General features: G+C 47.4%; 106 protein-coding genes, 6 tRNA genes, 3 rRNA genes and 1 riboswitch (2 of these 116 cut by a window edge). Of the genes, 87 read left to right on the plus strand and 28 right to left on the minus strand.

The features are described from left to right. Together JM642_RS00535 and JM642_RS00540 are read right to left on the minus strand one after the other, a co-directional pair. On the minus strand, positions 1–211 hold the 5' end (the start) of the coding sequence (locus JM642_RS00535; protein WP_088586484.1) for a LysE family translocator. It extends 413 nt beyond the left edge of the window; only the first 211 of its 624 coding nucleotides appear in the window; its start codon is at positions 209–211; its stop codon lies off the left edge, out of view. Between the two features lie 26 nt (positions 212–237). Then, the gene (locus JM642_RS00540) at positions 238–798 is read right to left on the minus strand and encodes a lysophospholipid acyltransferase family protein (protein WP_047536489.1); all 561 of its coding nucleotides are present in this window, start codon (positions 796–798) and stop codon (positions 238–240) included. Positions 799–927: 129 nt separating this feature from the next. Between JM642_RS00540 and JM642_RS00545 the strand changes: the two genes are divergently transcribed. Next, positions 928–1,377 carry a nuclear transport factor 2 family protein gene (locus JM642_RS00545; RefSeq protein ID WP_037416327.1) on the plus strand — a complete coding sequence of 150 codons (450 nt, stop codon included), beginning with the start codon at positions 928–930 and terminating at the stop codon, positions 1,375–1,377. A gap of 4 nt (positions 1,378–1,381) precedes the next feature. On the opposite strand, the gene JM642_RS00550 is transcribed toward JM642_RS00545, so the two are convergent. Together JM642_RS00550 and JM642_RS00555 are read right to left on the minus strand one after the other, a co-directional pair. After that, the gene (locus JM642_RS00550; protein ID WP_055647610.1) at positions 1,382–2,182 is read right to left on the minus strand and encodes an NRDE family protein; all 801 of its coding nucleotides are present in this window, start codon (positions 2,180–2,182) and stop codon (positions 1,382–1,384) included. A 62-nt stretch (positions 2,183–2,244) separates the two neighbouring features. Continuing rightward, entirely contained in the window at positions 2,245–3,885 is a 1,641-nt protein-coding gene (locus JM642_RS00555) for a metal transporter (protein ID WP_037416332.1), read from the minus strand. Positions 3,886–4,171: 286 nt separating this feature from the next. Here JM642_RS00555 and JM642_RS00560 point away from each other — a divergent pair, with 286 nt between their 5' ends. Together JM642_RS00560 and JM642_RS00565 are read left to right on the plus strand one after the other, a co-directional pair. Beyond that, entirely contained in the window at positions 4,172–4,765 is a 594-nt protein-coding gene (locus JM642_RS00560) for a YhgN family NAAT transporter (protein WP_037416335.1), read from the plus strand. A 302-nt stretch (positions 4,766–5,067) separates the two neighbouring features. Beyond that, a complete protein-coding gene (locus JM642_RS00565) occupies positions 5,068–7,392 on the plus strand; it encodes an immune inhibitor A domain-containing protein (protein ID WP_203432502.1) in 2,325 nt (774 codons plus the stop codon). 64 nt (positions 7,393–7,456) lie between these two features. Here JM642_RS00565 and JM642_RS00570 read toward each other — a convergent pair whose 3' ends face one another. After that, entirely contained in the window at positions 7,457–8,026 is a 570-nt protein-coding gene (locus tag JM642_RS00570) for a chorismate lyase (RefSeq protein ID WP_037416341.1), read from the minus strand. Between the two features lie 101 nt (positions 8,027–8,127). Between JM642_RS00570 and JM642_RS00575 the strand changes: the two genes are divergently transcribed. Together JM642_RS00575 and rlmF are read left to right on the plus strand one after the other, a co-directional pair. Further along, positions 8,128–8,538, plus strand: coding sequence for a flagellar basal body-associated protein FliL (locus JM642_RS00575; RefSeq protein WP_037416344.1), 411 nt, complete (start codon positions 8,128–8,130; stop codon positions 8,536–8,538). Positions 8,539–8,597: 59 nt separating this feature from the next. Next, the gene (gene rlmF, locus JM642_RS00580; RefSeq protein ID WP_203432503.1) at positions 8,598–9,773 is read left to right on the plus strand and encodes a 23S rRNA (adenine(1618)-N(6))-methyltransferase RlmF; all 1,176 of its coding nucleotides are present in this window, start codon (positions 8,598–8,600) and stop codon (positions 9,771–9,773) included. A 39-nt stretch (positions 9,774–9,812) separates the two neighbouring features. Here the strand turns inward: rlmF and JM642_RS00585 are convergent, their stop codons facing one another. Genes JM642_RS00585 through glp form a run of 4 tightly spaced genes read right to left on the minus strand, consistent with a single transcriptional unit; the run spans position 9,813 to position 12,868 of the window. Beyond that, positions 9,813–10,100 (minus strand): DUF333 domain-containing protein, encoded by a 288-nt coding sequence (locus JM642_RS00585; protein ID WP_047536502.1) that lies wholly within the window; start codon positions 10,098–10,100, stop codon positions 9,813–9,815. Positions 10,101–10,125: 25 nt separating this feature from the next. Next, a complete protein-coding gene (locus JM642_RS00590) occupies positions 10,126–10,788 on the minus strand; it encodes a Bax inhibitor-1 family protein (protein WP_037416350.1) in 663 nt (220 codons plus the stop codon). A 55-nt stretch (positions 10,789–10,843) separates the two neighbouring features. Then, positions 10,844–11,605 carry a molybdopterin-synthase adenylyltransferase MoeB gene (gene moeB, locus JM642_RS00595; RefSeq protein ID WP_169548438.1) on the minus strand — a complete coding sequence of 254 codons (762 nt, stop codon included), beginning with the start codon at positions 11,603–11,605 and terminating at the stop codon, positions 10,844–10,846. Between the two features lie 9 nt (positions 11,606–11,614). Further along, complete coding sequence (gene glp / locus JM642_RS00600) at positions 11,615–12,868, minus strand: gephyrin-like molybdotransferase Glp (RefSeq protein ID WP_203432504.1); 1,254 nt, start codon at positions 12,866–12,868, stop codon at positions 11,615–11,617. A gap of 328 nt (positions 12,869–13,196) precedes the next feature. On the opposite strand from glp, the gene ftnA reads away from it, so the two are divergent. Then, entirely contained in the window at positions 13,197–13,733 is a 537-nt protein-coding gene (gene ftnA, locus JM642_RS00605) for a non-heme ferritin (protein WP_037416358.1), read from the plus strand. Between the two features lie 76 nt (positions 13,734–13,809). Here ftnA and JM642_RS00610 read toward each other — a convergent pair whose 3' ends face one another. Both JM642_RS00610 and ribB read right to left on the minus strand, forming a co-directional pair. After that, positions 13,810–17,043 carry an EAL domain-containing protein gene (locus JM642_RS00610; protein WP_203432505.1) on the minus strand — a complete coding sequence of 1,078 codons (3,234 nt, stop codon included), beginning with the start codon at positions 17,041–17,043 and terminating at the stop codon, positions 13,810–13,812. Between the two features lie 355 nt (positions 17,044–17,398). Beyond that, positions 17,399–18,052 carry a 3,4-dihydroxy-2-butanone-4-phosphate synthase gene (gene ribB, locus JM642_RS00615; protein ID WP_203432506.1) on the minus strand — a complete coding sequence of 218 codons (654 nt, stop codon included), beginning with the start codon at positions 18,050–18,052 and terminating at the stop codon, positions 17,399–17,401. A gap of 195 nt (positions 18,053–18,247) precedes the next feature. Further along, positions 18,248–18,478, minus strand: a riboswitch (FMN riboswitch). Between the two features lie 240 nt (positions 18,479–18,718). Between ribB and JM642_RS00620 the strand changes: the two genes are divergently transcribed. The 6 genes from JM642_RS00620 (at position 18,719) to JM642_RS00645 (ending at position 24,033) form a co-directional block, all read left to right on the plus strand. Continuing rightward, positions 18,719–20,854, plus strand: coding sequence for a S9 family peptidase (locus JM642_RS00620; RefSeq protein WP_203432507.1), 2,136 nt, complete (start codon positions 18,719–18,721; stop codon positions 20,852–20,854). 10 nt (positions 20,855–20,864) lie between these two features. Beyond that, positions 20,865–21,299 (plus strand): GIY-YIG nuclease family protein, encoded by a 435-nt coding sequence (locus JM642_RS00625; RefSeq protein WP_203432508.1) that lies wholly within the window; start codon positions 20,865–20,867, stop codon positions 21,297–21,299. Positions 21,300–21,720: 421 nt separating this feature from the next. Next, the gene (locus JM642_RS00630; RefSeq protein WP_203432509.1) at positions 21,721–22,416 is read left to right on the plus strand and encodes a hypothetical protein; all 696 of its coding nucleotides are present in this window, start codon (positions 21,721–21,723) and stop codon (positions 22,414–22,416) included. 59 nt (positions 22,417–22,475) lie between these two features. Next, positions 22,476–22,832 (plus strand): hypothetical protein, encoded by a 357-nt coding sequence (locus JM642_RS00635; RefSeq protein WP_172591178.1) that lies wholly within the window; start codon positions 22,476–22,478, stop codon positions 22,830–22,832. A gap of 341 nt (positions 22,833–23,173) precedes the next feature. After that, positions 23,174–23,398, plus strand: a complete 225-nt coding sequence (locus JM642_RS00640) for a hypothetical protein (RefSeq protein ID WP_172591179.1) — start codon at positions 23,174–23,176, stop codon at positions 23,396–23,398. Between the two features lie 410 nt (positions 23,399–23,808). Beyond that, complete coding sequence (locus tag JM642_RS00645) at positions 23,809–24,033, plus strand: hypothetical protein (protein WP_047535844.1); 225 nt, start codon at positions 23,809–23,811, stop codon at positions 24,031–24,033. Between the two features lie 425 nt (positions 24,034–24,458). Here JM642_RS00645 and JM642_RS00650 read toward each other — a convergent pair whose 3' ends face one another. Next, the gene (locus tag JM642_RS00650; protein ID WP_239000472.1) at positions 24,459–25,418 is read right to left on the minus strand and encodes a hypothetical protein; all 960 of its coding nucleotides are present in this window, start codon (positions 25,416–25,418) and stop codon (positions 24,459–24,461) included. 340 nt (positions 25,419–25,758) lie between these two features. Here JM642_RS00650 and JM642_RS00655 point away from each other — a divergent pair, with 340 nt between their 5' ends. Further along, positions 25,759–27,390 carry a methyl-accepting chemotaxis protein gene (locus JM642_RS00655; protein ID WP_203432511.1) on the plus strand — a complete coding sequence of 544 codons (1,632 nt, stop codon included), beginning with the start codon at positions 25,759–25,761 and terminating at the stop codon, positions 27,388–27,390. 256 nt (positions 27,391–27,646) lie between these two features. Here JM642_RS00655 and JM642_RS00660 read toward each other — a convergent pair whose 3' ends face one another. Beyond that, the gene (locus JM642_RS00660; RefSeq protein WP_203432512.1) at positions 27,647–28,423 is read right to left on the minus strand and encodes a hypothetical protein; all 777 of its coding nucleotides are present in this window, start codon (positions 28,421–28,423) and stop codon (positions 27,647–27,649) included. 269 nt (positions 28,424–28,692) lie between these two features. Between JM642_RS00660 and JM642_RS00665 the strand changes: the two genes are divergently transcribed. Then, a complete protein-coding gene (locus tag JM642_RS00665; RefSeq protein WP_203432513.1) occupies positions 28,693–29,460 on the plus strand; it encodes a class I SAM-dependent methyltransferase in 768 nt (255 codons plus the stop codon). Positions 29,461–29,484: 24 nt separating this feature from the next. On the opposite strand, the gene JM642_RS00670 is transcribed toward JM642_RS00665, so the two are convergent. From JM642_RS00670 to JM642_RS00680, 3 genes are all read right to left on the minus strand, one after another. Beyond that, positions 29,485–31,476 (minus strand): M14 family metallopeptidase, encoded by a 1,992-nt coding sequence (locus JM642_RS00670; protein ID WP_203432514.1) that lies wholly within the window; start codon positions 31,474–31,476, stop codon positions 29,485–29,487. Between the two features lie 131 nt (positions 31,477–31,607). Next, the gene (locus JM642_RS00675; protein ID WP_203432515.1) at positions 31,608–32,726 is read right to left on the minus strand and encodes an FUSC family protein; all 1,119 of its coding nucleotides are present in this window, start codon (positions 32,724–32,726) and stop codon (positions 31,608–31,610) included. Between the two features lie 256 nt (positions 32,727–32,982). Further along, positions 32,983–34,221, minus strand: coding sequence for a dicarboxylate/amino acid:cation symporter (locus tag JM642_RS00680; RefSeq protein ID WP_203432516.1), 1,239 nt, complete (start codon positions 34,219–34,221; stop codon positions 32,983–32,985). 470 nt (positions 34,222–34,691) lie between these two features. Between JM642_RS00680 and JM642_RS00685 the strand changes: the two genes are divergently transcribed. After that, complete coding sequence (locus JM642_RS00685) at positions 34,692–34,859, plus strand: hypothetical protein (RefSeq protein ID WP_203433873.1); 168 nt, start codon at positions 34,692–34,694, stop codon at positions 34,857–34,859. A 257-nt stretch (positions 34,860–35,116) separates the two neighbouring features. Next, positions 35,117–35,314 carry a hypothetical protein gene (locus JM642_RS00690; protein ID WP_239000473.1) on the plus strand — a complete coding sequence of 66 codons (198 nt, stop codon included), beginning with the start codon at positions 35,117–35,119 and terminating at the stop codon, positions 35,312–35,314. 170 nt (positions 35,315–35,484) lie between these two features. On the opposite strand, the gene JM642_RS00695 is transcribed toward JM642_RS00690, so the two are convergent. The 4 genes from JM642_RS00695 to hslR all read right to left on the minus strand — a co-directional run bounded on the left by JM642_RS00695 (position 35,485) and on the right by hslR (position 40,327). Continuing rightward, the gene (locus tag JM642_RS00695; protein WP_172591184.1) at positions 35,485–37,044 is read right to left on the minus strand and encodes an AbgT family transporter; all 1,560 of its coding nucleotides are present in this window, start codon (positions 37,042–37,044) and stop codon (positions 35,485–35,487) included. A gap of 246 nt (positions 37,045–37,290) precedes the next feature. Further along, positions 37,291–38,832: a phosphoenolpyruvate carboxykinase gene (locus JM642_RS00700; RefSeq protein ID WP_037416403.1), complete on the minus strand. Its 1,542-nt coding sequence runs from the start codon at positions 38,830–38,832 to the stop codon at positions 37,291–37,293. A gap of 199 nt (positions 38,833–39,031) precedes the next feature. Beyond that, positions 39,032–39,892 carry an Hsp33 family molecular chaperone HslO gene (gene hslO / locus JM642_RS00705; protein ID WP_037416407.1) on the minus strand — a complete coding sequence of 287 codons (861 nt, stop codon included), beginning with the start codon at positions 39,890–39,892 and terminating at the stop codon, positions 39,032–39,034. Between the two features lie 36 nt (positions 39,893–39,928). Further along, complete coding sequence (hslR, locus tag JM642_RS00710) at positions 39,929–40,327, minus strand: ribosome-associated heat shock protein Hsp15 (RefSeq protein ID WP_037416410.1); 399 nt, start codon at positions 40,325–40,327, stop codon at positions 39,929–39,931. A 251-nt stretch (positions 40,328–40,578) separates the two neighbouring features. Here hslR and gspC point away from each other — a divergent pair, with 251 nt between their 5' ends. The 12 genes from gspC (at position 40,579) to JM642_RS00770 (ending at position 52,104) form a co-directional block, all read left to right on the plus strand. Beyond that, positions 40,579–41,505 (plus strand): type II secretion system protein GspC, encoded by a 927-nt coding sequence (gene gspC / locus JM642_RS00715; protein WP_037427535.1) that lies wholly within the window; start codon positions 40,579–40,581, stop codon positions 41,503–41,505. Between the two features lie 24 nt (positions 41,506–41,529). After that, complete coding sequence (gene gspD, locus JM642_RS00720; protein ID WP_037416417.1) at positions 41,530–43,644, plus strand: type II secretion system secretin GspD; 2,115 nt, start codon at positions 41,530–41,532, stop codon at positions 43,642–43,644. After that, positions 43,641–45,206, plus strand: coding sequence for a type II secretion system ATPase GspE (gene gspE, locus JM642_RS00725; protein WP_239000474.1), 1,566 nt, complete (start codon positions 43,641–43,643; stop codon positions 45,204–45,206). The genes gspD and gspE overlap by 4 nt, the downstream gene beginning before the upstream one ends. A 3-nt stretch (positions 45,207–45,209) precedes the next feature. Further along, complete coding sequence (gspF, locus tag JM642_RS00730; RefSeq protein ID WP_203432517.1) at positions 45,210–46,433, plus strand: type II secretion system inner membrane protein GspF; 1,224 nt, start codon at positions 45,210–45,212, stop codon at positions 46,431–46,433. A gap of 74 nt (positions 46,434–46,507) precedes the next feature. Then, entirely contained in the window at positions 46,508–46,942 is a 435-nt protein-coding gene (gspG, locus tag JM642_RS00735) for a type II secretion system major pseudopilin GspG (RefSeq protein ID WP_011715426.1), read from the plus strand. A gap of 1 nt (position 46,943) precedes the next feature. Beyond that, the gene (gspH, locus tag JM642_RS00740) at positions 46,944–47,516 is read left to right on the plus strand and encodes a type II secretion system minor pseudopilin GspH (RefSeq protein WP_081990910.1); all 573 of its coding nucleotides are present in this window, start codon (positions 46,944–46,946) and stop codon (positions 47,514–47,516) included. Beyond that, positions 47,503–47,871, plus strand: a complete 369-nt coding sequence (gene gspI / locus JM642_RS00745) for a type II secretion system minor pseudopilin GspI (RefSeq protein WP_037416429.1) — start codon at positions 47,503–47,505, stop codon at positions 47,869–47,871. The genes gspH and gspI overlap by 14 nt, the downstream gene beginning before the upstream one ends. Beyond that, on the plus strand, positions 47,852–48,619 hold the full coding sequence (gspJ, locus tag JM642_RS00750) for a type II secretion system minor pseudopilin GspJ (protein ID WP_037416432.1): 768 nt from the start codon (positions 47,852–47,854) through the stop codon (positions 48,617–48,619). The genes gspI and gspJ overlap by 20 nt, the downstream gene beginning before the upstream one ends. Continuing rightward, a complete protein-coding gene (gene gspK / locus JM642_RS00755; RefSeq protein ID WP_099457138.1) occupies positions 48,616–49,614 on the plus strand; it encodes a type II secretion system minor pseudopilin GspK in 999 nt (332 codons plus the stop codon). Before gspJ ends, gspK begins: the two co-directional genes overlap by 4 nt. A gap of 48 nt (positions 49,615–49,662) precedes the next feature. Then, on the plus strand, positions 49,663–50,850 hold the full coding sequence (gene gspL, locus JM642_RS00760) for a type II secretion system protein GspL (protein WP_172589899.1): 1,188 nt from the start codon (positions 49,663–49,665) through the stop codon (positions 50,848–50,850). 1 nt (position 50,851) lies between these two features. Continuing rightward, on the plus strand, positions 50,852–51,328 hold the full coding sequence (locus JM642_RS00765) for a type II secretion system protein M (RefSeq protein WP_037416438.1): 477 nt from the start codon (positions 50,852–50,854) through the stop codon (positions 51,326–51,328). 14 nt (positions 51,329–51,342) lie between these two features. Next, on the plus strand, positions 51,343–52,104 hold the full coding sequence (locus tag JM642_RS00770; RefSeq protein ID WP_203432518.1) for a type II secretion system protein N: 762 nt from the start codon (positions 51,343–51,345) through the stop codon (positions 52,102–52,104). Between the two features lie 70 nt (positions 52,105–52,174). Here JM642_RS00770 and yrfG read toward each other — a convergent pair whose 3' ends face one another. Next, positions 52,175–52,837, minus strand: coding sequence for a GMP/IMP nucleotidase (gene yrfG / locus JM642_RS00775; RefSeq protein ID WP_203432519.1), 663 nt, complete (start codon positions 52,835–52,837; stop codon positions 52,175–52,177). A gap of 120 nt (positions 52,838–52,957) precedes the next feature. Here yrfG and JM642_RS00780 point away from each other — a divergent pair, with 120 nt between their 5' ends. The 11 genes from JM642_RS00780 (at position 52,958) to JM642_RS00830 (ending at position 70,912) form a co-directional block, all read left to right on the plus strand. Then, complete coding sequence (locus JM642_RS00780) at positions 52,958–53,557, plus strand: aspartyl/asparaginyl beta-hydroxylase domain-containing protein (protein ID WP_047535785.1); 600 nt, start codon at positions 52,958–52,960, stop codon at positions 53,555–53,557. Further along, positions 53,535–55,544, plus strand: coding sequence for a phytanoyl-CoA dioxygenase family protein (locus JM642_RS00785; protein ID WP_203432520.1), 2,010 nt, complete (start codon positions 53,535–53,537; stop codon positions 55,542–55,544). The genes JM642_RS00780 and JM642_RS00785 overlap by 23 nt, the downstream gene beginning before the upstream one ends. Continuing rightward, on the plus strand, positions 55,544–56,710 hold the full coding sequence (locus tag JM642_RS00790) for a hypothetical protein (protein ID WP_203432521.1): 1,167 nt from the start codon (positions 55,544–55,546) through the stop codon (positions 56,708–56,710). The genes JM642_RS00785 and JM642_RS00790 overlap by 1 nt, the downstream gene beginning before the upstream one ends. After that, the gene (locus tag JM642_RS00795) at positions 56,697–57,185 is read left to right on the plus strand and encodes an N-acetyltransferase (protein WP_169548418.1); all 489 of its coding nucleotides are present in this window, start codon (positions 56,697–56,699) and stop codon (positions 57,183–57,185) included. The genes JM642_RS00790 and JM642_RS00795 overlap by 14 nt, the downstream gene beginning before the upstream one ends. 233 nt (positions 57,186–57,418) lie before the next feature. Then, positions 57,419–58,054: a tail fiber protein gene (locus tag JM642_RS00800; RefSeq protein ID WP_169548417.1), complete on the plus strand. Its 636-nt coding sequence runs from the start codon at positions 57,419–57,421 to the stop codon at positions 58,052–58,054. A gap of 144 nt (positions 58,055–58,198) precedes the next feature. Continuing rightward, positions 58,199–66,097: a putative Ig domain-containing protein gene (locus JM642_RS00805; RefSeq protein ID WP_239000475.1), complete on the plus strand. Its 7,899-nt coding sequence runs from the start codon at positions 58,199–58,201 to the stop codon at positions 66,095–66,097. Positions 66,098–66,334: 237 nt separating this feature from the next. Next, on the plus strand, positions 66,335–66,886 hold the full coding sequence (nudE, locus tag JM642_RS00810) for an ADP compounds hydrolase NudE (protein WP_011621002.1): 552 nt from the start codon (positions 66,335–66,337) through the stop codon (positions 66,884–66,886). A 70-nt stretch (positions 66,887–66,956) separates the two neighbouring features. Beyond that, a complete protein-coding gene (gene cysQ, locus JM642_RS00815; RefSeq protein ID WP_011621003.1) occupies positions 66,957–67,769 on the plus strand; it encodes a 3'(2'),5'-bisphosphate nucleotidase CysQ in 813 nt (270 codons plus the stop codon). Positions 67,770–67,775: 6 nt separating this feature from the next. Next, positions 67,776–68,219, plus strand: a complete 444-nt coding sequence (locus tag JM642_RS00820; RefSeq protein ID WP_203432522.1) for an N-acetyltransferase — start codon at positions 67,776–67,778, stop codon at positions 68,217–68,219. 228 nt (positions 68,220–68,447) lie between these two features. Beyond that, positions 68,448–69,059 carry a TetR/AcrR family transcriptional regulator gene (locus JM642_RS00825; RefSeq protein ID WP_088586504.1) on the plus strand — a complete coding sequence of 204 codons (612 nt, stop codon included), beginning with the start codon at positions 68,448–68,450 and terminating at the stop codon, positions 69,057–69,059. Further along, complete coding sequence (locus JM642_RS00830; protein ID WP_203432523.1) at positions 69,050–70,912, plus strand: MFS transporter; 1,863 nt, start codon at positions 69,050–69,052, stop codon at positions 70,910–70,912. The genes JM642_RS00825 and JM642_RS00830 overlap by 10 nt, the downstream gene beginning before the upstream one ends. A gap of 77 nt (positions 70,913–70,989) precedes the next feature. Here the strand turns inward: JM642_RS00830 and mnmH are convergent, their stop codons facing one another. From mnmH to JM642_RS00845, 3 genes are all read right to left on the minus strand, one after another. After that, positions 70,990–72,105 carry a tRNA 2-selenouridine(34) synthase MnmH gene (gene mnmH / locus JM642_RS00835; protein WP_203432524.1) on the minus strand — a complete coding sequence of 372 codons (1,116 nt, stop codon included), beginning with the start codon at positions 72,103–72,105 and terminating at the stop codon, positions 70,990–70,992. Next, positions 72,105–73,163, minus strand: a complete 1,059-nt coding sequence (selD, locus tag JM642_RS00840) for a selenide, water dikinase SelD (protein ID WP_203432525.1) — start codon at positions 73,161–73,163, stop codon at positions 72,105–72,107. Before selD ends, mnmH begins: the two co-directional genes overlap by 1 nt. 96 nt (positions 73,164–73,259) lie before the next feature. Beyond that, positions 73,260–74,366, minus strand: coding sequence for a fatty acid desaturase (locus JM642_RS00845; protein WP_037416479.1), 1,107 nt, complete (start codon positions 74,364–74,366; stop codon positions 73,260–73,262). A gap of 143 nt (positions 74,367–74,509) precedes the next feature. Between JM642_RS00845 and fabR the strand changes: the two genes are divergently transcribed. Continuing rightward, complete coding sequence (gene fabR, locus JM642_RS00850; RefSeq protein WP_011070594.1) at positions 74,510–75,124, plus strand: HTH-type transcriptional repressor FabR; 615 nt, start codon at positions 74,510–74,512, stop codon at positions 75,122–75,124. Between the two features lie 66 nt (positions 75,125–75,190). On the opposite strand, the gene trmA is transcribed toward fabR, so the two are convergent. Further along, positions 75,191–76,288: a tRNA (uridine(54)-C5)-methyltransferase TrmA gene (gene trmA, locus JM642_RS00855; RefSeq protein WP_169548414.1), complete on the minus strand. Its 1,098-nt coding sequence runs from the start codon at positions 76,286–76,288 to the stop codon at positions 75,191–75,193. A gap of 141 nt (positions 76,289–76,429) precedes the next feature. Between trmA and murI the strand changes: the two genes are divergently transcribed. Further along, positions 76,430–77,245, plus strand: a complete 816-nt coding sequence (murI, locus tag JM642_RS00860; protein WP_203432526.1) for a glutamate racemase — start codon at positions 76,430–76,432, stop codon at positions 77,243–77,245. Positions 77,246–77,256: 11 nt separating this feature from the next. Here murI and JM642_RS00865 read toward each other — a convergent pair whose 3' ends face one another. Beyond that, on the minus strand, positions 77,257–77,721 hold the full coding sequence (locus tag JM642_RS00865) for an RNA-binding protein (protein ID WP_037430549.1): 465 nt from the start codon (positions 77,719–77,721) through the stop codon (positions 77,257–77,259). Positions 77,722–78,385: 664 nt separating this feature from the next. Between JM642_RS00865 and JM642_RS00870 the strand changes: the two genes are divergently transcribed. The 5 genes from JM642_RS00870 to rrf all read left to right on the plus strand — a co-directional run bounded on the left by JM642_RS00870 (position 78,386) and on the right by rrf (position 83,850). Continuing rightward, a 16S ribosomal RNA gene (locus JM642_RS00870) occupies positions 78,386–79,928 on the plus strand. Between the two features lie 119 nt (positions 79,929–80,047). Beyond that, positions 80,048–80,124, plus strand: a tRNA-Ile gene (locus tag JM642_RS00875). Positions 80,125–80,261: 137 nt separating this feature from the next. After that, a tRNA-Ala gene (locus tag JM642_RS00880) sits at positions 80,262–80,337 on the plus strand. A 282-nt stretch (positions 80,338–80,619) separates the two neighbouring features. Next, positions 80,620–83,512 (plus strand): 23S ribosomal RNA (locus JM642_RS00885). 222 nt (positions 83,513–83,734) lie between these two features. Continuing rightward, positions 83,735–83,850: ribosomal RNA gene (gene rrf, locus JM642_RS00890) — 5S ribosomal RNA — on the plus strand. The 16S, 23S and 5S rRNA genes sit together here with 2 tRNA genes alongside, the layout of an rRNA operon. Here the strand turns inward: rrf and JM642_RS00895 are convergent. Continuing rightward, positions 83,839–84,000, minus strand: coding sequence for a hypothetical protein (locus tag JM642_RS00895; protein ID WP_203432527.1), 162 nt, complete (start codon positions 83,998–84,000; stop codon positions 83,839–83,841). The genes rrf and JM642_RS00895 overlap by 12 nt on opposite strands. A gap of 90 nt (positions 84,001–84,090) precedes the next feature. Between JM642_RS00895 and murB the strand changes: the two genes are divergently transcribed. Continuing rightward, positions 84,091–85,116 carry a UDP-N-acetylmuramate dehydrogenase gene (gene murB / locus JM642_RS00900; protein WP_203432528.1) on the plus strand — a complete coding sequence of 342 codons (1,026 nt, stop codon included), beginning with the start codon at positions 84,091–84,093 and terminating at the stop codon, positions 85,114–85,116. Continuing rightward, on the plus strand, positions 85,109–86,068 hold the full coding sequence (gene birA / locus JM642_RS00905; RefSeq protein WP_055647560.1) for a bifunctional biotin--[acetyl-CoA-carboxylase] ligase/biotin operon repressor BirA: 960 nt from the start codon (positions 85,109–85,111) through the stop codon (positions 86,066–86,068). The genes murB and birA overlap by 8 nt, the downstream gene beginning before the upstream one ends. A 2-nt stretch (positions 86,069–86,070) precedes the next feature. On the opposite strand, the gene coaA is transcribed toward birA, so the two are convergent. Continuing rightward, positions 86,071–87,021 (minus strand): type I pantothenate kinase, encoded by a 951-nt coding sequence (gene coaA, locus JM642_RS00910; protein WP_037417855.1) that lies wholly within the window; start codon positions 87,019–87,021, stop codon positions 86,071–86,073. Positions 87,022–87,255: 234 nt separating this feature from the next. Here coaA and JM642_RS00915 point away from each other — a divergent pair. The 39 genes from JM642_RS00915 to secY form a co-directional block, all read left to right on the plus strand. After that, a tRNA-Thr gene (locus JM642_RS00915) sits at positions 87,256–87,331 on the plus strand. Between the two features lie 7 nt (positions 87,332–87,338). Then, positions 87,339–87,423: transfer RNA gene (locus tag JM642_RS00920), tRNA-Tyr, on the plus strand. Between the two features lie 35 nt (positions 87,424–87,458). After that, positions 87,459–87,532: transfer RNA gene (locus JM642_RS00925), tRNA-Gly, on the plus strand. A gap of 9 nt (positions 87,533–87,541) precedes the next feature. Further along, a tRNA-Thr gene (locus tag JM642_RS00930) sits at positions 87,542–87,617 on the plus strand. 116 nt (positions 87,618–87,733) lie between these two features. Next, positions 87,734–88,918, plus strand: coding sequence for an elongation factor Tu (tuf, locus tag JM642_RS00935; protein ID WP_055647561.1), 1,185 nt, complete (start codon positions 87,734–87,736; stop codon positions 88,916–88,918). A gap of 271 nt (positions 88,919–89,189) precedes the next feature. Continuing rightward, positions 89,190–89,561, plus strand: a complete 372-nt coding sequence (gene secE, locus JM642_RS00940) for a preprotein translocase subunit SecE (RefSeq protein WP_037418403.1) — start codon at positions 89,190–89,192, stop codon at positions 89,559–89,561. 9 nt (positions 89,562–89,570) lie between these two features. Further along, a complete protein-coding gene (nusG, locus tag JM642_RS00945) occupies positions 89,571–90,122 on the plus strand; it encodes a transcription termination/antitermination protein NusG (RefSeq protein ID WP_011070606.1) in 552 nt (183 codons plus the stop codon). A gap of 127 nt (positions 90,123–90,249) precedes the next feature. Beyond that, positions 90,250–90,678, plus strand: coding sequence for a 50S ribosomal protein L11 (rplK, locus tag JM642_RS00950; RefSeq protein WP_037430687.1), 429 nt, complete (start codon positions 90,250–90,252; stop codon positions 90,676–90,678). A gap of 4 nt (positions 90,679–90,682) precedes the next feature. Further along, on the plus strand, positions 90,683–91,384 hold the full coding sequence (gene rplA, locus JM642_RS00955; protein ID WP_011070608.1) for a 50S ribosomal protein L1: 702 nt from the start codon (positions 90,683–90,685) through the stop codon (positions 91,382–91,384). A gap of 265 nt (positions 91,385–91,649) precedes the next feature. Continuing rightward, on the plus strand, positions 91,650–92,150 hold the full coding sequence (rplJ, locus tag JM642_RS00960) for a 50S ribosomal protein L10 (protein WP_011070609.1): 501 nt from the start codon (positions 91,650–91,652) through the stop codon (positions 92,148–92,150). Between the two features lie 54 nt (positions 92,151–92,204). Continuing rightward, a complete protein-coding gene (rplL, locus tag JM642_RS00965) occupies positions 92,205–92,573 on the plus strand; it encodes a 50S ribosomal protein L7/L12 (protein WP_007644333.1) in 369 nt (122 codons plus the stop codon). Positions 92,574–92,815: 242 nt separating this feature from the next. Beyond that, positions 92,816–96,853, plus strand: coding sequence for a DNA-directed RNA polymerase subunit beta (gene rpoB, locus JM642_RS00970; RefSeq protein ID WP_055647562.1), 4,038 nt, complete (start codon positions 92,816–92,818; stop codon positions 96,851–96,853). An 83-nt stretch (positions 96,854–96,936) separates the two neighbouring features. Then, the gene (rpoC, locus tag JM642_RS00975; RefSeq protein WP_203432529.1) at positions 96,937–101,154 is read left to right on the plus strand and encodes a DNA-directed RNA polymerase subunit beta'; all 4,218 of its coding nucleotides are present in this window, start codon (positions 96,937–96,939) and stop codon (positions 101,152–101,154) included. A 179-nt stretch (positions 101,155–101,333) separates the two neighbouring features. Beyond that, complete coding sequence (rpsL, locus tag JM642_RS00980) at positions 101,334–101,708, plus strand: 30S ribosomal protein S12 (RefSeq protein WP_011070612.1); 375 nt, start codon at positions 101,334–101,336, stop codon at positions 101,706–101,708. Between the two features lie 80 nt (positions 101,709–101,788). Then, positions 101,789–102,259 (plus strand): 30S ribosomal protein S7, encoded by a 471-nt coding sequence (gene rpsG / locus JM642_RS00985; RefSeq protein WP_011070613.1) that lies wholly within the window; start codon positions 101,789–101,791, stop codon positions 102,257–102,259. A 78-nt stretch (positions 102,260–102,337) separates the two neighbouring features. Then, the gene (fusA, locus tag JM642_RS00990; protein WP_037418387.1) at positions 102,338–104,434 is read left to right on the plus strand and encodes an elongation factor G; all 2,097 of its coding nucleotides are present in this window, start codon (positions 102,338–102,340) and stop codon (positions 104,432–104,434) included. A gap of 71 nt (positions 104,435–104,505) precedes the next feature. Beyond that, complete coding sequence (gene tuf / locus JM642_RS00995) at positions 104,506–105,690, plus strand: elongation factor Tu (protein ID WP_055647561.1); 1,185 nt, start codon at positions 104,506–104,508, stop codon at positions 105,688–105,690. 330 nt (positions 105,691–106,020) lie between these two features. After that, on the plus strand, positions 106,021–106,332 hold the full coding sequence (rpsJ, locus tag JM642_RS01000; RefSeq protein ID WP_011070616.1) for a 30S ribosomal protein S10: 312 nt from the start codon (positions 106,021–106,023) through the stop codon (positions 106,330–106,332). A gap of 27 nt (positions 106,333–106,359) precedes the next feature. After that, on the plus strand, positions 106,360–106,998 hold the full coding sequence (gene rplC, locus JM642_RS01005) for a 50S ribosomal protein L3 (protein ID WP_011070617.1): 639 nt from the start codon (positions 106,360–106,362) through the stop codon (positions 106,996–106,998). 17 nt (positions 106,999–107,015) lie between these two features. Beyond that, a complete protein-coding gene (rplD, locus tag JM642_RS01010; RefSeq protein ID WP_011070618.1) occupies positions 107,016–107,621 on the plus strand; it encodes a 50S ribosomal protein L4 in 606 nt (201 codons plus the stop codon). Next, the gene (gene rplW / locus JM642_RS01015; protein ID WP_037421480.1) at positions 107,621–107,923 is read left to right on the plus strand and encodes a 50S ribosomal protein L23; all 303 of its coding nucleotides are present in this window, start codon (positions 107,621–107,623) and stop codon (positions 107,921–107,923) included. The genes rplD and rplW overlap by 1 nt, the downstream gene beginning before the upstream one ends. A gap of 16 nt (positions 107,924–107,939) precedes the next feature. After that, positions 107,940–108,764 (plus strand): 50S ribosomal protein L2, encoded by an 825-nt coding sequence (gene rplB, locus JM642_RS01020; RefSeq protein ID WP_011621028.1) that lies wholly within the window; start codon positions 107,940–107,942, stop codon positions 108,762–108,764. A gap of 14 nt (positions 108,765–108,778) precedes the next feature. Continuing rightward, a complete protein-coding gene (gene rpsS, locus JM642_RS01025) occupies positions 108,779–109,057 on the plus strand; it encodes a 30S ribosomal protein S19 (protein ID WP_006083596.1) in 279 nt (92 codons plus the stop codon). A gap of 15 nt (positions 109,058–109,072) precedes the next feature. Continuing rightward, the gene (gene rplV, locus JM642_RS01030) at positions 109,073–109,405 is read left to right on the plus strand and encodes a 50S ribosomal protein L22 (protein ID WP_006083595.1); all 333 of its coding nucleotides are present in this window, start codon (positions 109,073–109,075) and stop codon (positions 109,403–109,405) included. Positions 109,406–109,414: 9 nt separating this feature from the next. Continuing rightward, positions 109,415–110,107: a 30S ribosomal protein S3 gene (gene rpsC, locus JM642_RS01035; RefSeq protein ID WP_011070621.1), complete on the plus strand. Its 693-nt coding sequence runs from the start codon at positions 109,415–109,417 to the stop codon at positions 110,105–110,107. Positions 110,108–110,118: 11 nt separating this feature from the next. After that, positions 110,119–110,529, plus strand: coding sequence for a 50S ribosomal protein L16 (rplP, locus tag JM642_RS01040; protein ID WP_006083593.1), 411 nt, complete (start codon positions 110,119–110,121; stop codon positions 110,527–110,529). Further along, positions 110,529–110,720, plus strand: coding sequence for a 50S ribosomal protein L29 (rpmC, locus tag JM642_RS01045; RefSeq protein WP_007644429.1), 192 nt, complete (start codon positions 110,529–110,531; stop codon positions 110,718–110,720). The genes rplP and rpmC overlap by 1 nt, the downstream gene beginning before the upstream one ends. After that, on the plus strand, positions 110,720–110,968 hold the full coding sequence (gene rpsQ / locus JM642_RS01050) for a 30S ribosomal protein S17 (RefSeq protein WP_011070622.1): 249 nt from the start codon (positions 110,720–110,722) through the stop codon (positions 110,966–110,968). Before rpmC ends, rpsQ begins: the two co-directional genes overlap by 1 nt. A gap of 177 nt (positions 110,969–111,145) precedes the next feature. Beyond that, positions 111,146–111,514, plus strand: coding sequence for a 50S ribosomal protein L14 (gene rplN / locus JM642_RS01055; RefSeq protein ID WP_006083590.1), 369 nt, complete (start codon positions 111,146–111,148; stop codon positions 111,512–111,514). A gap of 11 nt (positions 111,515–111,525) precedes the next feature. Further along, entirely contained in the window at positions 111,526–111,840 is a 315-nt protein-coding gene (gene rplX / locus JM642_RS01060) for a 50S ribosomal protein L24 (RefSeq protein WP_011070623.1), read from the plus strand. Between the two features lie 12 nt (positions 111,841–111,852). Then, positions 111,853–112,392: a 50S ribosomal protein L5 gene (gene rplE, locus JM642_RS01065; protein WP_011070624.1), complete on the plus strand. Its 540-nt coding sequence runs from the start codon at positions 111,853–111,855 to the stop codon at positions 112,390–112,392. Between the two features lie 10 nt (positions 112,393–112,402). Continuing rightward, positions 112,403–112,708 carry a 30S ribosomal protein S14 gene (gene rpsN, locus JM642_RS01070; protein WP_011070625.1) on the plus strand — a complete coding sequence of 102 codons (306 nt, stop codon included), beginning with the start codon at positions 112,403–112,405 and terminating at the stop codon, positions 112,706–112,708. A 24-nt stretch (positions 112,709–112,732) separates the two neighbouring features. Beyond that, complete coding sequence (rpsH, locus tag JM642_RS01075) at positions 112,733–113,125, plus strand: 30S ribosomal protein S8 (RefSeq protein WP_007644434.1); 393 nt, start codon at positions 112,733–112,735, stop codon at positions 113,123–113,125. A gap of 10 nt (positions 113,126–113,135) precedes the next feature. Continuing rightward, the gene (gene rplF / locus JM642_RS01080) at positions 113,136–113,669 is read left to right on the plus strand and encodes a 50S ribosomal protein L6 (protein ID WP_037421473.1); all 534 of its coding nucleotides are present in this window, start codon (positions 113,136–113,138) and stop codon (positions 113,667–113,669) included. 10 nt (positions 113,670–113,679) lie between these two features. Further along, on the plus strand, positions 113,680–114,030 hold the full coding sequence (gene rplR, locus JM642_RS01085) for a 50S ribosomal protein L18 (protein WP_011715467.1): 351 nt from the start codon (positions 113,680–113,682) through the stop codon (positions 114,028–114,030). Positions 114,031–114,042: 12 nt separating this feature from the next. Next, on the plus strand, positions 114,043–114,546 hold the full coding sequence (gene rpsE, locus JM642_RS01090; protein WP_007644438.1) for a 30S ribosomal protein S5: 504 nt from the start codon (positions 114,043–114,045) through the stop codon (positions 114,544–114,546). 6 nt (positions 114,547–114,552) lie between these two features. Further along, positions 114,553–114,735 carry a 50S ribosomal protein L30 gene (rpmD, locus tag JM642_RS01095; protein ID WP_007644440.1) on the plus strand — a complete coding sequence of 61 codons (183 nt, stop codon included), beginning with the start codon at positions 114,553–114,555 and terminating at the stop codon, positions 114,733–114,735. A 3-nt stretch (positions 114,736–114,738) separates the two neighbouring features. Continuing rightward, entirely contained in the window at positions 114,739–115,173 is a 435-nt protein-coding gene (rplO, locus tag JM642_RS01100) for a 50S ribosomal protein L15 (protein WP_011070628.1), read from the plus strand. Between the two features lie 7 nt (positions 115,174–115,180). After that, positions 115,181–115,343, plus strand: partial view of a preprotein translocase subunit SecY gene (secY, locus tag JM642_RS01105; protein WP_011621032.1) — the 5' end (the start) only. Its footprint extends 1,178 nt past the window's final position; the window shows 163 of its 1,341 coding nt (coding positions 1–163); its start codon is at positions 115,181–115,183; its stop codon lies beyond the right edge, outside the window.

Consider the following 115,343-nt stretch of genomic DNA (forward strand, 5'->3'; position numbering starts at 1 on the left):
CGTATTCCGAGGCGCTGATCAGTGCCCCTAAACCTGCCGCCGAGGCCACCATTAATACCAGTGCTGCGCTGACACTGCCAAGCCCTGTGGCTATGCTGCGTTTTTTACCGAAATGAATACCGTGGGACATAGACAACATTGCAATAGGCCCAGGAGAAATACCAATCAAAACAATCGCAAAAAGGTAGAGTAACCAAGTTTCGGTCTGCATGTTTTGCTCCGTGTTAGATGAGAGAATTAGCGTTTGTTATCGGGTGAATAATCAGGGATGACCTTGGGATGACGTCCCTTAATGCTGCGGTAAAAGCATAAAATCTCAGCCATATCTTGCTCTATATCCGTGGGTTGCAGTGGTGCACGGATCACCACGGCTTTACGCGCAAAATCTAAGCCTACAGGGACAATAGCGACCTGCGCTTTGGTCGCGATATGGTAGAAGCCGCATTTCCAACGAGTAACAGGGCTACGCGTTCCTTCGGGGGCGAGTGCCAGTTTGTATTCGGACTGAGTGGCAAACAGTTGCACCGCAGAATCGACTAAGTTATTGTTTTTACGCCTATCAACTGGGCTACCACCAATCGCTCGGAAGAACCAACCCCAAGGTGGAATAAATAATTGATGCTTACCAAGGAAGTGGATGCGCGTAGCCAATGCACCGCGGGCGAGTACCCCAATAATAAAGTCCCAGTTACTGGTGTGTGGTGCGACAATGACAATGTATTTGGCTTGATTGGGGAGTTCCCCTTGGATTTGCCAGCCTGAAATCTTGAGTAGCCAGCGGCATAAATGTGTAAACATAGTGTGGTGCCCAGAGTCGAAAAATGAATAATATCATTAGCTTTTTTTAATTATAAATCGACTTAGACAAGATAGTCTGGGCCGAAATACTGATAATACAGTCTAACCTGATTGTGAGGGAGCGGTACTATGTTGCGACAAGGATTGATAAGAAAACCCATTTTGCAGTCTCTCGCGGCGCTTTTGCTGCTATTTGTTGGGCAGGTAAGTGCGGTGCCAACTGATGAGATTACCCAAATGTTAAAAGGTCAGGAAGATGCGTGGAATCGCGGTGACCTTGATGCTTACATGCAGGGTTATTGGCAGAGTGAGCAGCTTAGATTCGTCTCAAACGGTAAGTTTCGTTATGGCTGGGAAGAAACGCTTGCAGCCTATAAGAAAAATTATCCCGATAAAGAGGCACTAGGCGAGCTGAAGTTCACCATCAAAGAAATCAAAATGCTCAGTAACTACGCCGCAATGGTGGTGGGTCGTTGGGATTTAAAGCGGCAAAAGGATAGCCCGACAGGCGTATTTACCTTGCTGGTGGAAAAAATTGATGACCGTTGGGTGATCACTATGGATCACAGCTCTGACTGATATACTAAAAATCGGCTAAGCAGTCGGGCTGTTGCGGTAATTGGGATGGTAGGGTGAAGTGAAAATCCTGTTGTCCCAAACGTCGTCCCTTGCCATCGTATCTCACCTCAGTGAACTGAACTTCCCCTTGGGCATTTTGTAGCAAAATGCTGGTGGAACGAGTGCCATAGTCGGGGTGGCAAATATAAATCGCCGCGAGTCGGCGTTCCCACTCTAGCCCGACGCCAGTGTCGGGTAGCTCGTTATCCTGTGGCCGAGAATCATCCTGCATCAACCGTATAAGTGACTCTAGCTCAAGCGGTCCCGATTGTTGAATAAGGGCCTCGAGCGAGCGCTGACCTTTAGCCATTTTCGGCCAAATATCATCGAGCGCGCCATTGCTAATCGCGTGGAATCCTGTGGTTAATTTTACTGTTTCCCGTTTAAGACTGTTAAAGCAGTAGAGATGAGTCCCTTGGCCAAACACGAGATTGAAGGGTTGATAATTTTCAGCGTGTTCCACAAGCCAGTTAGGGCAGATCAGCGAGCCCGAACTTAATGCCTGAATGACAAGTTCGCCGCGGCTGCGCATCGGCTCTTGGGATTTTTGAGCCACCCTGAGGTTAGTGACTCCGGCAATTTGTCCCTGCTTATTCACCCCAAACCAAGTGCCGCCCGCCTGTAAATCTTTGCCCGCGAGCATATTCTGCTCAGGCGGCCAAAACTGTGCAGGTGCAGTAGGCCTGTGGTGAAACTCATCCCGATTCGCACAAATAATCAGTGGATACTGGGGATGAGTATTAAGGGCGACGAAAAGTATGCACATAACAGGCTAAGTTTATCCAAAGATGGGGTTAACTTAGCCTGTCTGTCGGCAAATGAACAGTGTTAGTGCTGGTGCTTATCGCTATGGGGATGGCTGTGGCCGCTAGTCTGACCGTGTGAATGAGAGTGGCCATGCCCGTGCACATGTGATGTTTCGGCTGTTTTAGCATGCGCGTGCGCATGATCATGGCGGTGTTTATGGCCGTGGGCCACAGGTTTTAACATCATTAAGCGGCGCAAGAATTTACGAGGCCCGAGGCGCAGTAAGCTGGCTGCAAATAAGGCTGATAAGATCAGCAGTGCCGTGAGGTTAATGGCTTCTGGTAGAGTGAACAACGAGAACCACATGGGCAACTTAAGGGCAGTAACGAGGGCTATGGCAATAATTGCCAGCAAAATCCCCCGTTGCGACCAGCCCATAAGTTTTAGCTGAGCGATATTCAACACCGGAGCGGCAATCAAAGGCAATACGATGGCCAGCGGACTCCAGCCGCTATAGGCTAAGGCGATTGACAATACGGCCGCGCCTAAATTGCAGAAGCGCATTGGTAAAAATACCAGCAATAGCACGGTAATCTGTAATATAGGATTACTTAGCGGTACCGAAGGGTGACCAATCAAGTTAACTAATACTAAGCTGAGGAGCACCCAAGGTGCGCTGCGATCAACCAAATGGGCGAAACCAAAACGCAGGGCTTGGCTTGGTAATTTAGTATGGGGATCGGTAATGTCGACCCGCGCATAGGCTAAATAGGCACTCATGATCAAGACGACTACGAGTTGAAACAGCGCTAACCAAGGGCCAAGCAATAGCGCCGTCAGTACTAGGGCTTCTGGGCCTGCTAAACGTTGGAACCAACGACGGGCGAGGCTATTGTCCTGTGGTGTTAAACCAAGCTGGAACCTTAGTGCTGCAACGGCGTAACTGAGTAATAGCACTGGCGCTATGGTCATTAGCCATGTTGTTAGCTGCTCTGTACTGTGGTCGTGATGGGCATGTTCGTGGCCGCCAGAATCCATCAATAACAGCATCATTAATAAACCAATACCGAGCAAACTGCCGATACCCGCCTGATATTCATACTGGCCTTGTTTATCTGTTTCCTGTTGACCATGTGGCTGATGTAACACAACATGCAGAATCGAGCCTGTCACAAAGGCTTGTAAATAAACGGTTTTATCTATGCTCATGTGTGATAAAAGCTGTTCGCTAGCAAAATAGCCAATACTCGTGAATAGCATAATGGCGGCAAAAATAACCAGCGTCCAACGAGCTCCAAGATGAGGTTTTAGTATCCACCAAATAGCAAAACCGACAGGGAGACGATGGAGTATAACGCCCAAGGCTAACAAAATAGAGTTGCCCTCATTTTGGGCTAATACCATAGCGCTCCCATCTGTGATGGTGTGCAGCAATAAGCCACTAATGCCAAGAAAAAGGGCAAAATTATGCGTAATTTCTGAGTAGCGGTGGAATAAGCGTTCACTGGCTGTGGGTCCCCACAGGCCGAGTACTACAAAGACGATGGCCAGCAGGCCGCCATGCTCGAGAAGTTCAGGCAGAATATGGATCAGCACTAATCCGCCTAAGGAGACGAAAATAAAGCCATCAAGTCCCTTCTGCAATCCGCTGCCTGATGCAAAGTAGCGGTAAAACAGTGGCCCGATTAAGAGTGCGAGACAACTAGCAAGAAGATAGAGCATGTATTCCACGAAAATTGGCTGAAAAAACGCTGTAGTATACCAGTTGTAATTTAAATGAGCAGTGACTTACAGGCAATTTACTCAAGCGAGATGTTGTGCTGTGGCTTGTAGTAAAAATGAATCAACGACTCAATGGCTTATGGATGATAGGTAAAAAGCCGCTAGAGGATCATGAAACGGCACTCATAATCCATCTTAAGGAATTTTCTAGATAATTTTTCACATCTGTAACGCGAAAAAGTTATACAATATGTGCTCATGTTGGCTTAGACGTTGATAAAGTTAAATGGATATATTTTCTGCTGCGGTAATGTTGTTTCTCATCATGGACCCCCTCGGTAATTTACCGATATTCGCGTCGATTTTACGGCATATTGATCCTAAAAAACGTCGTAGGGTTTTGATTCGTGAACTCATTTTTGCATTAGTGATCATGTTGGCCTTCTTGTATGCCGGCGAAGCCATCTTAAGTTTCTTAAATCTGCGATCTGAATCGGTCAGTATTGCCGGTGGGATTATTTTGTTTCTGATCGCGATTCGGATGATTTTCCCCCAGCCGGGTGGTGTGGTTGGCCTTGCAGCAGGGGAGGAGCCATTTATCGTGCCGATGGCGATACCATTAATGGCGGGACCATCTATTCTTGCCGCGCTCATTTTACTAGCGCATACCGATAGCTCACGTATGGGGGATTGGACTATTGCTCTCGTATCAGCTTGGGGCGCGAGTGCGGTTATCTTAATGTTTTATAAGCTCTTTACCCGTATGTTGGGTGAAAAAGGGTTAACGGCTGTTGAACGTTTGATGGGGATGGTGCTGGTAATGATATCGGTACAAATGTTCCTCGATGGAGTATCAAACTATATGAAAACTGCTGGGTAAGCGTATTGCATCAAGTTATCAAAAACCGCATTACATCGTTAATGCGGTTTTTTTATGGCAAAAAATCGCTGTTGAGGATGCTTGCTGAACCAACGCTGACAAAAGTATAAAAACCATCACCTTCCAATCTGTATCAAGTTGTTACACTCTTGGTGTCCTGATATGTTTTCACATCCCATTGAAGTTGGCTTTCCGATGAGGGAAGACAACCAATAAACAAACTTGCCATAGAGCAAATAGGCACTAGCCTTAAAAAATAGCTTGGCTATAACAGCGCAGATTGTGACGGAAGGAAGACGGTAATGCGAAGTACAAAGAGTATCACAGCGTTTGGATTGATGTTGGCCTTGCTGAGTGGCGCGAGTATTGCTGCGCCCAATCACACGCCAGCGGATGCAGGAGTCATTAATAAAGAGCGGATCCTCTATTGGCTGATTAAGCGGAGTGAAGTCTCAGAGGATGCCAGCGATAGCGTTAAGCAAGCGGCCGTTGAAGCCTTTATTGCTCGCGCAAGTTTCGCACAGCCTAAAGAGCCTAGAATGGTGATTGAGGCTGAGCATGAACGCCTGCAAAAAGCCAAAACATCAGCGGTGATGCGTGCACCCGCACAGCGTGTTTTAGCGGATGCAGATGTGACTAAAACGGTTAAGGTATTAACCGTGCTGATTGATTTTCCAGATTTAAAATATAATAACAATGGCTTAACAGCGAGTGATACCGACATGTATTACTCGAGTTATCCTGCTTCTCACTACAAGAATTTACTCTTCTCTACGGCTGGTTTTAGTGGCCCGCAGGGGCAAACTTTAGATTCGGCCTATCAGTATTACCAAGCCGTTTCGGGCAAAACCTTCTTCTTTAGTGGTGACGTTAAAGGTTGGTATACCGCTAGCCAAAATGCTGATTATTATGGCGCTAATGATGCTGACACTGGCAACGATGTTAACGTCACTGAACTGGTTAAAGAAGCAGTATCGCTAGCGGTAGCGAATATGTCAGCTGCAGAGCTTGCAACCTATGATATTGAAGACCCATATGATTTAAATGATAACGGTAACTTAAATGAAGCCGATGGCATTATTGATCATGTGATGATTTTCCACTCCAGCATTGGGGAAGAAACTGGTGGTGGTAAGTTAGGAGCAAATGCTATTTGGTCCCACCGTTATTACGTGGATCAAGGTACTCAAGGTTACACTTTACCGGGCTCGAGCAAAAAACTCTTTGGTTACACTATCCAACCGATCGATGCCGCGACTGGGGTCTGTACCCATGAATTTGGGCATGATCTTGGGCTGCCCGATGAGTACGACACTACAGACAACGCTAACAAAGATGGTTCGCCTGTTGGTTATTGGTCTTTAATGTCGGGAGGCAGTTGGACAGGAGCTATTCCTGGTGCGCAGCCGAGTGGTTTTAGCCCCTACGCACGTTCGTATTTACAGACAAAATATAAAGGAAAGTGGCTTAACGAGCGCGAGATTAGTTTAGACAGTATTCCTAAATCGGGTATGGAAATCACGCTTAATCAGGCGATAAACCAAGATGCCGTGAATCAAATATCGATACCACTTCCTGCGGCACAAATTGCCTTTAAAGCACCTTATCAAGGGAGTTACCAGTACTACTCTGGTCAAGGTAACATGCTGACAAACAGTATGAGCTTTACCACAACCTTGCCTAGCACCAGCGAAAAACTCACACTCTCTTTGCAGGCGAGTTGGGCAATTGAGACTGACTATGACTATATGCAAGTTAAGGTTAATGGTACGGCGATTGCGGGTAATTACACTAAGTCGATCAACGCAATTAACAATGCCCGACATATTATCACTGGTAAGTCATCAGACATCTCTACCGCAGTGGGCAGCGATGCTTGGGTTGCCTTGGAATATGATTTGTCAGCCTATGCAGGTAAGAGTGTCACCATTGAATTTACCTATGTGACCGATGAGGCGGCAATTGAGTCGGGGATCACTATCGACAATATCAGTATTAAACAGGGTGTAACTGAGCGGTATGCCGATAATGCTGAGGTGGCTGGTAAAGCGACTCTTGTGGGTTACAGCCGCATTACCAGTACTCGCCCTGGCGCCGCATCCCGTTACCTTATTCAATTACGCAGCCATAATGGTGTCGATGCGGGCTTAAAGAGTAAAGGGTTTGATCCTGGTGTACTGCTATGGCTAGAGAATGCCAGTTACAGCGATAACAATGTATCGGATCATCCCGGCCGTAGCTTGATAGGTGTGATTGATGCTGACCAGAATATGATTGGCACTCTTTCTACCGATGAACAAATCCGTGATGCGGCTTTTAGCATGGTAAAACAAACAGCTTACTCTGGGGACAATAACCTCGATGCGGTCAGTCTTTTTGATGATAGTTTGGATTACAGCGCACCACTACAACCTCAGTCTGGCATGCAACTGCAACAACTTGGGTTGACGATGCAAGTGGTATCTCAGGCCAGCGATAACCGCACCGCGGTAATTCGTTTATCCAATGCGAATGCCGAACCAGTTCCCATTACACCAAGTGATCAAGAAAGCTCTGGTGGTGGCAGTCTAGGTTGGCTAAGCCTGATGTTGCTCGGTGGTTTTGCGTGGCGCCGCCAGCGCCAATAAGAAGGGATTGTTCTAACGAAAAATGCCTCTGATATAGAGGCATTTTTGTTTTAGCTTAAGAGAGCTAGGGTTGTAGCCTCGCCATCGCTTGTACAGCGGCCGGAAGGAACATTTCACTGACAAACATTTCCTCTTCGTCATGGTGAAAATATCGGCGTCGGCCCCAAAGTTCATGCTCGACGTTTTGCGCTAAACTCTGTGCCAGTTGGGCAAGGCGGCTATCGGTGTCAAATTGGGCGATTTCAATGCGACCAGGAATGAAGCTATCTTGGCTAAATAATAATTCGCCGAGTGGGCGTGTACCTAGGCCTAAAAAATCGGCTTGGCGTGTCGATAACAAAGACTGAGGGATCAAGGTTCTGGCAAATACCCAAGGTACAGAATCGAGGCAGAGTAACACTTCGCGCACCCAAACGGTGTTTTGCTTAGGATATTCCCCTTCGAGCGGGGCACATTGGCCTTCACCAAGGATTTTTACTTCAAACTTATCGCAGCAGGTTTTGAGTTTTTGCGTCAGGCTTCCTGGCGCCAGTAACCATTCCTTAAGGGGAGAAGCGGGAAGATTTTTGGCATTATCGGCACAAAACCATTGAATAGATTCGCCATAGGGAAAGCTTAAGCTGGTCACATTCATTAAATACTCGTTACAATATAAGCAAACGTCGGCAGTCTACCAGATAGATTGGGAAGTTTCTTCCATTGACCATTATTGTTTTTAGGGAGCTGTAAACCGCGATGAAAAAATTATTATCAGCCTGCCTGATCTTGCTCAGTGCTGTGTTTAGCGCATATGCAGCCGACGAGAAAGCTCCACCCCCTACTGGGGATTTCGCCTATTACGGGTTTGAGCCCGAAATTGTGACTAACTATATTTCAAACCGCAAAAAGCTCGGGTTTGTAAAGATCAGTGTTGAGCTGATGGTAAAGAGTCCCGATGATTTAGTGATCGTTGAGCGCCATGATCCACTGTTGCGTGCCGCCATTATTGAGGTGCTGGGTAACCAAGCCGAAGAAAAAATTAAGTCTCTTACTGGCCGTGAGGAAATCCGCCGCGAATGCTTTGATATGGTCAATAATCTGCTGACCAAGGAAGCGGGTAAACCTATAGTAGTCAATCTACTGTTTACCTCTTATCTTTACGATTAATCCAGCCAATAGGCTAAGGGCCGATCTTTGGATTGGCCCGCTCTTGTTGAACCATCATTATGTCTAAACCCGTCGTTAAAATTGCCGCTAAGCCTGCGATGTCACCTACAGGAAAACGCAGCAAACCAAGCTCGCCTAAGCCACTTGTGGCAAAATCAGCAAAACCAGCAAAACCAGCAAAACCAGCAAAACCAGCAAAACCAGCAAAACCAGCAAAACCAGCAAAACCAGCAAAACCAAATATTGCCCCCGCTAAAGCGACGAGCAAGCCAAAACAGGGCGTTGAGAGAAAGACCTTACACCCGCGTAATTTGCATGCTCACGGCTATGACTTTTCGGCGTTGATGACGAGTTACCCTAAGCTAAAAACCTTTGTTCGGCCAACGCCATACGGCGCCTTATCTATCGATTTTGCCGACCCCATAGCAGTGAAAACCCTCAATGCGGCCCTCTTGAAACATCATTATGGGCTGGCGTTTTGGGATATTCCTAAGGGTGCGCTGTGCCCACCGATCCCCGGACGAGTTGATTATCTGCACTACTTGGCTGATCTGTTGTTCGAAGGCGCCCCCGTCCAGCGTGCTGGACAAGTTAGCGCTTTAGATATCGGCACTGGGGCGAATGGCGTTTATGCCATCCTAGGGCATCAAGTGTATGGCTGGCAGTTTGTCGCCTCGGATATCAATCCTCAGTCGCTGGCCAATGTGCAGCGGATTATCGACAATAACCCGAGTTTGCAGGGGCACTTATCCTTAAGGCAGCAGCAGGATGAAAAGTCGGTCTTTAAGGGGATCATTCAGGCATCTGACCGCTTCGAGTTAACTCTGTGCAATCCTCCCTTTCATGGCTCGTTAAAAGAAGCTAGCGAAGGCTCGCTGCGCAAGGTGCGTAATCTGCAACTTAATCGCGGTGAACAGCCTAAAGCGACCAGCGCGACCTTAAACTTTGGTGGTCAGGCGGCGGAGTTATGGTGCCAAGGCGGAGAGAGGCAATTTTTAGCCACAATGATCCGCGAGAGCCAAGCGTTTGCCGAACAGTGTCTGTGGTTTACCAGTTTAGTGTCAAAGCAGGAAAATCTTAAACCTTGCTATCAAGCATTGGCAAAGTTGGGTGTTGATACCGTTAAAACCATTGAGATGCAGCAGGGTAATAAGATCACCCGCGTGTTAGCCTGGAGCTTCCATTCGCAGGCTAAACGTTTGCAGTGGCGAAATCAGATCGTCAGCGGGACATAAAACAACAGGCGCCGAGTGCGCCTGCTTTTTTACTCAGCCTCAATTACTGGGCTTTTCCTGTGGATGGTCGCGGCGAAATAGCGCCCACTCTTCAATCTGTTCACCGTTTGGCAAGGTACACATACCGTGTTCCCCCTCTGCGGTTCTTTGGATTTCCGATATGCCACCGAGGGAGGCGCAATACTCTGATGCCGGGTTGGCGATTTGTGCTTTCGCTTCCGTTTTTGTTTCAGCCTGAGCGTTTGTTGCTGGCTCGGTTTTCTCGCCGCAGCCGATTAAGCTGGCGCCGATGATGAGGCCGATTAACAGTGGTGAGGTTAGTTTCATGCTGTTTTCCTTGTCATTGAGTGACTTATTTTCGTCCTAAAATCCGCAAAATACGCAGAAATAGATTGATGATATCCATATACAAAGCGGCGGCGCTATCGACAGCGTTATCGACGGTTTTCGGGATTTGGTTCGCGCGGCCCCAATCGTAGCCAATATAGCCACAAAAGATCAGTACAACTATCCAATCTAAAATGCCGTGATGGGTATTAAAGATAAATATTTCAATTAGTTCGACCACTATCACCAATAGTAATGCGATGGTGAGTACCCCAGATATTTTTTGGAAAAAAGCTGGAAACAGGGTGCCCAAACACATCATGGCAATCGTGACTAGGCCAGTTATTCTAATCGCTTCAGTAACTAATGCGGGATCGTACTGACTGACAACCATATTAATAATCAGGCCGAAGGGCACGACTACAAAGTTATAGCCAATAAAGCTGACGAGGGGATTAGTTGAAGATTGGAACAGATAAATCCCCAAGAAGCAGGAGGCGAAGTAACCGATAAAGAACACCCACGGATTCACGCTGGCAATCGCTTCGGGGTCGATATAGCTGACCATCATATAGTTCACGGCAAAACCCCAGACAAGGGTTAAGCCAATCACTAAGTTATAGACACCCGCGCCTATAATGGGGTCATCGGTTGTGCGGCGGTCAAATACGCTATTTTCAGTATCCATTTGATTTGTCATTCCTTAATTGTAAAAAGCGTGCTGAATATTAAAGGTTAATGTGCTACTCACCACATATCTTGCAGTGAGGGTGCTTGGGTAATTTCATCTCGCGAAATTCCATGGTCATAGCATCGATCATCAGCATTCGTCCTGCCAGTGTTTTGCCCATACCCGTGATGACTTTGATTGCTTCAACCGCCTGCAAGCAGCCGACCATACCGACGACGGGCGCAAGAATACCGGATTCGACACAGCTGAGTTGCTGCTCGCCAAAAAGTGAACTAAAGCAATGATAACAAGGCGTTTGCGCTTGATAGTCAAATACGGTGACCATGCCTTCCATGCGGATAGCGGCGGCAGAAATCAGTGGGATCTTGTGCTTAAAACAGCTCTGATTTAATTGCTCACGCACGCTGACATTATCAGTGCAATCGACCACGATACTGTGGTTGGCGACTAAGGCATCGATCTCATGGTCATCCAATACCGCATTGATGGTATTGATTTTAACGTGAGGATTGAGCTGATTAAGGCGCTGCTTGGCCGACTCGACTTTAGGTTGGCCAATAGTGGCATCCTGATGCAGCACTTGGCGCTGTAGGTTAGAGAGCTCAACCGTATCGAAATCGACTAAGGTCATCTCGCCAATACCCGCAACGGTCAAATATTGCCCCGCCGCGCAGCCTAAACCGCCGGCGCCAATCATCAACACTTTGGCGAGTTTTAAGCGTTCTTGGCCATCGATATCCATCGCCTTGATCGAGATTTGGCGGCTGTAGCGGGTGAGTTCGCTATCGCTAAGGATGTCTACTTGTTGATTCATAAAAAGACCTTAGCAAAGCACGCTGTTAAAGGGTTCAACCGTGACTTTTGTGCCCGCTGGCGAGTCACCTTGGAACTGTTCTAACAACACAAAGCAGTTAGCCAGGCTCATCGAGGTCAACATACCCGACCCTTGACTGCCTGTAATGGCGACCTCCAGCTCGCCCTGTGCATTGCGGGATAAAATACCGCGCTGATACTCAACGCGGCCGGGCTGTTTACGCACTGGTGTCGTCAGGGTAGCCGATAACATCAGTGGCGCTTTTGGGGTTAAGCCCTGCATCTTGTTTAGGATTGGCCACACCAGCTTGTAGAAGGTCACCATAGAGGACACAGGATTACCCGGTAAACCACAGAATACTGCTTTGCCTATGCGTCCCATGGCGAAGGGTTTACCTGGTTTGATGGCGAGTTTCCAGAAGGTGATTTTGCCTTCTTCATCAAGGATCTGCTTCGTAAAATCTGCCTCACCGACGGATACGCCGCCCGAGGTTAATACCATATCCGCTTGGCTCGCGGCATGGCGAAATGCATGGCGAATCGCCTCTGGATCGTCAGCGACAACCCCTAAATCCAGCCATTCCACATTGGCACGGCTGAGTAACCCTTGGATTGAATAGCGGTTGGAGTCGTAAATTTGCCCTAGCGCTAAGTCGCTGCCCACGGGGCGCAGCTCATCCCCTGTGGAGAAAAATGCGACCTTGAGTTGGCGGTAAACCCGCACCTGACTCACGCCAATGGTGGCTAATACGCCGAGCTCGGCGGCTTTAATTTCGATGCCCGCTTTCAGCACTTTGGTGCCTTGCAACAGCTCTTCACCGCGGCAACGCACATTGGCGCCCTTAGCCTTAGGGTGATTGATTTGGATTTGATTGCCCTGTGCTTGGGTCTCTTCCTGCATTTGCACTGTGTCATAACCCGCAGGCACTGGCGCGCCCGTCATAATGCGCACGCAGGAGTTGGGGATAATTTCACCCTCAAAGCCATGGCCTGCGAAGGAGTTACCAATCAGTGTTAATGTGGTGTGCTCGGTTTGACTGTTTAAATCGGCAAAGCGAAAAGCGTAGCCATCCATTGATGAGTTATCAAAGGGGGGTAAATCGATACACGAGGCCAAGTCCTCTGCTAACACGCGGCCAAGCGCGTGGGGAAGTGTAACGACTTCGGTGTCTGACACTGGGCTAACCTGCTCAAGCAGAAGGGGAATGGCTTGATCTGGATGCATTAAGCTAGGTTGCGAACAAGGATCGGCTTTCACGGACATCGGGTCTTCCTTATGGGCAAAGGGTTGGAGCAAATATGGGAGCTATTATGCCACGCTGCGCTTGCTTGGCTATGATCTGCATAGGAGTTTATGTGATTTGTTAGGTAGTTTTCCTTAAGTGTTGCCTAAGGTTTACTCTTTTTATACTTGAGTTTGCAGTAACGTTCGTGCGGTACTAAACGCGATTCTATGAACAAATGAAAATCATTTTTATCAATGAATCATTAACTTAGCTAAGTCAACAAAGGTAAATTTTGTTGCTTTTGCTGCCGCCCTTCATGACAATGTGAGCCGATGATTTAAGTGCGAATGCCCAAGAGGATTAACTATGCTGTCTGCAACCATGATCGAAAAGTTGAATGAACAAATTAATATGGAGTTTTTCTCCTCTAATTTATACCTGCAAATGAGTGCATGGTGTGAAGATCAAGGCTTTGAAGGCGCAGCAAAATTTATGCGCGAACATGCAGATGAAGAAATGGGCCATATGCGCCGTTTGTTCACCTATGTGAGTGAAACCGGTGGTTTACCTCTATTGGGCGCCATTGCAGCACCTCAGTCACAGTTCGATTCTCTGCTGGCGTTATTCGAGCTGACCTATGAGCATGAACAGTTAATTACTCGTCAGATTAACGCGTTAGCCCACACTGCATTTTCGAATCAAGATTATTCAACCTTCAATTTTCTGCAATGGTATGTGGCTGAACAGCATGAAGAAGAAAAGCTGTTTAAGTCGATTGTCGATAAGATCCGTTTAGTGGGTGAAGATGGCAAAGCGCTGTTCTTTATTGATAAAGATCTTGCCAAATTAGCCTCAAAGGGCGGCGAAAGTATTATGAATGCCCAAAGCCAACCGCAGGCTTAAGCGCAACACCTTTGCCCATAAAAAAGCAGCCTAGGCTGTTTTTTTATGGGCAAAAATCAGGATTTTCGTCAATCTATCAAGCATTAACACACTTTTCGCGCGGTTCTTGCTGCTGTAATAATGCCGGTAGTGTTTGGCTTAGCAGCGGCGTAATGGCTGCAAATGGCAGGGGCTTAGAGATCAAATAGCCTTGGGCGTAGTGGCAACCTAAATCACGCAGTAGATTCCATTGGGCTTCGGTTTCAATCCCTTCGGCCACGAGTTCCATTTCAAGGCTTTGTCCCATCATCACGATGGCTTTCACTAAATTGGTATTTGAGCTATTGCTCAGGGCATTTTCCACAAAGCTGCGATCGATTTTTATCACAGAGATAGGGAATTTCTTCAAATAACTCAAGGATGAATAGCCAGTACCAAAATCGTCGATATAAATCTGCGAGCCTAAATGACGAATGGATTCTAGGGTGGTTAAGCAGTGGCTAGCATCGCCCATCAGCATGCTTTCAGTGATCTCAATATGCACGTTTCTTGGGTTGATATGGTGGCGGTTAAAGCATTCTTGCAGCACTTGATCAAATCCTAAACCTCGAGCATTTACACATTGGCGGCTTGAAACATTGATAGCCACGTTAAGGTGTAAGCCAAGTTGTTGCCATTGTCTGAGGTCGTGCATCGCTTGGTTGAGTACCCATTCCCCCATAGGTTCGATAAGTCCTGTCTCTTCAGCGATGCCAATAAACTGGTCAGGGGGGATTAAGCCTAAATCCGGATCTTGCCAGCGGATCAGCGCTTCAACACTGCAGACTTTACCTGTTTTCATCTCCACAATCGGTTGATAGTGCAGCGTAAACTCATTCTGTGCCACGGCACGGCGTAGCCGCTGTTCAAGCTCCATACGGGCAAACATGGCTTGGTTCATTCCCGAGGTGAAGTATTTGAAGTTATTGCGGCCGGCGTCTTTTGCCTGATACATGGCCATTTCGGTGTTGCGGGTTAGCGAGCTGACATCTAGCCCATCTTCTGGGTAAACCCCAATCCCAAAGCTGGCGGAAATTTGAATTTCCCGTTCATTCAAGCTAAAAGGCGTCGACAGGGTTTCGATGATATGGCTTGCCATATGCTCGATCGCAAATTCATTGGTGACACGGGGAAGGATAAGCACAAATTCGTCCCCGCCGATGCGGGCGACAAAGTCGGTTTTACCAGCAATATTTTCCAGTCGCTTGGCCACATCTTGTAATAATAAGTCGCCTGTGGCGTGGCCTTGTACATCATTAATATATTTAAATTGGTCTAAATCAATCAGCAGAATCGCCAGTTTACGGGAGTCATGTTGGGCGAGCTGGATTTCATGCTGCAGCCGCTCATTAAAGAGTTTGCGATTCGGTAATCCGGTGAGCGTATCGAAATGTGCCTGGTACCACAGATCCTGTTCATATTGCTTACGTTTACTGATATCCATAAACAAACCAATATGTTGGATTATTTCACCCCGTTCATTACGCACTACAGTAATGGCTAAATACTCGGGATACACTTGGCCATCTTTGCGCTTATTCCAGATTTCGCCTTCCCATTTGCCGTTTTTTTCTAATGCTTCCCACATCGCGGTATAGAAATGGCTTGGATGGCGTTTCGAGCTTAAAAGTGAAGGGCTTCGGCCTTTCACCTCTTCTAAGCTATAGCCTGTGATCTGGCTAAAGGCGGGGTTAACTAATTCGATATGGTTATCGGCATCCGTCACCATAATGCCTTCGGCCGAATAGTTAAAGACCGCCGCGGCCCGATTAAGCGCTTGATTCGCTTTCTGGCGCTCGCTCAGCATACGGTTCATCGCCCGAGACATCCGCGCAAGTTCATCTGAGCCTGACACATCAATATGAATATTCAACTCAGGGTCGGCGGCCATTCGCTGCATATCATTAGCAATTTGGGTGATTTTATCCATAAAGCTACGAATGATTTTCCGCCCTAGCCACAGGGTGATGGTGGCGGTAAATAAGGCGGAGAGCAGATAAATACCTAATAGGGTTAGCGCATGCTGTTGTTGTTCATTACTCTGGCGAGCCATGGTACGCGTGATTTCATTACTGAGCGCGTTCAGCTTATTGATTCTATCTGTGGTTAATGTCCACCAGTGTTTGCTGCTCACTGGATGGGGAGGCTTTAATAATTTATCAATGGCGCTAGTGAGATCGGTATTGTTGATGTGAGCAAGGGCGGTGATTTCAGCGAGCGATAGTTTTTGATCTTTTAATTGTAAGATCTTGGACATGCAGAATTGATACTGGTTGATACTCTCTTCGATAATCTGTACTGCAGGCGCAAGTGAAGGCAGGTTGATTGTTTCGCGGTTAAGTTCTGCGAGTTTTTGCTGAATCGTGGCTAAGGATTGATTGAACTTCTCAAGCGATATCAGGCTACCCGTTAATAAGTAATCTTGAAAACTATCGATTAACCCATCGTAACCCAGATTGGCGTTGATGCTTTGTACTAACGTGCTGATATGGATCTGTTGCTCTATTTGTTGACTGATTTTAAGTATTCGCAAGCTTTCCGGTGAGGCTTGTATCTGGCGGATGAGGGAATGTCTGTCAGATATTGAGGCATTGCTGGCATGGGAGATGGCTTGGCCATATTCATACATAATGGTATTGATGGCTTTGTAGTCATTAATGCTGAGGCTTTCTGACAACAACATACGATTGATGGCGCTGCGTTCTTTCACTGCCAACTCTTGCACCATCAGTAGATTCAGTAAATCTGCGTAGGCTCTTGATTGATTAATATCATTGGTGAGTAATTGCAGTTGTTGGATTAACTGCATTAATTCAGAATTAAATTGTTGATATAAATCGATAAATGCAGATGGGTGTTGATCGAGCGCCTCTTGGCGGCTCGATGCCAATTTATGACTTAGCAGCGTTAAACTTGTCAGTTTTTCCTGTAACTGGGTCGATGCCAGTTGGCCACTTAACGCAGTATTCAACGCAAGCAAAGCCGGACTTTTAAGCAGTGCTTCTAGTGCATCAGAGGTCAGTTGTTGCTGTTGCAATAGACGAGTTTCATCTTGAGGCGTAGTGGCTGGGAGTAATTGGGTACTTAATCCATATTCGTTATGAAGTTGATAGAGTAATTCATTGATTTTTGAAGTAGTTTGTATTGCCAAATGGTTTTGAGTGGCAAAGCGATACTCTTTCACAAGTACATACATTCGCGACAGCACAAAAATACTCATCATCAGCAAAGGTAGCAGCGAAAACAGAATCAGTTTCTGTTTCAAGCTGAGATGCTGTAGCGTGGATGGCATACAAACTTACTCCTCAATTGGCCTGATTTGAGACATAACAAATCAAGGAATTTCCTTGATGGGGTGAAAGCGGAAGGTCAGGCACTGGGTGCGAATATTTAACATAGAAGCCTGTAGCTCGCGACCCTTGGTTTATGGATATCTAATCTAGCTCACGAAATTCAGCTATTTATTATATACACCTAAGATTATATTTTTATTGATGAAATTTTCTCCTAGCAGATAAATTGTTTTGCTGTCTGTGATATCTAGCGTGATTTGATGCTTAACCAAAGTGTTTTATCGAAGTTAAATAAAAAAGGACGCGGGCCTTCGCACGCGTCCTTTAAATTGCATCCTGTTTATGGGGCCAAATTTAGCCTACATTGGCTAATAACGACTTACGGTAAACCACGATATCTTCAATCGTCAGTACAGGCATTTTATGCGCTGCACCAAAGGCGATAATCTCAGGCAGACGCGCCATAGTGCCGTCGGGGTTAGTGACTTCACATAACACGCCAGCGGGCTTGAGTCCGGCTAGCTGCATTAAATCGATAGTGCCTTCGGTATGGCCACGGCGAGTTAATACGCCACCGGGTTGGGCGCGCAGCGGATATACATGGCCTGGGCGAGCCAAATCGCTTGGCTTAGCATGGTCAGCGATGGCGGCTTTAATGGTGGTTACACGGTCAGCGGCCGAAACGCCAGTAGTGACACCCACTTTGGCTTCGATACTTACAGTAAACGCGGTGCCATATTGGCTCGAGTTGTTTTCGACCATAGGTGGCAGCTCAAGGGCTTTGACTTTTTCATCCGGTAAACACAAACACACGATACCGCTGCATTCGCGAATAAGCATGGCCATTTGCGCATTGGTCAGTGACTCGGCGGCAAAAATTAAGTCGCCTTCGTTTTCCCGATCTTCGTCATCGACCACCAACACACCTTGGCCTTGGCGCAGGGCAGCAAGACCCGCTTCAACGCGTTCGATAGCAGTACCAAAAGGAGCAAGTAAAGACTGATTCATGGTTAATATCCTTCAAAAATACGACATGGGAATATCCAGAATCAGGGCGTGCAGAAATACAGCCATTACCCTAAAGGGGATTGTGCTGTAGCAATCGACCCGCTTTAAGCGCAGGCTTAAAAACGTGATTGCAAAATATGAGGCTAACAGCAGGGATACTTAGCTCAAGTTAATGCCAATTATCCAAGTGTTGTCTTACATTCTCTTCCATCCGGACTCAGTACTGTTGCTTGCGGCAAACAGTCCATTACCGTCGGCTCTGGAATAGTAGCGCTCGATAGGCATTAACCATGGCGAGACAAGCTAGGGCACCAGATCTGCTGACCCCGAATTGCGTTCGGGCGCTCGCGGGCTTTAGTGTGGGGAAATTTATTCACCTCACTATTTACCGCCGGTGGGGAGTTTCACCCCGCCCTGAGAATTGTTGATAGGCTTTGGCCTAAAAACGCGGTTATGTTGCGCCTAATTAATGGTGATGGCAATAACATCGCGCCTGAAATTGGGCAATGTTTGCGCAAGCGCACAATGCCTTGTGATCCTTAAGCAAGCGCAATCTTTAGGAAACTCGCAACTTGAGCTAGCTTGGGTATATCATATCCGGCACATCAACTTATTGGCTTGCCGTCGTGCCCCACGATGGTGTTTGAACGTCACAAGGACGTATACATGCGCACTCTGCTGCTTACTTTAGGTCTTGCTATGTTATTACCCGGTTGCTCCACTCCAAAAGGGCAAGTCTCTGCGCCCGTTGCGGAAAAAATTCCCCATGTGATGACCTTGCACGGCGTCACACGCACCGATGACTACTATTGGATGCGCGACGATAAACGCCAAGATCCCAAAGTATTAGCGCATCTAAACGCTGAAAACCGTTATACCCAAGCCTATTTTAAGCCGCTTAAGTCATTGCAAGACGGGTTGTTTAACGAGCTGACTGGGCGCTTAGTGGCCGATGAGTCGAGCGTGCCGTACCAATGGCACCAGCATAGCTATTATCGCCGCTACCAAGAGGGCAGCGAATATCCGTTGATTGCCCGTAAGGGGAGCGCAGGTGTTGAGCAACTGATGCTCGATGTGAATGAGCGTGCCAAGGGCCATGAGTTTTATGGTTTAGGTGGCGTTAGCGTCAGCCCAGATGAAACCATGCTGGCCTTTGGTGAAGATGTGTTAAGCCGCCGCGTGTATCACATCTACTTTAAAGATATTGAATCCGGCGCCATGATCACCGATGTGCTTGAAAACACAGAGGGTCGTATCGTTTGGGGCAATGATAATCGCCATGTGTTTTATATCGCCAAAGATCTGCAAACCCTGCTGGGCTATCGTGTATATCGCCACGAACTCGGCACACCACAATCGAGAGATGTGTTGGTGTATGAGGAACAAGATGATGCTTATTACATCTCCCTCGGCAAGAGTTTAGATGAGTCGCAAATTGTGCTGTTCCATGAGAGCACTACCACTAGCGAAGTGTCAGTGCTGGATGCAAACGATCCTTTAAGCCTGTTCAAACCTGTGCTTGCGCGGGAAGAAGGCCATGAATACAGTGTCTCTAAGCTGGGTGACAGTTATTACATTCTCACCAACTGGCAGGCGACTAACTTCCGTTTGATGAAAGTGGCGATTAAGGATGCCGCCGATAAATCCAAATGGCAGGAAGTGGTTGCTCACAATCCCAATGCGCGGCTTGAAGATGAGCTGGTGCTGAAGGATTACCTAATTATTCAAACCCGTGAAAATGGCCTGACACGGATTAAAGTGATGCCATTCAATGGCCAAAAGCCTTTTGAGCTGAGTTTCGATGAACCCGCCTATGTGCTGGGTTTAGATGTTAACGCCCAGCAAGATAGCGATAAGTTACGGGTTTTCTACTCGAGCCTGACCACGCCAGAGGCGATTTATGAGTACCACTTAAGCAATCCCGATAGACGCGATCTGCTTAAGCAGGAACAAGTACTCGGTGGCTTCGATGCCAGCCAATATCGCGCCGAACGTTTATTTGTCACCGCCCGCGATGGCGCTAAGGTGCCAGTGTCCTTGGTGTATCGTAAGGATAAGTTCAAGAAAGACGGCACCAACCCTCTGTACCAATATGGTTATGGTTCCTATGGTTACACTGTTGAGCCTGACTTTTCGTCGTCGGTGATCAGTCTGCTCGACCGCGGTTTTGTGTATGCCATCGCCCATGTGCGCGGCAGCGAAATGTTAGGCCGCCCTTGGTACGATGCGGGCAAATTACTGAATAAAAAGAATACCTTTAATGACTTTATTGATGTCACTACGGCCTTAACCGAGCAAGGGTATGGGGATAAAAATAAAGTGGTGGCCTCGGGCGGCAGTGCTGGTGGGCTGTTAATGGGCGCGATTGCCAATATGGCGCCTGAAAAGTACTTTGCCATTGCGGCACACGTGCCCTTTGTGGATGTGGTCACGACCATGCTCGATGAGTCGATTCCGCTCACTACCAACGAGTACGATGAATGGGGTAATCCAAACGACAAGACCTATTTCGACTATATGCTCAGCTACTCGCCCTATGACAATGTTGCCGACCATGAGTATCCCCACCTATTGGTGACCACAGGTTTGCATGATTCACAGGTGCAGTATTTTGAACCCGCTAAATGGGTAGCAAAACTGCGTGAAGTGCAAAATAAATGGTACAAACCGGACGATAAGGTGTTGTTATTCCACGTTGATATGGATGCAGGACACGGTGGTAAGAGTGGTCGTTACCGCCAGTACCAAGATACGGCACAGGAATATGCCTTCTTCTTAAGTCTGCTCGGCATGACTAAGTAGGCGCCAACGGGTGACCGATTTAGTGATTGAAGCCGCTAATTTAACTCCCTCGGCTAGCCCCCAAAAAGGGGCTAGCCAAGCGCAAGCTGTTAACCAAGCTCAGCTTTCTAGCAAGCCAGAAGCGCTAGGTGCTGAGCAAGCTGTTACTTGGGAGCAAGGCGCAACATCAGAGATTGAACAAGCATCAACGTGGTATCTGTACCTTATCCGCTGCGCCAATGGCCACTTGTACACCGGCATCACCACAGATGTCGCACGCCGCTTTAACGAACATCAATCAAGCAGCCCCAAAGCAGCAAAGTACCTGCGCGGCAAAGGGCCATTAACCCTGATGTATCAAGAGCAAGTCGGCACCCGCAGTGATGCACTCAAGCGTGAAATCGCGGTTAAAAAGTTAAGCCGCAGTCAGAAGTTGAGGTTGATTGAATCAGCTGAACATCGATAGTGCGAGATAAAAGAGCTAAATCATTGGTGTACACGTGTAATGATTAAGCACTGCCATTCCAGTGACACGCCGCCCTTTCATTTAACAAGAAGTATCCCTATAGGCTCGACCGCGGCATCTGCTGCATATGGAAGTACGAATGCCGCGATCACATGGATGTGAAAGAGCGGCCATGCCGCCAACGGTCACTTCCATATCAGTGCTTAATTCCATTAACCACGGAGTGTTCTGTTAGCCTGCACATATCCTGATTCTGTTATTGGTGTCAGAAAAATAGAGCCGCTAAAAGAAGAGTTGAAATAGTACTTGCTCGTTATAATGTCATTTCTTGTGATGGTGTATTTATTGTAATTCTGATAAATTTCTTTTATTACAAGTGATTAAATATATGCACTTTACTGGTTTTATGAGGTTAACGCTCATGCGAACTAAGACGTTATGTTTCAAAGGAAATTGTGCGCCATATATGTTTTTCAAAAAATATGTATTTATAATTTCTCTTTCAATGATATCTATATCGTGTGCGCCTGTAGTTCGAGATTACTATAAACCAATATATAGCGAAGGAGTTACATACAGTAGTGGCTGTGGAGGTTCTGGTCCTGCGAATAAAATATCAATACAGCTTAGTGAAGGTGTTGAACTCGAAGTATCTAGCTCGAGTTCAGCAAAAAATGAGAGATTTAAGAATTTTCATTTTTCAGCTTCAATTATTGCTCCATCTGGAACATATTTTCAATTTGAGAGCGATGAAATTGTAATTTCTGACAATACAACAAACAAAACATGGAGTGTAAAGATAGTTGAATTAATTACACGGGCGGAGAACATTCCAAACGCTAATTCTGATGAGTCAGCTAAGAATGGTGGGTATTTCAGTGTAATTCCAACATCGAAGATAACTGGTAATACCTTTTTTGGTTATAACACATTATTTGGTAAAAAGTATTTTAATTCTGGCGCATCAATAAGTATTTTTTCGAGCGATATTGAGTATAAATTGGAAGATTACTCTGTCCAGTTACCATCCATTATTATAAATGGTAAAAAATACATTTTTGAACCTATAAGATTTTTACATGTGCGAAGCATAGGGATAGACCCTCTAAATTGTTGATGTAATATGTTTCATCAGCATCGAAAAGACATTGTAATTACTAATTATGGATGGCATAAATGTTATTAAATGTGTTGTTTTTCCTCAGTTTTATATTGAATGTTTACTTGGTTTTTTGGTTCGCAAAGCACAGTTACACTATTGAAGCTCACTCTAGATTAAAGCGTGATAATTTTGTTTTATCTCAATTTGTTAACAGCTCTATTTCCAAAGGCGAACTTTTAAAGATTGCACAATCAAAATTAGGTATCCAGAAAGTAAAAGAACAATATAATAACCAATCGTGGGACGATAATAAATTTGCATCGTCTGTAATCATCGAGGGTATTAGCTTCTTTTTCAACGATAAAGATGAATTAATGCAAGTAGACCACTGGTACAAAGAGTGTTCACCTTTATGGGTAAGAACGTTTTAACAAACAGATTACAGGCAGTTTATCAGGATATCGACTGTTAAATTACCTTACAGGAATGATAGGGCTGGAAAAACTCTTTTAGGATTAACAGCCTGCACTGAGAATAAGAGCTGAGCCAACCAAAATGAGTGTGTCAATTAAACAGAATAGTTGCATGATGACCCCCAGCTTCTTGGAGCAAGCCTTGGTTGCTGGATTTAAATCAATCGCTAAATCCTAACCATTTCTGCGGATGCCCTGATCTAAAAAGTAAGATAAACCTTAAGGTAATGAAGACGACAAACGCGATCCTATACCAGCAGAAAAGAAATTAATAAACACTTTGAAAAGAGGGGGAATTGATGAAAATTAATGAATTGTTTTTTGAAGGTGAAGAAGCCGTTATGTATGTTAATCATACATTTGATGCAAATGACTTGGATGATTATATGCGCGGATTTCATAACATATCTGTCGCAAGGAAAAATGAAACTTTAAATGGTCAGGAAGTAGTAAAGGTTTACTTTGGTGATCTCGTCGATGCTAATAAATTGAGATTCGCATTAGATGAATACTTTAGTAGCTGAAAAGAAAAGGTAGAGAAGAATAGAGGACTAAATGCAGCGGATGGCACTGACTATCAAATCAGTCTAACCTGTAGTTTATCTAGAAGTTTTATCTAGACACCCACTGTTAAATTTTCTTACAGGAATGATAGGGCTGGCAAAACTCTTGTGGAATTAACAGCCTGCACAGAGAATAAGAGCTGAGCCAACCAAAATAAGTGTGTCAATTAAACAGAATAGTTGCATGATGAACCCCAGCTTTGTGGAGCAAGCCTTGGTTGCTGGATTTAAATCAATGGCTAAATCCTAACCATTTATGCGGACGTACTGCTCTAAAAAGCAAGATAAATCTTAAGGTAATGGGTACGACAAACGCGATCCAATACCAGCAGAAATGAAATTAACAAACTCTTTGGAAATTCTGTAAGCTTATGAAAATTAATGAATTATTTTTTGAAGGTGATGAGGCGTTTATGTATGTTAATCATACTTTTGATGCTAATGACTTGGATGATTATATGCGCGGATTTCACAACATATCGATATCTATGAGAGATGAAACTTTAAACGGTCAAGAAGTAGTAAAGGTTAACTTTGGTGATCTCGTCGATGCTAATAAATTGAGATTCGCATTAGATGAATACTTTAGTAGCTGAAAAGAAAAGGTAGGAGGGTTTATCGAGACACCCATTGTTAAATTTTCTTACGGGAATGGTAGACTTGGAAAATTCTTGTGGGGTTAACAGCCAGCATCGAGAAAGCGTCATGATAGGTATTACTCGACTATCAATGGTTGCACCCAATCCAGCATTGTTGCGCCAGTGATCTCCTAAAACAGGGATTCTTTAGTAGAGCCTACATGGACGCGATTTTTAAAACATGAGTACGGCGAGTCACTGGTGTGGCTCATATAAGAGCGTGCGAAAGCCTGCGGCAGGCAATTAGGTGATACGATAGCCAGAAGCCATGATGCCGCCTATTTGCCCCTCGAACTATTACCGCAACTAAGTTTTGCTATGGAACTACCCATAGGCAGTATCGATGCTAAAAAGATATGCATGTCCTGTCTTTATGTTGTATATCAAGGTCGCTTAGAGAAAATGGATTTTGCATCAAAGGTTTGTGTTTGCATTCGTGCAAGCGTCTTGGTTAACACCTCATCGGCAGCATCTTCAATCCTGTGAATCCCCTCTGCCGCGATATAATCGGTAAACTGCTGATCAACTTGCTCAAACAAAGCTGTTATATCGCCAAATGCCGGATGACTAAACTGCGGATTAGCCAAGCCCCTGAGGTCTCGAAGCTTTAGCAGCATTAACGCCGTCAACGGTATGTATGAGAGATGTCCATTGTGGAACTCAAAAAAACACTTTTTATCCCCGATAACTGCTTGTTCTACCTGATCATCGCAGAGGGTTTGCAGCATGGTGCTGATGAATTCGATATCCTGTGTGTCCCAGTTATCTAAAAATGACGCATAGGGGAAAGGAGCCGTTTTTCGCAGTGTCACTTGCACCTTACTAGTGAAAGGCGGCTCGATATGTCCCAAATAACGGCCATACAGCAGCACCAAAAAATCGCCAATAAAACCATGGGAGCGAGCAATCCAGCCCGAACGCCGCGCGGTTGCCTCAGCGTAGTACAGCTCGTCTGCATAGTGTTTAAGCCCAGTGAACAGCATCAGTACAAGCCGAAACACGCTGATTGTAGGCCACATAGCGTTTGCTATCCCGCCAGTTTTTTCTATCGATGAACAATATTTATAGTAATCAATGGCGGTTGCAAAATAACCGTAAGCGAGCGAGCACATCAGCGGCGCCGCCTCAAGCCTGCCTGATTCTATATACGCAAGTTGCGCCACATCGGCGAAATAACATTCGGGTACGCCTAATTCGGCACCCAACAACTCCCACTGGCGAAAGTCCTCATCAAATTCGCGGTATGGCTGAATTCTCTCAAAACCTTCTGTTACCCCGCTGTCAATATAAAGAGGTAGCAAATACTGGTTATATTCAAAGATATTTTTGGCATAATCGCGCATATGCTTACGACTGCGGCTGCGTTTATTGATAAATTTAACTAACATGGTGTGCACCCTTTTACTTAGCTGGCGTCAAGTGTACCGTAACTGTTCCGGACGTACCTACCATCGAAGTTTATCGAGACACTCATTGTTAAATTTTGCCCCACATTTATCGTTGTTACTTTAAATCATGTATTAGCTAAGGTTATGCCTTTTAGAAACCAGCAAATAACTACTATTAATTATCCGTTCGGATAGCGAAAGTTGAATGTCTGGCTTATATATTTATGGAGGGAATAAGCCTGTATCAGGCGTCAGATAAATACATTTGAGCATAGTCATCATTGTCGGGGTTTACATGCGTAATCTAAAGATAAATCATCTTTTACTTGGAGCTTTTGCAATTCCCATGATTGCGATTCTTGGGTTAGCCATGCTAGCGATAGGTAAAATGCAAGTCATTAATGAGCAATCCACCGTCATATCCAACGACTGGCTACCATCCGTGCGCGTTATAGAACGACTGAATGGCCAAACGGCAGATCTTAGGGTGTTAGAATCCCGTCATATTCTCTCGTTGGACGATGCTCAAATGCGAGATACTGAACGCGAATTGGATAAAATAAAAGAGAAAATTGACGAATCTATACGCACCTATCAACAACTGATTAGCGAGAATGAAGAAAAAGTCATATTCAATGATTTTAATCGCTTATATAAGGAGTACCTAGGAATTCAGCAGAAGCTTCTCACTCTCTCAAGAGCAAACAAGAATGAAGACGCCAAACAACTGCTGTTAACCGAATCTCTCAATGCTTATAACGAATACTCGGATTTATTACTCCAATTATCTGATTTAAATAGCAAAGGAGCACAAGCTGCGAGCAGTTATGGTGATGAGATTTACGATGAATCGATAAAAATAATGCTATTTATCTTAGTCATTGTTTCGCTATTGGTATTAGCTACATCGATTATCATATCAAGATTTATTGTAACTTCGATTAAGACAGTTCAGGCCTTTATTTCTAAATTAGCAAATGGTGATCTTACAGATCGAATTAACGATATTGGTAATAACGAATTGGGTCTATTGGCAAAGGGATGCAATGATACTGCTGATAAAATTTCTGAAATGACCGAGCAGTTGATTAACGTTGCCGATAATACAGCGACTTCTGCGGAAGTATTGGCCTCCACTATGAATCAGGTTGAAAATAACTCTAAGCAAATGCTGGTTCAGGTAGAACAAATCGCGACCGCACTCAATCAAATGTCCAGTACAGCCCTAGAAGTCAGTAAAAATGCAACTGAGGCTGAAACCAGCGCAAGGGAGGCAATGGATAATGTCACAGTGGGTAATAAATCCCTCGGTGAATCTGATGTCATTTCTGAAAAAATCGGTGCAGCCATTCGTGATTCAGGAGCCATAGTGAATCAACTAAAAGATTATTCGATAGAAATCGGCTCTGTTATTGACGTTATTACCAGTATTTCCGAACAAACTAATTTACTGGCATTAAATGCTGCAATTGAAGCGGCACGGGCCGGAGAAGCTGGACGCGGTTTTGCTGTCGTGGCAGATGAAGTACGCTCACTTGCCGCTAAAACACAACAATCGACTATTGATATTCAAGGGATCATTTCCAAGCTACAGTCTCAAGCAGAAAAAGCTGATCATTACATGAAAGCAAATGCAAGTTTGTTAGATGAATCTCAAATGGTTTCGGAAAAGGTACGTAACGCTTTTCATGGTATTTCCACGTCGGTTAATACAATTTCTAATGTCAATACTGTTGTTGCAACGGCTTCTAGTGAACAATCAAGTGTGACTGAAGATATCTCCCAAAATATTTCCTCTACAGTTGAAATAGTCGACCAAAACGTAATGGGTGTTGGCAGTGCCAGCAAGGCCTGCCACGATGTGTTGGCTGAAGCTGGTAAACAAAAGCAACTACTTGCCTTTTTCAAAACAAAACGTCGATATTGAGTGAATAAGTCGACACTAAAAAAGTCAGGACAGGCATTACTCGGTTATCAATGGTTGCACCCAATCCCGGAAAGTCCCAGACCAAAAAAAAGATGCCACTACAAGGGGTTAGTGGCATAAAGTGCATAAGATTGTCCATGGAACGGTAACGCTAAAAAGGGTGGGTAGAAGACTGACATTTTGGTTGGGAACCGTTACAACATCAGTCTCTACGCCGGGAAGTTGGTTGAGCGGTAACGCTGTTGGTTTAACGGGTTTAGAGTTTGCTTACTGGGCCATCGATTTTATCGAAGCTCACATCCCCTGAACCTGATGAGAGAATGGTCAAGCCCTTAGTGTTCACCACATTGATATCGCCTGAGCCATCGTTAATGGTGACTGTGCTTTGCACATTAGTGACTTCAATTTCGCCAGAGCCGTCATCGATGGTGATGCTGCCTTTAATATCATTAACTTGGATACCACCAGAGCCGTCGACAATGGCAAGGTTGCCGTTGACTTGGCTGACTTCAATCGCGCCAGAACCATCGTCGATACTGACATTATTGCCGCCATGGATAACCAGTTCGCCTGAGCCATCCTTGACCTTGATATCCGCAGTCATCTTGTTGATAAACATAGCACCTGAGCCATCGTCGATATCTAGCGCTAATCCTGCTGGCACTTGTAGTTTCAAATCGATATAGGGAGAGTAATTGCTAAAGCTGCTATGGGATTCAAAGTCGGCCTTAAGCTTGGCTTTGTTGGCCTTTTTCTCAAGGGTGAGAATGACTTTGCTATCGTCATTGCTATAGATATCAGCGACTAATTTAATTTGGGTTAGGCCTTCGACACCGATGATTTCAAGGCTGCCCGCACCTGTTTCGGCAACGAGCTCCTGTAAGTCTTGAGCATCGAGGCTGAGTTCACGTTGCTCGTGGTCTAAATCCGGCATGCCAGCGGCGTTCACATTGATAATGCAGCCAGTGAGTGACACGCCAACCGTAAAGAGGGCGACAAATCCGAGGGTGAATATAAAAGGGCGTAGTGACATTTTCTTCTTCCTTGTTATCGACACTCGACGACTGACTGAGTGCTGAGCTATTAGCGATAAGCTTCATATCAGTCGAGATTGCACATCCTATGCCAATTTTAAAATGCATTAATAATCATGCGGATAAGTTAAATGTGTCCGCTTGGGCGCAGGCGGACATGTCCGCTGAATGAGTGATTTTCCCAAAGAGTGGTGAAATTACTCACTTATTCGGTTAGCGTGTGTCCAACATTCCTGCTTGATTAAAAGCGTAACCAGAAAGGATTCATATGGATTACTTAACGACCAATAAAACCGCCTGGGATGCTCGCACTCGGGTGCATTTAACCTCTGATTTTTATGATGTTGAAGGCTTTTTGAGTGGCAAAACATCCTTAACGGATATCGAGCTGAGTGAGCTTGCGGTGGCGGGCAAAAGTCTACTGCATCTGCAATGTCATTTTGGCCTAGATACCCTGTCGTGGGCGCGAATGGGCGCTAAAGTGATTGGGGTTGATTTATCCGAAGTGGCGATTGCCGAGGCGCGCAAGTTGGCGCAGCAGACGCAGTTGTCCGCCGAGTTTATCTGTAGTGATGTCTACAGTGTTGCGGGTAGGGTTGAGCCGCAAGATATTGTTTTTACCTCCTATGGTGCCATTGTGTGGTTACCGGATTTAACGCTTTGGGCGCAGACCATTGCGGCTTGTTTAAAGCCCGGCGGACAGTTTTACATGGCAGAGTTTCATCCGGCGCAGCAGCTATTCGATGGCTATAGCTATTTTAATCGCGGAGTGCCAGACATTGAGCAGGAAGGGACCTATACCGAGAATGCCGGTGATGAGCAGCACACCTTAATGTGCTGGTCGCATAGTTTGTCTGAGGTGATCAATGCCTTATTGCAGGCGGGCTTAGTGTTGGAGTTCTTCCACGAATTTGCGTTTAGCCCCTATAACTGTTTTGCAGGGCTAGAGGCTCAAGCCGATGGCCGTTATGTACTAAAACACCAGGGGCAACAGGTGCCCTTGGTGTATAGCATTAGCGCGCGTAAGCCTGCTTAATCCTTGCCGTTTTTAACGGCGGGATTAACGGCTACGGTAGACTGGATACTTAAGATATTGATTATCGTAGTAAGGACTGCGCTCATAGAACCAGCGTAGGCGTGCCTCGGGATCGGCAGCAAACGCTGGGTTTTCCAGCGCTTTGTTAAATTCCGCCTGTAGCTTGGGATCTTCCTTAAGCATCTTGGCGGCCAGCGGTTCTACTGCGTAGTCCTCAATGTATTCGGTACGGGTAAAGATAGGGTTAAAGAAGCCCCATTGCAGTAACGAGTCCGGTGATTGTGGCTCGAGCAGTAAAATCGCCAGATCGCCTAAGGGTTGATCTGTACTGATTTTCACTGTGCCCGCAGGCAAGGTGGTGGTCAGTTTCGCCAGTGTCGAGTCGGCCTTCACTGTGAGTCGTCCCTCGAACGCTTTGGTATTAAACACCGGATTGCTCAGGCTATATTGCTGCAATTTAAGTTCGGTTGGTTTGCTTAAACGTGTCATCCTGATGCCGTGTAGATTCAAGCGGTCAATCACTTGCGTCCATTCTGCGGGAATATAGTAGGCGCTCGGGCGAGTGACTTTGATATCCGGCACGGTTTCGGCCATCACTGGTAAATTCGGGTACAGTTTAGGCTCGCCTGTCCAACGCACTACCTCGGTGCCGCTAATCGGACTTTTCTCAAGAGTGTAGTCGATGCCTTTAAAATCCCAGTCTTTAGCCAGTGGCGCTGATTTCCACGTTAATGTGATCAGTGGCGAGGCGCGGTATTTATCCTCTTGAATCGCACTCTTTAACTTGGTCGCTTGGTTGCCCACGGTTTTAAGGGTTTGCTCAAGCATTACATAGGTGCCAAGTACGCGCTGCTTAAAGGGTTTTAAGCTGTGGTTCTCAATCAAAATAGTCGGCAGATGGCGGGCATCACCATAACCATTGGAGAAGCGTGGGCTTGGGTTCCACAGTGACATGCCTTTAGTGATATCGGCATTGTCGACGGCAAAAATCAGCGGGCCAGGAATATGACCTAGGGCACTTAGCGCGGCTTCGACCGCTGGGCGGTAGCTATTTTCGAGCCAGCGAAAGCTCGCGGGACTCAAGCCTTGGGCGAGGTTGTAGCCGAAGGTGATGTCGTACTGGTAGTCGATACCATCGGTGACATGCACATCGATATACAGATCCGGTTGCCACACATTGATTGCCCGCAGCATATTCTGCATTTCTAAGGTGTCGGCCTTGGCATAGTCACGGTTCAGGTTGAGATTATTGGCATTGGTGCGCCAGCCCATATTCACCGGGCCACGTTGGTTAACGCGATTAAATTCGCCGCTGCGCTCATGGGCATCAACGCTAAACATAGGCACAAACAGCAGGTTGGCTTTTTCGAGTAGCTCGCTTTTGTCGCCTTTGACTATATCTCGCAGTAGCATCATGCCTGCATCTTTACCGTCGATTTCACCGGCATGGATACCGGCTTGCACCAGAATTGTCGGCTTAGTGTTTTGCTTTAGCCGTGCCGATTCGTTAATGCCTTCACTGCTGGCGACATACATCCAAATGTCGCGGCCTTGAGGGCTCTGACCTAGGCTGACTTTTTGCAATTTAGTGGTTTCGGCCGCCAATCGGTCGAGCCATGCGATGGTGTCGTCATAGCTTGGGCTTTCGGTGCCGTTGCTTTGCTCGAAGGGCGTCGCCCATTCGTTATCGGCGCTGAGTAACAGAGCTTCGCTGCCACCATGCCAAGTAATACTCGGCGGGAGAATGGCATCATTGACAAAGGTATTAGCGCGAGTCGGTGTCGCTGCGACTTCGGGAGCGGTTTCTGTCGCGCTCAAAGCGCTACTGCTGGCATCTGTTTCAACCGCGTCGGTTTTAGCGGCCTCAGTGCTGGCAACTTCAGCGTTGGCAGCTCCAGAATTAGTCACTTCGGGTTGTGCGACTTCGGTATTCGCGGCAACGGCTAACTGGGCTGTGAATAATGAGCCCGCCGATAAGCAGGCAATGGCGATAACGGAAGGGGAAAACAAGCGCATGAAAACAGTCCACACATCGAATTTTTATTAGGGCGGTATCTTTTCATTAAGCCCCTACAAGTGCAAGGGCTGCCAAGGGTTTATCTTGGTCTGAGGGAGTGATTTTTCGCTGCTATTCCCGTGGTGACGGCCTATGCGCGCTTGGTAGTTTTATGTAACACGGTTTGTCCGCGATAGGCGACTTCGATAACCTCGATATCGGCGTAGAGGGCTTCGACGGCAATGGCGAGTTGATAGGTAAGCCAGCCGTATCCCGTGAGGGCAAATCCCTGTGCGACTTCATTCGCCAAAGGGGGCGAATTCGGTGCCGAGCTTGCCAAGCTAAGTTGTAATCTGTGTTGCAACTCTTGCTCTAATGCATTTGGTAGTGTGGGCAATGTAGCTGTTTTACCTGCAACAAATTCACTAAGGCGTTGCAGATAAGCCGTAAGCTCGGCGGCGACTTTGTTGATTTGGTGGTAAGCCTCTTTGTCGGCCTCCTGCCAGCGACTCAAAGGTAATAATTCGAGCAGGGTGATCAGCCGCACCTGTTTATTGACTAATTCCGCCAGCAGCACTTTATGTTTTTTTAGGGTTTGGCTTTCCCACTCGAGGGAGAAAAACAGTTTCTTCTGAGTTAATACCGCCTTCATCGCCGCTTCGAGTTCGGCGCAAAAATCTAAATCATGGTTGGCGGGGGCCTGTAAATGTTGGGTCAACACCTTGGCCATATTATCGATGGCATTGGCGAGCTGACTACGCCAGTCCTGTTTGGCTTTAATCGGGAAGATAAACAGCGACACCAGAATCGCGATAACACAACCTAGCAGAATATTGGCCGTGCGCCAGAGCGCCTCAGAGGTATCATGATTAGCATCGCCCACCACGATAATAATGGTGAATCCTGCCACCAGATAGGCATAACTGTAGCGTCCCGCTGAGATAAAACAAATCAGCGTCACCCCTAAAATTAACAGCCCCATAATCAGCCAATAACTGTCGAGTGTGGCCACTAACATCACGCCATAAGCCGAGCCTAAACAAGTGCCTACCGCCCGTTGCAGTGACTTTTCAATCGCACCGCCCACCTGTGGCAGACTCATCATAATGATCACAATCGTCACCATGCTCCAAATAAAATGCGGCGGCGACCAAATGGCATTAATGGTGACGGCAATCAGCAGGGCGAGGCCGAGTTTGAGGGCGTGAATGGCGCGGAAATGGCGATAGATAAAGTCGGCAAAAGGGCTTGCAGGGGCAAAGACGGACATAGTGCAACACTCCTTTGGACTGATGGTAGCCAAGTCATTATCGCAGAAACGCACTTCGCCCGTGTGGTTGGGCTGATAAAGAAATGCAAATTGCGAGGCGGCGCTGTTTGAGCTTAGTCCAAGGCACCGCCAAGATCACATTAAAGCTAGGTAATTGACATTAAATCAGTAAGATAGCGTGCAGCCTGTACAAGGCTCAGTTATAAAAAAGGCTTGAATAAGCAAGCCTATTCAAGCCTTAGGATGCGCGTGCGTGTTAACTCGGTTCTTGAGTCGGTTGCTCCGCAGTGTACTTATCCATAATCACGGCACAGGCGGCGTCACCTGTGATGTTTAGCGCGGTGCGGATCATGTCAAACACTCGGTCGAGGGCGAATAACAGCGGTAAACCATCAATGGGAATACCCGCAGCCAATAGCACTGCGACCACTAAAAATGACGGACCTGGCACACCCGCTTGGCCAATGGCGCCTAAGGTGGAGGTAAAGATAATCGCAGCGTAGGCGGTCATTGAGAGGTCAATGTTGTACATTTGCGCGAAAAACATCGCGACCAGACCATAATAAATCGCGTTGCCGCTCATATTGATGGTGGCACCTAAAGGCAGCACAAAGGCGGTGGTTGCCTTAGAAACCTTAAGATCTTCTTCGCAGGTTTCCATATTTACCGGCAGCGTTGCCATTGATGACGCGGTAGACAGTGCCATCACCTGCGGCTTTTTCATTGCCGAAATAAACTGGCGTGCCGAGACCTTAGAAAACAGCTGCACCACTATGGGGAAGAACACAAAACCATAGAGCAGAATCGCGGCCACAAACACGGCAAACAGCTTAAACACGACTTCTAAGGCATCAAAACCAAAAGTGCCGACGGAATCGGCCATCAAACCAAACACACCGATAGGGGCAATCACCATCACGCAGTTGATCATCCACACAAAGGCGTCGACGACGGTATTTAACGCCGCCATGATGGGCTTAGCGCCATCACCTTTGACCTTAGTCAGTGCGATACCAAAGAAAATACTAAACACCAGTATTTGAAGGATATTTCCGCCGTTTAGCGATTCGAACACATTAGTTGGGATCATGCCGATAAAGGTGTCGATCACTCCGGGGAGTGCGCCATGTTCGGCGGTCACTTCCATCAAGCCACTGCCGCTGTGGGCGGTAAAGTCGACCCCTGTGCCTGGCGTAAACACCTTGCCCATGACTAATGCCAAAGCGACAGCAAGCCCTGAGGTGACAATAAAGAAGCCAAAAGTGCCCACGCCAATCTTACCCGCCGAGGGGCTATCACCTAAGCTGGCGGCGCCACTGATGATAGAAACCAGTACCAATGGGATCACTAGCATTTTGATTAAATGGATAAAAATGGTACCCAGTGGTGCGAAGATACTCGCACTTTCACCCATCATAAAACCCACCAGTGCGCCAATAATCATGGCGATAACCACTTGTACACCAATGTTGCCTAATAAACTCTTGTTCTTCATTCTTGCGAAACTCCCCGGTTGCCGCAGCATTTTGTGTCTTAAGACTCGTTATCTATTTACAGGTCAGCCTTTGCTTTTAGCGTAAAAAGCTCAGCCCCGACAGGTTTTTTGGGCGCCTAAGGTATCACAGTTGGCTTAATAGGTTTTGTGAAACATCATCAACCTTGATTTGAAAATAACCAAAACCTAAATAACATAGCCTATAAATAAAGAATATTTAAAAATTATCATATTAAAATGGTTTTTATTTAATTTTGACTTGTTTTTTGTCCATCGAATTGATGAATTGTGATTTAGGCTTTGATGGGCGCAGATATCCTCTCGTATTCTTGGCACCGGTTGAGTCGCGAGAACTCCCATCTTTTACTTGTATGAATCTTGAGAGTGGTGAATAGCCAAATAGCCTCCATAACTATTCAACTCTTTGACTTACTCGGTTTTCCCTATGACAACACCATTTCGAGGACATTATGAATATCACCTCATTTTTCGGTCAGCCTGAGTCGTTACAGCGCTGGATAAGAAAGTGCACCGAACAACCTGGATTAAGTTATTGGCTGGTCTATCAAGATCTTGATCAAGGTGAATCCCTTCAACTGACCACATTGTTGTTCCCGATAGTGGTTAGGGCGTGTTGACGTTTCGAGATTAGATTTTGTTCGTTCTGGCAAGCACGTGCTCGCGAAACGAGGAATGAAGTGTAGTTATTCTACTCAAATGACGAGTGACAAAGAGCAAGGGCTTGCCAGGCGAACCCTTCGGGCAGCATTTGGCTGGCGTTTCTGCCGCGTTATCGTCCGTTTATGTAGAATAACTACACTGTACGGACTTTGCCTTGCATAAAAGCCAGCCTAATTGCTGCAAAAATAACCATGAAACTTCAACACGCCCTAATATGAGGGATTTATCGGATGCCGAAATTGATGCCTTTGAGGATGGCTTAAGCCGCAGTGACTATGGTTATCTGCTAAATACGGATCAAATCGAGGATGTCATTGCTAATCTTAAGCAGCAAAAAGCTCAGCCCAGTGAACAGGAACTGCTTGAAGCTATTATCTTTTACTATGAGCGAGATGCGTTTGTCGATATTTAAGTATTTGTATTTAAATGTTTTTAATCAGATGAAATGCCGACGTTTTACGTCGGCATCGGCGCTTAAAGCGAGGTGGTAAGCGGTGCAGTGTTTAGTGGTTATTGAGGTATCGAGTGCCCTGTTTATTATAAATTCAATGTTGCTAGCACTCTGCATACCTCTTTTACGCCCTAAGGCATTGATGGGAAAGTGAATGAGCTACCGATACCTAATGGCAGACCTAATGCCCAATATGCCAATAAAAAACCGCTCCAAAGCAGGAGAAAACTGATTGAAAACGGCAACATCAGCGCCACTAAGGTGCCAATACCTGACTCCTTTACGTATTTTTGGCAAAACACCACTATCAGCGGAAAGTAAGGCATCAGCGGGGTAATGATATTGGTTGACGAGTCGCCCACGCGGTAAGCGGCTTGAGTCAAATCGGGCGATACGCCCAGCTCCATTAACATGGGTACCATAATGGCACCAATCAAGGCCCATTTGGCCGATGCCGAGCCGACTAATAGATTGACGAACGCGGTGAGAAATACAATCCCCACCAAAGTCACACCCATCGGAAGGGCCAATTCTTTCAACGCCAACGCGCCTTTAATCGCCATTAATGCGCCTAAATTGGATTGACCAAAGGCATAAATAAACTGGGCGCAGAAAAAGGCCATAACGATGTAATAACCCATGCCGCTCATGGACTTACTCATGCCTTGAATAATGGCTCTGTGGTTATTCGCCGTGCCCGCAACATAGCCATAGACTATGCCTGGCACGAGGAAGAACACAAAAATAATTGCCACAATGGAGCGCATTAAGGGGGCCGAGGCACTGGTTAGCGCGCCATCGGTACCACGCCAAGCAGAGTTGTCACCATAGGCGGTAAACACCAGCCCTAAGACACATAACAACATGGCGCCCATAGCGAATTTGAGACCGCGGCGCTCATGGGGCGCCAGCTCATCAAGCGTTGGCAGCGTACTAGGATCGCCATTTACCGCAGTGTTTTTTAGGCGCGGCTCAATCACTTTATCCGTTAAGAACCAGCCAACTAAGATAATTAACACGGCAGATGCCGACGTAAAGAATATATTATTCAGTGGGTTAATCGTTAATGTGGCGGCAGCTGGGTCGGCCGATAATCTTGCCGCCGCCTGAGTTAAGCCGGCTAACATAGGATCAAGACTCGATGGCACGCCCACGGTTGCAGAAAAACCACCGGATACCCCAGCAAAAGCAGCGGCAATACCGGCTAGTGGATGACGACCCGCGGCATAGAAGATCACCGCGCCGAGTGGGATAACCAGAACATAACCCGCATCAACCGCGACATGGCTCAGGATACCCACTGCGATAAGTACCGGAGTGAGTAACATCTTGGGAGTCACTGATAAAATTGAGCGCAGCCCCGCATTAATAAAGCCTGTATGTTCGGCAACACCTAAGCCAAGCATTGCAACCAGCACGACACCGAGCGGTGGAAAACTCACAAAGGTTGATACGAGTGTTGAGGTAAAGGCGGTTAATGCACCGCCTTCGAGCATATTGACGACTTGAATGGGGTTACCCGTTCGGGGGTCGATTTCATCAAAACTGACGCCCGATAACCCCCAAGAGATCAGCCAGACCAAGCCTAGAAATAGTGCAAATAATACTGCGGGGTCGGGGAGTTTATTCCCTACGGTTTCGACGGTATTGAGAAATCGCTGGAATCCTGTGGCAGGTTTATGATTTTCCATTTGGGTGCCGCTTCCTAAAAGTGATGATTGTTATTGGTGATTATAAAAACGCAGCATTAATTTAAGCTTGGTTTAACTAATCGATAAGAAACAAAACACATAAAAAATCTAACGCAGTGACGTTAGTGCGGGTGGGGTTTAGTTACAAAATCAACAGACAAATAAAAAGCGCGGGTTCAGTGATGAACCCGCGCTTTTTTACTCAACAATGTGTTTGATTACATTATCTAAATGAATTCGCTACGCTTATGCCTTTGGGCCCGCGTTACGGATGGCGTCTGACACTTGGTACTTCGCGAAGTTCTTAGTGAAGGCTTCGGCCAGTTTTTGGGCGTATTCGGCGTACAGTGCTTTATCGCTCCAAGTGTTCACTGGGTTGAGTAGATTGCTGTCGACACCGCTAACCGCTACAGGCACCGCGAGGTTTAAGGTATCTAAATGAACGGTTTCAACGTTTTTCAGCTCGCCGCTGACAATCGCATCGACAATGGCGCGGGTGGTTGGGATGTCGAAACGTTTACCAATACCGTGTGGGCCGCCAGTCCAGCCAGTGTTAACTAAGTACACTTGGCTACCGAATGATTCGATACGCTTCATCAACAGTTCAGCATACACGCCCGCAGGACGTGGGAAGAAAGGCGCGCCGAAGCAGGTAGAGAAGGTTGACTGAATCGCAGAGGTTGAGCCGATTTCAGTCGAACCGACTTTCGCGGTGTAACCAGAGAGGAAGTGGTAAGCCGCTTGCTCTTTGCTCAGGATAGAAACCGGTGGTAATACGCCAGACACGTCGCAGGTTAAAAACACCACTGCGTGCGGCTCGGCGCCACGGTTGTCTTCTTTACGCTGGGCGATATGCTCGAGCGGGTAAGCTGCGCGGGTGTTTTCCGTCAGGCTGCTGTCTTTGTAGTTAGGCACGCGGTGTTCGTCCATTACCACGTTTTCCAGCACAGTACCGAAACGAATCGCATCCCAAATCACAGGCTCGTTCTTTTGGCTCAGGTCGATACATTTGGCGTAGCAGCCGCCTTCGATGTTGAATACGCCGCCCGGTGCCCAGCCGTGCTCGTCGTCACCGATCAGGAAGCGTTTTGGATCCGCAGACAGTGTGGTTTTGCCCGTGCCTGACAGACCGAAGAAGAGGGTGGTGTCGCCGTCTTTACCTACGTTAGCCGAGCAGTGCATTGGCAATACGCCTTGGGCTGGCAACAGGAAGTTTTGCACGGAGAACATCGACTTCTTCATTTCGCCAGCGTATTTCAAGCCCGCTAGCAACACTTTGCGCTCGGCAAAGTTTAAGATCACCGCTGCATCTGAATTGGTACCATCACGCTCAGGAACACAGACGAAGTCTGGTGCGTTGATGATTTGCCATACAGGCTTGTCTTGACGGTTAAATTCTTCTGGGATGATAAAAAGGTTGCGGGCGAACAGTTGGTGCCAAGCGTATTGAGTCGTCACGCGCACTGGCTGGTAATGTTCTGGGTCTGCACCGACTTCGAGGTCAGATACAAACAACTCTTTATCGGCGAGGAATGCTTCTACACGCGCCCATAATCCTTCAAAAGCACCGGGTTCAAATGCTTGGTTGACGGGTCCCCATTCGATATCAGCCGCTGAACTAGGTTCTTTAACAATAAAACGATCGCCAGGAGAGCGACCTGTGCGTGTACCGGTTTTGGCAACCAGCGCACCATTGGCGGTTAATTCACCTTCGCCGCGGAGCAGGGCAAATTCGACCAGTTGTGCTGTTGAGGGGTTGTAATGAACGCGGTTTAATCCATCCGCCATAGTGAGGTCTCCATTGACTTGTATTTGTAAGGTTATTTTTTATCGATCGTCTGCCGATTTTGCTTTTATTTATCGCCCGAGGCGTGCTAGGGGACAAAGTGTGCCGATTGTATCCTATCCGTAGCTAAAGTGTGAGCTGGATCATTGAGGTGGTACAAAAAAGGGCACCCAAGGTGCCCTTTTGACAGTAAGTAAAAACTTACTGCTGGGTATTTGAAGTGGTGCCATTGGCATAGATTGCTGCAACATCAATAGCATCGAACACGTATTTCGCATTGCAGTATTCACAACCCATTTCGACCTTACCGTCTTCCGCCAGAATGGCTTCGACTTCGGCTTGATCGATGGTTTTAATCGCCGCCGCACTGCGCTCGCGTGAGCAAGTGCATTTAAAGCTGACTTCGATAGGATCGAATAGACGCACTTCTTCTTGATGATACAAGCGGTGTAATACGTCCTGCGCTTCTAGGGTGAATAACTCTTCCGCCTTGATGGTCGCTGTCAGCTGACATAAATGCTCGAAGTCGGCATTGTGGTCTTCTTGGCTTGGTAATATTTGCAGGAACATGCCAGCAGCTTGTTTACCGTCGGCAAATAGCCACATTGCTGTGGGTAATTGCTCTGACTGGTTAAAGTAGTCTTCGACACAGGCGGCTAAGGTGGGTTTATCAAGGGCGACCACGCCTTGATAGCGTTCGCCTTCGTCCGGTGTGAGGGTGATAACCATATAACCTTGGCCAAACAGGTCGGCTAGGCTGGCATCGTCGGCTAGCTCGCCATCCCAGCGGGCGATACCGCGCAATTGCTGCTGGTTATTGCCATTGATCACCGCCAGCGATACTGGGCCATTCCCTTGCAACTGCACGCTAATATCACCGCTAAATTTTAGGGTGGCGGTTAATAAAGAGGTCGCCGCCAGCAACTCGCCGAGCAGGGTTTGCAGCACAGGAGGATAGGCATGTGAACCTATTACCTGCTGATAGCTATCTTGCAATTGCACCAGTTCACCACGCACATCGGCATTATCGAACAGGTAGCGGTGTAAAATATCTTGGGTCATTTTGTATCTCACTATTAGGTAACTTTTACGTAATTCTTAGCATTCTTTAAATCGGATAAGTTGGCGTCGTTGCTTTTTATCCGGTTTATGGTCGGGTGCAGGATTATTAAGAATATTCAATCGTCTTGCTTCGGCATTTAACGCGCGTTTAGCGATGCTGGCGGCGGTTTCTTCGTACAATTCCTGTGCAATTGATGCACTTTGGCGTGATTCTGATAATTTTTTTATGACGATCTCTTTATCGTCATAACCTTGTCGTATTTTAAGGACGGCACCTATCTCAGCATTCTTACTAGATTTGGTGCGCGCACCGTTGTAATGTACTTTGCCGCCGTTGATCATTTCTTTGGCTATGGCTCGGGTTTTATAAAAACGTGCGGCCCATAACCATTTATCGAGTCGAACGCTGCCACTGTCGCCTGAACTTTGTGTCATAGTGTCTCCAAGATAAAAGATCGATGAGTTCACATGCTGAGTAATAAAATGCCTAAGTCGCATTGCTATTATGTTAAAGAGTGGTGCGCTTCACACCCTTTTTAGGCGGGCAAAGTTAGCATAAATGGCCAATTTTCGCCAATTGCAATACTGTTATGGGGTTGTTGCCAAATGCGGCCTAGGTTAGCATGTGGCGAACATGATAATTTTTATAATCAGAACAGAGACCTGTATTGAGGGTCCACATAAATATGGATTTATTAGATAACGTTATCGCAAAAGCTGCAGGTATTCCGCATAAGCCGTTGAGTCAGGTTGTTTTCTGGCTTGGTTTTATTCTGAGTTTACTCTTAGCCGCGCAAATTACATGGAAACTCGTGCCTACCACCTCTTCTCCTACAGCATGGTCTCCCACTGCGGTGACCACGGCGGGTAAAGGGGCTGGGCAAATTGATCTGGCAGGATTACAGCAACTCGCACTTTTCGGCAAAGCCGACGCCAAGGCGGATAAACCTAAAGTCGAAGTGGTCGAAACCGTAACCGATGCGCCAAAGACTTCCCTTTCTATTCAGCTGACGGGGGTGGTGGCATCCACCGCTGACCAAAAAGGTCTGGCGATTATTGAATCCAGTGGTAGCCAAGAAACCTACAGCTTGGGTGATAAAATTAAGGGTACATCCGCTTCGTTAAAAGAAGTCTATGCAGACCGGATTATCATTACCAATGCGGGTCGCTATGAAACCTTGATGCTTGATGGTTTGGTTTACACCAGTCAAAGCCCAGCGAATCAACAATTACAAAAGGCCAAGAGCGGAAAAGCTGAAGTCGTTAGTCGAGTGGATCAGCGCAAGAATGCTGAAATCTCTCAAGAACTGGCCGAATCTCGCAGTGAACTCTTAGCCGATCCCAGTAAAATTACTGACTATATTGCGATTTCGCCCGTGAGACAGGGAGAAAACGTTGTTGGTTATCGCCTCAATCCTGGTAAAGATGTGAACCTATTTAAGCAAGCAGGCTTTAAACCCAATGACCTTGCTAAATCGATTAATGGATACGACCTGACCGTAATGAGTCAGGCGTTAGAAATGATGAGCCAATTGTCTGAATTAACTGAAGTTTCTGTTATGGTTGAACGGGAAGGACAGTTGGTTGAAATCATGTTTAGTTTGCCGCAATAACACGCGTTAGGGGAAAGTAAAATAATGAATAACAAACGGATTCGACGCAAACTGATTGCTGGAGTTGTGGCGGGCGCCACTATGCTGACCTCGCAATTTGTTTGGTCTGAACAATATGCGGCCAACTTTAAAGGCACTGATATTCAAGAGTTTATCAATATTGTTGGTAAAAACTTGAACAAAACCATCATTGTTGACCCGACGATTCGCGGCAAGATCAACGTTCGCAGCTATGATCTGCTCAATGATGAGCAGTATTACCAGTTCTTCCTCAACGTGCTGCAAGTATACGGTTATGCCATCGTCGAGATGGAAAATAACGTTATCAAAGTGATCAAAGACAAAGATGCGAAAACCGCGGCGATTCGTGTTGCTAATGACAACGATCCTGGCCTAGGCGATGAAATGGTTACCCGCATCGTGGCGTTGTATAACACCGAAGCCAAGCAATTAGCACCATTATTACGTCAGTTAAACGATAACGCTGGTGGTGGTAACGTAGTGAACTACGATCCATCAAACGTGCTGATGCTCTCTGGCCGCGCTGCGGTGGTTAATAAGTTAGTTGAAATCATTCGCCGTGTAGATAAACAGGGTGATACCTCTGTTCAAGTCGTGCCACTTGAATATGCTTCTGCTGGCGAAATGGTGCGAATTATCGATACCCTGTACCGCGCGACAGCTAACCAAGCACAGCTTCCCGGACAAGCGCCTAAGGTTGTTGCCGACGAGCGGATTAACGCTGTTGTGGTCAGTGGTGATGAAAAGAGTCGTCAACGGGTGGTGGAGCTGATCCACCGTCTCGATGCCGAGCAAGCCAGCACGGGCAATACGAAAGTACGTTATTTACGGTATGCCAAGGCCGAAGACTTAGTTGAAGTGCTAACTGGTTTTGCCCAAAAGTTGGAAGGTGAAAAAGATCCTAGCGCTCAGGCAGCGGGTGGTGGCAAACGTCGTAATGAAATCAATATTATGGCCCACACTGATACTAACGCATTAGTGATCAGCGCTGAGCCAGATCAAATGCGCACTATTGAAAGCGTGATCAACCAACTCGATATTCGCCGCGCCCAAGTATTAGTAGAAGCCATTATCGTGGAAGTTGCCGAAGGCGATAACGTCGGCTTTGGGGTGCAATGGGCCGCGAAAGCGGGTGGTGGCACTCAGTTCAATAACTTAGGCCCAACCATAGGCGAGATTGGCGCGGGTGTATGGCAGGCGCAGGATAAAGAAGGAACCTATATCACTAACCCAAGCACGGGCGAGGTGATTGGCCAGAACCCAAAAACTAAGGGTGATGTGACCTTGTTGGCGCAGGCCTTAGGTAAAGTGAATGGTATGGCATGGGGCGTTGCCATGGGTGACTTTGGCGCCCTAGTACAAGCTGTGTCGGCCGATACCAACTCAAACGTACTGGCAACACCTTCTATTACTACCTTAGATAACCAAGAAGCCTCTTTCATCGTCGGTGATGAAGTGCCTATTCTGACTGGTTCTACCGCCAGCTCAAACAACAGCAACCCATTCCAAACCGTTGAACGTAAAGAGGTTGGGGTGAAGTTAAAAGTGGTGCCGCAGATCAACGAAGGCAACGCGGTTAAGCTTGCGATTGAGCAAGAAGTCTCTGGCGTAAACGGTAACACGGGTGTGGATATTTCCTTCGCTACTCGCCGTTTAACCACTACTGTTATGGCTGATTCAGGCCAAATCGTGGTACTCGGTGGTTTGATTAACGAAGAAGTCCAAGAAAGCGTGCAGAAAGTGCCATTTCTCGGCGATATTCCGGTACTCGGCCATCTATTCAAATCATCTTCCAGTAAGAAGACCAAGAAGAACCTGATGATCTTTATCAAACCCACCATTATCCGTGATGGTGTGACGATGGAAGGTATCGCAGGTCGTAAATACAACTATTTCAGAGCATTGCAGCTTGAACAGCAGGAGCGTGGTGTCAATCTAATGCCTGAGACTAAAGTGCCGGTATTAGATGAGTGGAACCAGTCTGAGTATGTGCCGCCAGAAGTGAACGATATTTTAGATCGTTATAAAGAAGGCAAAGGGCTAGAGACTCAGATGCGTAAAACTGACCCGACTCTCAAGTCGCTGGATGAAAACAAAAACAAAGATAAAACACAATGAGTGAAATACAAGTATCCCAAGTCGAGGATTTAAGCTTAGTTTCCAATGAACTAGGTATTGAAGCCGAAGGTGATGAGGTATTTCGCTCCAGCAGCAAAGAGCGTTTACCCTTTGCCTTTGCCCACCGCCATGAGGTGATTTTAGCCTATGGCGATGATGGCGCCTTGAACCTGTTTTATACCGCCAAAACCCCGTTAGCGGCGATGCTTGAAGCGCGTCGCTACTCGGGCGTGGATTTACCTTTGGTACAGCTCGAGCCGAGTAAGTTTGAGGTCAAACTGACTCAGGCCTATCAAGCCAATTCCTCCGAAGCGCAGCAGCTGATGGAAGACATTGGCAATGAAATGGATTTATTTACTCTTGCAGAAGAGTTGCCACAAACCGAAGATTTGCTCGAAGGCGATGATGATGCGCCGATCATTAAGCTCATTAACGCCCTGTTATCAGAAGCGATTAAAGAAGAAGCCTCGGATATCCATATCGAAACCTACGAGAAGCAGCTAGTCGTGCGTTTCCGTATCGACGGTGTGCTGAAGGAAGTGCTTAAGCCGAATCGTAAGCTGTCATCCTTGTTGGTGTCGCGGATTAAGGTGATGGCGCGCCTCGATATCGCCGAGAAACGTGTACCACAAGACGGCCGTATTTCGCTGCGGATTGCGGGCCGCGCGGTGGACGTGCGGGTATCGACCATGCCATCGAGCCACGGTGAGCGTGTGGTGCTGCGTTTGCTGGATAAGAATGCCGGTAATCTGGATTTAAAACAGCTGGGTATGACGGACAGCATCCGAGCCAAGTTCGATGAGCTTATTCGTCGTCCCCACGGCATTATCTTGGTAACGGGTCCTACGGGTTCGGGTAAGAGTACCACGCTGTATGCTGGACTTACTGAGATTAACTCTAAAGATACCAATATCTTAACCGTTGAAGACCCCATCGAATACGAATTAGAAGGCATAGGCCAAACTCAAGTTAACACTAAGGCGGACATGACCTTTGCCCGTGGTCTACGGGCGATTCTGCGTCAAGACCCCGATGTAGTGATGATCGGGGAAATCCGTGACCTTGAAACCGCGCAAATTGCGGTGCAGGCATCCTTGACGGGTCACTTAGTGATTTCGACTCTCCACACCAACACCGCTTCGGGCGCGATTACCCGTTTGCAGGATATGGGTGTTGAGCCTTTCTTAGTCTCATCAAGTTTGCTCGGGGTATTGGCTCAGCGCTTGATCCGTACCCTCTGTCCAAAATGTAAGACAGAGCATGTGCCCGATGAGCGTGAACGTGAGCTGCTGGGTATTACTGTCGATGATCCACGCCATATTTATCGTGCCAACGGCTGTAAGGCCTGTGGTAACAGTGGCTACCGTGGTCGTACTGGCATTCACGAACTATTGTCGGTCGATGATAATGTGCGCGAGCTTATTCACGGTGGACGTGGCGAACTGGCGATTGAGAAATATATCCGCCAGTCGGTACCAAGCATTCGTCACGATGGCATGAGCAAGGTGCTCTCAGGTATCACCACTCTGGAAGAAGTCCTAAGGGTGACCCGCGAGGAGTAAGCTATGCCTGCATTTGAATATAAGGCGCTGGACGCCAAGGGGAAGCAGCTTAAGGGCGTGATCGAAGCGGATACCGCCAGACACGCACGTAGCCAATTGCGCGATCAACGCTTGATGCCGCTGGATATTCTGCCGGTCAGCGAAAAAGAAGCCAAGGCGAAAGGTGCGGGATTTTCGCCCTTTAAGCGCGGGATTTCAGTGGCGGAATTAGCGCTGATCACCCGTCAAATCGCGACACTGGTGGCGGCGGGCTTACCGATCGAGGAATGTCTTAAGGCGGTAGGCCAGCAATGTGAGAAGGCGCGGCTTGCCAGTATGATCATGGCGGTGCGCTCCCGGGTCGTTGAGGGTTATAGTCTGGCCGATTCCTTGGCTGAATTTCCGCATATTTTCGATGACTTATACCGCGCTATGGTGGCCTCGGGGGAAAAATCCGGCCACTTGGAAGTGGTGCTAAATCGCTTAGCCGATTACACCGAACGTCGCCAGCAGCTAAAATCTAAACTGCAACAGGCGATGATTTATCCCATCATGCTGACGATTGTCGCCATTGGGGTGGTCTCAGTGTTACTTGCGGCTGTGGTACCAAAGGTCGTTGGCCAGTTTGAGCATATGGGCGCCGAGTTACCGGCGACGACCCGTTTCTTAATTTCTGCCTCGGATTTTGTCCAACACTATGGTCTGTTTGTTGTTTTAGCGATTGGTATTCTGTTGGTAGTGTTCCAGCGTCTACTCAAGTCACCGATTTTCAAGATGAAATACCATACATTTTTGCTGAAAATGCCGGTGATTGGCCGAGTGAGTAAAGGGCTCAATACTGCGCGTTTTGCGCGTACCTTGAGTATTTTATCCGCCAGTTCGGTGCCTTTGTTGGACGGGATGCGCATTGCCAGCGAGGTATTGCAAAATATGCGGGTACGGGCGGCGGTGGATGATGCAACGGCGCGCGTACGGGAAGGAACTAGCCTCAGTACCGCGTTGACTAACACTAAGCTATTCCCGGCGATGATGTTATATATGATCGCCTCGGGGGAGAAGAGTGGTCAGCTCGAAGACATGCTTGAGCGTGCTGCGGATAACCAAGATCGCGAGTTTGAGAGTAATGTGACGCTCGCCCTCGGCGTATTCGAACCCATGTTAGTGGTGAGTATGGCGGGGGTTGTACTCTTTATCGTGATGGCCATTCTGCAACCGATATTGGCGCTGAACAATTTGATTAGTGGCTAGTTTTTGACATTATGGAATATTGCCTTTCAGTCATAGTGCTGAGAATGGCACAGGTTTTTTAGGAGATGTAATCGATGCAAATGAATAAAAAGCACAAGGGTTTTACCTTACTTGAAGTGATGGTGGTGATCGTTATCCTCGGTATTTTGGCGTCTATGGTGGTGCCAAACCTGATGGGCAACAAAGATAAAGCCGACCAACAAAAAGCGGTATCTGACATAGTCGCGCTCGAAAACGCTTTAGATATGTACAAGTTAGATAACGGTGTTTATCCAACGACTGAGCAAGGTTTAGAAGCCTTGGTGCAAAAACCAACGATTTCACCTGAGCCTCGTAACTACCGCGAAGAAGGTTATGTGAAGCGTTTACCACAGGACCCATGGCGTAATAACTACTTACTGTTAAGCCCTGGCGAAAACAGCAAGTTAGATATCTTTAGTGCAGGCCCAGACGGTCAACCAGGTACCGAAGATGATATCGGTAACTGGAACTTACAGAATTTCCAATAAGATGTTAACGCTGCGCCACGCCGGCTTCACCTTGATGGAGGTGATGCTGGTGATTTTGCTAATGGGACTCACCGCCGCGGCGGTGACCATGTCTATTGGCAACTCGGGGCCACAACAGGCACTGGAAAAAACCGCGCAGCAATTTATAGCCGCTACAGAGTTAGTGCTGGATGAAACCGTATTAAGCGGCCAATTTATCGGTATTGTGGTGGAAAAAACCAGTTATCAGTTTGTTTTTTATAAAGATGGTAAATGGAATCCATTGGAAAAGGACAGAATTCTGTCTGAAAAACAAATGGAACCTGGTGTGGTGATTAATTTGGTGCTCGATGGTTTACCGCTCGCACAAGAGGACGAACAAGATGACTCTTGGTTTAAAGAACCTTTAATCGAGCCCTCTGCGGAAGATAAGAAAAAGCACCCTGAACCACAGATTTTGCTATTTCCCAGCGGCGAAATGAGCGCCTTTGAGTTGAGTTTTATTACCAAGACAGATAAAGGCCCCCTCGACGTATTGGTGGTGGGCGATGCCCTTGGCCGTTTAACCCTAGGGCGCCCCGATGAAATACGCTAAGGGCATGACGTTACTCGAAGTGATCGTCGCCTTGGCGGTGTTTGCGATTGCCGCTGTTTCTATCACCAAAAGCTTGGGTGAACAAATGGCGAATATGCCAATTTTGGAGTCGCGCACCCTTGCTCAGTGGGTAGCCGACAATCAAATGGTCGATGCCAGACTCGAGCCTCAATTTCCGGAAATCGGCAAAAAAGAGGGCCAAGTAGAACTGGCGGGTAAGGATTGGTACTGGCGAAAAGAAGTGGTGAAAACCACCGATGATAATTTTCGCATGATCCGTATTAGTGTCAGTGAAGATGAGCGTTATCAGCGTATTGCAGCACAAGTGAGCAGTTATGTCCTTAAAACAAACTAATGCTCATCGGGGGTTTACCCTGCTGGAAATGCTGATCGCGATTGCGATTTTTGCCATGTTGGGCTTAGCGGCCAATGCGGTACTCAGCACAGTTCTGACCAATGATGAAGTGACAAAGAATTTCTCAACCCGTTTAAAAGCGTTGCAACAGGGCTTTGGAGCGATTGAGCGCGACTTGGGACAGATGGTTGCCCGCACACCCAGACTCCTCGAAGGTGGCCGCGGAACAACGGTATTTCAGACGGGGAATGACCTTTTAGATTCGGAATCCGAGGCTTTAGTCTTTTACCGCTTGGGCTGGCTCAATCCAGATGGCTTGTTGCCCCGTGGCAGTTTGCAGTCGGTCGCCTATGTCGTACGAGAAGGAAAATTAGAACGCTGGTATTTTCCTTACCCTGAGCCGGAATTTGGTGCCGAGCCAATCAAGACGGTGATTATCGATAAGGTGCTCTCGGTCGAGTATTCCTTCTTTATGGAGGATAAGTGGGAGCGCAAGGTTGAGGCGACTAAGTTACCCAAAGCCATTGCAATCGAAATTGAGATTGAAGGTCTAGGTAAGATTCAGCGTAAGTTTATGCTGCCTCTGGGCGCGGCGGCGCCAGAAAAGTCTAGTGATGAAGACAACAAAGACGAAAACACCGAAGACAATAAAGAAGACAACGGTGACAAAGATAATAACGGCGATGGTTCCGGTAACGGGGAAGAAGATCCCGGCACCGGTGAGCCAGAAAATGAGGATGGCGCATGATAAGGCGAACTCCTACTAAACAGCGTGGTGTCGCGCTGATCGTCGTATTACTGATCGTGGCCATGGTGGTGATTATTGCCACCAATATTACCAGTCGTAATCAGTTGTCGATGCGCCGCACCTTAAACTTAGCTCAGTACGATCAGGCCTATTGGTATGCTATTTCCGCCGAAGAGCTGGCGAAGAAGATCCTCAAGCAGGACTTAGACGATTCAGAGGGGCGTGTCCATAAGCAACAATATTGGGCCATGAGCGATGTGGTATTTCCGGCAGAATATGGTGAGATTGCAGGCAAGATCACCGATATGCGTTCGTGTTTTAACTTAAATGCCTTGTCCGTCACCACAAAAGATGTGGAAAACGGTCAACCTAAATTGCCCTTGGCTGCTAAGCAATACAAGGCGTTATTAGTGAGTTTAGGTATGGATGATTTTACCGCTGATCATCTCACTCAAACCCTAAAGGATTATATCGACGAAGACACGATCGCCAGCCCCTATGGCGCTGAAGATGCCGAGTATGAAGCACGCCACGTGCCATACCGTGCCGCCAACACTCTGATGAATCATCGAAGTGAGCTGCGGGCAGTGATGGGATACACACAGGATATTTATTTGAAATTATTGCCCTATATTTGTGTCATCCCGGGGAATGACAGGCAATTGTTGAATGTGAATACCATTGATGTCGAACAAGCAGCGCTGCTGGCGGCCATGCTCGATAATCAGATTTCTGTCGGTGAGGCGGAAAGCATTATTAACCAGCGCCCTGGCGATGGTTTTGCCAAGATTGATGATTTTTACGAATCCTCCTCAATGGGGTCGATTAAATGGGAAGATGCGATGAAGTCGACTTTTGTGATCGACAGTCAATATTTCCTCCTTGCCTCGGGCGCAAAGGTCGACAACGCCATTTTTAGGATGGAGAGTGTGCTCAAAAAGGGCAGCGGTAACAAAATGGATGTGCTCACCCGTCAGTTTGGTGGACAAAAATAATAGCAAACAAGCTCAATCCCTTAAGGTTGAAGCTGGTGGAGAAAAACTGTGAGTGAACGGCTATTTATTCGCTTAGGCAGAACCGCAGAGCAGGCATGCTCTTGGCTGGTTTGGTCCGAACAAGAACAAGAAATTATCGCCTCAGGCGAACTGGCCAACGCCCAAGGTTTATCAACCTTAACTGAGCGCGCGGGCAATCGCCCCATTGATGTGTTGGTGCCAGCTTCCGCCATGACGCTCACCAGCGTGAATCTGCCCGAAAAAGGCCAACGCCAAGCCTTAAAGGCCCTGCCTTTTATGTTGGAAGAATCCATCGCCGAGGATGTGGATGCGATGCACTTTACCGTTGGTCCACGCAATGGCGATGCCCTCAGCGTGGTGGCCGTTGCCCATGAGCAAATGCAAACTTGGCTCAGCTGTTTGGCCGAAGCGGGCTTAAAAGTGAAGCGTATTGTGCCTGATTGCTTGGCCTTGCCATTGCAGGAATGCCAATGGGCAGCCATGCGTTTCGGTAACGAGTTATTGTTGCGTACAGGATTAGGAACAGGCCATAGCCTGCCTTTATCTTGGTTGCCAGTGGCAATGAAGCAACTGACGGCTCAGACAGACGAGGTGTCGGTCGCCAGTTATACCGAGATGGAGTTGGACGGTGTTGAGCTTAAGCCACAGCCACTCGACTTACCTATGTTGGTGCTGGCGCGCGGCATTTTACATGCGCCGATTAACTTACTGACGGGTGTCTATACGCCTAAGCGCGAATACAGTAAGCATCTGTTGCAATGGAAAAATGCGGCAATTGTACTAGCCATTGCTATTGTGTTGTCTCTGGTAAATAAAGGCTTAACCATTCATCAGGTAAATGGCCAAATCGCCGATTTGAAGGCGCAAAGTGAAGCCATTTATCAACAAGTGATACCAGGCAATTCACGTATTGTGAATTTACGCTCGCAGATGGAGAGCCAACTGCGCGCACTCCAAGGCCAAGGCAGTGGTGCAGAGTTTTTTGCTATGCTGGCAGGGTTACAAGACGCCTTTAAACAAGTACCTGAGCTAAAACCCAATAGCTTGAGATTTGAAAGTGCCCGTAATGAAATCCGCATGCAAGTCACTGCTAAAAATTACGCGCAAATTGAGAAGTTTAAAGAGATTGTCGGCCGTCGTTTCCAAATAGATGGTGGCACGATGAATAGCGGTGAAGATCAGGTCACCAGCACCTTAACCTTGAGGAGCAAATAAGATGGATAATTTGCGGACTTGGTGGCAAGGGCTTGCGTCGCGCGAGCAGCAGATCGTAGGTTTTGGCGCCGTATTTTTAGTGATCGGTCTATTTTACTGGGGGATTTGGACGCCAATCGCCAATGCTGAGGCCAATGCACTGCGCAACTTAACGGCGCAGCAGCAAACCTTGACCTATGTAAAGCAGACGGCGAATAAAATCGCTGGCTTAAAACAAAGCGGCGCTAAGCCGACGATGAGCGGCAGTTTAAGTTCAGTCGTCAACCAAACAGCGGGCAGTTATGGCTTAGTGATCACTCGCATGCAGCCCCAGGGCGATAAAATCCAAGTGTGGATGGATGATGTGCCATTCGACGCGTTACTCAGTTATTTGAATGATTTAGTGCAGCAAAAGGGCTTATCCCTTGAGAGTGTTGATTTGGCGGAGGCTGACGCGCCTGGCTATGTCAAAGTAAGACGGATCCAACTAGCGCAATAGGTTAAGGTGTAGCTGTGAGTCTGATAAAAAAGATTATTATTGGTGTACTAATTTATATCGTGTTTTTAGTGGCGTTGTTTCCTGCCAGTGTGGTCGTGCGCCTCGCACCACTCCCAGCGAATGTGGGAATTTCTGGAGTGAGTGGCAGTATTTGGGCGGGTAGCATTGAAACTTTGAATATTCAGCAGCGCCAATTGGAGCAAGTGCGTTGGGAACTCAGCCCTTGGTCTTTGTTTTTAGGCAAAGTGAAGCTGGATTTTCAAGTAGGTAGCCGAGCAACCCCTGTGAGTGGCAAAGGTGTCGTCACTTGGTCTATGGGCGGTATCAGCGCTCAAGGATTGCGCTTTGAAGCGCCCGATAGCTTCTTAATTGGTAATACTAAGCTGCCCTTTAGAACCGAAATTAATGGTGAAGTCAGCCTGCTGGTTGAAACCCTAGAACAAGGTAAACCTTGGTGCGAGCAGTTATCGGGTAAATTATTCTTAAACCAAACCAATGTGAAGAATCAATTCGGCGATTATCCACTGGGTAATATCGAGTTGGGCCTTAGCTGTGTTGAGGGGAAAGCTCAGCTCGCTACCGACGAAAGCAAAAACCAGTTGGGAATTATCGGTACCTTACAGTTAGACGAGGGGAATATGGTCAAGGTTGCCGCTAAGATCAAAGAGACCAACGAACAGCCGGAAGATATGCGTAAATCTCTTAATATCCTCGGCAAGCGTGGAGATGACGGTTACTTCCCTATTGTTTATCAGGGGCGTATTCCTGGGCTTTAATCTAGCCAGTAATGTAATCTAATGAATGATTTGATAAAGGCACCTTGGGTGCCTTTTCTATTTCGAGGGGTTAACTCGCGAGATCGTTAAGCAATAAACGATAGTCGCTAATGGCCGGAAAATCATTGAAGGTTTTGGCAGGTTTCTGGCTATCGGGATTGCTGATCCCGAGCTGATGCCCCACGCCCGCTAAGCGCGCTGCATTTAAAATGGGTTCACTATCATCGATAAACAGGCAGCGCTCAGGCACTAGGGCGAATTTTTCGAATAGCGTTTGCCAAAATTGTGGGTGTTCCTTGGGATAACCCGTTTCATGGCTTGAGATCATCGCATCTAAACCACTCCCCAGTTCAGTATGCTCCAGCTTAAGAGCAAGACTCTTAGGGTGGGCATTGGTGACTAAGATGCGTTTTTTGCCCGCGGCGGCGAGGGCATCGAGAAAAGGCATACTGTCTTGGCGCAGTTGAATACGGTCAACTAAGTCGCGGTGAAGCACCATAATGTCGAGCTGCAGCTTGGACTGCCAATAATCGAGGCAATACCAATCTAACGTGCCTGCGACTCTGCCGTAGGCTTCTTCCACCAGTTGTTGTGCCTGGCTCTGGCTTAATCCCCGCTGCTTGCTCAGTTCCTGTGGCACCAGACTCAGCCAAAAATGGTTATCAAAGTGCAAATCGAGCAGGGTGCCATCCATATCGAGCAGTACAGTATCAATCTTCTTCCAGTCAAACATGGGATATCCTGTGTGGTTAACTCAGCTCAGCGTGAGGTTTACAGTAGCCTATCTTGCCAGCATCGCACTTTGTGCTAGGCTTGATTAATTCGTTTTTGTCTAAAAATGAGACACTTGGATATGGATATCTGCTCATTCGCTTTGCTTACCCAAGCTCCAAATATCACTAGTTTACAGCAAGAACTCACAACTTTGTTGCAGCATGAGTGGTTGCCACACATTAACCAACGTGATTATCACGCGGGCTCTCAGGGCGGTTGGGATGTGTTGGCTCTACGCTGCGCCGAGGAATATCGAGTCGCGCATCCCATTTTACAAGCCTTTTCCATTAGTGCCGCGACAGATTGGGATAATTTGCCTTCACTGGAATCGAGCCCCGCGCTGCTGCAGTTTATTCAATCCCTTGCTTGCCCAGTTAAATCGGTGCGCTTAATGCGTTTACACGCTGGTGCTGAAATCAAGCCCCATAGGGATCAAGGATTATCACTTGAACAGGGTGAGGCTAGATTACATTTGCCCCTACAAACCCATGATCAGCTTTATTTTTATGTGGATGAGAAACGTGTACCTATGCGGGCCGGAGAGCTTTGGTATATCAATGCTGACCAAACCCATTGGGTCGCGAATAAAGGCGTGGATGCCAGAATTAATTTGGTGATCGATTGTGAAGTCAACTCGTGGTTAAAGGAGCTTATCCATGATGCCAAGATCAAAGCCTAATGCAGGGCAGCGCGAGGCGTTTCTAAGATTAAAGCTGTTTGCTCAGGCGCTACTGCAATCTCACTCTGCGGGGGAGGCAAAGCGGCTTATCGATCCAATGCTGGCGCAGTTATGCCAATTGACTGGGTTGGAGTTGCATCCAGGATTTTTTCTCGATACGGAGGCGAGTATTACGGCTTTTGGCAAGGCGGTATCACCGACAACTGCGGCGCAATGTGCAGAAGATCCCGAACGTAGCAGAGTGTTTATTCAGGGAATTTATCAAGCGATACAGGACAAACTTAAAGCTAACTCGAACCATCCTGTGCACATACTCTATGCCGGAACCGGGCCTTTTGCTTGGTTAATCTTAGCCTTATTACCGCTATTTACGGCGAAGCAAGTGCGAGTAACCTTACTCGACATTCATCGAGCGTCATTGGAGAGTGTTGAAAAGCTGCTGGCATATTTCGATGTAGCGGATCGTGTCGATGCGATTATTTGTGCTGACGCTACGCTTTGGCGGCCAGCATCAACACAAACCTTTGATCTGATAATTTCTGAAACCATGAAACACCTGCTGCAACAGGAACCGCAGGTACAGATTTTTAGCCATCTACAGCATTTTTTAGCAGAGGATGGATGTTTAATCCCTGAGTCGATTGAGTTGGATGCATGGCTCGAGCTAAAAGATCGGCTGCCAATTTATTTGGGTCCTTTATTCTGTCTCGATTTAGCTCATGCCCGCTTGCTCGCTCAAGATGACAGAAGTGGGCTAGTGGGGAGCTTATTGTTACCCGATTATGAACCCCAACCCATAAGCCTAAAACTGACGACAAAAATCAGGGTTTATGGCGAACATCAATTACTTGAAAATCAATCACAATTAACCCTATCCCAATATAAAAAATCCCTGTGGCTTAAACCTCTGAGTAGAGTGGACTTTAGCTACGAGTTGGGAACCTATCCCGATGTTATCTTCCAATATCAGCAGCAGAAATTGCCGCTTGTTGGCAGTGAGGATTTGAGTTGTTTGGGGATTTATCACTTGCAGCGGCTATGGCAAAAAATTCAGTTGCAAAAGCTTGGACAAACCAATGAGGTGGCAGAGGGAGAATGGAACCTAGATAAAGCGCTGCTGGATCTTTGCAGTATTGGATTAGAGCCTGGGATGAAGGCGCTCTATCAATATGATAAACAGGCTGATTTTATCGCCTTCGTTCAAAGGCAAACTAAGCTGACCACAGCGGATATTGTTGGCATCAATCAGCGATTGCGCGCCTTATCCCAAGCTGAGCCAGAAAACGGCAATACAGAGCTAGCTTATAGCGATGCTTTACCTCAAGTGCTTACCGACGCCCAACTCGCCTTTTGGCAACGGGAAGGTTATTTAGTCATCCCGCAAGTGTTGTCAAAAACACAATGCGCGGCGAGTCGAGCCGTGATTTGGCAGCAGCTTGGCGCGAATGAAAATGATCCATCAACTTGGTACCAGTCCCATGAGTTGATGCAGAAAATCATGCTGCAGTTATTTCGTCATCCCGTCCTCGATGCCAATCGGCAAACACCTCTAATCCGCCAAGCCTTTGAACAATTATGGCAGCGTACCGATTTGGTGATGACGACTGATAGAGTGAGTTTTAATCCCCCTGAAACGCCCACTTGGCAGTTTCCTGGCCCCAATATGCATTGGGACATGCCACTGCAACTACCTGTGCCATTTGGAACACAAGGATTAATTTATCTTACGGATACCCCTGCCGAGCAGGGGGCATTTTGCTGTGTTCCCGGCTTTCACCTCAAAATTGAAACCTGGCTACAGGAACAAAACAAGACTGATATGGAGTTGCAGCAACAGCATTGGGACGAGTGGCCGATTAAACCTATCGCCGCGAGCGCAGGGGATTTAATCATTTGGCACCATGCCTTGCCCCATGGACCGACGCCAAATCGGGGCCTGTTACCACGCATGGTGCAGTACATTAATTTCTATCCAATGGCCAGCTAATGATTAATTTTAATGAACAACAGCAATGCTATTGGCAATTGCTGCATCAGCCTGAATCATTGTATTTACTGTATCAAGCGCAGGATGTTGAGCATTTTGTTGCCTTGATGGCAGACTTCCTCAATTGGCCTGAGCTAAATTTAGAGCAGATGCTGGCATTTATTGCCTTGCAGCAACCAAGCTTCATTCTAGATTTAGCACGCTTCAGCCAAGTGTGGTTTCCTTCTCATTATCATGCTCAAACTAAAACAATAAGTTGGGTTCCTGTCTTTCAGCGGTTATCAAAACCTTTCTTGGAGGACGATATCTGCGATGCTCGTCGTGGTTTACTGGCTAGTTTTATCCAGCCTCAAACCTTGCTCGAACCCTTATTATCCCAACGCGAAAGTTTGCCCGCGATCAATCCTAACTTGATGATTTTCCATTGGTCCCGTTGTGGGTCAACACTGGTTTCTAGCAGTTTTTCCCTACTCAAAACTTGCCGAGTGTTATCTGAATCTATGCTCTGCAGCGATGTGATGCACCATGATGCTTGGCCTTCGAGCTTAATACCGCAGCTGGTGGATTTATGTTTAAGGCTACAAGGGCGGTTGAGGCCTGATGAGCGTGAGCTAGTGATCAAGTGGAATGCGTGGGATTTAGCTTGTTGGCCCATGTTGCTAGAACTCTATCCTAATAGTCGAGTGCTATGTCTGATGCGCCATCCCGGAGATATTTTGGCTTCGCATCAACGAGAGGCTGGGATGCATATGGCGGGGCGGGTGAAGGCTGTATTCCCCTATCCGTTACCGCTTAGTGAAAGCACGCATGCTGAGCCAAATTTAGACGCATTTCGAATGGGCGTGCTACATGGTTTTGCCCAGCAAACTGCTGCACTTTATCAATCAAGTCGTTGCATCTTAATGGATTATCAACAATTAAATGCGCTTAAACCCAGCGTACTTTCGACCATTTTAGAATGGCCGTTAGCCGCAGAAGATATTGAGCATTGGCAAGGCCACTGGCGCTTTGATGTAAAGCGACAAGGGCAATTGTTTGTACCCATGGTACCCGCCCAATCTACCCCATTAAATGAATCACAAACTCTCTCATGGCAGCTGTTATTGAATGCTTATGAGCAACTGTTGCAACCTTTAGTTCGAGATAAAAACCATGATGCTAGCTGAGTTAAATCCATTCACTGGCTTGAGTATTAAGCCTGCCAATGCAAGCGATAACCTATTTATGGCAGAACTTTTTTATTCAACTAAAACCTTCTTCTATGAGCTTGGTTTACCCCTTGATGTCGTACAGAACATGTTGGAGCAACAATATCGGCTGCAACAAGTCTCCTATCGGGAGCAATATCCACATGCCATCATCTACATTTTGTTTTATCAGCAACAAGCGGTCGGCAAACTGATGCTCGATACCAATGAGCATAGGGTTCATCTTGTTGATTTTATTATTGCGCCAAGTATGCGAGGTCGCGGTTTAGGCTCTGCGGTATTAGAGGCGGTCAAGCTTGAGGCGAGGCAACGTCAGTTGCCTGTTCATTTATCAGTAGAGAGTGAAAATACTCAAGCTAAATCACTTTATTTACGGCATGGATTTCAGTTTCAAAGCCGTTCCGAAACCTATGAGTCAATGCTGTGGCCTTAAGCCTTGCTGATAATTTATACAAAATTATTTCTGCGTAATTGTGTTTGCCGATTTTTCAGATATGTTTAGTTGTAGCTAAATTGTTTTCATTCTGTTTCACAATAGACCTTCGATTGTGTGATGTGAATGATGTTGTCATCAGCAAAAGGAACTCGCTGTCGATTAATTGTCGTGAGTAATTAAGTCATTGCAAGACGTTACATAGACAAAATCGTTATTTAAGGAGAAATACAATGTCAGATCCATTTATTGGAGAAATCCGCATGTTCGCTGGTACTTTCGCTCCGCGTGGCTGGGCGCTTTGCAATGGACAGTTATTGGCCATTTCCACCAATAGCGCGCTTTTCTCTCTTCTGGGTACAACCTATGGTGGCAATGGCACCACAACCTTTGGGTTGCCTAACTTGCAAAGTCGTACTCCTGTGGGTACCGGAACTGGTGCAGGGTTAAGTAATGTTGTTTTGGGACAAGTTGCCGGTGTTGAAAACGTTAACCTCACTACCAATCAGCTACCCATTCATGCACCAACAGCTACTTTCATTGGTAATGCAAGTAGCGTAACAGCAACGGTTGATGTTGCTACCACCACGGCCACTGCAATGGTTCCTCCGGCAGCAGGCGCGACTACCTACCTCTCTGCTACGACAGCTAAGGCGGGGCCTGCCAGTGTTGCATTTAATGGATTGTTTACCAGTACGGCGCCAGATTCTACCAAGAGCAGCCTCGGTGGAGTGCATGGTAGTGTTACACCTGCTGGCACCGTAACCGTCAATCCTGTTGGTGGAGGACAGCCCGTAGGTATTCGCAATCCTTACTTGGGTATGAATTTTATTATCGCGCTTGAAGGCATATATCCATCGCGTAATTAATTGTGCAATTCCGACAGTTTCACCAGTCGGAAGCGAGAGTGAGTACAGGGAGTGTACTCGTTGCTCGGATCGAAAGTCAGGCGCGTGACTAAAGTTAGTATTATGGTTTTTCCGGGAATATCCTTGTTAAAAAGAGGCGTCACTATGTTTTGGGATAAGGTTGGTCAGCAGATTTTTGCTAGCAAGATAGATAGGATCAAGGTCATTTTATGGCGGCTGTTACTCGTCTCGCTAGCGCTGGCTACGACCCAAAATGCAATGGCATTTTCCGGTACGTTGAATTTTTCAGGCAGCGATACAACGCTCGGAACCACCGTAAATGATGGTGAGGCTAATTCAACAGACATTGGTGGTGTTGTAATAGAAATTTATACCGCCAATTCAGGGACTAATACTAATGAGGGGGCCACGTGGCGATATCTTCCCGACTTTATAGGAGATGGTGCAGATGATTTCGATGATGGTATCGCCGATGAATCTGGTGATGGAGGTCCCTCCATTGTCATTAGGACTCAAGGGGGTGAAGAGTTCTCGTTTTCCGGGATAGAAGTTTTCAATTATTTAGGTGCGCATGGCTCGTTAAAGTTTGAAGGGTTTAGAGATGGTGTATCGACAGGCAGTGAGACACTCAGTCTGGATGTTGGAGATTTTCACGATACATTTACTCAGGCCAGTGGGCTTACGGCATCCAAGTTTCAGTATGTTGATGAAGTAAGAATTACTGATCCGGGCAATGCTGACCTCTACATTGCGATAGATAACATCGTGTTTGCTAATGGAGTAAATCCAGATGTTACCCCACCCACAGTCACCAGCGTAAGCGTTCCTTCGAATACAACTTATATCACCGGGCAATCACTGAGCTTCACTGTTAACACGAGCGAAAACGTCATCGTGAACACGGGTGGTGGAACTCCCCGTATCGCATTGACCATTGGCGCCACAACCAAATACGCAACCTACTCGTCGGGCTCTGGAAGCTCGGCCCTGGTTTTTAGTTACACGGTTGAGAGTGGTTTGGTTGATTCTGATGGTATTACCGTAGGTGCGCTTGGTTTGAACGGCGGAACCTTGAAAGATGCTGCCAATAATGACATGACGCTGACGCTAAATTCTGTCGGCTCCACAAGCAGTGTTCTTGTGGATAGTACAGCACCCACTATATCTTCTGTGACAGCCAGTACAGCCAATGGCACTTATAAAGTGGGCGATAGCATCAGTATCCAAGTTAACTTTAGCGAAGTGGTGAATGTCACTGGTACGCCACAACTGACTCTGGAAACTGGCACAACGGATCGCACCATTAATTATGCGAGTGGTAGTGGCTCCAGCAGCTTGACCTTCAGCTACACCGTTCAGGCGGGCGACAATAGCAGCGATTTGGACTACGTATCAACCAGTGCACTGGCGTTAAACAGTGGCACTATCCGTGACGCCGCTAGCAACAACGCAACGCTGACACTTGCGACGCCTGGAGCTGCCAATTCGTTGGGTGCTAATAAAGCGTTGGTAGTCGATGGTGTAACACCTTCGGTTACCAGTACGGCACCATCGGGTGGCGCAGTATCAACTGATACCAGCGTCGATTTCACGGTCAATTTTAGTGAGCCCGTCAGCAATATTTCTACCGATGACTTTGCGCTTGGTACTACCGGTGGCGCGACTGGCACTGTCGCCAGTGTCTCCGCGACCTCTGGCTCAAGTGTGACGGTGACCGTCAGTGGTATCACCGGCAACGGTACTATCAAGCTGAACCTGAATGGCGCAACGAATATCAGCGATGCTGCTGGCAACGTAGGTCCAGCCGCCTATACGAGTGGTTCCGCCCATACTGTGGCCATTCCGACAGTGCCTGATGCGCCAACCATAGGCACTGCAACCGCAGGTGATGGCCAGGTATCAGTTGCTTTCAGCGCTCCCGGCAATAACGGTGGTTCTGCTATCACTGGTTATACCGTGACCTCTAACCCCGGAGGTTTTACAAATACGGGTGCCAGTTCACCGATTCTCATCACCGGTCTCACCAACGGCACTGCCTATACCTTTACTGTGACGGCGACCAACGGGATAGGTACAGGCACAGCCTCGGCCGCATCCAACTCGGCAACTCCCAAAGCCGACCAGACAATTACCTTTGCCCAGCCGAGCAACTATAACTTTGGTACCACACCGAACTTGTCTGCAACTTCAGACTCCGGTCTCACAGTCACCTTCTCGTCGTCTACCACTGGTGTATGTACGGTGAGTGGCGTTGCTCTGACCTTTGTAAGCGCAGGTACCTGTACGATTGATGCCGATCAGGCTGGTAATAGCGCAACCAATGCGGCGACTACAGTAACCCAAAGCTTTACGGTGAATGCGGTAGTTCCTGATGCGCCAACCATCGGTACGGCAACCGCAGGTGATGCCGAGGCAACGGTAACATTTACTGCACCTGCCAGTACCGGTGGTGCATCGATTCTTGCTGGTGGTTACACCGTCACTGCTAGTCCAGGTGGTGCAACAGGTACTGGCTCCGGTTCGCCGGTTACAGTGACCGGCTTGACCAATGGTGTTTCCTACACCTTCACGGTGACAGCGACTAACTCGGCGGGCACGGGGGCGGCTTCGGCGGCATCGAATTCCATTACCCCGGCATCACCGCAAACCATCACCTTTAACAACCCCGGAGCACAGACCTTTGGGACTACACCAACGCTGACAGCCAGTTCGTCTGCAGGCGGTGGTTATGTTGTCACTTTCACCTCATCCACCCCAGGTGTCTGTACGGTGAGCGGCACTACGCTAACATTCGTGACCGCTGGCACCTGTACTATCAATGCGAATCAAGCGGGCGACTCATCCTACTTGGCCGCTCCCCAAGTCAGCCGCTCGTTTGCGGTAAGTGCGATTGTTCCCGGCGCGCCCACCACTATTGTTGCGACGGCAGGCGATACCCAAGCGAGTGTGGCATTTGCGCCTCCTGCTAATAACGGGGGATCCAATGTTCTTGGCTATGTTGTATCGGTGACGCCAAATGATGTCTTACCTGTCAGTGGCGCAAATTCACCGATTGTGGTGAGTGGTCTAACTAATGGGGTGACCTATACCTTTACGGTGGAAGCTGAGAATGCCGTGGGTTTCAGCCCTGCCTCCAGTGCATCTAACCCTATTACGCCCAAAGCGATCCAAACGCTTACCTTCCTCAATCCGGGATCGCAAAACTTTGGTACTTCACCGACTTTGACTGCAACGTCTGATTCAGGTTTGGCGCCAACCTTTACCTCATCCACTCCGAGTGTCTGTACCATCACCAGTGGGGGCTTATTGAGCTTTGTCACTGTAGGCACTTGTACCATCAACGCAGACCAGGTGGGCAATGCGAGTTATTTGGCGGCGACCCAAGTGAGTCGTTCATTCAGTGTCAATGCCGTTGTACCCGGCGCGCCAACAATCGGCACTGCCACTGCGGGGAATGCTCAAGCAACGGTGAGTTTTAGTGCTCCGGCATTCACTGGTGGTGATGCCATTACGGGCTATTCCTTAGTATCGACTCCAGGCGGTATTACGGCATCGGGCACTTCTTCACCCATCACGATAATGGGATTAACCAATGGGACTTCCTATTCATTTACGGTTGCAGCTATAAACTCAGCCGGAACCGGTAGCCCCTCCACGGCGAGTAACGCGGTGAAGCCTAATGGCGCCCCCGTTATCAGTTCAACCGCACTCACGAGTGCCACCCAAGATGCGGCCTATAGCTACACCTTGGTAGCAACGGATAGCGATGTCGGCGACAGTCTCACCTTAAGCGCAGTCACTCTGCCAAGCTGGCTGAGCTTTAATGCCGCCACGGGTGTGCTGAGTGGTACCCCAACTAATGCCAATGTCGGCAGCCATGCGGTGGTGCTACGCGCCACCGATGTCGATGGCTTAACCGCAGAGCAAAGCTTCAGCATTGTGGTGGCAAACGTCAACGATGCACCAACCATCAGTTCAATGGCGTTAACCAGTGCCACCCAAGATGCAGCCTATAGCTACACCTTGGTCGCAAGCGACAGCGATGTCGGCGACAGTGTCACCTTAAGTGTCGTCACACTGCCAAGCTGGCTGAGCTTTAATGCAGCCACGGGAGTGCTGAGTGGTACCCCAACTAATGCCAATGTCGGCAGTCATGCCGTGGTGCTACGAGCCACCGATGTCGATGGCTTAACCGCAGAGCAAAGCTTCAGCATTGTAGTGGCAAACGTTAATGATGCACCGACTATCAGTTCAACGGCGTTAACCAGTGCTACCCAAGATGCAGCCTATAGCTACACCTTGGTGGCGACCGACAGCGATGTGGGCGACAGTCTCACCTTAAGCGCAGTCACTCTGCCAAGTTGGCTGAGCTTTAATGCAGCCACTGGCGTGTTAAGCGGTACCCCAACTAACGCTAACGTGGGTAGTCATGCGGTGGTGCTTCGCGCCACCGATGTGGATGGCTTAACCGCAGAGCAAAGCTTCAGCATTGTGGTGGCAAACGTCAACGATGCACCGACCATCACCTCTAGTGCACAGACTAGCGCCACCCAAGATGCAGCCTATAGCTACACCTTGGTCGCAAGCGACAGCGATGTCGGCGACAGTGTCACCTTAAGCGCCGTGACACTGCCAAGTTGGCTGAGCTTTAATGCAGCCACTGGCGTGTTAAGCGGTACTCCAACTAATGCCAATGTCGGCAGTCATGCAGTGGTGCTACGCGCTACGGATGTGGATGGCTTAACCGCAGAGCAAAGCTTCAGCATTGTGGTGGCAAACGTCAACGATGCACCTGTCGCTTCCAATCAGACAGTGACGCTAGAGGAAGACAGTTCGGTGATGATCACGCTTGCGGGTGAGGATGCCGATAATGATCCTCTGACCTATGAGATCAGCGCCCAACCTGCCTCTGGTACCTTAGAGCAGCACGGTAGTGTCTGGCTCTACACGCCTGAGAAGGATTTTAATGGTACTGACTCTATTGGCTTTATCGCTAAAGATGCAGAGCAGAGCTCAGAGCCTGCCACAGTCACCGTTACGGTTACGCCAGTGAACGACGATCCTCAAGCTATCGATGACAGCTATACCTTAACCAGTACTGCAAATGACACCTATTCGCTGGCGGTGCTGGCAAACGATGTGGATGTCGATGGCGACACCTTAAGCATTGATGGTGCTGCTGCGGATATTGGCAGTGTACAAATCACTGCTGATGGACTCAGCTTTACCGCGCCCGAGGCTTATGTGGGGCCAGTTGCACTACGTTATACCATTAGCGATGGCAACAAAGGCCGAGCAACCGCCAAAGTGAATCTGCTGATTGAAGGCGCTGATTCAGCGAATCAACCCGTAATCACCCTCCCTGATGATGTGGAAGTGAATGCGACAGGCCTGTTTACGCGGGTGAAACTCGGTTTTGCCAAGGCGGTTGACCGTAATGGACATCCATTACCCGTGTCGCTGGTGAATAAGAGCTTGTTCTTAGCTCCTGGCAACTACTTAGCCTATTGGCAGGCTGTAGACAGCGAGGGCAATAAGGCGATTAAAGCGCAAAAAGTCAAAGTCAATCCATTGATTTCGCTGAGCAAAGATCAAGTTATTGCAGAAGGGAATCAAGTGACCGTGAGTGTTCACCTCAACGGAGAGGCACCAAGCTATCCGCTGAGTATTCCTTACACAGTGTCAGGAACGGCAGACAGCAGCGACCATGATTTGGTTGATGGCGTAGTGGAGATAGCCTCAGGACAAATGGCAGAAATCCACTTTACTACCTTGAACGATGGTGTGAGTGAAGGGAATGAAGAGGTATTAATCAGCCTTGACCAAAGCCTGAATCTTGGTAGTAAGCAGCAGACCCAAGTGGTGATTACCGAAGCCAATATTGCACCACAGCTTAGTTTGGCGGTGACTCAAGCTGGCCAGCAACAAGTCATTGTCGCGCAAAATGGCGGCGATGTGCATATTCGTGCCTCCGCCTCCGATGCCAATGAGCAAGATACATTGACGCTGACATGGGCAAGCGGCGCGTTAAGCTTGCAAGCGGATGCGACGGGGATGATGTTCTCTCCAGCCGCGGTAACGCCGGGGATTTATCCCGTGAGCTTAACAGCGACCGATGATGGTTCGCCTATGCTGTCGAGTACCGAAACAGTGTACATCGTAGTGCGTCCAAGTTTAGCTGCATTGACGAGTGCCGATACGGATGGCGATTTAATCCCTGATGTTCAAGAAGGCTATAGCGATAGCGATAGTGATGGCATCCCAGATTATTTGGATGCGAACAATGACTGTAATGTGATGCCTGAAGGTGAATTGCAGCCAGTGTACTTCTTGGCCGAAGGGCAAGCGGGCGTCTGTTTACGTTTGGGAAATATTGCCCTAAGCCGTGGACAGAGCGGCGTGCAACTACAGCCTGAAGCCGTGGCTGAAGATGCTTTAGCCGCCAATGTGGGTGGTATTTTCGACTTTATCGCGACGGGTCTGCCACAACAGGGCCAAAGCTATAGCTTGGTATTGCCACAACGCTCGCCCGTTCCAGCGAATGCCGTCTACCGCAAGTTTAATGCGCAAGCGGGCTGGCGAGACTTTGTGATTGATGCAAACAACACTGTTGCCAGTACCGAGGGGGAACGTGGTTTCTGCCCGCCACCGGGGGATAGCCGTTGGACGCTGGGATTAACCGAAGGCCATTGGTGTGTGCAGTTGACCATCGAAGACGGTGGCCCTAACGATGATGATGGTGTGGCTAACCGTACTATCGTCGACCCAAGTGGCGTTGCTGTGATGCTCAATGGTAACCACTTGCCTGTCGCCAATCCCGACTCGGCAGCAATTGCTTGGAACCAGAGTATTGATGTCAATGTGCTTGCCAACGATACGGATAGCGATGGGGATAGTTTGAGCGTCAATCAAGTGATTAGTGAGTTTGGCACTGTCACAGTGTTAGCTGACCAACTGATCAGTTACACACCGGCGGCAGATTTTATCGGCACCGATGTGTTGGTGTATAGCATTACCGATGGCAAAGGCGGTACGGCAAGTAGTGAGCTGACGATAGTGGTGAATGGCAACACTGCACCTGTGACTGTAGATGACAGTGCCGCTACTGATGATCGCACCAGCCTGCTTATCGATGTGCTGAGTAATGACACTGATGTGGATGGTAATACGTTGACCCTGCTAAGTGTGACGGCTCAACAAGGCACTGTGACTATCGAGGCGAATAAACTGCGCTATATCCCTAAAACAGGATTCGATGGTGTGGATACCGTGACCTATAGGATTAGCGACGGCCAAGGTGGTGAAGCGACAGGGCAAGTGCTTATCACAGTGAAAGCCTATCAAGAGGTCATTATCGATAATAAGTCAGGAGGAGGTAGTATGACCTTATGGGCGTTGGCATTTATCTTGGTATGCGCGATGTTGCGTCGCCGTGAGTTACAGCGATTGGCCTTAGGCTGCCTGTTATTGCTCAGTGTGACGCAACAGGCGCAGGCAACCGACTGGTATGTTGAGGGTTTTATTGGCCAAGCCCAGGCCGATAAAACACTGCCTGAGTTAAACGCCCAAGTCGGAGAGGGACAACTCCTCAACGTCGATGACTCGGATACCGCATTTGGGGTGAGCCTAGGTTATCAATGGATGCCGATTGTGGCGTTGGAACTGGGCTATGCCGATTTTGGTGAAGGAAGCGCGAGGATTCAGGGCTCGACGTTAACGCCAGCGCAATACCATGAGTTGGTGAAAACTGTCACCCCAGTGCTTGCCGATGGGGTTATGTTGGGCTTGAGATTTACCTTGCTGCAGCATCAAGGTTGGCGCTTTGAAGTGCCTGTAGGCTTGTTCCATTGGCAAGCGGATATTAGTAGTACCATGGGCAATACCACGATAACGACCGATTTAGACGGCACAGATTGGTATGCGGGAGTGCGTTTTAGTTACCAATTTAGTGATGCTTGGTCTGTGGGTTTAGGTTATCAATACCTAGCTATAGAGCCGAATGACCTATTGAGCTATCAACTCAATCTGCGTTATCAGTTTTAGATGATATTGATATCAAAAGGGGCTTAGCCCCTTTTTTGTGGGTGAATTTTCGCGGTAAAAAGCGAAAAGTTTTAACCGTTTCTCCTTTGTCCTTGCTAAGTATGTGATTTAAATCCCATGGCTTGGATGGTGGTCTTTGGAATAGCCGCACTAAATTCAGGTTGTAGATTAAAGACAGGATAGTAAGATTGTCACTTATCCTAGTTAGTTTGTTGCTATTTTTATCCAGGGGCAGTTATGTCGCAGCGGCACCATAAGCCGGAAATCTTGCATACTGAAGTTGTCGCTAAGAGCCGTTTGTTTCAAATTGAACAGGTCCATCTTAAATTCTCCAACGGTGTCGAGCGCCAGTATGAGCGGATGAAGGGCGGAAGCCGTGGCGCTGTGATGGTGGTGCCCATTCATCAAGGCAACATGTTGTTAGCCCGTGAATATGCCGCTGGCACCGACAATTACGAGCTAGGTTTTCCTAAGGGATTAATTGACCCTGGTGAGCAAGCTATCGAGGCGGCCAATCGAGAATTACAGGAAGAAATCGGTTTTGGGGCGCGTAAGCTGACCCTGTTGAAAGAACTTAGTCTTGCACCGGGTTATTTCTCTAGCAAGATGCAAATTTTCATAGCAGAAGATTTATATGAAAGCCGCCTCGAAGGCGATGAGCCAGAACCCATAGATGTAGTGCCTTGGGCATTGGCCGAGTGGGAAGCGTTACTCGATAATAGCGATTTTTCCGAATCTCGTAGTGTGAGCGCATTGTTTTTAGCGCAGAAACACCTACAACTTAAATAATCTTTTTCGTTAAAGCGTTCAGCAACTGAGTGCTTGTAAATCATTCGCGAAGTTTGCGATTGGAGTGGTTATGAAGCCAGAAGAGTTAATCGACGAGGTGATTGCGATAGCAACGGATGCGGGTCGCACTATTCGTGAGATTTACCTCAAGGGTAATTTTGAACGAGAAACCAAGTCTGATAATACCCCCGTCACCTCGGCGGACTTAGCGGCGAATAAGCTGATCTGTGAACGCTTAGCCGCATTGACGCCCGATATTCCTATCCTGTCGGAAGAGGCTGCCGATATTCCCTTAAGTGTGCGCGAAGGCTGGAAACGTTATTGGTTAGTCGACCCTCTCGATGGCACGGGGGAGTTTATTGCGGGCAGTGGTGACTTTTCGGTGATCATTGCGCTGGTGGAGCACAATCGCCCCGTGATGGGTGTGGTCTATGTGCCAATGACACAGGTTTGCTACTACGCCATTGCCGGCTTAGGCGCCTATAAACGTACCGATAAGCAGGAAGTGCGCATCAGCAGTCGGCAAATTCAGCACCGTGAGCAAGTTTCCCTTAGGTTAGCTGTGAGTCGTCGTCAGGATCCCCAATCCGTGTTGACCCTGTTCAATCAGCCTAAGCACTGTGAGCTGGTGGTCATGGGCGGTGCGGCCTTGAAGAGTTGTCTGGTTGCCGAAGGACGCGCCGATTGTTATGTGCGAGTCGGGCCGACGGGGGAGTGGGACACCGGCGCCGCGCAGATCATTATTGAGGAAGCGGGTGGCCAGCTCATGGATACCGAACTGCAACCTTTGACTTATAACGAGCGTGAGACGCTTGAAAATCCTAACTTTATTGTTGTTGGTGCGCCCAATTTAGAGTGGGATAAAATTTTAATTGGTGAATAGTTTTACATGCAGTCGATTCGTCCAGTATTAAAGTCAGAGTTAGCCGACGTTTTTCAACTCGAACAGGCTATCTTTGGCGACCATTGTTATCCCGATTTTTTCTTTCGCCAAGGATTTGATTGTTGGCCAGAGCAGTTTCTGGTTGCCGTAGATGATGGCGGTAAGTTGTTAGGCTATTTGCTCTGCGCTCAAAGTGGTGACCCTGCTTGTATGTGGATTCTCTCCGTGGCGGTGAGTGAGCAATCCCGCGGGCGAGGCATTGGCAAACAATTAATCCAACAATGTTTAACTCAGCTACCGCCTCAGGTTAAGCGGGTGGATTTAACCGTCGATCCCCACAACCCAGCCCATGGTTTGTATCAGCGTTTAGGGTTTGTCGATACTGCCTTCGAAGCGGACTATTTTGGCGCTGGGGCCGACAGAGTCGTGATGAGTTATCACTGCCGCTAGGTAAAAGTTCAATGTCGAAACGGCGCTCTCGATTCAGGGCGTCGTTTTTTATGTGCTAAAAGTTAAATTCCCTCCGAGGTTCGCATCGAGCGATTGCCCAGAGTTAGACTTTCTTCCCTCATTTTTATGCCTTTTACTTCATGCTGTACGCAAAATAAACTTATTTTGAACGTTGTTTTTTATTTTTCAGGCTGTTAATCTCACACCATTCAACAGGGAGTGAGACCTATGGCGAGACGCAAAGAACATAGTCATGATGAGATTCGTGCTATGGCAATAGAAGCAGCAATGGCACTGCTGCAACAGCAAGGGACACAAGAACTGAGTTTACGCAAGATTGCAAGCCAGATTGGCTATGTGCCGAGTACCTTAATCAATATCTTTGGTAGCTATAACTACCTTTTGTTAGCCGTTTCTGAGGCAACGCTGCAGGCGCTGATGCATGAGCTCTCCGAGGTAAATGCAGATAATAGTCGCAATCAGATCATCAGTATGGCGCAAAAATACGCTGAGTTTGCCCATGCGCAGCGCCAATGTTTTAAGTTGGTATTTGAACTGCAGCTACTCGACTCCGAACCTTTGCCCGAATCCCAAGGCCAACTTATTGCGGGTTTATTCAGTTTAATTGAGCGTGAGTTAGCCCTATTGTTCCCCAATAAGACTGCTGAGCAGCAACTTCAAATGAGCCGAGTGCTTTGGGGCGGCATCCACGGACTCACCGCCTTATCACTGGATAATAAATTGTTTGCCGATACGGCATCTTTACCCGCTTTACTAGAGAGTCATGTGACAGGGTATTTACAGGGAATGGGTTATCAGAGGGAAGCATCATGCTGCTAACAAAACGTTTTTTACCGTATTTCGCAACCCAATGTCTGGGCGCACTTAACGACAATATCTATAAAAATGTGTTGCTGTTGCTCGTCACCTTCAGCCAAGTCAATGATTTACCCATTAGCGTCGACATGTTTGTTAATTTGGCTGCGGGGGTCTTTATCCTGCCGTTTTTCCTGTTCTCTGCCCATGCTGGCGTCGTGGCCGACAATATGGATAAAGCCAAACTTATCCGTCGCTTAAAATTGCTCGAAGTCATCATTATGTTCAGCGCCGCACTCGCCATTGTGAGTGAGAATTATATGATGATGTTATTACTGCTGTTTTTAACCGGTAGCCAGTCAGCCTATTTTGGACCGGTCAAATATTCCCTCTTGCCTCAAGCCTTAAAAGAGGATGAGTTAGTGACGGGCAATGCCTGGGTTGAGATGGGGACGTTTTTGTCTATCTTGATCGGTACCTTGAGTGCCGGGATCTTAGTGTCTGAAAACAACGCCACCTTGTGGTCGGCCATCACGGTCGCAGCCCTTGCCTTGGCGGGGTATTTGTCTAGCCGTGCGATCCCTGCTTTACCGCCGCAGGGCACGGTACAGAAAATCCAATTTCGGCCATTATCAGGCACTTGGCGCACCATTAAGAAGGCACGCCAAACGCCTTCGATTTGGATGGCCATCCTCGCCATTAGCTGGTTCTGGTTTTTGGGGGCGACATATCTGACCCAATTCCCTAACTTTGCCAAGCTGCATTTGCACTCTGGTGCGACAGTGGTGTCGCTGCTACTGGGAATGTTCTCTATTGGGATTGCGGTGGGCTCCTTTGTCTGTGAGCGTTTTTCCTTTGGCCATGTGGAGTTAGGCTTGTTGCCCTTTGGGGTGCTCGGGTTAACCGTGTTTGGTGTGGACTTGCTGTGGGCGATTCCGCCTGCACCTGCGGATGCTAGTTTTGTTTATGGCTTACAAAGCTTTATTGCCGAGCAGAAGCATTATCGAGTGATGCTGGACTTCTTTATGATTGGTGTCAGCGGAGGTCTGTTTATCGTGCCTCTGTACGCCTTTATTCAAGCGCGTTCTGCGAAGGGAGAATGTGCGCAAGCGATTGCCGCGAATAACATTATGAACTCACTGTTTATGGTGGCGTCGGCGTTGTTGTCTATGCTGTTACTCGGTGTGGCTGGCTGGAGTATTCCACAGTTATTCTTACTGCTGGCGGTGATGAACTTTGTGGTTGCGCTTTATGTCTATTCGCAGGTGCCTGAGTTTACACAACGATTTATCAGTTACTTACTCAGCCATGTGATGTATCGGGTGACTGTGACTGGGCGAGAAAAGATCCCTAAGGAAGGCGCGGGTATCATAGTCTGTAACCATGTGAGCTATGTGGATGCGTTGATCATTATGGGCGCGTCGACCCGGCCGATTCGTTTTGTGATGGATAAATCGATCAGTGAAATTCCGGTGCTGAAATATCTGTTCCGCCATGCAGGAGTGATTCCGATTTGTTCGCCGCGCCAGAGTGAGGCTACTTACAATCAAGCTTTTGAATCAATTCATGAGGCGTTAGCGAATGGCGAGTTGGTGTGTATCTTCCCTGAAGGTCGTTTAACCCCCGATGGTGAACTCGGCGAGTTTCGTCCTGGTATCGATAAAATCTTGGCCCGCGATCCCGTGCCCGTAATCCCTATGGCGCTCAATGGTCTGTGGGGCTCTTACTTCAGTCATAAAGATGGCCATGCATTGACTACAATGCCTAAACGCTTCTGGTCCAAGGTCTCGGTGAGTTTAACAGATGTGGTGGATGGGCAAAATGCTGATCGGCACTCGCTCAGGGATAGTGTCTTGAATCTGCTCAATAAGTCCTAACTTGACGAGATAGATAAAGAAAACCGTGGCAGTTAGCACACGGTTTTCTTGTTTTTAACATGCTGAGCTGTACTTGTTTAGCCAAGATTATCTTGCGATAAGTTATCCAACCACTGATGCATGTCTTGGTGATTTCCCCTAAAAAGCACTCGATGTGCTTTTTTTGCTAATTGGTATTCATACATAGGGTCGTAATACTTTTGCAGTAGCAGGCTTATCCAAGTTAAATGCTGTGAGGTTTGGTTTTGATTGAGTTGCTGCGTCAGAGCTTGTTGCATGATGTCTTGCAGCTCTTGATATTGCTTACCACCAAGACGTTTGCGAATACTGGTAAGACTCTGCAAAAGATATTGGCTAAAGGCATCAAAGCCTGCCTCAATACCTAAGCGTTCAACAAAACCGTGATGCATTTTATGAACATATTCATCGAGTAAGCGACTTAGCCTAATGTCATCATCTTCTTCGAGTACTACAATATCGGCTGCCTGCATGGCGCTATAAAAGCTTTGCGGCAGTGCTGAGCGGCCAATCAGAAAGCTTTCATCCTCAAGTAGTAAGCAGGAATGATTGCCCTGTTGGTGGCGGAGTAGTGCAATCGCGAGCTGATTTTCAAAGTTTATTTGCGTTGGTTGTGGGTCGATGTTTTTACCAAAACTCGATCCTCTGTGATTGGCGATACCCTCAAGATCCACTGCCTCTTTGCGCTGTCTTAAAAAATCCGTTTTACCGCAGCCCGTCATACCACTTAGGCTTAACAAGCGTTGTTGGCTAGGGACTGCATCAATCACACCAATTAAATATTGGCGCATGCCTTTGTAGCCACCCTGCACATAAGGTACGACTACGCCCGCTTCTTTAAGCCATTGCTGAGTTAATTGTGAACGCAGCCCGCCACGAAAGCAGTAAAGATAAGCTTCGGGGTGGGCCGATAAAAAGTGTAACCAAGCATCAATTCTTTGTTGTTTAACTGCGCCATGTACGAGTGAATGGCCTAAGGTAATCGCGGCTTGCTGTCCTTGCTCTTTGTAGCAAGTGCCGACCTTTTCCCTTTCTTTATCAACCATTAACGGCAGATTTACCGAGGAAGGAAACGCGCCGCGGTCAAACTCGATTGGCGCTCTTAAGTCGATTAATGGCTGCCCAGCGACAAAGATATCGTGGTATTGCTGAGCCTGGATAATCGTTGTTGTCATTAACACAGCACCACATTGGCGGTGGAGGTGGGCGTTTCTAACGAACCAATGCAGATAGGCTCAATTTGATGGGCATTAAGCAGTGCCACCAGTTCTGCTTCGGCCTCATTCGATACCGCCACTAACAAGCCGCCACTGGTTTGTGGGTCACACAATATGGCTTTTTGATGATCGGTAAGTACGGGTAAGTGTTCACCATAACTGTCGTAGTTACGGTGGGTGCCACCTGGAATACAGCCTTGCGCTAGATAGTCGAGGGCGCGGGGTAAGAGTGGCAAGGCATCCAGATTAAGTTTAGCGGTGAGTTTAGCACCTTGACAGACCTCAAGTAGATGGCCCGCCAGCCCAAAACCTGTGACATCGGTGAGGGCGTTCACGCCTTTAATCTTAGCGATTTTGGCGCCTATACTATTGAGCTGGCACATCGCATTCACCGCAATTTGGCTATCTTCGTCTTTGAGCTTCTTCTGCTTTTGTGCCGTGGTAAGAATGCCAATACCGATAGGTTTAGTGAGATACAAACGATCGCCCGCTTTTGCGGTATCGTTTTGTTTTAAATCCGTCAGGGCGATTTGCCCTGTGACCGCAAGGCCGAAGATTGGCTCAGGCGCATCGATACTATGACCACCGGCCAGCATTATCCCAGCTTCCATACAGGCTTGACGGCCACCATCGACCACTTGTTGCGCGATCTCGGCGGGAAGCTTGTTTACTGGCCAGCCTAGAATCGCAATCGCCATCATGGGCGTGCCGCCCATGGCATAGATATCGCTAATGGCATTGGTGGCGGCGATGCGGCCAAAGGTAAAGGGGTCATCTACGATTGGCATAAAAAAGTCGGTGGTACTGATAATGCCAATTTCATCATTGAGCTTGTAAACGGCTGCATCATCACGGCTTTGATTGCCGACCAACAGGTTAGGATCGGTGAATACAGGCAGCTGCGAGGCAAGAATGGTGGTCAGTACTTTAGGGGAAATTTTACAGCCGCAACCGGCACCATGACTATATTCGGTGAGTTTAATGCTATCGGTTGGAGATACTGCACAATTCGACATGAGCCTAACATCCTGTAAAAAGTGAATGAGGCATCATAATAATAGGATACGGCCACCATGCAAGGCGGCCGTATGATTTTTACCGATAATTGTGGCCTAGCTATAAGTTGCAGTCAGGCTCTTCCAGCTTTTTTGCTGATTCAGGAGTCGGGTTTTTAGCTCTTCGACTTGCTGCAATAATTGCTGATCGACCAGTTGCTTACGTTTGGCCTCTAACAGTGCCTTTTGGGCTTGATAATATTCGAGTAAGTGTTGTTTCATCAACTCATACTCTTGTTGAATTTTTTCAATAATTTCATCGGCATTTGGCAAATTGAGCACTTTGCTTTTAGCATGCAGCAGTTGCATTTGTAAGCGGGCACTCTCGATTCGCTCCTGCGGACTCGTGCGTAAGTCTTTGGCTAAACCCACCCAAGATAACGCCTTAATCAACCACTTAGTCGGATCGTAATGCCACCATTTAATCCCGTTACGATAATCGTTTTCGAAGATATGGTGGAAATTATGGTAACCCTCACCGTAGGTCAGTACAGCCAGAAAACCGTTATCGCGGGCCGTATTTTTATCGGTATAAGGTTGGCTACCCCACACGTGGGCGAGGGAGTTAATGAAGAAGGTGCAGTGATGCACGACCACTAAGCGCAGAAGTCCCGCCATCAGTAACATACCCGCGATATTGCCAGTGAACCAGCCTAATAAAGCAGGCAGACCAATATTCATAAGTAGCACAAGTGCAAGATAGTGCTTGTGTTGCCACATCACGATACGGTCGTTCTGTAAATCACGCACGTTTTGGTAGTCATGGTAACGCTGGGCTTGGTATTCGCGCAGCATCCAACCGATATGGCTGTACCAGAAACCCATGTTGGCGGAGTAAGGATCTTTGTCATTGTCATCGACATGCTTATGATGCACTCGATGATCGGATGCCCAATGTAACGCGCTGTTTTGTAATGCTAATGCACCACCAAGTGCGTAGATGAAACGTATTACAGGGTGTGCCTTATAGGCTTTATGTGACCAGAGTCTATGGTAACCCGCAGTGATCGACAGGCCACTGGCAAAGGCTAACACCACAAAAGCAATCCATTCGCTGGCACCGTAACCGTGGGCTAGGCCATACCAAGGAACGAGGATTACCGCACTGAGAAAGGTTAGGCTAAATAGGGTGACATTAAGCCAGATGATAGGGGGTTTATTCATTATAGTTTCCAATATCCGCATTTGAGCGTACAACTGTAAGCTAATTTAGCCCAGCAATCTTGTTTGGTCAAGGTGGATAGGGCTGTGTTTCAATCGCAAAAGCGGTATTATCGCGTCATTACATTCAGTTAGCGGATTCAAGAATGGGTATTCGTGCACAGCAAAAAGAGAAAACTCGGCGGGCTCTAGTCGATGCGGCCTTTAATCAGCTCAGTGCTGAGCGGAGCTTCTCTAGCTTAAGTTTGCGAGAAGTGGCGAGGGAAGCCAACATTGCGCCCACATCCTTTTATCGTCATTTTAAGGATATGAATGAACTCGGGTTGACTATGGTCGACGAGGGCGGGCTTACCCTAAGGCAAATGATGCGCAAGGGGCGTCAACGTGCCGAAGCGGGTGGTAGCGTGATCCGTATATCAGTGGATACCTTTATGGAAGTACTTGATTCTAATCCAAACGTTTTCAGAATTTTACTGCATGAGCGTTCAGGTACCTCGGCGGCATTCCGCGCAGCGGTGGCTCGCGAGATTGAACATTTTATTTCTGAATTGGCCCATTACACCGAAGCGACGGCGGGCCGTACACCTATGCTAGCCAGAGCGCAGGCAGAAGCGCTAGTGACCTTAGTGTTTAACGCCGGAGCGTCGGCACTGGATATGAAGCGCGCCGATCGTAAAGTGCTTGCCGATCAATTAGTAATGCAGCTGCGCATGGTCGCCAAGGGCGCTGAAGCATTACAACATAAAGTAGAACATCGTTAGTTGGGTACGGTTTGACTAAAAACAAAGGAGCCACAGGCTCCTTTGTTTTTAGGTATATAGAGTCGCCTAACGACGTTCTAACAGCACACCTGTTTCCATATGGTCGGTGTAAGGGAACTGATCGAATAGCGCAAAACGTGTCACCTTGTGAGTCTGATTTAATTGCTGCAAATTGTCTTTTAAGGTGTCGGGATTGCACGAGATATACAAAATCCGCTCATAACCTTGCACTAAGTCCAACGTAGCTGGGTCAATACCTGCTCGTGGTGGGTCAACAAAAATGGTGTTGCACACATAGCTATCCAGATCGATGCCTTCTAAGCGCCTGAAGCTGCGTTTTTTGGCCATCGCATCGCTAAACTCTTCCGCCGACATGCGGATAATTTGCAGATTATCGATATTGTTGACTTCGATATTGTATTGGGCTGCATCCACCGAAGGTTTAGCTAACTCGGTCGCGAGCACGCGATTAAAGTTTTGTGCCAGCGCGATAGAGAAGTTGCCATTACCACAGTAAAGCTCCAGCAAATCGCCTTGGCTGTGTTGAGTCACGTCGATAGCCCATTCCAGCATCTTGATTGCCACCTTGGCATTTGGCTGGGTAAAGCTGTTTTCGATTTGTTTGTAATGGAAAACTTTGTCATTCACTTGCAGTGACTCAACCACAAAGTCTTTATCTAAATCGATTTTCTGTTTGCGCGCACGGCCAATGATATTGACCTTAAATTGGCTGCTCAATCTGGCTTTGAGCGCGGTGGCTTCGCTGCGCCATTGGTCATCAAGCTGTCTGTGATACAGCAGTGATACTAGAATCTCACCACTGAGCGTTGATAAAAAATCAACCTGGAAGAGTTTGTGGCGTAGGCTGTGGTTAGGTTTTAACTCGGCGATCAGTGCCGCCATCATTTGATTGATTAACGCACTCGCAGGTAAGTATTGATCACAACGTACTTTGTCGTTCAATACTTTATCAAACATGTAATAGTATAAATCGTCGCCCTCGTGCCATACGCGAAACTCGGCGCGCATACGGTAGTTGGCAGGCTCAGAGGCAAACACTTCAACACTCGGCGTCTCAAATTGGGCAAAGGCCTGCTCTAGCTTGATACGCTTTGCAGTCAGTTGCGCATCATAGGTCGTGGGATCCATTGCTGCTAAATTCATTGTTGATTCACCGTGGCTGTAAATTGGGGCGCAAATTTTATACTAGGTGACACGAATGTCCAGCATCTTGGTTTTGCGGTTTGAGCAAAGCTGTGGGAAAATCCGCCCGCGCATGGGGCGAAGAATTAACTGGAGACGGGCTTGTCGCAACCAATATTAGTATTCGATTCAGGCATCGGCGGTCTATCCGTATTGGCCGAAATTCGCAAACTGCTCCCACATCACGATTACTGCTATTTATTCGATAATGCCAGATTGCCCTATGGCGAGTTGGAAGAGCAGGAACTTGTCTCGGGTTGTGTCGCGCTAATCGACCAAGTCGTAGAGCGTACCCATGCTGCAATTGTTGTCGTAGCTTGCAATACCGCGAGTACGGTTGTGTTGCCCGCGCTGCGTGCCACTTTAACTGTTCCTGTTGTCGGTGTTGTCCCCGCCATTAAACCTGCGGCGCAGTTATCTAAAAGTAAGCGTATAGGGTTGCTTGCTACCCCAGGTACGGTAAAGCGCCACTATACTCACGAACTCATTAGCCAATTTGCCGATGACTGCCATGTAGAGCTGTTCGGATGTTCGGAATTAGTGCTGATGGCCGAGCAGAAGATTGCCACTGGTCAGCTGGATATGGTGCGATTAACGCAGATATTGTCGCCGATTGTCGAGGCGGAGTTAGATGTATTGGTACTTGGATGCACTCATTTCCCCATGATGCGTGATGAATTGCAGCAGGTATTGGGTCAAGGTGTGACTCTGCTTGATTCAGGTGAGGCAATAGCTAAACGAGTCAAAACACTGTTAGCTACTAAGAGCGAAGAGCAAGGTCTAAAAGACGAGCACCAAGATTCGGTTATGCAGGCGTTTTATACTAAAGCGGAAATCAGTGAGGGATTGATGACTATGTTAGTCGATTGTGGCTTTTCTGCCCTAGAGCGAATCACCACAATCAACCAGAACGGATAAGCTAACGCAGATTATTCATCAGTACCTGTACGATCAGCGGCTTCCGAATCTTGAGTTTTAGCTTCTCTAACCTTTAAGGTTCTTTCTTGGAAGTTAAAGTCATTTAGCTTAACCATTGCTTTTTGAGCACCTGCTTCGGACATTTCAACAAAACCGAAGCCTTTACGGCGACCTGTTTTACGATCTCGAACTAAACGGACTGAATTGACTGGGCCGAATTCACCAAACAAGACTTTCACTTCTCCCTCATGCACACGATAAGGCAAGTTGCCTACATAGAGTGTCATTGTAGGGCCAACATATTGTTCATCAGCAGCTTGAGTGGTACCTAAATCAGGGACAAATTTAAAGATAAGCGTGGTAATAATCACGCCAGCAACAAAGGCGATGTAAGCGGGTAATGTTGTTGCAAATTGAGATAGCGCAATTGCGCCAAGAATGGCAATAACCAAAACAATAAGAAATGACTTTTGCATATAAATGCTCTCTGAATGAAATAGAAAATGATAAATAACTGTTAACAGCAAGTCATATGGTAATGAATTATTTACTTTTACACTAGACTGCTGCCGAAAAATTGAGCGCGAATTATCATTTATCAGATAAAAACTTACATCAAAATTGAATAACCAAGCCAAAATAGATAAAAAATAAACATAATGCTTAAAATGTCGGCGTACAGTCTTTAGGGGCTAAAAAAGCGCTTGCACAAAAAGTTCCGCTGCCTATAATGCGCATCCACTGACACGGCAGACAGCGATAAGCAGTTGCAAGTGCCAGTTCATCGAGTGATTCAGTCCTTGATGAGCGAAAAGAAAGTTTAAAAAACTACTTGACGCAAAAACGGGAATGCGTAGAATACGCAGCCCTGACCCGCTGAAATCACTAGTGATAATGCGATGGTCAACGCTCTTTAACAATTTATCAAGCAAATCTGTGTGGACACTCACAGGTGTTGAGTTAATCGAAATTACTCTGCCGTTTGGCGAGTAATCAAAGAATTAAATCAATGAATGAGTGTTCATAGCAATATGTACATACAGTAATGTATGAATTAAAACGCGATGCTTCTTAGTGAGCAAAGCGAATCAAAACAGTAGAATTCATTGAGTCGTTTAACGCGAGTTAAACAAAAAACTTTAATTGAAGAGTTTGATCATGGCTCAGATTGAACGCTGGCGGCAGGCCTAACACATGCAAGTCGAGCGGCAGCACGAGGGAGTTTACTCCTGAGGTGGCGAGCGGCGGACGGGTGAGTAATGCCTAGGGATCTGCCCAGTCGAGGGGGATAACAGTTGGAAACGACTGCTAATACCGCATACGCCCTACGGGGGAAAGAGGGGGACCTTCGGGCCTCTCGCGATTGGATGAACCTAGGTGGGATTAGCTAGTTGGTGAGGTAATGGCTCACCAAGGCGACGATCCCTAGCTGTTCTGAGAGGATGATCAGCCACACTGGGACTGAGACACGGCCCAGACTCCTACGGGAGGCAGCAGTGGGGAATATTGCACAATGGGGGAAACCCTGATGCAGCCATGCCGCGTGTGTGAAGAAGGCCTTCGGGTTGTAAAGCACTTTCAGTAGGGAGGAAAGGGTGAGTCTTAATACGGCTCATCTGTGACGTTACCTACAGAAGAAGGACCGGCTAACTCCGTGCCAGCAGCCGCGGTAATACGGAGGGTCCGAGCGTTAATCGGAATTACTGGGCGTAAAGCGTGCGCAGGCGGTTTGTTAAGCGAGATGTGAAAGCCCTGGGCTCAACCTAGGAATAGCATTTCGAACTGGCGAACTAGAGTCTTGTAGAGGGGGGTAGAATTCCAGGTGTAGCGGTGAAATGCGTAGAGATCTGGAGGAATACCGGTGGCGAAGGCGGCCCCCTGGACAAAGACTGACGCTCATGCACGAAAGCGTGGGGAGCAAACAGGATTAGATACCCTGGTAGTCCACGCCGTAAACGATGTCTACTCGGAGTTTGGTGTCTTGAACACTGGGCTCTCAAGCTAACGCATTAAGTAGACCGCCTGGGGAGTACGGCCGCAAGGTTAAAACTCAAATGAATTGACGGGGGCCCGCACAAGCGGTGGAGCATGTGGTTTAATTCGATGCAACGCGAAGAACCTTACCTACTCTTGACATCCACAGAAGACTGCAGAGATGCGGTTGTGCCTTCGGGAACTGTGAGACAGGTGCTGCATGGCTGTCGTCAGCTCGTGTTGTGAAATGTTGGGTTAAGTCCCGCAACGAGCGCAACCCCTATCCTTATTTGCCAGCACGTAATGGTGGGAACTCTAGGGAGACTGCCGGTGATAAACCGGAGGAAGGTGGGGACGACGTCAAGTCATCATGGCCCTTACGAGTAGGGCTACACACGTGCTACAATGGCGAGTACAGAGGGTTGCAAAGCCGCGAGGTGGAGCTAATCTCACAAAGCTCGTCGTAGTCCGGATTGGAGTCTGCAACTCGACTCCATGAAGTCGGAATCGCTAGTAATCGTGGATCAGAATGCCACGGTGAATACGTTCCCGGGCCTTGTACACACCGCCCGTCACACCATGGGAGTGGGCTGCAAAAGAAGTGGGTAGCTTAACCTTCGGGGGGGCGCTCACCACTTTGTGGTTCATGACTGGGGTGAAGTCGTAACAAGGTAGCCCTAGGGGAACCTGGGGCTGGATCACCTCCTTACCTATACGACTAACTCGATGTTTGGTCTAAAAATGCTCCTGCATTTTAGACATTCGGTACATCCGTGTACCTTTTGAGTGTTCACACAGATTTGCTTGATAGAAGATAGAGTAAAAGATGGGTCTGTAGCTCAGCTGGTTAGAGCGCACCCCTGATAAGGGTGAGGTCGGTGGTTCAAGTCCACTCTGACCCACCAATCCTTCCTTCTCAGCGTTGGAAAGTGACTCGTTTAGTGAACTAAACGTCGCCACTGTCCGCCTTGATAAGAAATGATTGGCAAACCAATCCTTTAAGAGGTTTGGAACATCTTATTTACTCGCACTGCATGTAAATGGGGCTATAGCTCAGCTGGGAGAGCGCCTGCCTTGCACGCAGGAGGTCTGCGGTTCGATCCCGCATAGCTCCACCATTTACTGCATTATGGTTAGAGATGCCAAAGATAAACTTAAACATTATCTTTGGCTTTTTTAAGCCCGCTCTTTAACAATTTGGAAAGCTGATAGTAATTAACGCAATGATGTCTGTCGTTGTGTTAATACGAAAAAAATTGAGTTCTTAAAACACTTGTTAAGTGTCTTGAATATTCAAGTCTAAGGCGAGTCCATCTTCTTGGTCGAAGATGAGACAAGTAAAACCAGCTGGTCGCAACAGCGCAAGTAGCTCACGTAAGTGAAACCTATTTGGGTTGTATGGTTAAGCGACTAAGCGTATACGGTGGATGCCTTGGCAGTCAGAGGCGATGAAGGACGTAGTAACTTGCGAAAAGCGTTGGCGAGCTAGTAACAAGCATTTGAGCTAACGATGTCCGAATGGGGGAACCCGGCCGCATAAGCGGTCATCATGTGGTGAATACATAGCTACATGAGGCAAACGAGGGGAACTGAAACATCTAAGTACCCTTAGGAAAAGAAATCAACCGAGATTCCCCTAGTAGCGGCGAGCGAACGGGGATTAGCCCTTAAGTCAGAGGGGTGTTAGTGGAATGGTCTGGAAAGTCCAGCGGCACAGGGTGATAGCCCCGTACACGAAAACTAACCTTTGATGAAAACGAGTAAGGCGGGACACGTGATATCCTGTTTGAATATGGGGGGACCATCCTCCAAGGCTAAATACTCCTGACTGACCGATAGTGAACCAGTACCGTGAGGGAAAGGCGAAAAGAACCCCTGTGAGGGGAGTGAAATAGAACCTGAAACCGTATACGTACAAGCAGTGGGAGCGGTACTTGAGACCGTGACTGCGTACCTTTTGTATAATGGGTCAGCGACTTACGTTTTGTAGCGAGGTTAAGCGAATAGCGGAGCCGTAGGGAAACCGAGTGTTAACTGCGCGTTTAGTTGCAAGGCGTAGACCCGAAACCCGGTGATCTAGCCATGGGCAGGTTGAAGGTTGAGTAACATCAACTGGAGGACCGAACCGACTAATGTTGAAAAATTAGCGGATGACTTGTGGCTGGGGGTGAAAGGCCAATCAAACCGGGAGATATCTGGTTCTCCTCGAAAGCTATTTAGGTAGCGCCTCGAGCGAATACCATTGGGGGTAGAGCACTGTTAAGGCTAGGGGGTCATCCCGACTTACCAACCCTTTGCAAACTCCGAATACCAATGAGTACTACTCGGGAGACAGACGGCGGGTGCTAACGTCCGTCGTCAAAAGGGAAACAACCCAGACCGTCAGCTAAGGTCCCAAAGTGTATGTTAAGTGGGAAACGATGTGGGAAGGCTTAGACAGCTAGGATGTTGGCTTAGAAGCAGCCATCATTTAAAGAAAGCGTAATAGCTCACTAGTCGAGTCGGCCTGCGCGGAAGATGTAACGGGGCTAAACATACCACCGAAGCTACGGGTGCAATTCATTAGAGTTGCGCGGTAGAGGAGCGTTCTGTAAGCCGTTGAAGGTGAAGGGGTAACCCACACTGGAGGTATCAGAAGTGCGAATGCTGACATGAGTAACGATAAAGGGGGTGAAAAACCCCCTCGCCGAAAGACCAAGGGTTCCTGTCCAACGTTAATCGGGGCAGGGTGAGTCGACCCCTAAGGTGAGGCCGAAAGGCGTAATCGATGGGAAACAGATTAATATTTCTGTACTTCCGCTAACTGCGATGGAGAGACGGAGAAGGCTAGGCTAGCGCGGCGTTGGTAGTCCGCGTTTAAGGTGGTAGGTGGGTGACTTAGGCAAATCCGGGTCACTATACACTGAGAGCTGATGACGAGTCCCCAAGGGGATGAAGTAGTTGATGCCATGCTTCCAGGAAAATCTTCTAAGCTTCAGGTTAGCGGGAATCGTACCCCAAACCGACACAGGTGGTCGGGTAGAGAATACCAAGGCGCTTGAGAGAACTCGGCTGAAGGAACTAGGCAAAATGGTACCGTAACTTCGGGAGAAGGTACGCTCTTGTTGGTGATGAGACTTGCTCTCTAAGCTGACGGGAGTCGCAGATACCAGGTGGCTGCAACTGTTTATCAAAAACACAGCACTGTGCAAACTCGCAAGAGGAAGTATACGGTGTGACGCCTGCCCGGTGCCGGAAGGTTAATTGATTGGGTTATCGCAAGAGAAGCTCATGATCGAAGCCCCGGTAAACGGCGGCCGTAACTATAACGGTCCTAAGGTAGCGAAATTCCTTGTCGGGTAAGTTCCGACCTGCACGAATGGCGTAATGATGGCCACGCTGTCTCCAGCCGAGACTCAGTGAAGTTGAAATTGCGGTGAAGATGCCGTATACCCGCGGCTAGACGGAAAGACCCCGTGAACCTTTACTATAGCTTGGCACTGAACATTGACCCTACATGTGTAGGATAGGTGGGAGACTATGAAGTTGGAACGCTAGTTCTGATGGAGTCGTCCTTGAAATACCACCCTTGTAGTGTTGATGTTCTAACTTGGCCCCATTATCTGGGGTAAGGACAGTGCCTGGTGGGTAGTTTGACTGGGGCGGTCTCCTCCCAAAGAGTAACGGAGGAGCACGAAGGTTGGCTAAGTACGGTCGGACATCGTACGGTTAGTGCAATGGCATAAGCCAGCTTAACTGCGAGACAGACACGTCGAGCAGGTACGAAAGTAGGTCATAGTGATCCGGTGGTTCTGAATGGAAGGGCCATCGCTCAACGGATAAAAGGTACTCCGGGGATAACAGGCTGATACCGCCCAAGAGTTCATATCGACGGCGGTGTTTGGCACCTCGATGTCGGCTCATCACATCCTGGGGCTGAAGTCGGTCCCAAGGGTATGGCTGTTCGCCATTTAAAGTGGTACGCGAGCTGGGTTCAGAACGTCGTGAGACAGTTCGGTCCCTATCTGCCGTGGGCGTTGGATGATTGAGGGGAGTTGCTCCTAGTACGAGAGGACCGGAGTGAACGAACCGCTGGTGTTCGGGTTGTCATGCCAATGGCATTGCCCGGTAGCTATGTTCGGAATCGATAACCGCTGAAAGCATCTAAGCGGGAAGCGAGCCCCAAGATGAGTCATCCCTTGGACTTTAAGTCCACTAAAGAGCCGTTCGAGACTAGGACGTTGATAGGTCAGGTGTGTAAGCGTTGTGAGGCGTTGAGCTAACTGATACTAATGACTCGAGAGGCTTAACCATACAACCCAGATGGGTTTTGCTAAGTAGCACTTAGCTTGAATAGAAACACTTAAGAAGTGATACTCAATACAGCTTTCTAAATTAACAAATAAAGGTTAATTACGCAGGTAATTGTACGGCAGACAAAGCCGTGACGAGCGAAGGGCGGAGTGTACGGTAGTACATGAGCACTGGAGTGAGGAAACAATGCCGTCAGACGTAGAATTAACCAGTAAGAATTTGCTTGGTGACAATAGCATTGTGGTCCCACCTGATCCCATCCCGAACTCAGAAGTGAAACGCAATCGCGCCAATGGTAGTGTGGGGTCTCCCCATGTGAGAGTAGGTCATCGCCAAGCGCCTAAATAAACAATGAAGCCAGCTGAATAAGCTGGCTTTTTTGTTTTTGATGTTTTATTCACAGCTTCATCAACTTGTTTGTGCTCATCTTTAACTCTTGCCAAAAGCACAAAAGCACAAAAGCACAAAAGCACAAAAGCTTGAGTCATGACGTATCTGTTTTATCGATCAATCTCAGTTTGCTGCAATTCTAGGGTGAAGCGTTTACAATGTCGCTTTTATCGCGGCAGAACATCATCATGTCTTTTCCATACTCGCTAAAACCGTTTAATACTTTTGGCGTAGAGCAATCCTGTTCATCATTGATTGAAGTCCATTCCAAGATGGAACTGCAAACGACTTGCTTATCTTTATATCAATCAAAGCAACCAATGCTTGTGCTTGGTGGTGGCAGCAATATCGTATTTACCGATGATTTTAATGGCACTGTAGTGCGAGTATTGTCTAAAGGTATTTCCTGCTCTGAAGATGACTCTCACTTTTATCTTGATGTTGAGGCGGGTGAAAACTGGCATGAATTGGTCCTATTTAGCTTAGAGCAGAATATGCCTGGACTCGAGAATTTAGCCCTGATCCCGGGCACAGTTGGCGCAGCTCCGATTCAAAATATCGGTGCTTATGGTGTTGAGTTTTGTGATGTTTGTGATTGGGTTGAATATCTTGATGTCGAGTCTGGCGACTTACTAAGGCTTACGGTCGATGAATGTGAGTTTTCATATCGCGAGTCGATATTTAAAGGCAGCTTACGCGACAAAGCTGTGATTACCGCTGTTGGTTTGCGCCTCCCTAAAGCTTGGCAACCAAAATTGGCCTATGGCCCGTTGCAATCATTTAACGCTGAGACGGTGACCCCAAGGGAGATTTTTGACCGTGTCTGTGAGGTGAGGAGTGAGAAGCTGCCGAATCCTGAGGTGCTAGGTAACGCTGGGAGTTTTTTTAAGAATCCAATCGTTAGCGCATCAGTTTATATTGAACTAGCTCAACGCTTTCCAAGCATTGTTGGTTATGCGCAACCTGATGGCGATGTGAAACTTGCTGCTGGTTGGCTGATTGAGCATGCGGGTCTTAAGGGCTTTGCCCTAGGAAACGCGGGAGTGCATGCGAAGCAAGCCTTAGTATTAGTCAATTTAGGCCATGCAACTGGCCAAGATATTTGTCGATTAGCATTACATGTTATTGCGCGAGTGAATGAGGTTTTTGGCGTTAAGCTAGAAGCCGAGCCAAGAATTATGGGATTAACAGGGGAGACGAGTCTCGATGTCTGATAACTGGGTGAGAAAACGCGAAATACTGGGATTACTGTCGAGCGAACATTTTGTCTCAGGTGAAGAATTGGCGACACAACTGGGTATTTCTCGTGCGGCGGTGAGCAAGCATGTCGATGCTTTGGAAGACTATGGTGTGGCGATCTACAGTGTCAAAGGCCGCGGTTACAAGTTAGCTAATCCCATCTCCCTTATCGACTCGGCTCGTTTAATTCAGTCGATCGATAATCGATGCTTTTACTTTGATGAAATCCCGAGCACTAACGGCTTTATGTTAAGCCATACCAGTGAGCTTAAAAGTGGCGATGTATGTGTGGCTGAGTACCAGTCAGCGGGACGAGGACGTAGAGGACGAACTTGGGTGTCTCCCTATGGACATCATTTGTATTTCTCTCAGTTTTGGTCATTCCCCCAAGGGATGGCACAGGCCATGGGCTTAAGCCTAGTGGTGGCTTGTAGTTTAGTTGAGGTACTGAAATCCTTTGGTGTTGATAATATCGGCGTGAAATGGCCAAACGATATTTACCTTAATTATAAAAAGCTTGCTGGGATTTTAATTGAAATGTCCGGGCAAGCGGATAGCGAGTGCCAATTAATCATTGGTATTGGTGTTAACATGGCTATGTCGGAAGACCAAGGTAAGGGAATTGACCAGCCTTGGAGCGACTTGTCTAGCTTGACGGATATGCCAAATAAAACAGATCTCGTGATTGCACTACACAAACAGTTGAAGAGAGACATACAGTTGTTTGAGCGTGAAGGGCTGGCAGCCTTTAAAACGCGCTGGCAACAGGCAGATCTATTCCATGGTAAAGAAATTCGTTTACTGATGGGCGAGAATCACGTTGACGGCATCTGTCGAGGGATCGATGAACAAGGTGCAGTATTGTTAGAAACCGCCGATGGCATACAAGCCTATATCGGCGGAGAAATCAGTTTAAGAGCAAGATAAGATTATTTACGCAGTAAAACGTGTGACATCAAATGATCCTGTCCTTTTTGTAGGATCAGATGCGCTCGTTCCCTTGTGGGCTGAATATTGAGCTGCAAATTGGGACCGTTGATTGTGTCCCATATTTTCGCCGCTATAGTATAGGCTTCATCATCCGTCAGGCTAGCATAGTGATGGAAATAGGACTTTTCATCACTAAATGCCCCTTTGCGAAATTGCAAAAAGCGCTCTTGATACCATTGCTTCAATAAATGCTCTTCGGCATCGACATAAATCGAAAAATCGACAAAGTCGGAGACAAAGGGCCTACGTATATCGACTGGCGAATCTAAACCTGTTTGTAAAACATTCAGTCCTTCGAGGATCAAAATATCGGGCTGCGAAACGGTTTGATGCTGGCCGCGAATACGATCGTAAGTCACGTGGGAATAGATAGGCGCATTTACATGGGCTTGCCCGGATTTTACCGCCGAAATAAATTCGACCAACATCTTCATATCGTAACTTTCAGGAAAGCCTTTGCGTTGCAATAGCCCTTTACGCTTCAAATCTGCCAGAGGATATAGAAAACCATCGGTCGTAACTAAATCGACTTTAGGATGCTCGGGCCACTGGCTTAGTAACGCCTGTAAAATACGCGCAGTGGTACTTTTACCCACGGCAACACTACCGGCAATGCTGATGATATAAGGACTACTTGAGGGCTTTTGCCCGAGAAACTCATCAAGGACTAAACCACGTTGTTGTTTGGCTTTTACAATTAAGTTAAGCAACCTGCTCAGAGGCAAATAAATATCAGTGACTTCTGAGAGCGAAACCTTCTCATTGATACCCCGAAGATTCTCCAAGTCTTGTTCACTCAGCGTCATTGGCACTGCGTCCCTTAAAACAGACCATTGTGCGCGCTCAAAGGCAAGATAGAGTGCTTTTTGAATTGGATTTTTTGACGTCATTGGCTTTCCTCGGCTTAGGAATCGCACAGTACACCATGACTTAAGTATCGACAATATAAAATCAATTCATGAAGCTCGGTTTCTAGCTCTTCTAGCCTTATTTACTGGATAAATGCTTGCCAACATCAGTTTGAGGGTAAAAAAGCATCATTTGATTGCTTTTTTTAAACAAATCGTCGATTTTCGCTTGCACTTGGGCACACATTTACCTAATATCCCGTTCCGAAATGATTTGCCGGCATAGCTCAGTTGGTAGAGCAACTGACTTGTAATCAGTAGGTCCCGAGTTCGACTCTTGGTGCCGGCACCATTTTACTGGAGGGGTTCCCGAGTGGCCAAAGGGATCAGACTGTAAATCTGACGGCTCCGCCTTCGAAGGTTCGAATCCTTCTCCCTCCACCATTTTCTAGGTAGTTAGGTAGCCTTAGTTAGGTTGCGCGGGCATCGTATAATGGTATTACTCCAGCCTTCCAAGCTGATAACGCGGGTTCGATTCCCGCTGCCCGCTCCAAATTTAGTTGCTGATATGGCTCAGTTGGTAGAGCACACCCTTGGTAAGGGTGAGGTCGGCAGTTCGAATCTGCCTATCAGCACCAGCCTTTCTGAATTAAGCTCCTATACCTAAATTAATCGGTTCGATGTCATTTATATGCATCGGATTTTTTCTATATGTATGTTTTCATCACCAAGACTCTTGGATTGAGGCAATACCATGGCTAAAGCTAAATTTGAACGTTCTAAGCCCCATGTTAACGTGGGCACCATCGGTCACGTTGACCATGGTAAAACCACTCTGACTGCAGCTATCTCTCACGTACTGGCTAAGACCTACGGTGGTGAAGCTAAAGACTTCTCTCAAATCGATAACGCTCCAGAAGAGCGTGAGCGCGGTATTACCATCAATACCTCTCACATCGAGTATGACACCCCAACTCGCCACTACGCACACGTAGACTGCCCAGGCCACGCTGACTATGTTAAAAACATGATCACTGGTGCTGCACAGATGGACGGCGCGATCCTGGTAGTTGCTTCTACAGACGGTCCAATGCCACAAACACGTGAGCACATCCTGCTGTCTCGTCAGGTTGGCGTACCATTCATCATCGTATTCATGAACAAATGTGACATGGTTGATGATGCTGAGCTGTTAGAATTAGTGGAAATGGAAGTGCGTGAACTGTTATCAGAATACGACTTCCCAGGTGATGACTTACCAGTAATCCAAGGTTCAGCTCTGAAAGCGCTAGAAGGCGAGCCAGAGTGGGAAGCGAAGATCCTTGAGCTGGCAGCAGCTTTAGACTCTTACATTCCAGAGCCAGAGCGTGATATCGATAAGCCATTCCTGATGCCAATCGAAGACGTATTCTCTATTTCTGGCCGTGGTACAGTAGTAACAGGTCGTGTAGAGCGTGGTATCGTTAAAGTGGGCGACGAAGTAGAAATCGTTGGTATCCGCACTACAACCAAGACAACTTGTACTGGTGTAGAAATGTTCCGTAAGCTGCTTGACGAAGGTCGTGCAGGTGAGAACTGTGGTATTTTATTACGTGGTACTAAGCGTGATGACGTAGAACGTGGTCAAGTATTATCTAAGCCAGGTTCAATCAACCCACACACTACTTTTGAATCAGAAGTTTACGTTCTGTCAAAAGAAGAAGGTGGTCGTCACACTCCATTCTTCAAAGGCTACCGTCCACAGTTCTACTTCCGTACAACTGACGTAACCGGTACTATTGAACTGCCAGAAGGCGTAGAGATGGTAATGCCTGGTGACAACATCAAGATGGTTGTTACGCTGATTTGCCCAATCGCGATGGACGAAGGTTTACGCTTCGCAATTCGTGAAGGTGGCCGTACAGTAGGCGCTGGTGTTGTAGCTAAGATCATTGCTTAATAGCAATTGTGATTAGAAAAAAGGAAGCTTAGGCTTCCTTTTTTGTTTAAGTCGATTATTTAGTGGGTTTTGTGGGTTGCAACTGTTGTGCATCCTTGCTAACAAAGTCGAATCAGAATACAATCTATGGCCGATTTTTGACCCTGAGCTTATGCAACATGCGTTTCTAAGGGTATTCGGGATTCAGAGTATCTAAAGCGTATTGTAACTGGGTCGTATGTCCCTAATTATTGTGCTCAAGCTCAGGCCGTATTGAGTAACGGAATAACCGATGACAACAAATACTGAAAACCAGACTAACTCTCTGGATATCGTGAAGTGGGGTTTAGCGATCCTATTGCTGGCCGCTGCTGTTATTGGCAATCAAATGTATAGCGAGGCGAGTGCCGTGATCCGCGCACTGGCTGTTATCGTTGCATTCGCTATTGCTGGTTTTATTGCCCTGCAAACCGAAAAGGGTAAAAAAGCTTTAGCATTCGCGCGTGAGTCGCAAATTGAAGTGCGTAAGGTCGTATGGCCAACACGTCAAGAAGCGCTTAACACCACTTTTATTGTCCTTGCTGCAACAGGTATCTTAGCTCTTATTTTATGGGGTTTAGATGCAGTGTTAATGCGAATTGTCAATTTTATCACTGGCGTATAGGCACCTCGAATGACTGAAGCTAAAGAAGCTAAAAAAAGATGGTATGTAGTGCAGGCATTCTCTGGCTATGAAGGCCGAGTTTGTAAGTCACTGATTGAATACATTAAAATGCACGGCATGGAACAATACTTCGGTGAAGTCTTAGTTCCGACTGAAGAAGTCATTGAAATGCGTGCAGGCCAGCGTCGTAAGAGCGAGCGTAAGTTTTTCCCTGGTTATGTTTTGGTCCAGATGGAAATGAACGATGATAGCTGGCATTTAGTCAAAAGCATCCCGCGTGTTTTAGGCTTTATTGGCGGAACATCTGATCGTCCTGCTCCAATTTCAGATAGAGAAGCGGATGCTATTCTGCGTCGCTTACAAGAAACCACAGCTTCGCCAACTCACCGCGTTATTTTTGAGCCAGGCGAAGTGGTGCGTGTATGTGATGGTCCATTTGCTGACTTTAACGGTACCGTTGAAGAAGTGGATTATGACAAGAGCCGCGTAAAAGTGTCGGTAATGATCTTCGGTCGTTCTACACCAGTTGAGCTCGATTTTAGTCAGGTCGAAAAAGGCTGATTAAATTAAATACAAAATCCGTTTGGCAACGGGTGCGGATTTCTATATAATCCGCACCCGTTGTTTTCGGGGGAGCATGTTGGCATGTCGCTGATATGCGTTTGAACCCAAACTGAGGAAATGTCAGATGGCAAAAAAGATTGATGCTTATATTAAGCTACAAGTGAAATCAGGTTCTGCGAACCCTTCACCACCAGTTGGTCCAGCTCTGGGTCAGAAAGGTGTGAACATCATGGAATTCTGTAAAGCGTTCAACGCTCGTACAGAAAAAATGGAAAAAGGCATGCCTATTCCAGTCGTGATCACTGTATACAGTGACCGTTCATTCACTTTCGAAACTAAGACACCACCAGCTTCTTACTTACTGAAGACTGCTGCAGGCCTGAAATCAGGTTCTCCACGTCCAAACACTCAGAAAGTAGGTACTATCGCTCGTGCTAAGATTCAGGAAATTGCTGAAATGAAAGCCGCCGATATGACTGGTGCTGATATTGAAGCGATGACTCGCTCAATCGAAGGTACTGCGCGTTCAATGGGTTTGGTTGTAGAGGGTTAATATAATGGCAAAACTAACTAAACGCATGCGCGTAATCCGCGAGAAAGTTGACGGTACTAAATTATACGAAATCAACGACGCTGTTGCTCTGTTAAAAGAATTAGCAACTGCTAAATTCGTTGAAAGTGTTGACGTTGCTGTTAACCTGGGCATCGACCCACGTAAATCTGACCAAAACGTTCGTGGTGCAACTGTGTTGCCACACGGTACTGGTCGTGACGTTCGCGTTGCAGTATTTACACAAGGTGCAAATGCTGAAGCTGCTAAAGCTGCTGGTGCTGAACTTGTTGGTATGGATGATCTGGCTGAGAAAATCAAAGCCGGTGAAATGAACTTCGACGTAGTTATCGCATCTCCAGACGCAATGCGCGTTGTTGGTATGTTAGGTCAAATTTTAGGCCCACGTGGCTTAATGCCTAACCCAAAAACTGGCACAGTAACGCCTAACGTTGCTGAAGCAGTTAAGAACGCTAAAGCAGGTCAAGTTCGTTACCGCAACGACAAGAACGGTATTATCCACACTACTATCGGTAAAGTGGATTTCACACCAGTTCAATTGAAAGAAAACTTGGAAGCGTTAATCTCTGCACTGAAAAAGGCTAAGCCTGCAGTTGCAAAAGGTGTATACGTGAAAAAAGTAAGCATCTCCACCACTATGGGTGCAGGTGTTGCTGTTGACCAAGCTTCTCTCGAAACAGCTAACTAATTTTACAAGGTGGGTGCATTAGTCTATAATGCGCGCACTTTGTGGGTTGAAGCCTGTTTTTGATGCTTTAAGCATCATTAATTAGGCTTCCGTCCAAGACCGCAGGTGTTTACTTTAACGGTTTACTTAATTTCCTGCGTAGACGGTGTCAGGCCCCAGCTAAATTTTTTTACTGGATAATCTGCACCGTAAGTCACTAAATACATAAGTATTTAGTATGGTAAATACTAGGGAATACCCTAGGTAGAATCCAGGAGTAAAGCCAATGGCATTAAGACTCGAAGACAAAAAAGCGATTGTTGCTGAAGTCAACGAAGCTGCCAAAGGTGCGCTATCTGCAGTTGCCGCTGATTCTCGCGGTGTAACTGTAGGTGCTATGACCGGTCTGCGTAAAAAAGCTCGCGAAGCTGGTGTTTATGTACGTGTAGTACGTAACACTCTGGCTCGTCGTGCTGTTGAAGGTACTGCATTTGAGTGCCTAGCAGAAACGTTCACTGGCCCAACTTTGATTGCTTTCTCTAACGAGCACCCAGGTGCTGCAGCTCGTCTGTTAAAGGACTTTGCTAAAGAGCAAGCTAACTTCGAAGTTAAAGGCGCAGCCTTTGAAGGGAATTTCATCCCTGCAGCTGACATTGATCGTTTGGCGAAACTGCCAACATACGAAGAAGCACTAGCACAGTTAATGATGACTATGAAAGAAGCATCTGCTGGCAAGTTCGTTCGTACACTGGCCGCCCTGCGCGATCAAAAACAAGAAGCCGCTTAATTTCAAGCTGGCTGCTTAATAGAATTGAATTCAGAACAATAGGAAACATTTGTTATGTCTATCACTAAAGACCAAATTTTAGAAGCCTTTGCAGCTATGTCTGTAATGGAAGTTGTTGAACTGATCGAAGCAATGGAAGAGAAGTTCGGCGTTTCTGCCGCTGCTGCTGTTGTTTCTGGTGGTGGCGAAGCTGCTGCTGCTGTTGAAGAGCAAACAGAATTCAACGTAATTCTGACTGCACACGGCGACAACAAAGTTGCAGTTATTAAAGCCATCCGTGGCGCAACTGGTTTAGGCCTGAAAGAAGCTAAAGCAATGTCTGAAGCTGCTCCAGTAGCAGTTAAAGAAGGCGTTTCTAAAGAAGAAGCTGAAGCTCTGAAGAAAGAACTAGTTGAAGCTGGTGCTTCAGTAGAAATCAAGTAAGCTATTATTTAGCTTGCTCACCCAAGCCACTTGGGTGGAGGCTGGCGGTTTTTTAACCGTCGGCCTTTTTTGCGCTATATGCGCCGGCGATTTTTTTTCACCGTTTGTCGCCAGATTTTGCAGTCCCTAGCAGAGATTACTGGTTAGGTTCTTGCCATCAACGGTGATGGGCAAACGTGCTGAATGTAATAACTTAAGTTATTGATTCAGTCTTGGTCACATCTCGTAAGCAGAGGAAACCCATGGTTTACTCCTATTCTGAAAAGAAGCGTATTCGCAAAGACTTTGGTAAGCGTCCACAGGTGTTGGATATTCCTTACCTTTTGTCTATTCAGTTAGACTCTTTTAAGAAGTTCACCGATCAAGATCCTACCGGTGAGCGCGGTCTTGAAGCCGCCTTCCGTAGCGTTTTTCCCATCAAGAGCTTTTCTGGTAATTCAGAACTGCAATACGTCAGCTATAAGCTTGGCGAGCCTGTTTTTGATGTGAAAGAGTGTCAGATCCGTGGTGTTACATATTCAGCTCCACTGCGCGTTAAATTACGCATGGTGTTGTATGACCGTGAAGCAGCGGCCGGCACTGTAAAAGATATTAAAGAACAAGAAGTCTACATGGGTGATATCCCATTGATGACTGACAACGGTACCTTTGTTATCAACGGTACTGAGCGTGTAATCGTTTCTCAATTACACCGCAGCCCAGGCGTATTCTTCGATCACGACCGTGGTAAAACCCACTCATCAGGTAAGGTGCTATATAACGCACGTATCATTCCTTACCGTGGTTCATGGTTAGACTTTGAATTCGATCCTAAAGATGCACTATTCGTACGTATCGACCGTCGCCGTAAATTACCAGCGACCATCATTCTGCGTGCATTAGAGTACTCTACTCAAGAGATCCTTGACCTGTTCTTCGAACGCGTTGAGTTCAAGATCAAGAAAGATACTTTGGTTATGACCTTAGTCCCTGAGCGTCTGCGTGGCGAAACCGCCAGCTACGACATCAAGGATGCTGAAGGTACTGTATTGGTTGAAGCGGGCCGTCGCGTGACTGCACGTCACATTCGCCAACTCGAAAAAACCAACACCACTGAGCTCGAAGTACCAGTTGAGTACATCGTGGGCAAATATGCTGCTCAAGATTACATCGATCCGGACACGGGTGAAGTATTAGTTTCTGCTAACAGTGAAATCAGCTTAGAAGACTTAGCTAAGTTATCACTGGCAGGCATCAAAGAGCTGAGCACGTTATATATTAACGAGCTGGACCACGGTGCTTACATCTCTGACACTCTGCGTATCGATCCAACCACTAACCGCTTAGAAGCGTTAGTTGAGATCTACCGCATGATGCGTCCTGGTGAGCCACCAACCAAAGATGCAGCAGAAGCCCTGTTCCAAAACTTATTCTTCAGCGAAGAACGTTATGACCTGTCGAAAGTCGGTCGTATGAAGTTCAACCGTCGTCTCAGCATTCCTGATGACGAAGGTAGTGGCGTACTGTCTAAAGAAGACATCGTTGCAGTAATGAAGAACATCATTCACATCCGTAACGGCTTCGACGAAGTGGACGATATCGACCACTTAGGTAACCGTCGTATTCGTTCTGTGGGTGAGATGGCTGAAAACCAATTCCGTGTTGGTCTGGTCCGTGTTGAGCGCGCCGTGCGTGAACGTCTGTCATTAGGCGATCTGAACGAGCTGATGCCACAAGACTTAATCAACGCTAAGCCAATTTCTGCTGCAGTGAAAGAGTTCTTCGGTTCTTCTCAGCTGTCACAATTTATGGATCAAAACAACCCGCTGTCAGAAGTAACGCATAAGCGTCGTATTTCTGCTCTAGGCCCAGGTGGTTTGACCCGCGAACGTGCAGGCTTCGAAGTCCGCGACGTACACCCAACGCACTATGGTCGTTTATGTCCAATTGAGACCCCTGAAGGTCCAAACATTGGTCTAATCAACTCATTAGCAAGCTTTGCCCGTACTAACTCATACGGCTTCTTAGAAACCCCATACCGCAAAGTGGTAGACGGTGTGATCACTGACGAAGTGGAATACTTGTCAGCGATTGAAGAAGGTCGTTATGTGATTGCACAGGCGAACATCGAAGTTGACTCTGAAGGCCGCATGGTTGAAGAGCAGATCGCCTGTCGTCACAAAGGTGAATCTACCTTTATGCGCGCGTCTGACATTCAATACATGGACGTATCGCCACAACAGATCATTTCTGTTGCTGCGTCTCTGATCCCGTTCTTAGAACACGACGACGCCAACCGTGCATTGATGGGTGCGAACATGCAACGTCAAGCAGTACCAACATTGCGCTCTGAAAAGCCGCTAGTAGGTACAGGTATTGAACGCACATTAGCTGTGGATTCAGGCGTAGTAGTCGCCGCTAAACGTGGCGGTGTGATCGATTACGTTGATGCGAGCCGTATCGTCGTTAAAGTAAATGAAGACGAGCTGCGCCCAGGCGAAGCCGGTATCGACATTTACAACCTGACTAAGTACACCCGTTCTAACCAAAACACGTGTATCAACCAACGTCCATGTTGTTCAGTTGGTGAGCCAGTGGTTCGTGGTGACGTGTTAGCAGACGGTCCGTCTACTGACTTAGGTGACTTAGCCCTTGGCCAGAACATGCGTATCGCGTTCATGCCTTGGAACGGTTACAACTTCGAAGACTCGATCTTAATTTCTGAGCGTGTTGCACAGGAAGACCGTTTCACCACTATCCACATTCAAGAGCTGTCTTGTATCGCTCGCGATACCAAGCTGGGTAGCGAAGAAATCACTGCTGACATTCCAAACGTAGGTGAATCTGCTCTGTCGAAACTCGACGAGTCAGGTATCGTTTACATCGGTGCAGAAGTGAAGGGCGGTGACATTCTGGTAGGTAAAGTGACGCCAAAAGGCGAAACACAACTGACTCCAGAAGAGAAGTTACTGCGCGCCATCTTCGGTGAGAAAGCGTCTGACGTGAAAGACAGCTCACTGCGTGTACCTAACTCTGTTAAAGGTACCATCATCGACGTTCAGGTATTTACCCGTGATGGCGTTGAGAAAGACAAACGCGCCATTGAAATCGAAGAAATGCACATTGCCCAAGCTCGTAAAGACTTAGGCGAAGAGTTCAAGATCCTTGAAGAAGGCGTGTTGAGCCGTGCGCGCAACTTATTATTAAGTGCCGGTTTCACTGAAGCACAGATCGCAGCATTGCCACGTAAAGATGTATTGGTTCAAGTCATTGACGATGAAGCCAAACAAACTGAGCTTGAGCAATTAGCTGAACAGCATGAAGAGCTGAAAGCAGACTTCGATAAGAAGTTTGAAATCAAACGTCGCAAAATCACCCAAGGTGATGACTTGGCCCCAGGCGTACTGAAGATCGTTAAAGTTTACTTAGCGGTTAAACGTACTATCCAACCTGGTGACAAGATGGCGGGTCGTCACGGTAACAAGGGTGTTATCTCTAAGATTAACCCAATTGAAGACATGCCGTACGACGAGCAAGGCAACCCTGTGGACATCGTGTTGAACCCGCTAGGCGTTCCATCACGTATGAACATCGGTCAGGTTCTTGAAGTTCACTTAGGTGCTGCGGCTAAAGGTATTGGTAACAAGATTGCTGCCATGCTGGAAGATCAGCGCGAGAAGGGACTTGCAGAAGTTCGTAACTACATCAAGCAAGTGTACGAATTAGGTGACGAAGTGCAGCAGCGCGTTGACATCGATTCATTCACTGACGATGAGTTATTGCGCTTAGCGAACAACCTGAAAGGCGGTATCCCAGTTGCTACGCCAGCCTTCGACGGTGCTAAAGAGAAAGAGATCAAGCAGATGCTTGAGCTTGCAGGCTTGCCAACCTCTGGTCAGCTGAAATTATTTGATGGTCGTACCGGTAACGAATTTGAGCGTCCAGTAACTGTTGGTTACATGTACATGCTCAAACTGAACCACTTAGTTGATGACAAGATGCACGCCCGTTCTACCGGTTCGTACAGCTTAGTGACTCAACAACCATTGGGCGGTAAAGCTCAGTTCGGTGGTCAGCGTTTCGGGGAGATGGAAGTGTGGGCACTCGAAGCATACGGTGCCGCTTATACGCTTCAAGAAATGCTCACCGTGAAATCGGATGACGTTAACGGTCGTACTCAGATGTATAAGAACATCGTCGACGGTAACCATCAGATGCAGCCTGGCATGCCAGAGTCCTTCAACGTATTACTGAAGGAGATCCGTTCACTCGGTATTAATATCGAGTTGGATCAGGAATAAGCGTCGCCTTAAGGTAACGTTTGGCAACAGAATGGTGCTCCGCAGTCGCGGAGCACCCGGTTTAACTCCTTCAGGAGAGAAACGTGAAAGACTTATTAAAGTTTCTGAAACAGCAAAGCAAGACTGAAGAATTTAACGGCATCAAAATTGGTCTGGCATCGCCTGATCTGATCCGTTCTTGGTCTTTTGGTGAAGTTAAGAAGCCAGAAACCATTAACTACCGTACCTTCAAGCCTGAGCGTGAAGGTCTGTTCTGTGCGCGTATCTTTGGCCCAGTCAAAGATTACGAATGTTTGTGCGGTAAGTACAAGCGTTTGAAGCACCGTGGTGTGATCTGTGAAAAGTGTGGTGTAGAAGTTACCCAGACTAAAGTACGTCGTGAGCGTATGGGTCACATTGAACTGGCTAGCCCAGTTGCCCACATTTGGTTCTTGAAATCACTGCCGTCCCGTATCGGTTTAATGCTGGACATGACGCTGCGTGATATCGAGCGCGTACTGTATTTTGAATCTTTCGTCGTGATCGAGCCTGGCATGACCAGCCTTGAGCGTGGCCAAATGCTGACAGAAGAAAACTATCTGGACGCATTAGAAGAGTACGGTGACGAATTCGAAGCCAAGATGGGTGCTGAAGCGGTATTAGAACTGCTGCGCGCAATCGATCTTGAAAAAGAAATCGAACAAATGCGTGAAGAGCTGCCATCAATCAACTCTGAGACTCGTCGCAAGAAAGTGACCAAGCGTCTTAAGTTGATGGAAGCGTTCCACACTTCTGGTAACAAGCCAGAGTGGATGATCTTAAAAGTACTGCCTGTGTTACCACCTGACTTACGTCCGCTGGTACCGCTCGATGGCGGCCGCTTCGCGACTTCAGATCTGAACGATCTGTACCGCCGTGTGATCAACCGTAACAACCGTTTGAAGCGTCTGTTAGATTTAGCTGCGCCGGACATTATCGTACGCAACGAAAAGCGTATGTTACAAGAGTCTGTTGATGCGCTATTAGATAACGGTCGTCGTGGTCGTGCTATTACCGGTTCTAACAAACGTCCTCTGAAATCTTTGGCCGATATGATCAAAGGTAAACAAGGTCGTTTCCGTCAGAACTTGTTAGGTAAGCGTGTAGACTACTCTGGTCGTTCGGTAATTACCGTAGGTCCTACTTTACGTCTGCACCAATGTGGTCTTCCTAAGAAGATGGCACTGGAACTGTTCAAGCCATTCATCTATGGCAAGCTGGAAGGTCGTGGCTTAGCGACAACCATCAAAGCGGCTAAGAAGATGGTAGAGCGTGAAGTGGCGGAAGTTTGGGACGTTCTGGATGAAGTGATCCGCGAACATCCAGTGATGCTTAACCGTGCACCAACACTGCACAGACTCGGTATCCAAGCGTTCGAACCTGTACTGATTGAAGGTAAAGCCATCCAGTTACACCCACTCGTTTGTGCGGCATACAACGCCGACTTCGACGGTGACCAAATGGCGGTACACGTACCGTTAACACTGGAAGCGCAGCTTGAAGCCCGTGCCCTGATGATGTCTACCAACAACATCCTGTCACCAGCCAACGGCGAGCCTGTAATCACTCCATCACAAGACGTGGTATTAGGTCTGTACTACACCAGCCGTGAGCGTATTAACGGCCGTGGTGAAGGTATGTACTTTATGTCTGTTGCTGAAGTTGAAAAAGCTTATGCAACTGGCGCTGCTGAACTGCATGCCCGCGTGAAAGTGCGTATCACTGAAACCGTTATCGGTGACAATGGTGAGCGTACTGAACAACGTCGTATCGTAGATACCACAGTCGGTCGTGCTCTGCTGTCATTGATTCTGCCAGCAGGTTTGTCATTTGATCTGGTTAACCAGAACATGGGCAAAAAGCAGATTTCTAAGCTGTTGAATACCTGTTACCGTCAATTAGGTCTGAAAGATACCGTTATCTTCGCTGACCAACTGATGTATACCGGTTTCCGTTTTGCAACCATCTCTGGTGCCTCTGTTGGTATCGATGACATGGTTATTCCAGACGAGAAATATACCTTAGTTGCTGACGCTGAAGCTGAAGTGCTCGAAATTCAAGAGCAGTTCCAATCAGGTCTCGTAACAGCTGGTGAGCGTTACAACAAAGTTATCGACATCTGGGCAAGTGCGAACGAAAAAGTTTCTAAAGCGATGATGGAAAACCTGTCAACTGAGACAGTGATTAACCGTGATGGCGTTGAAGAAAAACAAGCTTCGTTCAATAGCATTTACATGATGGCCGACTCTGGCGCTCGTGGTAGTGCTGCACAGATCCGTCAGTTAGCGGGTATGCGTGGTCTGATGGCGAAACCAGACGGTTCGATCATTGAAACGCCAATTACCGCTAACTTCCGTGAAGGTCTAAACGTACTTCAGTACTTTATTTCTACTCACGGTGCGCGTAAAGGTCTTGCCGATACTGCATTGAAGACAGCGAACTCGGGTTACCTGACTCGTCGTCTGGTAGACGTTGCTCAAGACTTAGTCGTCATTGAAGACGATTGTGGTACTCACGAAGGTCTAACCATGAAGCCGCTGATCGAAGGTGGTGATGTGGTTGAGCCATTACGTGAACGCGTACTGGGTCGTGTGGTTGCTGTTGATGTGTTCTATCCAGGCACCGAAGACGTGCTTGCACCACGTAACACCCTGCTCGATGAAGCATGGTGTGACAAGTTAGAAGAGCATTCAATCGATGAAGTGATTGTTCGTTCAGTCATTACCTGTGATACCGATTTTGGTGTGTGTGCTGCCTGTTACGGCCGTGATTTGGCCCGTGGCCATATCATCAACCACGGTGAAGCGATCGGTGTTGTGGCTGCACAATCCATCGGTGAACCTGGTACACAGTTAACGATGCGTACGTTCCACATCGGTGGTGCTGCGTCACGTGCCTCTGCAGAAAACAACGTTCAAGTGAAGAACTCAGGTTCGTTGAAACTGCACAACGCTAAGTACGTAACAAACACAGACGGCAAGCTGGTTATCGTTTCTCGTTCTTCTGAACTGGCAATCATCGACGAATTAGGTCGTGAGAAAGAGCGTTATAAAGTGCCTTACGGTACTGTGCTTGAAAAGCTGGAAGAAGCGTCAGTTGAAGCCGGTGACATTATCGCTAACTGGGATCCACATACTCACCCAATCATCACTGAAGTGGCGGGTAGTATTAAGTTCGTTGATATGATCGACGGCGTGACCATGACTCGTCAAACAGACGAACTGACTGGTCTGTCATCAATCGTGATCCTCGACGTGGGTCAACGTGGTTCAGCGGGTAAAGAAATGCGCCCAATGATCCGTCTGGTTGGCGCCGACGGTAGCGACCTGATGATCCCAGGTACAGAAGTACCAGCACAATACTTCTTACCAGGCAGTGCGATCGTTAACCTTGACGACAACGCGCAAATCGCCGTGGGTGACGCGTTAGCACGTATTCCACAAGAATCGTCTAAAACACGCGACATCACGGGTGGTCTACCACGCGTTGCCGACCTGTTCGAAGCCCGTAAGCCAAAAGAGCCTGCAATTCTGGCAGAAATCTCTGGTACCATCTCGTTTGGTAAAGAGACTAAAGGCAAGCGTCGTCTGGTGATTACACCAGCGGATGGCGGTGAACAGTACGAAGAGATGATCCCGAAATGGCGTAACTTAAACGTGTTCGAAGGTGAAAAAGTCGAACGTGGTGAAGTTATTGCTGACGGTCCAGAAGCGGCGCACGACATTCTGCGTCTACGTGGCATCCACAACGTAGCTAACTACATTGTGAACGAAGTACAAGACGTATATCGTCTACAAGGCGTGAAGATCAACGATAAGCATATCGAAGTGATCATCCGTCAAATGCTGCGTAAGTGCGTGATCACCTCTGCGGGTGACAGTGAGTTCTTAGAAGGCGAACAAGTAGAAGTGTCTCGCGTGAAGATCGCTAACCGCGACCTGATCGAACAAGGTAAAGTGCCTGCGACCTTCGAACGTGAACTGCTAGGTATTACCAAAGCGTCTCTGGCAACAGAATCGTTTATCTCTGCAGCATCGTTCCAAGAAACAACTCGCGTACTGACAGAAGCTGCCGTAGGTGGTAAGTCTGATAACTTACGTGGTCTGAAAGAAAACGTAATCGTTGGCCGTCTGATCCCAGCCGGTACTGGTTACGCTTATCACAAGACCCGTAATGATGCTCGTGCTAAGAAAGACGAGCCGGTTGTAGTGAATAAGATCACTGCAAGCGAAGCGGAACAAAACCTTGCAGACCTCTTAAACTTGGCTGGCAGTCAAGATTAAGTAATCAGTTTGTAACAAAAAGGCGCCGTTGGCGCCTTTTTCATTGGAATATGCCGCAAAAGTTGGCTATTTCTTGACAGTTAGGCTTTACCTTTCTAAAATTCCGCGTCCCACCATTGTGGGATATAGATTTTTCACACCTTATCGTTGAGTTTGATTCAACTGACTCGGAGCTATACATGGCAACTGTAAACCAGTTGGTACGTAAGCCACGCGCGCCAAAAGTCGACAAGACTAATGTGCCTGCGTTGAATGCGTGCCCACAAAAGCGTGGTGTTTGTACACGTGTGTACACAACTACCCCTAAAAAACCTAACTCTGCACTACGTAAAGTAGCTCGTGTGCGTCTAACTAACGGTTTCGAAGTTACTTCGTACATCGGCGGTGAAGGCCACAACCTGCAGGAACACAGCGTGATTTTGATCCGTGGTGGTCGTGTTAAAGACTTACCTGGTGTTCGCTACCACACTGTTCGTGGCGCATTAGACTGTGCAGGCGTGACTTCACGTCGCCAAAGCCGTTCTAAGTACGGTGCTAAGCGTCCTAAGTCTTAACGTATCCGTTAAGTAAGGCCAAGCTAGTTTATTTTGAGAATTCCAGTTTTGGAAATCCCTGAAGCATACGGAGAATTGTTATGCCAAGACGTCGCGTTGTAGGACAACGTAAAATCCTACCAGATCCAAAGTTTCACAGTGAGTTGCTGGCTAAGTTCATCAACGTCATTATGCAGGACGGCAAAAAGTCGACTGCTGAAAAAATCATTTACAAGGCTCTTGATGTTATCGCTGAAAAGAAAGGCGCTAACCATTTAGACATCCTTGAAGCAGCCCTGGACAACGTTCGCCCATCAGTCGAAGTTAAATCTCGTCGCGTGGGTGGTTCTACATACCAGGTACCATGTGAAGTTCGTCCTGTGCGTCGTAACGCACTGGCGATGCGCTGGTTAGTTGAAGCTGCACGTAAGCGTGGTGAAAAATCTATGGCTTTACGTCTAGCAGGTGAAATGCTAGATGCGTCTGAAAACAAAGGTACTGCTGTTAAGAAGCGTGAAGACGTGCACCGCATGGCTGAAGCTAACAAGGCCTTTGCTCATTACCGTTGGTAATCTGATGGTGTGGGCTTAGGCCCACACCATTGTTGTTGATATTGCCAAGACTTAGGTTTTGGTGGAGAGGGTATAATCGTGGCTCGTACAACCCCAATTGAGCGTTATCGTAATATCGGTATTTGTGCTCATGTGGACGCAGGTAAAACCACCACAACAGAACGTGTTCTGTTCTATACCGGTTTGTCTCATAAAATCGGTGAGGTGCATGACGGCGCCGCGACCACTGACTGGATGGTGCAAGAGCAAGAGCGTGGTATTACTATCACCTCGGCTGCTGTCACTACTTTCTGGCGTGGTATGGATGCTCAATTCACTGAACACCGCATCAATATCATCGATACCCCTGGTCACGTTGACTTCACTATTGAAGTTGAACGTTCTTTGCGCGTTCTTGACGGCGCTGTTGTGGTTTTCTGTGGTGCTTCAGGTGTTGAACCTCAATCAGAAACCGTATGGCGTCAAGCTGACAAATACCGCGTTCCACGCATCGTATTTGTCAACAAGATGGACCGTGCAGGCGCGGACTTTGAACGTGTAGTGAAGCAAATCAGAACTCGCCTTGGAGCAACTTGTGTACCGATCCAATTAAATATCGGCGCAGAAGAAAACTTCACTGGCGTGATCGACTTAATCAAGATGAAAGCCATTAACTGGAACGAAGCGGACCAGGGGATGACGTTCTCTTATGAAGAGATCCCTGCACATTTAGCAGCTAAAGCGGCTGAAATGCATGAGTATCTGGTTGAAGCAGCCGCTGAAGCCTCTGATGAACTGATGGACAAGTATCTTGAAGAAGGTACCCTGTCAGAAGAAGAGATCAAAAAAGCACTGCGTCAACGTACTATAAATAATGAAATCGTTTTAGCGACCTGTGGTTCTGCATTTAAGAACAAAGGCGTTCAAGCGGTTCTTGATGCGGTAGTAGAATTCTTGCCAGCACCAGTCGATGTGCCACCGATTAAGGGCATCGATGACAATGAGCAAGAAGTTGAGCGCCCATCAGATGACAATGCCCCCTTTGCGGCGTTGGCATTTAAGATTGCTACAGACCCGTTTGTGGGTACTTTAACCTTTATCCGTGTGTACTCAGGCGTACTCGAATCAGGTTCTGGCGTTTACAACTCTGTTAAACAGAAACGTGAACGTATTGGCCGTATCGTGCAGATGCACGCTAACGACCGCACAGAACTGAAAGAAGTCCGTGCAGGTGATATTGCCGCGGCTATTGGTCTAAAAGACGTAACCACGGGTGATACACTTTGTGATAATGACCACAAAGTAATCTTGGAACGCATGGAGTTCCCAGAACCTGTAATTACCATTGCCGTTGAACCTAAGTCAAAAGCCGACCAGGACAAAATGGGTATCGCACTGCAAAAACTTGCAGCAGAGGATCCTTCATTCCGGGTTGAGACTGACGAAGAATCATCACAAACACTGATTTCTGGAATGGGTGAGTTACACTTAGACATTATCGTTGATCGTATGCGTCGCGAATTTGGTGTTGAGTGTAACGTAGGTAAGCCACAAGTGGCCTACCGTGAAACCATTCGTGGATCAGTTGAGGCTGAAGGTAAATTTGTACGCCAATCAGGTGGCCGTGGACAATTCGGTCATGTTTGGTTAAAACTAGAGCCTAATGAAGAAGGCGCTGGTTACGAATTTATCAACGCAATCGTTGGCGGTGTAGTTCCACGTGAATTCATCCCTGCGGTTGATAAAGGTATCCAAGAGCAGATGAAGAATGGCGTTCTCGCTGGCTTCCCTGTATTGGACGTGAAGGTCACTCTGTTCGATGGTTCATATCATGATGTGGACTCGAATGAAATGGCGTTCAAAATTGCGGGTTCTATGGGCTTCAAAAAGGGTGCGCTTGAGGCGAAACCTGTGTTGCTCGAACCTTGCATGAAAGTAGAAGTAACTACTCCAGAAAACTATATGGGTGATGTTGTTGGTGATTTAAACCGTCGCCGTGGTTTGATTGAAGGTATGGATGATGGCTTTGGTGGCATCAAAATAGTCCATGCAGTAGTGCCTCTTTCTGAAATGTTTGGTTATGCAACTGATTTGCGTTCTGCAACTCAGGGTCGTGCTTCTTACTCCATGGAGTTCTTGAAGTACACTGATGCACCGCAAAACATTGCGAAAGCGATTATTGAATCTCGTAGCTAATTTCCAGTTACGACATAAATGTAATATGGTCCTGTCAATGCAGGACTATTCTGAAAAGAAAGGAATATATCGTGGCAAAAGCTAAATTTGAACGTAGTAAGCCTCACGTAAACGTGGGCACCATCGGTCACGTTGACCATGGTAAAACCACTCTGACTGCAGCTATCTCTCACGTACTGGCTAAGACCTACGGTGGTGAAGCTAAAGACTTCTCTCAAATCGATAACGCTCCAGAAGAGCGTGAGCGCGGTATTACCATCAATACCTCTCACATCGAGTATGACACCCCAACTCGCCACTACGCACACGTAGACTGCCCAGGCCACGCTGACTATGTTAAAAACATGATCACTGGTGCTGCACAGATGGACGGCGCGATCCTGGTAGTTGCTTCTACAGACGGTCCAATGCCACAAACACGTGAGCACATCCTGCTGTCTCGTCAGGTTGGCGTACCATTCATCATCGTATTCATGAACAAATGTGACATGGTTGACGATGCTGAGCTGTTAGAATTAGTGGAAATGGAAGTACGTGAACTGTTATCAGAATACGACTTCCCAGGTGATGACTTACCAGTAATCCAAGGTTCAGCTCTGAAAGCGCTAGAAGGCGAGCCAGAGTGGGAAGCGAAGATCCTTGAGCTGGCAGCAGCTTTAGACTCTTACATTCCAGAGCCAGAGCGTGATATCGATAAGCCATTCCTGATGCCAATCGAAGACGTATTCTCTATTTCTGGCCGTGGTACAGTAGTAACAGGTCGTGTAGAGCGTGGTATCGTTAAAGTGGGCGACGAAGTAGAAATCGTTGGTATCCGCACTACAACCAAGACAACTTGTACTGGTGTAGAAATGTTCCGTAAGCTGCTTGACGAAGGTCGTGCAGGTGAGAACTGTGGTATTTTATTACGTGGTACTAAGCGTGATGACGTAGAACGTGGTCAAGTATTATCTAAGCCAGGTTCAATCAACCCACACACTACTTTTGAATCAGAAGTTTACGTTCTGTCAAAAGAAGAAGGTGGTCGTCACACTCCATTCTTCAAAGGCTACCGTCCACAGTTCTACTTCCGTACAACTGACGTAACCGGTACTATTGAACTGCCAGAAGGCGTAGAGATGGTAATGCCTGGTGACAACATCAAGATGGTTGTTACGCTGATTTGCCCAATCGCGATGGACGAAGGTTTACGCTTCGCAATTCGTGAAGGTGGCCGTACAGTAGGCGCTGGTGTTGTAGCTAAGATCATTGCTTAATAGCAATTGTGATTAGAAAAAAGGAAGCTTAGGCTTCCTTTTTTATTTTGGGCTGGTGTTATTCTGAAATTTGTGTAAAATGCTCGCCACTCTGACGTTGAATAGTTTTTGATGACTATTTACACAGCGGGCTTGAAATCTGATTTCAGATGAGTATAATGGCCCCCTCGTTAACCTAGGTTAACGAATTAAATGACAAGTATTTGAACTTATCATTATCATAGCGGCTCCGATTGGGAGTCGAACGGTTAAATCATCTCGCTCTGCTTTTCCAGTAAGGAAGAAGCTAGAGGGTGATTTTTTATGTGTCCATTTTAGGAGCTCTGGTCAATGCAGAACCAAAGAATCCGTATCCGCTTAAAAGGGTTTGATCATCGCTTAATTGATCAGTCTACAGCGGAAATCGTTGAAACTGCTAAGCGTACTGGCGCCCAAGTACGTGGTCCTATTCCACTACCTACGCGCAAAGAGCGTTATACCGTTTTGATCTCTCCGCACGTTAATAAAGATGCTCGTGACCAGTACGAATTACGTACTCACAAGCGCCTGGTTGACATCGTAGAGCCAACTGAAAAGACTGTAGACGCTCTAATGCGTTTAGATCTTGCGGCTGGTGTCGACGTACAGATTAGCTTGGGTTAATTGAGATCCTTAGAAGAGGTTTGAGAGATGGCTATCGGTCTTATTGGTCGTAAAGTTGGTATGACTCGCATCTTCACTGAAGATGGTGTTTCTATACCTGTTACAGTAATTGAAGTTGCTGGCAACCGTGTTACTCAAGTGAAAACTTTAGAAACTGACGGCTACCGCGCACTTCAAGTTACTACTGGTACCAAAAAAGCCAATCGCATCACTAAACCAGAAGCAGGTCACTTTGCTAAGAGCGGCGTAGAAGCCGGTCGTGGACTGTGGGAACTGCGTCTGGCAGACGGTGAAGGCGAAGGCATTGAAGTTGGTGCTGAGCTAAACGTAGGTATCTTCGCTGATGTAGCGAAAGTTGACGTTACTGGTCAATCAAAAGGTAAAGGCTTCCAAGGCGGCGTTAAGCGTTGGAACTTCCGTACTCAAGATATGACGCACGGTAACTCTTTGTCGCACCGTTCGAACGGTTCTATCGGTCAGAACCAAACGCCTGGTCGCGTATTTAAAGGCAAGAAAATGTCAGGCCATATGGGTGCCGAGCGTGTTACTACTCAAAATCTAGACGTTGTACGTGTAGATGTTGAACGTAACCTGCTACTGGTTAAAGGTGCTGTTCCGGGCGCAACTAATGGCGACCTGATCATCAAGCCTGCAGTTAAAGCTTAAGGTCTGAGGAGATAGTAATGGAATTGGTATTGAAAGACGCGCAAAGCGCTCTTGAAGTTTCCGAAACTACCTTCGGCCGTGACTTTAACGAGGCACTGGTTCATCAGGTAGTTGTAGCATACGCTGCAAACGCGCGTCAGGGCACTCGTGCTCAAAAGACTCGTGCGGAAGTAACTGGCTCTGGCAAAAAGCCATGGCGCCAAAAAGGCACTGGCCGCGCTCGTGCGGGTGGTGTTAAGGGCCCAATCTGGCGTGGCGGTGGCGTAACTTTCGCTGCTAAAACTCAAGATCACAGCCAAAAAGTTAACAAAAAGATGTACCGCGGCGCGCTGAAAAGCATTCTGTCTGAACTGGTACGTCAAGACCGTCTGGTTGTTGTTGAATCATTCAGCGTTGAAGCTCCTAAAACTAAAGAGCTGAAAGCTAAACTGAAAGCAATGAACTTAGAAGACGTGTTAATTGTGACTTCAGAAGTTGACGAGAATTTATTCTTAGCAGCTCGCAACCTGTACAAGGTTGACGTTCGTGACGTTGCAGGTCTAGACCCAGTAAGTCTGATCGCGTTCAACACAGTGCTTGTGACTGCTGATGCAGTTAAGCAAATCGAGGAGATGCTAGCATGATGATCCGCGAAGAACGTTTGCTAAAAGTAATTCTGGCACCTCACATCTCTGAAAAGAGCACTGTGAATGCTGAGAAGCACAACACTGTTGTTTTCCGCGTAGCTATCGATGCAACTAAAGCTGAAATTAAAGCTGCTGTTGCTAAGCTATTTGAAGTTGAAGTCGAATCAGTTCGCACTTTAGTGAGCAAAGGCAAAACTAAACGTACTGGTGGCCGTACTGGCCGTCGTAGCGATTGGAAAAAAGCCTACGTGACTTTAGCTGCTGGTGCTGACATCGATTTCGTCGGCGGCGCTGAGTAAGCAAAGGAGAATTATCATGGCAGTTATTAAGTGTAAGCCAACCTCTCCAGGTCGTCGCCACGTTGTTAAAGTGGTGAACTCTGACCTGCACAAGGGTAAACCTTTTGCTGGCCTGTTGGCGAAAAAATCTAAAAGTGGTGGCCGTAACAATACTGGCCGTATCACTGTTCGTCACGTTGGTGGCGGTCACAAGCAGCACTACCGTTTAATCGACTTCAAACGCGATAAAGATGGTATCCCTGCAAAAATTGAGCGTCTGGAATACGATCCAAACCGTACTGCGCACATCGCTCTAGTACTGTATGCGGATGGTGAGCGTCGTTACATCCTTGCTGCCAAAGGCATGCAAGCTGGCGACAAGATCCAGTCTGGTGTTGAAGCCGAAATCAAAACCGGTAACGCAATGCCACTGCGCAACATTCCAGTAGGTTCTGTTGTGCACGCTGTAGAAATGAAGCCTGGTAAAGGTGCTCAGATCGCGCGTTCAGCGGGTGCTTATGTACAAGTTGTTGCTCGTGATGGCGCATATGCCACTTTACGTCTTCGCTCTGGCGAAATGCGCAAAGTGCCAGTTGATTGCCGCGCAACATTTGGTGAAGTTGGTAATGCCGAACACATGCTACGCCAGTTAGGTAAAGCAGGTGCTAAGCGCTGGAGAGGCGTTCGCCCAACAGTTCGCGGTGTTGCAATGAACCCGGTAGACCATCCACACGGTGGTGGTGAAGGCCGTACTTCTGGTGGTCGTCACCCAGTGACTCCATGGGGTGTGCCAACTAAGGGTTATAAGACTCGTAGTAACAAGCGCACTGACAAGTACATCGTACGTCGTCGTAATAAATAGTAAGAGGATTCGCCATGCCACGTTCTCTCAAGAAAGGTCCCTTCATTGACCTGCACTTGCTGAAGAAGGTAGAGAAAGCGATGGAAGCAGGTGACAAGAAGCCTATTAAGACTTGGTCACGTCGCTCTATGATCATTCCAAATATGATTGGTTTGACCATCGCTGTCCATAATGGTCGTCAGCACGTTCCTGTGTTCGTAACTGACGAAATGATCGGCCACAAACTTGGTGAATTCTCACCAACTCGCACTTATCGCGGCCATGCTGCTGATAAGAAAGCGAAGAAGCGTTAATACGGGAGGAATAAGATGGAAGTTTTAGCTAAACATCGTTTTGCCCGTACGTCTGCGCAGAAGGCTCGTCTCGTTGCTGATCAAATTCGCGGTTTGCCTGTTGCTAAGGCCCTCGAAATTTTGACTTTCAGCCCAAAGAAAGCCGCCGTACTGGTTAAAAAAGTACTTGACTCAGCTATCGCAAACGCCGAACACAACGAAGGCGCGGATATTGATGAGCTAAAAGTAGGCGCCGTCTTCGTTGACGAGGGTCCAACTATGAAGCGTATCATGCCACGTGCTAAAGGCCGCGCTGATCGTATCATGAAGCGTACCAGCCACATCACTGTGGTTGTATCAGATCGCTAGGAGAGAGCAATGGGACAGAAAGTACATCCTAATGGTATCCGTCTGGGTATCACCAAGCCTTGGATCTCTACCTGGTACGCAGATAAGTCAGATTATGCAAATAACCTGAACAGCGACTGGGAAGTGCGTAAGTATCTTGCAGACAAACTGCAAGCTGCGTCAGTATCTAAGATTGTTATTGAACGCCCAGCGAAAAGCATCCGCGTTACTATTCACACTGCCCGTCCAGGTGTTGTGATTGGTAAGAAAGGTGAAGACGTTGAAGTATTGCGTGCTGCCGTTTCAAAACTGGCTGGCACTCCTGCTCAAATTAACATCGCTGAGATCCGTAAACCTGAGCTAGATGCCAAGTTAGTTGCTGACTCAATTGCACAGCAATTAGAGCGTCGTGTTATGTTCCGTCGCGCGATGAAGCGTGCGGTACAAAACGCAATGCGTATTGGTGCTCAAGGTATCAAAGTTGAAGTTAGTGGCCGTTTAGGCGGTGCTGAGATTGCGCGCTCTGAGTGGTATCGCGAAGGTCGTGTACCTTTGCACACACTGCGTGCTGATATCGACTATTCAACCTCTGAAAGTCACACTCAATATGGTGTGATTGGTATTAAAGTTTGGATCTTCAAAGGTGAAGTTCTGGACGGAATGCTGCCACAGATTGAAGAGCCGAAACAGCAGCAACCTAAGCGCAAGCCTCGTGGTAAATAGGAGAGCCGGCAATGCTGCAACCTAAACGTATGAAGTTTCGCAAGATGTTCAAAGGCCGCAACCGCGGTCTAGCGAACGGTACCGAAGTTAGCTTTGGTACTTTTGGTCTGAAAGCAGTCGGCCGTGGTCGTTTAACTGCTCGTCAGATCGAATCTGCACGTCGTGCCATGACACGTCACATTAAGCGTCAGGGACAAATTTGGATTCGAGTTTTCCCGGACAAACCTATTACCTCTAAGCCTCTTGAAGTGCGTATGGGTAAAGGTAAAGGTAACGTTGAATACTGGGTATGTCAGATTCAACCTGGTAAGGTTCTTTATGAGATGAATGGTGTTTCTGAAGTGATCGCTCGTGAAGCGTTTGCTTTAGCTGCTGCCAAGCTTCCAATCAAGACTACCTTCGTAACTAAGACGGTGATGTAATGAAAGCGAGCGAACTAAGAGAAAAGAGCGTTGAAGAACTGAACGCTGAACTACTTGGTCTGCTGCGTGAGCAGTTCAACCTGCGTATGCAACACGCCACTGGTCAGTTGACTCAGACTCATCAACTGAAATTGGTGCGCCGTAATATTGCGCGCGTTAAGACCATTATTACTTCTAAGGCGGGTGCATAATGTCTGATAAAATCCGTACTTTGCAAGGTCGTGTCACTAGCAACAAAATGGATAAAACCATTACTGTCGCTATCGAACGCCAAGTGAAACACCCAATCTATGGGAAATACATTAAGCGTACGACTAAGATCCATGCACATGACGAAGCTAATCAGTGCAATGAAGGTGACGTAGTCGCGATTCGCGAATGTCGTCCTTTGTCTAAGACTAAGTCTTGGACCCTGGTTGAAGTAGTATCAAAGGCCTAATAATATTAGGCATTTAGGTAAACGGCTCCAGTATTTGGGGCCGTTTGTTTTTTAATACTATACATTCCATATTTATGGTGTTATATTTGCGCCCCATTTTTGACTAAATTCAAAGCAAAAATGGTGTTTATAGTCCCATAGTGGGAATTGTGTAGTAACGATAGCGGAGCACTTAAAATGATCCAAATGCAATCGACTCTTGACGTCGCATGTAACAGCGGCGCACGCAGAGTTCAGTGTATTAAGGTCTTGGGTGGCTCTCATCGTCGTTATGCCGGTATCGGCGACATTATCAAAGTTTCTGTTAAAGAAGCAATTCCTCGCGCTAAAGCGAAGAAAGGTGATGTGTATAACGCGGTGGTAGTCCGTACTAAGAAAGGCGTACGTCGTCCAGACGGTTCTGTCATTCGCTTCGATCGGAATGCAGCTGTTCTTTTGAACAACAACCTGCAGCCGATTGGTACTCGTATCTTTGGACCAGTGACACGTGAATTGCGTAATGAGCAATTTATGAAAATTGTCTCGCTGGCACCAGAAGTACTGTAAGGAGCTTCAAAATGGCAGCTAAAATCCGTCGTCAAGACGAAGTAATCGTATTAGCAGGTAAAGACAAGGGCAAGCGTGCTAAAGTTGCTCAAGTATTACCTACTGGTAAGTTAATTGTTGAAGGCATCAATCTTGTCAAAAAACACCAAAAGCCAAACCCACAACTGGGTGTAGCCGGTGGTATTGTTGAGAAAGAAGCACCGATTCAAGCATCAAATGTTGCGATCTTTAACCCTGTCACTGGCAAGGCGGATCGTGTTGGTTTCCGATTTGAAGACGGCAAAAAAGTTCGTTTCTTTAAATCGAACAGTGAACTCGTTAAGTAACTGGAGTAAACGATGGCGAAACTGCATGATAAATATCAAGAGACTGTTGTCGCTGAACTGACTCAAAAGTTCGGTTATACCAGTGTCATGCAAGTCCCTCGGATTGAGAAAATCACCCTGAACATGGGTGTTGGCGAAGCCGTTGCAGACAAAAAAGTTATGGAACATGCTGTCCGTGACATGACTGCAATTGCTGGTCAAAAACCAGTAGTAACTGTTGCTCGTAAATCAGTTGCTGGTTTTAAAATCCGTGAAGGCTACCCTATTGGCTGTAAAGTGACCCTGCGCGGTGAGCGTATGTGGGAATTCTTAGAGCGTTTAGTTGACATCGCAATCCCACGTATCCGTGACTTCCGTGGTCTGAGCGCTAAAGCGTTCGATGGCCGTGGTAACTACGCGATGGGCGTGCGTGAGCAGATCATTTTCCCAGAGATCGATTACGATAAAATCGATAAAATTCGCGGTATGGATATTGTTATCACTACCTCTGCGAAGACTGATGAAGAAGGTCGTGCTTTGTTAGACGCTTTTAACTTCCCATTCAAGAAATAAGGGTAGCGTAATGGCAAAAACATCAATGAAAGCACGTGAAGCAAAGCGTGCACAGCTCGTAGCTAAGTTCGCTGAAAAGCGTGCTGCTCTGAAAGTGATTATTGCAAGTCCAGCTTCTTCTGATGAAGATCGTTGGGATGCAGTATTAAAGCTGCAAGCTCTACCACGTGATTCCAGCGCATCGCGTCAACGCAATCGTTGTAATCAAACTGGTCGCCCACATGGTTTCCTACGTAAGTTCGGTTTAAGCCGTATCAAATTACGTGAAGCAACCATGCGTGGTGAAGTTCCTGGCCTGCGTAAGGCTAGCTGGTAAGCACTTGTCACGGAGTAAGCTAATATGAGCATGCAAGATCCTATTGCGGATATGTTAACCCGTATTCGTAACGGCCAAGCTGCTAACAAAGTATCTGTGAAGATGCCTTCTGCTAAGCTGAAAGTCGCTATTGCGAAACTGCTTAAAGAAGAAGGTTACATCGCGGATTACGCCGTAGCAGATGAAGCCAAGCCTGAATTGGAAATTACCTTAAAGTACTTCCAAGGCCAACCAGTCGTTGAGACTATCCAGCGTGTAAGCCGTCCAGGTCTTCGTATTTACAAAGGTAAAAACGAACTTCCTAAAGTGATGGGCGGACTGGGTGTCGCAATTGTGTCCACTTCTAAAGGCCTGATGACTGATCGTGCCGCCCGCCTTGCAGGCATGGGTGGCGAGGTTATCTGCTACGTAGCATAAGGAGCTAGGAATGTCTCGTGTAGCAAAAGCACCAGTATCTATTCCAGCTGGCGTAGAGGTGACCTTAAACGAACAGACCCTGACCGTCAAAGGCGCGAAAGGAAGTCTGACTCGAGTGATCAACAATGCGGTCAATGTTGTTATTGAAGGTGGCGTGATTAAATTCCTTCCTGTTGAGGGCGCAGTTGGCGCTTGGGCACAGGCTGGTACAACACGTGCGTTAGTAAACAACATGGTTGTTGGTGTATCTCAAGGTTTTGAGCGTAAATTAAAGTTAGTTGGCGTTGGTTACCGTGCGAAACTCGTCGGTGCTGACATTGACCTTACTTTAGGTTTCTCTCATCCGTTAGTACACAAACTGCCCGCAGGCGTTACTGCAGAGTGCCCTAGCCAAACTGACATCGTCCTACGTGGCGTTGATAAACAGTTAATTGGCCAAGTCGCTGCTGAGATTCGCGGATATCGTCCACCAGAGCCATACAAAGGCAAGGGTGTTCGCTATGACGACGAAGAAGTACGCCGTAAAGAGGCTAAGAAGAAGTAGGTAACGCGATATGGATAAGAAAACATCTCGCTTACGTCGCGCTATTCGCGCTCGTAAGAAGATCCAAGAGCTGGGCGTGAACCGTCTGGTTGTACATCGTACACCGCGTCACATTTATGCTCAGGTGATCAATCCTGAAGCTCAGGTGGTGGCAGCTGCTTCAACCGTGGAAAAAGCGGTTAAAGAGCAACTGAAGAGTACCGGTAACGTAGACGCGGCTAAAGCAGTAGGTAAATTTATTGCTGAGCGCGCGATCGAAAAAGGCGTAACGACAGTTGCGTTCGATCGTTCTGGTTTCAAGTATCACGGTCGTGTAGCTGCTCTAGCAGATGCTGCTCGTGAAGCTGGCCTCCAGTTCTAAGGGGTTATAAAAATGGCTAAATTAGAAGCTCAGCAAAAAGACGATCTGCAAGAGAAATTAATTGCAGTTAATCGTGTTTCTAAAGTAGTTAAGGGCGGTCGTATCTTTAGCTTCACAGCACTGACAGTAGTGGGTGATGGTAATGGTAAGGTCGGCTATGGCTATGGTAAAGCGCGCGAAGTTCCAGCAGCAATTCAAAAAGCTATGGAAAAAGCCCGTCGTAACATGGTGACCGTTGAGTTGAATGCAGGTACTCTGCATCACCCAGTTAAAGGTCGTCATACTGGTTCACGTGTATACATGCAACCAGCATCACAGGGTACCGGTATTATCGCCGGTGGCGCAATGCGTGCCGTATTGGAAGTAGCAGGCGTTCATAACGTTCTGTCTAAAGCATACGGTTCTACTAACCCGATCAACATCGTTCGCGCGACTGTAGATGCTCTGGTGCACATGAAGTCACCATCGCAAATCGCAGCTAAGCGTGGCCTGAATGTTGACGAAATTCGGGGGTAATGCACCATGGCAACTAAAACTGTAAAAGTTACTCAGACTAAAAGTGCTATCGGTCGTTTACCAAAGCACCGCGCGACCTTAACAGGTCTTGGTCTGCGTCGCATTGGTCACACTGTTGAATTAGAAGATACTCCTTCAGTTCGCGGTATGATCAACAAGGTCTACTACATGGTTAAGGTGGAGGATTAATAGATGCGTTTAAATACTCTATCTCCAGCTGCAGGCGCTAAGCATGCACCAAAGCGTGTAGGCCGTGGTATGGGCTCAGGTTTAGGTAAAACTGCAGGTCGTGGTCACAAAGGCCAAAAATCTCGTAGCGGTGGCGGTGTACGCCCAGGCTTCGAGGGTGGTCAAATGCCACTTAAGATCCGTTTACCTAAATTTGGTTTTACCTCGCGTCGCGCTATGGTAACAGCTGAAGTTCGTGTACTCGAACTGGCTAAAGTTAACGGTGATGTTATCGACTTAAACGCTCTGAAAGATGCGAACGTTATTACTCGCAACATCCAGTTTGCGAAAATCGTTCTTTCAGGTACCATTGAGCGCCCAGTGACTGTAAAAGGTCTGAAGGTAACCAAAGGTGCACGTGCAGCAATTGAAGCTGCTGGCGGTAAGATCGAGGAATAATACGTCGATGGCAAAACCAGGACTTGATTTAAAAAGCGCGAAAGGTGGACTTTCAGAGTTGAAGGCTCGCCTCCTGTTCGTGATTGGTGCGATTATCGTCTTTAGGGCCGGTTCGTTTGTACCAATTCCTGGTATTGACGCAGCTGTATTAGCAGAGCTGTTTGCTCAGC

The sequence above is a fragment of the Shewanella sp. LZH-2 genome (assembly GCF_016859145.1).
Taxonomy (GTDB): Bacteria; Pseudomonadota; Gammaproteobacteria; order Enterobacterales; family Shewanellaceae; genus Shewanella; species Shewanella xiamenensis.

Excerpts from the sequence above, each read along its gene's own strand:
- JM642_RS00585 (WP_047536502.1), bottom strand. The coding sequence starts at position 10,100 with ATGAAACTAACCTCACCACTGTTAATCGGCCTCATCATCGGCGCCAGC.
- murB (WP_203432528.1), top strand. The coding sequence starts at position 84,091 with ATGTCTTTTCCATACTCGCTAAAACCGTTTAATACTTTTGGCGTAGAG.
- rpmD (WP_007644440.1), top strand. The coding sequence starts at position 114,553 with ATGGCAACTAAAACTGTAAAAGTTACTCAGACTAAAAGTGCTATCGGT.
- JM642_RS00610 (WP_203432505.1), bottom strand. The coding sequence starts at position 17,043 with ATGCCATCCACGCTACAGCATCTCAGCTTGAAACAGAAACTGATTCTG.
- rplA (WP_011070608.1), top strand. The coding sequence starts at position 90,683 with ATGGCAAAACTAACTAAACGCATGCGCGTAATCCGCGAGAAAGTTGAC.
- ftnA (WP_037416358.1), top strand. The coding sequence starts at position 13,197 with ATGCTGTCTGCAACCATGATCGAAAAGTTGAATGAACAAATTAATATG.
- JM642_RS00645 (WP_047535844.1), top strand. The coding sequence starts at position 23,809 with ATGAAAATTAATGAATTATTTTTTGAAGGTGATGAGGCGTTTATGTAT.
- rplJ (WP_011070609.1), top strand. The coding sequence starts at position 91,650 with ATGGCATTAAGACTCGAAGACAAAAAAGCGATTGTTGCTGAAGTCAAC.
- JM642_RS00635 (WP_172591178.1), top strand. The coding sequence starts at position 22,476 with ATGTTATTAAATGTGTTGTTTTTCCTCAGTTTTATATTGAATGTTTAC.
- JM642_RS00785 (WP_203432520.1), top strand. The coding sequence starts at position 53,535 with ATGATGCCAAGATCAAAGCCTAATGCAGGGCAGCGCGAGGCGTTTCTA.
- gspC (WP_037427535.1), top strand. The coding sequence starts at position 40,579 with ATGGATTTATTAGATAACGTTATCGCAAAAGCTGCAGGTATTCCGCAT.
- rpsQ (WP_011070622.1), top strand. The coding sequence starts at position 110,720 with ATGTCTGATAAAATCCGTACTTTGCAAGGTCGTGTCACTAGCAACAAA.
- tuf (WP_055647561.1), top strand. The coding sequence starts at position 87,734 with ATGGCTAAAGCTAAATTTGAACGTTCTAAGCCCCATGTTAACGTGGGC.
- coaA (WP_037417855.1), bottom strand. The coding sequence starts at position 87,021 with ATGACGTCAAAAAATCCAATTCAAAAAGCACTCTATCTTGCCTTTGAG.
- gspE (WP_239000474.1), top strand. The coding sequence starts at position 43,641 with ATGAGTGAAATACAAGTATCCCAAGTCGAGGATTTAAGCTTAGTTTCC.
- JM642_RS00565 (WP_203432502.1), top strand. The coding sequence starts at position 5,068 with ATGCGAAGTACAAAGAGTATCACAGCGTTTGGATTGATGTTGGCCTTG.
- JM642_RS00655 (WP_203432511.1), top strand. The coding sequence starts at position 25,759 with ATGCGTAATCTAAAGATAAATCATCTTTTACTTGGAGCTTTTGCAATT.
- JM642_RS00680 (WP_203432516.1), bottom strand. The coding sequence starts at position 34,221 with ATGAAGAACAAGAGTTTATTAGGCAACATTGGTGTACAAGTGGTTATC.
- JM642_RS00545 (WP_037416327.1), top strand. The coding sequence starts at position 928 with ATGTTGCGACAAGGATTGATAAGAAAACCCATTTTGCAGTCTCTCGCG.
- JM642_RS00620 (WP_203432507.1), top strand. The coding sequence starts at position 18,719 with ATGCGCACTCTGCTGCTTACTTTAGGTCTTGCTATGTTATTACCCGGT.
- JM642_RS00765 (WP_037416438.1), top strand. The coding sequence starts at position 50,852 with ATGGATAATTTGCGGACTTGGTGGCAAGGGCTTGCGTCGCGCGAGCAG.
- hslR (WP_037416410.1), bottom strand. The coding sequence starts at position 40,327 with ATGACACAAAGTTCAGGCGACAGTGGCAGCGTTCGACTCGATAAATGG.
- rplL (WP_007644333.1), top strand. The coding sequence starts at position 92,205 with ATGTCTATCACTAAAGACCAAATTTTAGAAGCCTTTGCAGCTATGTCT.
- JM642_RS00690 (WP_239000473.1), top strand. The coding sequence starts at position 35,117 with ATGAGGGATTTATCGGATGCCGAAATTGATGCCTTTGAGGATGGCTTA.
- JM642_RS00790 (WP_203432521.1), top strand. The coding sequence starts at position 55,544 with ATGATTAATTTTAATGAACAACAGCAATGCTATTGGCAATTGCTGCAT.
- birA (WP_055647560.1), top strand. The coding sequence starts at position 85,109 with ATGTCTGATAACTGGGTGAGAAAACGCGAAATACTGGGATTACTGTCG.
- rlmF (WP_203432503.1), top strand. The coding sequence starts at position 8,598 with ATGTCTAAACCCGTCGTTAAAATTGCCGCTAAGCCTGCGATGTCACCT.
- JM642_RS00590 (WP_037416350.1), bottom strand. The coding sequence starts at position 10,788 with ATGGATACTGAAAATAGCGTATTTGACCGCCGCACAACCGATGACCCC.
- JM642_RS00805 (WP_239000475.1), top strand. The coding sequence starts at position 58,199 with ATGTTTTGGGATAAGGTTGGTCAGCAGATTTTTGCTAGCAAGATAGAT.
- rplW (WP_037421480.1), top strand. The coding sequence starts at position 107,621 with ATGATCCGCGAAGAACGTTTGCTAAAAGTAATTCTGGCACCTCACATC.
- ribB (WP_203432506.1), bottom strand. The coding sequence starts at position 18,052 with ATGAATCAGTCTTTACTTGCTCCTTTTGGTACTGCTATCGAACGCGTT.
- mnmH (WP_203432524.1), bottom strand. The coding sequence starts at position 72,105 with ATGACAACAACGATTATCCAGGCTCAGCAATACCACGATATCTTTGTC.
- gspH (WP_081990910.1), top strand. The coding sequence starts at position 46,944 with ATGTTAACGCTGCGCCACGCCGGCTTCACCTTGATGGAGGTGATGCTG.
- JM642_RS00670 (WP_203432514.1), bottom strand. The coding sequence starts at position 31,476 with ATGCGCTTGTTTTCCCCTTCCGTTATCGCCATTGCCTGCTTATCGGCG.
- rplB (WP_011621028.1), top strand. The coding sequence starts at position 107,940 with ATGGCAGTTATTAAGTGTAAGCCAACCTCTCCAGGTCGTCGCCACGTT.
- fabR (WP_011070594.1), top strand. The coding sequence starts at position 74,510 with ATGGGTATTCGTGCACAGCAAAAAGAGAAAACTCGGCGGGCTCTAGTC.
- JM642_RS00540 (WP_047536489.1), bottom strand. The coding sequence starts at position 798 with ATGTTTACACATTTATGCCGCTGGCTACTCAAGATTTCAGGCTGGCAA.
- rplX (WP_011070623.1), top strand. The coding sequence starts at position 111,526 with ATGGCAGCTAAAATCCGTCGTCAAGACGAAGTAATCGTATTAGCAGGT.
- JM642_RS00865 (WP_037430549.1), bottom strand. The coding sequence starts at position 77,721 with ATGCAAAAGTCATTTCTTATTGTTTTGGTTATTGCCATTCTTGGCGCA.
- gspD (WP_037416417.1), top strand. The coding sequence starts at position 41,530 with ATGAATAACAAACGGATTCGACGCAAACTGATTGCTGGAGTTGTGGCG.
- nudE (WP_011621002.1), top strand. The coding sequence starts at position 66,335 with ATGTCGCAGCGGCACCATAAGCCGGAAATCTTGCATACTGAAGTTGTC.
- rplP (WP_006083593.1), top strand. The coding sequence starts at position 110,119 with ATGCTGCAACCTAAACGTATGAAGTTTCGCAAGATGTTCAAAGGCCGC.
- JM642_RS00795 (WP_169548418.1), top strand. The coding sequence starts at position 56,697 with ATGATGCTAGCTGAGTTAAATCCATTCACTGGCTTGAGTATTAAGCCT.
- JM642_RS00665 (WP_203432513.1), top strand. The coding sequence starts at position 28,693 with ATGGATTACTTAACGACCAATAAAACCGCCTGGGATGCTCGCACTCGG.
- glp (WP_203432504.1), bottom strand. The coding sequence starts at position 12,868 with ATGTCCGTGAAAGCCGATCCTTGTTCGCAACCTAGCTTAATGCATCCA.
- cysQ (WP_011621003.1), top strand. The coding sequence starts at position 66,957 with ATGAAGCCAGAAGAGTTAATCGACGAGGTGATTGCGATAGCAACGGAT.
- rplD (WP_011070618.1), top strand. The coding sequence starts at position 107,016 with ATGGAATTGGTATTGAAAGACGCGCAAAGCGCTCTTGAAGTTTCCGAA.
- rplV (WP_006083595.1), top strand. The coding sequence starts at position 109,073 with ATGGAAGTTTTAGCTAAACATCGTTTTGCCCGTACGTCTGCGCAGAAG.
- trmA (WP_169548414.1), bottom strand. The coding sequence starts at position 76,288 with ATGAATTTAGCAGCAATGGATCCCACGACCTATGATGCGCAACTGACT.
- rpoB (WP_055647562.1), top strand. The coding sequence starts at position 92,816 with ATGGTTTACTCCTATTCTGAAAAGAAGCGTATTCGCAAAGACTTTGGT.
- JM642_RS00780 (WP_047535785.1), top strand. The coding sequence starts at position 52,958 with ATGGATATCTGCTCATTCGCTTTGCTTACCCAAGCTCCAAATATCACT.
- JM642_RS00660 (WP_203432512.1), bottom strand. The coding sequence starts at position 28,423 with ATGTCACTACGCCCTTTTATATTCACCCTCGGATTTGTCGCCCTCTTT.
- JM642_RS00570 (WP_037416341.1), bottom strand. The coding sequence starts at position 8,026 with ATGAATGTGACCAGCTTAAGCTTTCCCTATGGCGAATCTATTCAATGG.
- JM642_RS00820 (WP_203432522.1), top strand. The coding sequence starts at position 67,776 with ATGCAGTCGATTCGTCCAGTATTAAAGTCAGAGTTAGCCGACGTTTTT.
- gspJ (WP_037416432.1), top strand. The coding sequence starts at position 47,852 with ATGTCCTTAAAACAAACTAATGCTCATCGGGGGTTTACCCTGCTGGAA.
- selD (WP_203432525.1), bottom strand. The coding sequence starts at position 73,163 with ATGTCGAATTGTGCAGTATCTCCAACCGATAGCATTAAACTCACCGAA.
- rpsS (WP_006083596.1), top strand. The coding sequence starts at position 108,779 with ATGCCACGTTCTCTCAAGAAAGGTCCCTTCATTGACCTGCACTTGCTG.
- hslO (WP_037416407.1), bottom strand. The coding sequence starts at position 39,892 with ATGACCCAAGATATTTTACACCGCTACCTGTTCGATAATGCCGATGTG.
- rplF (WP_037421473.1), top strand. The coding sequence starts at position 113,136 with ATGTCTCGTGTAGCAAAAGCACCAGTATCTATTCCAGCTGGCGTAGAG.
- rplR (WP_011715467.1), top strand. The coding sequence starts at position 113,680 with ATGGATAAGAAAACATCTCGCTTACGTCGCGCTATTCGCGCTCGTAAG.
- rpsH (WP_007644434.1), top strand. The coding sequence starts at position 112,733 with ATGAGCATGCAAGATCCTATTGCGGATATGTTAACCCGTATTCGTAAC.
- gspG (WP_011715426.1), top strand. The coding sequence starts at position 46,508 with ATGCAAATGAATAAAAAGCACAAGGGTTTTACCTTACTTGAAGTGATG.
- nusG (WP_011070606.1), top strand. The coding sequence starts at position 89,571 with ATGACTGAAGCTAAAGAAGCTAAAAAAAGATGGTATGTAGTGCAGGCA.
- rpsL (WP_011070612.1), top strand. The coding sequence starts at position 101,334 with ATGGCAACTGTAAACCAGTTGGTACGTAAGCCACGCGCGCCAAAAGTC.
- JM642_RS00630 (WP_203432509.1), top strand. The coding sequence starts at position 21,721 with ATGCGAACTAAGACGTTATGTTTCAAAGGAAATTGTGCGCCATATATG.
- JM642_RS00675 (WP_203432515.1), bottom strand. The coding sequence starts at position 32,726 with ATGTCCGTCTTTGCCCCTGCAAGCCCTTTTGCCGACTTTATCTATCGC.
- rpsE (WP_007644438.1), top strand. The coding sequence starts at position 114,043 with ATGGCTAAATTAGAAGCTCAGCAAAAAGACGATCTGCAAGAGAAATTA.
- rpsC (WP_011070621.1), top strand. The coding sequence starts at position 109,415 with ATGGGACAGAAAGTACATCCTAATGGTATCCGTCTGGGTATCACCAAG.
- moeB (WP_169548438.1), bottom strand. The coding sequence starts at position 11,605 with ATGAATCAACAAGTAGACATCCTTAGCGATAGCGAACTCACCCGCTAC.
- JM642_RS00685 (WP_203433873.1), top strand. The coding sequence starts at position 34,692 with ATGAATATCACCTCATTTTTCGGTCAGCCTGAGTCGTTACAGCGCTGG.
- JM642_RS00845 (WP_037416479.1), bottom strand. The coding sequence starts at position 74,366 with ATGAATAAACCCCCTATCATCTGGCTTAATGTCACCCTATTTAGCCTA.
- rpsJ (WP_011070616.1), top strand. The coding sequence starts at position 106,021 with ATGCAGAACCAAAGAATCCGTATCCGCTTAAAAGGGTTTGATCATCGC.
- rplK (WP_037430687.1), top strand. The coding sequence starts at position 90,250 with ATGGCAAAAAAGATTGATGCTTATATTAAGCTACAAGTGAAATCAGGT.
- rplE (WP_011070624.1), top strand. The coding sequence starts at position 111,853 with ATGGCGAAACTGCATGATAAATATCAAGAGACTGTTGTCGCTGAACTG.
- JM642_RS00640 (WP_172591179.1), top strand. The coding sequence starts at position 23,174 with ATGAAAATTAATGAATTGTTTTTTGAAGGTGAAGAAGCCGTTATGTAT.
- JM642_RS00575 (WP_037416344.1), top strand. The coding sequence starts at position 8,128 with ATGAAAAAATTATTATCAGCCTGCCTGATCTTGCTCAGTGCTGTGTTT.
- rpsG (WP_011070613.1), top strand. The coding sequence starts at position 101,789 with ATGCCAAGACGTCGCGTTGTAGGACAACGTAAAATCCTACCAGATCCA.
- gspF (WP_203432517.1), top strand. The coding sequence starts at position 45,210 with ATGCCTGCATTTGAATATAAGGCGCTGGACGCCAAGGGGAAGCAGCTT.
- JM642_RS00650 (WP_239000472.1), bottom strand. The coding sequence starts at position 25,418 with ATGCGCGATTATGCCAAAAATATCTTTGAATATAACCAGTATTTGCTA.
- JM642_RS00830 (WP_203432523.1), top strand. The coding sequence starts at position 69,050 with ATGCTGCTAACAAAACGTTTTTTACCGTATTTCGCAACCCAATGTCTG.
- JM642_RS00895 (WP_203432527.1), bottom strand. The coding sequence starts at position 84,000 with ATGACTCAAGCTTTTGTGCTTTTGTGCTTTTGTGCTTTTGTGCTTTTG.
- JM642_RS00800 (WP_169548417.1), top strand. The coding sequence starts at position 57,419 with ATGTCAGATCCATTTATTGGAGAAATCCGCATGTTCGCTGGTACTTTC.
- rplC (WP_011070617.1), top strand. The coding sequence starts at position 106,360 with ATGGCTATCGGTCTTATTGGTCGTAAAGTTGGTATGACTCGCATCTTC.
- rplO (WP_011070628.1), top strand. The coding sequence starts at position 114,739 with ATGCGTTTAAATACTCTATCTCCAGCTGCAGGCGCTAAGCATGCACCA.
- JM642_RS00555 (WP_037416332.1), bottom strand. The coding sequence starts at position 3,885 with ATGCTCTATCTTCTTGCTAGTTGTCTCGCACTCTTAATCGGGCCACTG.
- rpmC (WP_007644429.1), top strand. The coding sequence starts at position 110,529 with ATGAAAGCGAGCGAACTAAGAGAAAAGAGCGTTGAAGAACTGAACGCT.
- gspK (WP_099457138.1), top strand. The coding sequence starts at position 48,616 with ATGATAAGGCGAACTCCTACTAAACAGCGTGGTGTCGCGCTGATCGTC.
- JM642_RS00560 (WP_037416335.1), top strand. The coding sequence starts at position 4,172 with ATGGATATATTTTCTGCTGCGGTAATGTTGTTTCTCATCATGGACCCC.
- JM642_RS00825 (WP_088586504.1), top strand. The coding sequence starts at position 68,448 with ATGGCGAGACGCAAAGAACATAGTCATGATGAGATTCGTGCTATGGCA.
- yrfG (WP_203432519.1), bottom strand. The coding sequence starts at position 52,837 with ATGTTTGACTGGAAGAAGATTGATACTGTACTGCTCGATATGGATGGC.
- JM642_RS00550 (WP_055647610.1), bottom strand. The coding sequence starts at position 2,182 with ATGTGCATACTTTTCGTCGCCCTTAATACTCATCCCCAGTATCCACTG.
- secE (WP_037418403.1), top strand. The coding sequence starts at position 89,190 with ATGACAACAAATACTGAAAACCAGACTAACTCTCTGGATATCGTGAAG.
- rplN (WP_006083590.1), top strand. The coding sequence starts at position 111,146 with ATGATCCAAATGCAATCGACTCTTGACGTCGCATGTAACAGCGGCGCA.
- rpsN (WP_011070625.1), top strand. The coding sequence starts at position 112,403 with ATGGCAAAAACATCAATGAAAGCACGTGAAGCAAAGCGTGCACAGCTC.
- gspI (WP_037416429.1), top strand. The coding sequence starts at position 47,503 with ATGAAATACGCTAAGGGCATGACGTTACTCGAAGTGATCGTCGCCTTG.
- JM642_RS00700 (WP_037416403.1), bottom strand. The coding sequence starts at position 38,832 with ATGGCGGATGGATTAAACCGCGTTCATTACAACCCCTCAACAGCACAA.
- JM642_RS00695 (WP_172591184.1), bottom strand. The coding sequence starts at position 37,044 with ATGGAAAATCATAAACCTGCCACAGGATTCCAGCGATTTCTCAATACC.